Raw genomic sequence first — 115343 nt, forward strand, 5'->3', positions numbered from 1 at the left:
GCAGGCGACGGATTGAACCTGGATGTGAGCAATGAGTTTACGGCAGTAGCCAGCCCGGATGCTAACAATGCCTTGGAAGTTCGTGGCAATGGTATTTATGCTACAGATGACCAGGATGCCGATGAGGTTGCTTTTGATGATAGTAGTGCATCGCTTGGCGCGACGGATGTACAGGGAGCAATCGAAGCATTGGTAAGTGCACCCGATAACGATACCCAGTATACGGCAGGCGACGGATTGAACCTGGATGTGAGCAATGAGTTCACGGCGGTAGCCAGTCCGGATGCTAACAATGCCTTGGAAGTTCGTGGCAATGGTATTTACGCTACAGATACAGATGACCAAGATGCCTCTGAGGTAAATCTATCAAGCCCTATCGACGTTGACGGTGATAGTTTGAACGAAACGAACGTACAGGAGGCCCTTGAGGACCTTGCCGCGAACAGCAGCGACGATCAAAATATTGAAAATCTTGCGATAAACACGAGTTCAAATATACTTACTGTCGGTATTGAGAACGGTAGTTCCCAAACCGTTAATTTATCACATTTGGACAATCCGGGTACCGACAACCAAAATATTGCAAACCTAGCCTTTTCTGGTACCACTTTAACCGTGGGTATAGAGAACGGTAGTTCCCAAACCGTGAGTTTACTTCCATTGGCCGACAATCAAAGTATACAAGGTTCAGGGCTGTCCGGAACCACCTTAACGATCGGTATAGAGGATGGTAGTTCAGAAACAGTAGATCTGTCTAGTTTGGCAAACACCGACAACCAACAAATAAGTCTCTCTGGAAATACCATTACCTTATCCAATGGAACTGGTACAGATACAAGTGTAACCCTTCCTACGGCAGATGGTACCGAAACTATAGTTACCGCTGGTAACGATATTAGTGTTACAGGCGATGGTAGTGCTTCGACCCCATATGTGATAAACAATGTAAGACCCGATATATTTTACCCACCTTCCATAGAAGTGGACGTGGCCACCGTAGGAACAGGTAGATCCATTGATCTGCATGCGGAATATGTATCTCAATATGGTTCGCCCATGGTAAGGAGTGATGTTGGTGGGGCCAATGAAGCGCCCGCTGCTATTCCTACCTATGCAGCAAATGAATTGTACTACTATGTTACTTATTACGACGCAACAGTATTTGCCAACGTCCAAGTTAATGCCAATGGTATAATGACCTATGATGTGATTGCTACACCAACAGATTATAACACATTGATAAACGTTGTGTTTGTGGCCAAGTAATTTAGAAGAAACAGATACCTAGACCGATTTGAAAAGAATTCACACATATAAAACCATTTTTCTTGGTGTTGTTTTTACAATATTAGGGATAACGGTATCCAATGCCCAGTATTTGTTGCAGGCTCCTGCGGATACAGCTGAAGAGACGAGAACGAATTTTCGTTGGTACGAAGCGCAGGATACTAGCACAATTTTAAGTACGGAGCGCTTTTTGGAAGTCACCGAACAAGGAGTTTATTTTGCTGTTTACGATGGTACTTTATGTGGTAAAAATGCTACAAGCTACTTTATTGTTACTAACTGTAATTCTCCCTATAACGAGGTTACTCTTGATATTAGTGATAATACCGATAGCCTTTCTCCAGCAGCATCTGTGAGTTGGACTCCTTCTTTACCGGGGGATCAGAGTGCGCCCACGGTCATTGCTACAAAAACTATAGAACGGTATGTAGCTACTATCAATAAGGCTGGAAATGCAAAAGACTTACCCAGTTTTACCGTGGTTTGTATTGACGAGTCGGCCATTCTTGTCGATGATATGGTAACGGTAGATGAAGATAGTTCTGTAATCGTTGATATTTTTTCTAATGATAGTGAGTTGCCTACAGAAGGTGTACTTACGATCACCGATCCGGCCAATGGTACGGTTAATGTAGATGACAACGGAACACCTAACGATCCTACCGATGATATCGTAACCTATACGCCCGATCCGGATTATAACGGTTCGGACTCTTTTGATTATACGATTTGCAATATTTATGGAGACTGTAGTACGGCAACTGTTACCGTAGATGTGACTCCTATTCTTGATACTATCGATGATAGTGTAGTTACTAACGAAGATACTCCTATCGTATTGGATGTTTTAGGAAATGATAATGATATTCCATCCGTAGGTACATTAACGGTTACCGATCCAACGAATGGTACTATTGTAATCGATAATGGAGGAACACCTAACGACCCTTCCGATGATACGATTACGTATACACCAAGTGAAAATTTCGATGGTAATGATTCGTTTACCTATACCCTGTGTGATGACCTAGGTAACTGTGATACCGCAACGGTAACCATTTTAGTGAGTGACGCTGCCGATCTTGATGCGGATAATGACGGAATCTTGGATAGCTTTGAAGACCTGAATTTGGATGGCGACAACGATCCTGCGACCGACCCGACCGACTCTGACGGCGATGGCTTCCCCGACTATCTTGATATAGATAGTGATAACGATGGTATACCCGATAATGTGGAGGCCCAGACTACAGAAGATTATATTGCTCCAAGTGGTGTTGATGCCGATGGCAATGGCTTGGACGATGCTTATGAGGATAATGGGGTCTTAGGATTGTTTCCGGTAGATACCGATGGTGACAGTCTTCCCGATTATTTAGATGAGGATAGTGATAATGACAATGTGCCGGATAGGGTAGAAGCACATGATTATGATCATGATGGCGTTGCCGATGTTGTTTTAATCGGCTCTGATAAAGACGATGATGGTTTGGATGATGGTTTTGAAGGTGCTATAACTGTTGATGTAGATGTAAATGATGAACTGGACGATCCATACCAACAATTACCTAATACCGATAATGATGAAGAATCTGATTATAGGGATACCGATGATGACGATGATGGTATAGAAACCATAGATGAAGACCTAAACCTTGACGGCGATTACGCTAACGATGACTCGGATAATGACGGAATTCCTAACTATTTAGATTCAGATCTTGAGCGACAAGAAGAAGCGGTAGAAGTTTTTAACGTAATAACACCTAATGGTGACGGTGTTCATGATGTGTTAAGAATAGACGGACTTGAGAATTATCCGAACAATACCATCCGCATTTATAACAGATGGGGCGTAATGGTATTTATGACCAAGGCGTACGGTACCCAAGGCAACCTGTTCGATGGCACATCTCAGGCAAGGGCAACTATAGAAAAGGAAAATAAGCTTCCAGTAGGTACATACTTTTACATATTGGATTACGAAGAACCCAATGGTAAAATGAAACAGCTTTCAGGTTACCTATATATTAATAGATAGAAGGATGTCAAATAATAGATCTACAAGAACAAAATATTGTACCCCTTTAAATAGATTTTTCCTTTTAATAGTATTGATTGGGGCAATGTCCTATGGTCAGCAAGATGCCCAATATACCCAATACATGTACAATACGGTAAGTGTAAACCCGGGGTATGCAGGTTCTAGGGGGCATATTAGTGTAGCGGCCCTACACCGTTCGCAATGGGTCGGTTTAGATGGCGCTCCGGTTACGCAGACCCTTAATGTTCATTCTCCCATTGGTTATAGGGGAGTTGGTCTAGGTCTTTCTATTGTAAACGATAAGATCGGCCCTACCTCGGAAACCAGTTTTGATGTCGATTTTTCTTATACTATTTGGACCTCTACCGAAGGCCGTTTAAGTTTTGGGTTGAAGGCTAGTGCCAACTTATTGGATATTCGGTTTTCGGAACTGAACCAGTATGCAAGCGACCAGACGTTGCAACAAGATATCGATAATAGGCTTACACCGAATATCGGTGCTGGAGTATATTACCACACCAATAATTTTTATGCGGGACTGTCCGTACCAAGATTGTTGGAAACAACGCATTTCGATGAATCTTCGCTCTCTACGGCAAAGGAGCAAATGAACTTCTATTTTATCACGGGCTACGTGTGGGATCTAAATCCTTTTTTAAAGTTTAAGCCGACATTGCTTACCAAATTGGTGCAAGGAGCCCCTTTACAGGTAGATCTTTCGGCTAATTTTATGTTCAACGAGAAATTTATTCTAGGTGCGGCCTATAGATGGGATGCCGCAGTGAGCGGTATGGCAGGGTTTAATATATCCGAGAATCTATTGATCGGAATAGCCTATGACCGTGAAACCACCGAATTGGGCGGTACTTCTTTTAACGATGGTTCTTTCGAGGTCATACTTAGATACGATTTTATCAGCACAAAGAACAATTTAAAATCACCTCGCTTTTTTTAAATACATTCCGTACATTTCTTCTTATTCTGTTATTTATTTTATTGATGGGTTTAATATAAGTTGTACAAAGACCCTATTTTTACAATATGAAGGAAGAAGAAGTAATACTTGTTAACGAAAAAGATGAGCAAATAGGCACTATGCCAAAGATGGAAGCCCATGAAAAGGCTGTACTTCATAGGGCATTTTCGGTATTTGTTCTAAATGATAAGAACGAGATAATGCTGCAACAACGTGCAGCACATAAATATCACTCCCCATTGTTATGGACCAATACGTGTTGCAGTCATCAAAGGGTAGGCGAGACCAATATCGTGGCGGGTAAAAGACGTTTGCAGGAAGAAATGGGATTTAAGACCGATTTAAAAGAACTTTTTTCTTTTATTTATAAGGCTCCTTTCGATAATGGTTTAACAGAACATGAACTAGATCATGTAATGCTTGGTTATTATAACAATGAGCCTGTTATTAATACGGACGAAGTAGAAGATTGGAAATGGATGACACCTGTCGATGTTAAAAATGACATAGAGAAAAATCCTGACGAGTACACCGCGTGGTTCAAAATAATTTTCGAAAAATTTTATCAGCACTTAGTCGATAACCTTGTTGTAAGATGAAAGTAAAAGTAAGTAGAAAGGCTCATTTTAATGCCGCACATAGATTGTTCCGGGAAGATTGGGACAATGATACAAATAATGCAGTATTCGGCAAATGCAGTAATCCGAATTATCATGGCCATAATTACGAAATGGTAGTCAGTGTTTATGGGGAAATAGACCAGAAGACCGGTTTTGTGATGGATATGAAAAAGTTGAAAGAATTGATCAGGGCAGAGATAGAAGAGGCCTTTGATCATAAAAATTTAAATGTAGAGGTGCCAGAGTTTAAGAACCTAAACCCCACGGCAGAAAATATAGCGGTAGTTATTTGGAAAAAGTTAAGGCCCCATATTGCACAGGATAAAGATATAGAAGTGGTCCTTTATGAAACCCCAAGAAATTTCGTGACCTTTTCGGGGTAAGGCTTTATATAGATATTGGGTATACCTCTTTTATTTAAACGAAATCTATAAGCATGCCGACAGTTCAACTTTAGAAATGGGTTGTTCGTATTAAGATAGTCAACAGTAACCGGTATTGTAAACAGTGTGGAACATCGTTTTCTTAAATTTGCAATTCATTAAAATTTAATTATGACCTTATATCCATTAAAATTTCACCCTATTCTAAAAGAAAGACTTTGGGGAGGTGTTAAATTGAAAGAAGTTTTAAATAAAAAGATTGAAAGCGACATTACTGGTGAGAGTTGGGAGCTTTCTGCCGTGAGTGGAGATGTATCGGTAGTTGCGAACGGAGATCTTAAAGATACTTCATTACAAGAATTGATAGAAAAGGAACCTGAGGCGCTTTTAGGTAAGAGCGTGGTCGCCAGATTTGGAAAAGAATTTCCGATCCTGATTAAATTTATAGATGCAAAACAAGACCTTTCTATACAATTGCATCCTAATGACGAACTAGCAAAGAAGAGGCACAATTCTTTTGGAAAAACCGAGATGTGGTACATTATGGATGCAGATCCAGGGGCGGAGCTTATCGTCGGGTTCAACAGAGATGTTACCAAAGATGAGTATTCTGAAAGTTTAAAGAACGATACGTTGTTGGAGTTGTTGAATTACGAAAAGGTAAAGGAAGGGGATACTTTTTTTATTAATACCGGTAAGATCCATGCTATCGGAGCCGGGGTACTTTTAGCGGAGATACAGCAAACCTCGGATGTTACGTATAGGGTATTCGATTTTAATAGAAAAGACAAGGATGGAAATCTAAGGGAACTTCATACCGATTTGGCCTTGGACGCGATCGATTATCAGAAAAAGGATGATTTCAAGGTAAATTATACACATACAAAAGATACGGTTAACCAAATGGTAGACTGTCCTTATTTTAAAACCAATTTCTTAAACCTTGAAAAAGACATGGAGCAAGATACAAGGTCTAGAGACTCGTTTACAATTTACATGTGCGTATCCGGAAAGAGTACTATAGGTACAGAGTTCGGTGAAGTGGATATTGATAAAGGTGAAACCATATTGGTGCCCGCTATATCAAATAAAATATCCATAAAAACCCAAGGAGCCAAGTTGCTGGAAGTTACTATTTAGTGGCTTCATCTAAAATGAAAGCCTAAAGTTGTACTTTTGTTAAAAATTAAAAGAAAATGGCAAGTATAAAAAATCTAAAAAAAGATATTAATAATGTACTAGGTGACATTATTGAAGGTGTTTATATAGTTGAGGAAACCAATGGAGGTCAGCACTCAAAAGAAGGTACCGCGATTATTGATGAAGCTATCAATGTTTTTGATGAGTTGATCGCCAAGGTAAACCAGAACGATATCGACAATAAAAAAGCCCACTATAAAGAAGTAAGGGCAGAGTTGGAAACAAAAGCGAACAAGTTAATAGAACAACTGAACAAACTAGGATAATTCTAGTTGGTTTTAAATAAAAAAAGCATCCTTTTGAGGATGCTTTTTTTATTACTTATTTTTTTAGTAGTTCCTTAAGTTCCATACCGTACTTAGAAGCAGCTACTTCCGGTGTTAGTACTTTGTAAATAGAATCTAGGTATTTAACGTTCGCATCAGGAATCTCTTTAACTGCGATATATGGCGCTATGTACGAGTCTTTGTTGTTAAGGGCAAAATTTATGGAGAAGGCATAGCCCTTTTGGGTGTTTTTGGCACTGGCACGTTCTAGTGAATCTATAATCGCTTGGTCTAACGGTTTTTCCGCTTTCGAAGCTTCCAGCATAATTTCGAGATTTCTTTTGTTGATATTGGATAGGGCTTTTCTATAATCCTCCAATTTTTCATGCGAGCTAGATCCTGTAATTTTTGCGTTCGTGTCAAAAGTATTCCAGTCGGTGTTTATGGTAATGATGCCAGGTTCTGCAAAAAATGTAATACGATCGTTGACATCGTTGTTATCCTTTTTGTTCAGATATAGGTAAAATATTTCTGGACTTTCTAGATCGGCGGTCAAACTAAAACTTCCATCACCATCAATTTCTAAAGAATCAACGGTAACCAAGCTGCTGTCCACCAAATGTTGTAGGTACAAGGTACCTTTTTTTAGGCCTTTTACTTTTCCGTTAACAACCAATGAGCCTTCTTTTTTGCTATCGCAAGACATTATAACAAGAAAGGCACTAAGGATAAAAAGTAATTTTTTCATTGAATTTATTTTGGAGGCAAATATCATTAAATTTTTAGAGAAAATATAGCTCGTAAACGGAAATGCTATAAACTAGAGGCGACTTCCATTAAATAGGCACAAAGCAATGCGCCGCCCGTACCTACCACATATCCCAACACCGCCAATAATACCCCAACGGAAGTCAGTGACGGGTGAAATTCTGCGGCCACTACAGGTGCGGAGGCGGCTCCACCAACATTGGCTTGGCTACCCACCGCTAGGAAGAAATAGGGTGCTTTTATAAGTTTTGCGACCAGTATAAGTAACCCGGCATGAATGGCTATCCATATAAACCCAACAGCTATTAAACCAGGGTTCTCCAATACTTTGCCAAGATCCATTTTCATGCCAATGGTAGCAACTAAGATATAGATGAACACGCCACCGATCTTACTTGCCCCTGCGCCTTCATAGTTCTTGGCCTTGGTGAACGACAATAATATGCCGGCACAGGTGGCGATAACCACCATCCAAAAGAAGCCCGACCCCAAGAAGCTAAGAAAACTTTTAGTATCACTGATGGCTTCAAAATTAGAGGTTAAATAAGAGCTTAAACGATCACCGAAAAAATGAGCAAGTCCCACGGCCGAAAAAGCCAAACAAAGCATCATCATATAATCGTTTAGGGTAGGTACCCGGGTTATTTTCTCGGTAAAGGCGGTTACCTTTACTTTTAATGTTTCAATGGCAGAGGTGTCTGCCTTTAGCCAATTATCTATACTTTTTGTTTTTCCTACCCCTAATAGTACAATGGCCATCCATACATTGGCCACTACAATGTCTATTAAGACCATGCCTCCATACTTTTCAGGGTTGTACTGAAATATCTCTAGCATGGCCGCTTGGTTGGCCCCGCCGCCGATCCAGCTACCGGCAATGGTCGCGAGTCCTCTCCATATAGCGTCAAAATCGTTGCCGCCAACGGTCTCAGGTGAAAAAATGGAGACCAAAAGAATTGCAATAGGTCCTCCGATAATAATGCCTACACTACCCGTTAAGAACATTATGATGGCTTTTGATCCCAAATTACTGATAGCTTTAAGATCAATACTTAGGGTCATTAAAACAAGGGCAGCAGGTAAAAGATACCTACTCGCCATAAAATAGAGATTGGAGGTTTCATCTGAAATTAGACCGCTACTTGCCAATAATGCCGGTAACAGGTAACACATGAGTACTGCGGGCACAATGGAATAGAATTTTTGCCAAAATCCTTTTTTTATGCTCGAGGTATAAAAAATAAAGCCCAAGGCCAAAGCCAATAAACCAAATACAACGGTATCGTTCGTAATTAAGGGCTGTGTTATAGAACTATCCATGAAGAAACTTAAAAATGTTATTTCTCAAATATAACTAAATATGCAGATGTTGTTGAATATATTGGGCAACGCCGTCCTCTGTATTATGAGAGGTAACAAAATCAGCACTCTTTTTTACCTCTTCGCGCCCATTGGCCACAGCCACTCCACAGCCTGTGTTGACCAACATTTCCAAATCGTTATAATTGTCACCGAAAGATATAACATCGTTAAGGGTTTCGTCATCGGCAAGTAACGATTTTATGGCCGATAGTTTTGAAACGGATTTTGGAGAAACTTCGATGAGCGTATCGTTAGAACGGTAGATGTTCAGTTCTTGTTGAAATTTGGTGTTTAGCTGAGGCATAAGAATGTCGGCAGTTTCTTTTGTTCCCATGATCATAATCTTATGCGCTCCTACGTTTTTGTCTTCCCATTCTAAAATTGAATTTTTGGTAGATTTAAAAGTGGGTATGGTCTTGGTATACTTTATTTCTTTTTCTACCCTTTCGGAGGTTTTTGGCACATGCCAATCGTTATGGGCATATAAACCAAGGTCTACTTTAAGAGGTTCTGTTAACTTATATATGTCGCGGACAACAGTAAGAGGAATGCTAACAGAATGTATTACTTTGTTTTCATGTAGTACCAAAGCGCCGTTGTAACAAATAATGGGCTGATCTAAAATTCCTAGATTTTCTTGTATATAATACATGCCACTGGGCATTCTGGCAGAAACCAAGATGATTCTGGTCGTGTTTTTTATTCTTTTTATTTCTGAAATGGTGAACTCGGAAACATCACTTTTTGTAGATAATAATGTGCCATCTAAATCTGAACATAGAATCTTGTACCTCATTTTAAATATTTAACCAATAGGTAAGTTTTAAGTTTATAGAGCGATATTTGGGTTCGAACGAGTTAACAAAGTAATTATCGTTATATACAATAAACAAATCTGATAATGGAGCAAAACGCCATTGTAATCTTGAGTTAAAACCTAAATTATCTCGCTGGTTACTGTATTGTACTAGTGTTGACCAAAACATCGATTTGCTAAAGGTAACATCTATTTTAGGACTTATCAGCCAAATATCTACACTTGAATAGGGTTCTGGGAGCGATATTTTATCATAGTTCATTGCTAATGATAAATATACCTTTGGTTGAAACCTTAAGTACATTTCAGCTTCAACAGAAAATCTATCGCCATTAAAAAAACTTCCCATGGTGGGTTCTATGCTATAGGCAAATCTTTTTCTACTGTCAGATTGATACTCCAATGAAACAAAATTATAATGGTAGCCGAGCATGCCTGGCAATGGTGTGGCATCATCTAAACCAGTGGGGTCAAAATCATCGAAAAGATAGGTGTACGAATGCGAGTACGAAACATTGATTTCGGATTGATCATTGAATTTGGATTCCCACGCCCCGTTTAGATCATAATCGGTATGAAGGAAATCATTTTCGGGGCTCCAGGTCAACACAGGAAAGAATTGAAAACTATGACTTTGCAAGGCACTGTTTTCTGGCCAGAAAACGCGCTCTACCATGGTAGCGGTTTTAAATATATCCGTTCTACGTACGAAGCCAAGGTCTGACCTAAAATCTTCGCCTATATAGACCATATCTTCAAAAAAGTTCCATTTTCTAGAATTATACTGCATAAATGCACCTGAGGAAAGGTTTGCTTTTCCGGCATTATGGGCAAAAGATTTGTGAAGGTAGAATTTACCGTTCCATACATTATTATTCGATATTAAATTATAATCAATACCCGCAACCCTGTTATAGCGATCTTCGTCATCTTGAAAATCATAATCTTTAAACGTTTGTCTATTAATAAAGAACATGCCAATATTAGAACGCCCGAATACATTTTGTTGAAGCGCTAGCATAGTATTATTGTTAGAGGCTATATTTTCATCTAGATCTTCGGCAGTCTGTAAATTTAGAAAACCTAATCTTAGTTCTTTGGTTACCTTACCGCTTAAACGAACACCGCCAATTATCTTGTTTTCGATGGTGTTGTCGGCAGTATCTTTTGCAATACCTATACGTCTCGAGAAAAACGGGTTGGCATCTCTACCGCCACCAAAACTACCAAATAGGTCACTGTTGTCTATAAAGAACTGCCTTTTTTCTGGAAGGGAAACTTCAAAACGGGTTAGGTTCGTAATCTGGTTGTCAACCTCTACCTGAGAAAAATCGGGGTTTACGGTCACATCTAAATTCATACTATTGCCGATAGCTATTTTGGCATCTCCCCCAACATTGATTTTTGTATCCGAGGCATTCAGCTCAAAATCTTTTTCTGAGCCCATATTTACATAAGGAATTACAGTTAGCGGGGTACGGTATTTACCCAATGGTTTTTCGAAAATCATATCGCCCATAAAAGTGAGGCCATAGATATTCTGGTTTTGGGGAATATTCATCCATGTACTGTTCTCGTTAGATTGCGTATCGAATCTGTAACTATTGAAACGCCATTTGGTCTCTCCTTCTTTAAATTTGAACGCAGTTAATGGTATGACCATTTCAGCAGTATAATATCCATCATAGATTTTAGAATCTCCACGCCATTTTACATCCCATGAAATGGTAAATCCGTTGAGATTTAATCCGCCACCCGAAACAAGACCTTCACGCCTAACACCATATGGATTTATACCGAATAGAAAAGCGTTGTTTCCATCATTGAAAGTATCGAAAAGCAAGGTGATATTATCACTGTTGCCTGCCCTAAAATCTCGTTTTAAGGATTGAATGGAATAATCTTGGCCCGCTGTCTTAATCGTAATGCCTACATAAAGGTTTTTATCATCGTACAGCATTTTAATTTCTGACTGTTTTTTAGATTGTATGGTATCTAATGGGAAGTATTGCCAGAATTCATCGGCCTTATCGGCTTTGGTCCAAATAGGCTCGTCAAGAATGCCATCTGGGGTTATTTCGGTGGTTATTTGCTTTACAACAAAAGATTTTTCATTTGTTTGCGCATTTAACGAAAAACAAAGGAGTATAAGTACAAGCGTACTTAGATATTTGGTCATTATGGTAAAAGTTTGGTAGTCAACCAAATGTAAGTCTTTGTTTTGTTAAATAAATGCTAAACTGAATTTTGGTTAAAAATTAAGAGAAATACGGTCTGTTGACTATGTTAAATTACCCATTGAACTTTTTACTCTTTTTCTTGTTCGGGTTTTTGAAAAGACGTTTAAAAAATCCGTCCCGTTTTACAGGTTCACAATCGAGCAGTTTTTTTACTTTGTCGGTGGGAGTGGGAAATTTGGCCCGGGTAAGGTAATTAAACTCTTTGTGTTTGTTCATTTTCTGAAGCATGAGGGCGAACATGGGCAGGGCGGCATTTGCACCTTGGCCCAAACTGGTGTTTTTAAACCCGATTTCATGGTTGTCCAAACCTACCCATGTGAGGTGGATCATCTTAGGGGTAAGTGCTACGAACCAGGCATCTTTATTATTTTGGGTAGTTCCGGTCTTGCCCGCAATATCGTTCGGTAATTTGTACTTGTTCCTGATTCGGGATGCAGTGCCCGAATTAATGGTGGCCTTCATGATCTCTAACATAATTTGACCGTTCTCGTGTGAAAAGGCTGCAGCCTCACTTTTTTGGGGTTTAAATTCTGCTAAAACAGCACCGGTGCGAGAGACTATTTTTTTGATTATAAATGGTTCTATATAGTGCCCATCATTTAGATAGGTAGTATATGCCCTGGCCATTTCTGTCATCTTTATTTCACCGGTACCCAAGGCTAAAGAGGGTTCTTTGGGCAATTGTTCTCTTATACCCATTTTTTTGGCTTGGTCCATTACGTTGTCAATACCGGTTTCTTCAAGAACCTTTACGGCGATGGTATTGACCGAGTTGCTCAAACCTTGTTCCATAGAGTAGTTTAAGTAAGTCTCATCTTTATCTCCGGAATTGCTTGGTGACCAGCCTTTTAAATTTTTGTACTCGACTTCTTGTGCAGAGAAATAGGTGCAGGGAGATATCCCTTTTTCGAGGGCGGCCGTGTAAACTATGGGTTTAAAAGTAGAACCTACCTGGCGCTTGCTTTGTGAGATATGGTCATATTTAAACTGTCTAAAATTAATACCGCCGATCCACGTTAGTACTTCTCCTGTTTTGGGGTTTAAAGAGAGCGATCCCGTGTTAAGAAATTTCATATAATGTTTAATACTGTCCATAACGCTGATATTTTTTTCAATATCGTCGCCCCAGGTTTTTAATACCATGGGTCTGGTGGTTTGTTTTAGGCTGTCCAAAATCTGAGCGTCCTCGAATCCCTTTTTCTTTAAACGCATATAGGCGGGCGTTCTTTTGGCAATTTTATGAATAAGGTTTTTGTTGGTTTTCCAAGGGGCATTTTTACCATAACTCCTTTCAAAATCATTTTGAAGTTTTGTCATATGTGCTACCATAGACTCTTCCGCCATTTGCTGTAATTTATAGTTCAGGGTGGTGTATATCTTTAGTCCAGAAGTGTAAATGTTAAGGTCTGCGCCATTTTTATTCTGCTCTTGGATCCAGCGCAACATTTGCTTGCGGACCTCCTCTCTAAAGTAAGGAGCCGTACCCGAACTATAATCATAGTCTCTATAATCCAGACCAAGCTCTTTGTTCTTTAAGTCTTCCCATTCGACATTGCTCAAAAAGCCGTTGTTTAACATAGCATATAGTACCAGATTTCTCCTTTCCAAACTCTTTTCAGGAAAAATACGTGGATTGTAGCCATACGTAGCCTTTAACATACCTACCAAAGTAGCGGCCTGCGTAATGGAAAGATTTTTTGTTCTGGTATTAAAGAATTTAAGTGAGGCACTTTCTATCCCGAAAGTATTATCACCAAAAGACACGGTGTTGAGGTAATGGGTCAGAATTTCATTTTTACTATAAATAGCTTCCAGTTTTTTGGCAATGAACATTTCCTTTATCTTATCTACAACAATATTTGTTTTGTTCCGATCTCTTCTCGGATAAAGATTCTTGGCCAATTGTTGGGTAAGGGTGCTACCTCCGCCAGCAGATTCGTCTCCCATGAGTACGGTTTTGACACCAACCCTAAAAAGACTGCGATAATCTATACCCGAATGCTCGTAGAACCTTTCATCCTCTATAGAGACCAGAGCATGCAAAAGGTGTTCTGGAAAATCTTCAAAAGTAATGGGCTGCCGGTCGTTTAAGTAGTATTTGCCAATTAGTACACTATCGGCGGTAAATACTTCTGAGGCCACTTGATATTGGAAATTGGATAGCTCCTCCTTGCTGGGAATTTTACCCCAAGCACCTACATAAATACTACCGATAAAAATACCGACCAACAATAATAGCGTTGTTACTATTATTAAAAAGTACCTAAGAATAGGTGGTTTTATTTTGAGGAGCGAAGATTTTGTCTTTTTCATATGTGCAAGATCTTATTAAAATTTAAGCTAATGGCACTTTTAACAATACCTTAAAATTTGAAGTTATATTTTTGAATAAAATTATTTTCATGAAAAAGCTTACGTTTCTATTGTTTCTAATGGTACAGGTTTCATTTGCCAATGATATGGTTTGGTCAAAAACTGGCCATAGGGTAGTGGGCGATGTAGCACAGGAATATTTGACCCGTAGGGCCCGAAAAGCTATAGATAAATTATTGCATGGTCAAAGTTTGGCAGCCGTTGCCAATTTTGGCGACGAGATCAAAGCGGATAGAAAATATAAGGAGTTTAGTGCGTTGCATTATGTAAATTTTCCGGCGGACAAAGATTATAAAGATGTGGAGCCCAGTAAATATGGTGATTTGGTAACAGGCATAAATAAATGTATAGAGGTTATCAAGGATCCAACAAGTAGCAATGAGGACAAAACCTTTTATCTTAAGTTTTTGGTGCACTTAATAGGAGATTTACACCAACCTATGCATGTTGGGCGTGCAGAGGACAGGGGAGGAAACGATATACAGGTTCAATGGTTTGGAAGGGGAAGCAACCTGCACAGGGTATGGGATTCTAATATGATAGACGATTATGGAATGAGTTATACCGAACTGTCGGATGCCCTGCCAAAGCTTTCAAAAGAAGAGATAAAACAAATGCAAGCAGGTACTATTTATGATTGGATAGAGGAAACTCAAGAAATTACCAATAAAGTATATGACTCTGTCGAGGTGGGAGAAAAACTCGGCTATCAATACGGATATAAATGGTGGGGTACCGTAGAGAACCAATTACTAAAAGGAGGTATACGTTTGGCAGCTGTACTGAACGATATATTCAAATAGATTATTACCGGCTCTCTTTTTTCTACATACAGCTTTTATAGTAGTTCTCTTTATATAGAAAACATTGTCTTAAACATTTATTAATTAAGAAGGCCGTAATTTTTGGCATGACCTTTGAAATGATATAATTAGTGAACGATAGGTAAATTAAACGTGGCGCACCCCTTGTTTAAAGATAGTCGTCACTAAGCTTAAACGGTGTAAAAAAATCGGTTCCCACAGCCGATTTTTTTTATTTTATGATTCTAAAGGTGAGGTTAATACGTTCCCCGACGGGTTTGCTTGTTTTTGGTACCTGGTGTTTCCAGAAATGTTGTGTTTTTCCTTTCATTAATAAAAGGCTTCCGTGTTGCAGTACCAATTTATGTTTTAGGTCTGGAACTGTATTGTGTTTTAAATGAAAAAGTCTATCTGCACCCAAACTCAATGAAGCAATAACAGGGTTTTTTCCCAATTCCTTTTCATTGTCCGCATGCCATCCATTACTGTCTTTTCCATTACGATATAGGTTAAGAAGGCATGTGGTAAATTTATAATGGCAGTATTGTTCTATCTTCTTTTTTAATTCCGTTAACTCTGGGGTAAACAAATGGGGCCGCATGGTTATGTTGGAATAGGAGTAAGGCTTGTTGTTATTTGCGTATAGGGCCGTAAGGCGAGGTTGTGCGTAGACCTTTCCAAAAACCTTTATATCGTCTTGCTGCCAGGGTATTTTTGCCCGAAGGTGCTTAAAATAAACGTCTGCCTCATCTCGATTTAAAAAATCGGGACAATAATAAACCTCGCTATCCGGAAGTTCAAGGTCTTTAAATAAGTTGCTTTCTACGGTCATTAGACCAAAACAGTCTTTAGTTCGTTTCGGTACTCACTGGGGTTTTGGCCCGTAAAGGCTTTAAAAGACTTGTTAAAGTGCGAGAAATTATTAAAACCGCACTCAAAACAAACCTCTGTAATGCTCATTGGCTTTTCTGCCAATAGTTTTGAGGCATGTACCAATCTATATTCGTTTACAAACTGTACGAAGGTCTTATTCGTAATCTTTTTAAAGTATCTACAGAAAGATGGTATGGTCATACTGACCATAGATGAAATTTCTTCTAGAGTAATCTCTTCTTTAAAGTTATTTTTAACATGGTTGAAAACGATGTTTATACGGTCGTTGTCCTTTACATCGGTTTCCAGAGAAAAACCAGTGGCATTTAACAACCTTAATTCATCCGAATTTCCTAATTCGTTCAGAATGTTCAAAATACTTAGAAGGCGTTGGAAATCTGTCTGGTACTCCAATATCTCCATCTTATCACCAATTTTTCTTTTCGTTTTGCCGTAAAAGGCAATTCCCCCACTGGCCGCTTTGAAAAGACTTTCGATTTTTCTCATTTCGGGAATTTTAAAAAAATCGGTCCCTAAAAAGTCCATTTTCATCTGTATGACCGTTTCACTGGTGTTTCCCGTAAGTGCATCGGTAAAACCACAATGTGGTAAATTACTACCGATCAAGATTAGATCTCCATCGGTATAATAAGATACATGACTTCCTATTTGTCGTTTGCCAGACCCCCCATTTACATAGACTAGTTCCAATTCTGGGTGATAATGCCACACATTGTTCTTATTCCTTTTATGCTCATCAAATTTTTGATAGGTAAAAGAATGACCAAAATCTGGTTCTATTGCTTCAAAAGTAGGTTTCTGTACAATCATTTATAATTGTGTTTGCTTATGTAAAATTAGACAACCCATAAATAGGGTTGCTTTGCAAAATTAACCTAAATATGTGGAATATTAACCATAAGCTATTTAGTAAGTGTTAAGTTGGTTAAAATAGCACATAAATAGGGGAAGTATGATGTAGTGGAGCAAGTAATACGAGGGTATGTTTGTAGTGTAAATTATTCATTAATCCTTTAAAGTAATTTATCATGAAAAAACTAGTAAAAATTACAACCGTTGTTGCCTTTATGTTCGCTACAGTAGCAGGCATGGCAAAAGAGCCAAAATTGGACTTAGTATCCTTAGGTAGAGCAAAAAGTGTGCTTTTGACCTTAGATGCATCGTCGCAAGGTGTTAAAGTGAAATTAATGGATGCAGATTCTCATGTAATTTATACAGAGAAATTATCAAATGGCCGTTTTAGTAAAAAACTGAATTTAGAAGGTTTAAAAGATGGTAATTACTATTTGTCTACTGAAGACGGATTAAAGCAATATTACTACACTATCGTTTTAACTGATGGCCAAGTAAAAATTATAGATTCAAGTGAGGCTGTAAAGCCATTTTTCAGAAAAACAGAGGACAGGATCTTTGTAAACTTCTTGAACCTGAACAAATCTGAAATCTCTTTAAAGGTATATGATGAAGACGATAGACTTGTATTTTCTGAAACTGTTGCTGACAAGGTAATCGTTGAAAAAGCTTTCAATTTCGCCGGAGCTTATGCCGGAAATTATACTGTAGTTGTTGCCGATAATGCAAATACCTACACTGAACAATTTGTTGTTAATTAAGTTGATTTAAGTTAATTTCATTAAAGGAGGCTGGAGAGCCTCCTTTTTTATTTTTATATATCAAGGTATTGGTAGGCCCAGTATATGAGGAGAAACTGCAAAGGAAGCCTTAGAACCAACAACCACTTAGGTATTCCTGCAGCTGCCTTTTTTCCGCTTAACATGTAAAAGTGCACCAAAAGAAAAAGTATCAACATTACGATTAAGCCATAGATAGAAAGGTTTTTTGTTATTGAAAAACAAACGCCCATTCCCAATAGTATCTCAGAAAGCCCGCTTAAATATACCAGAGTTTTATGATAAGGTAGATAGTTGGGCATAATTCTCATATACATTTTAGGTTTTATAAAATGCATTAAACCTGCTAAAACGTACATTCCTCCCATTAGGTACAAATGCCATGGGTAGAACAGTTTCATTGTACGTATTTAAGAAATCGGTCTTTTTTATACTGCGGAACCGATTCGTTTTCCATAAATAGTTTAAGTAGTTCTTGGGGCTTTTCTTTCATGAAGATCAATTCGTAAAATTGCTGTACGGTAAGAGCGTTGTTAGATTCCTCTATTAACTTTAAACAATCTCCGCTAAAGACTGCGCCTTCTTCAATTATTTTGACATAGGTGCCCGGGTGGTTATGTGATATAAACTCTTTGATTATACTTTGTGTGCCAAACCTTACGCCTAATTTATAACAGGGTTCCCGAGGTTGAGATACCTGAACCAACGCCTTTCCGATACGATAGATGTTACCGATCTTGATTTTTGCTTCGTCCAAACCTTCAATGGTAAGGTTTTCACCGAACATGCCCCATTCCCACTCAAGGTCTGGATATTTGTTTCTCCAGAAAGGATATTGCCCGGACGAAAAAAGATAACAAGCTTTATGAATACCTGCGTGATGCTTACGGTCTATAACCGTATCGTCCTTGACATCGGTCTTTCCCAAAAAAAGACCTTTAGTTGTCGGCGATTTATAAATACCTGTTTTTTCTTCGACTCCGTTCCATGTAAAACTTCTAGGGGCAAGACTAATATTCGTAGAAATAACCTTCATATCGTGAAGATAGAAAAACACGGCCATTAATCCCTGTTTTGGTATTTGATTGTTCGCATGTTTACAGGTTATGTTCAATCCTTTTACACCAAAAACAATACGTTCAAGTAACCTCTTTGTCTAAAACAGAATGTTCTGTTCGAAATTATGATGGTATTTAATTGTTAGTCAGATATTTTGCTAAAGTGTAAAAGAAACACGACATTAGGAGATGAATACCGGTCATAGTTAATAAAACCTGACCTAGGGTTTAGCTAATATTTTTTCACTTTATCTAAATAAATGTTATTTGTATCATTTTTGCTTTTTACTGGTTTTGTAGCATTTTATGCCACGTATAAACTTCGAAAGGATAAGCTGAACACCAAAGATGGTTATTTTCTAGGGGGGCGCTCTTTAACTGGTATCGTTATTGCCGGATCTTTGTTGTTGACCAACATTTCTACCGAGCATTTGGTAGGTATGAACGGTTCTTCTTATCGTAACGGGGCCATTATTATAGCATGGGAGGTTACATCTGCTTTGGCCTTGGTTGTCGGAGCCTTGTATTTGGCGCCCAGATATCTTAAAATGGGGCTGACCACGATACCTGAATTTTTAGAGAAACGGTTCGATGGACTTACCAGAACCTTGGTGGCCCTGCTATTGATCATATCTTTTGTCGCTACTTTATTACCTATTGTTCTATACACGGGAGCCCTAAACATAGAAGCTATTTTTGAAATATCGGAGCTGTTGAAGGTAAGCCATGATCAAGGAATCTGGATCACCATTTTAATAGTAGGAAGCATCGGTGCCATCTATGCTATTTTTGGAGGGTTGAAAATGGTGGCATATACGGACACTATTAATGGGTTTGGTCTTCTTGTTGCCGGTCTTCTCGTTCCGATTATAGCACTTTTGAGCATTGGGGATGGAAACTTGTTTCAGGGTTTGGGCGAAGTTTTTGATAACAGTCCTGAAAAGTTCAATGTAATTAGTAATGAACCAGGTATTGGTGATGGCGCACGTTCCTCTATATTACCTTTTGAGGTGTTGTTTACGGGGCTTATGGTGAATCAAATTTATTTTTGGACCATGCATCAATCCATAATACAAAGGGTATTGGGGGCGGTAAACCTAAAAGAAGCGCAAAAAGGGTTGTTGTATACGGGGCTATTGAAAATTCTAGTACCATTGATTATTGTGTTGCCCGGGCTTATAGGTTTTTATTACTTTGGAGAATCACTATATGATAACCCGGATAGCGTTTATCCCGAGTTGGTGAAAAAGGTAATGCCTTTATGGTTAACGGGGTTCTTTGTAGCCGTAATGATGGGGGCTATTTTAAGTACGTTCAATAGTGCCCTTAATAGTGCGGCCACCGTTTTTAGCCTAGGTATCTATAAAAGATATATACATAAAGATGCAGCTGATCGTAAGCTGGTGAAAATTGGTAAATGGACATCGTTGTTATTGGCCGTTTTTGCAATAGGCATTGCACCTTTTGTGGCAAATGCGCCAGACGGGCTATACCAACTTCTGCAACAATTGAACGGTATTTTCTTTATACCCATCGCCAGCGTTATTTCTGCAGGTTTTCTTTTTCCGAAAATTTCAGCTTTTGGGGCCAAAGTAGGTCTTGTATTTGGGCTGTTCTTTTATGTGATCATGTACTATTTTATAAAAGTGGATATACATTTTGTTCACATTTGGGGAATAGAGTTCGTTCTAAACCTCTTGGTAATGTACTTGGCATCAATGGTTAAACCAAATACAGAAAAATTTAAGATAAAAAACGCCGAGGTCATAAACCTAAAACCTTGGGCGTATGCCAAACCTTTTAGCCTCTTTTTGGTGCTATTTACTATCGTATTGTATGTTTGGTTAGGAAATATTTGAAATTCAATGTGTTATAGTTTACTATTTCAATATTTAAGCATAAATTTATTTAGAATAGAATTAAGAACCAATAGATTGTGATGGAGGAAAAAACGTTTAGAAATTATGATGCTCCCGATGTTTCTGCGGCCGTAAAAGAGCATTACAGAAAAATGAGGAAGAACCAAACCTATGATTATGTACAAAGAATGCATAAAAAGTATTTGACGTTCGATAAGCCAATGGATTTGTGGGAAGCTATGCGGCATTTAAACAGTTTAATAGATGTAAGCGATCCTGACCTAGATTTGCCCAACGTGCAGCATTTGATACAAAGTGCAGAAGCAATAAGGGCCGATGGCAGACCTGATTGGATGCAATTGACAGGTTTGATCCACGATCTGGGAAAAATAATGTTCATGTGGGGCAATGATGAAGATGGTACCAGCCAAGCCGAACAATGGGGAATGGTAGGTGATGTTTTTGTAGTAGGATGTGCGTTGCCGAATACATGTGTTTATCCTGAATTTAATGAGCTAAATGCCGATATGAAAGATGAACGTTATAATACCCCAACAGGTATTTATGAAGAAGGGTGTGGTTTAGATAACCTTGAATTGGCTTGGGGCCATGATGAATACCTGTATCAGGTTTTAAGTAACCATAAAGATAATACGCTTCCCGAAGAGGCCATGGTAATGATTAGGTACCATTCTTTTTATCCTTGGCATACAGGAGGAAGTTACTCAGAACTTTTAAATGAGAAAGACAAAGAGTATTTACAGATCATAAGAGATTTTAATAAATATGATCTGTATACTAAAAGTCAGAAAATATATGACCTGCAAGAGGTAATGGATTATTATAGACCTATTGCTGAAAAATATTTGGGAACAGGACCTATATACTGGTAATCTTCATAGTATTTAAAATAAAAAAGCCGTTTCATTTTGAAACGGCTTTTTTGGTTCTTGATATAATGGTTTATTTGACCATGTCGTAACTACGTTTAATAAACTCTGTTAATTCGGCACCTTTTAAAAGGCCTTTAGAGAGTTTAGCAAGATCTAACGATTGATTGATCAATCGTTCTTTTTTCTTTGCGGTTTTTGTGTTAAGAATTTCACTAACCAACTCATGGTTGGTATTTACGATCAGGTTGTACATCTCTGGCATATTGCCCATACCGAACATACCACCGCCACCGGTTTGCTGCATTTCTTTCATTCTTCGCATAAATTCCGGTTCTGTGATAATAAACGGCGAGGCATCGCTGTCCATTGCTTCCAATTGTACGGTATAATTGCTTTTTTCGCCAAAAACAGCTTCTAGATCCGCCTTTAGTTTTTCTTTCTCCTCGTCGGATAATTTAGAAATCTGCGTATCTTCTTTTTGTATTAATTTGTCAATATGGTCCGCATCTACCCTTGCAAAAGATATTTTCTCTTTTGAGGTTTCCAGTTTTTGCATCAAATGACTGATGATAGGGGAGTCCAATAGCAGAACTTCGTATCCCTTATCTTTTGCGGCCGCTATATAACTATGCTGGGCTTCTTTGTCCGATGCATAAAGAATAACCAATTTGTCATCTTTGTCGGTCTGGTTTTCTTTAATCTTTTCTTGCAGTTCCTCAAAAGTATAGTAGGTACCGTCTACCGTAGGGTACAATGCAAATTTGTCCGCTTTTTCAAAGAACTTATCTTCGGATAGCATTCCGTATTCAATAACGATTTTGATATCGTTCCATTTAGATTCAAAATCTTCACGGTTGTTCTTGAACAGCGAACTTAGTTTATCGGCAACCTTTCTGGTGATGTAAGAAGAAATTTTCTTTACCGCACCGTCTGCCTGTAAGTATGATCTTGAAACATTTAGGGGAATGTCGGGAGAATCGATAACACCACGTAACATGGTCAAGAATTCAGGAACAATACCCTCAACGTTATCGGTAACAAAAACCTGATTTTGATATAGTTGTATTTTATCCTTCTGAATATTCAGGTCATTGGTAAGTTTTGGAAAGTATAAAATACCGGTTAAGTTAAAAGGATAATCGACATTTAGGTGAATATGGAACAAAGGTTCATCAAACTGCATTGGGTACAATTCCCTGTAGAAAGATTTATAATCTTCATCTTTTAGGTCTGCTGGCTGTTTGGTCCATGCAGGGTTAGGGTTGTTAATTATGTTGTCTACCTCTTTGGTAGGTGCAGGGTCTTCTTCTTTTGCTCCTTCAGGTTTTGGTAGCGTTTCTGTTTTAGTGCCGAATTTTATGGGTACCGGCATAAACTTGTTGTACTTTCTTAGCAGCTCGCTTATTCTATGGTCTTCTAAAAACTCGGTAGAATCATCGGCAATGTGTAGAATAATTTCTGTTCCACGTTCTTTTTTGTCTGAAGCCTCTAGACTAAAATTAGGAGAACCGTCGCAAGACCAATGAACGGCTGGCTCGTCTTTAAAACTTTTGGTAATAATTTCTACTTTGTCCGCTACCATAAAGGCAGAGTAGAAACCAAGACCAAAATGGCCTATGATACCTGCATCTTTGGCAGAGTCTTCGTATTTGTTCAAAAACTCTTCGGCACCCGAGAATGCCACTTCGTTGATGTACTTTTTTACTTCTTCTTCTGTCATACCCAACCCTTGGTCTATGACATGAAGTTTTTTTCCTTCTTTATCTACCTTAACCTCGATAATAGGGTTGCCATACTCTACCTTGGCTTCGCCTATAGAGGTCAAATGCTTTAGTTTAAGAGTGGCATCCGTTGCATTCGAAATCAATTCCCTTAGAAAAATTTCATGATCGCTATACAAGAATTTCTTTATTAATGGAAATATATTGTCTACCGAAACATTTATTTTACCTGTAGCCATTTTATATGTTTTTTATATTAATTAATTCTAACCGATGATTGGCAAAAAAAGTACCATAATGTATATCAGTGACAAACTGACACATAGTTGATTTGAAAGTTTAACATAATTATTGTTTAATTTTTTTGTTATAAAGTTAAACAATTTGTATATTAAGCTGTGATTGGGAAGAAATGCTATGAGAAAGTTCTTACTGTAATCACGTTTTGTTATTTATTAGGTTAGGTTGTTTAAAAACGCGTTTTTCATAGAAAGCGCGTTTTTTCAGTTATTGTGGTATAGTTGTTTTTTGTGTGTTTTGATAGAAGAAAAAATGGCAATTTATGATTATATGAAACCATATAGTGAACCAACTAGTTTATCACAAAAAAAGTGATGATTTAGTAATTGTTGTTATATTGCATTGCTAGTTCTATGTCAATACTAGTGCAAAATTTATCATATGTACAATTCAAAAATAACCGGGTTAGGATATTATGTACCGGAAAATGTAATCACCAACGATGATCTGTCTAAAATCATGGATACCAATGATGCTTGGATTCAAGAGAGAACGGGTATAAAAGAAAGAAGGCATGTCGTTAGGGGAGATGGGGATACCACCACTACAATGGGGGTAAAAGCAGCTAAAATTGCAATTGAGAGGGCAAAAATAGATAAAGACGATATAGATTTTATCGTATTTGCTACATTAAGTCCGGATTATTATTTTCCTGGTCCCGGGGTTTTGGTACAGAGAGATTTGGGAATAAAGACCGTAGGTGCCTTAGATGTAAGAAACCAGTGTTCAGGTTTTATATACGCGCTTTCGGTTGCGGACCAATTTATAAAAAGTGGAATGTATAAAAATGTTCTTGTAATCGGTTCTGAACTGCATTCGCACGGTTTGGATATGACTACAAGGGGAAGGGGAGTTTCGGTCATTTTTGGTGATGGCGCCGGAGCTGCCGTTTTAAGTAGATCGGAAGACAAGGGGAAAGGAATGCTTTCTTCGCATTTACATTCTGAAGGGCAACATGCGGAAGAGCTGTCTTTGATCGCTCCGGGCATGGGCAAAAGATGGGTGACCGATATTATTGAGGACAACGACCCCAATGACGAATCATATTATCCGCATATGAACGGGCAATTCGTATTCAAGAATGCGGTAGTGCGTTTCAGTGAGGTGATTATGGAAGGGTTAAAAAAGAATAGCTTAAAACCAGAGGATATTGATCTACTGGTGCCCCACCAAGCAAACTTGAGGATCTCCCAGTTTATTCAGAATAAGTTTGGTTTGGGCAACGATCAGGTGTTTAACAATATTATGAAGTATGGTAATACCACAGCTGCATCTATTCCAATTGCCCTTACCGAAGCATGGGAGTCGGGTAAGGTAAAAGATGGCGACTTGGTGGTATTGGCGGCCTTTGGCAGTGGATTTACATGGGGTAGTGTAATTATTCGTTGGTAAGTAAAGACCTTAATTTTTTGCTGCGTGTTTCTGTAGGCAATTATTGTAGCGTATATAAAAAGCAGAACCCAGACATATGTCTGGGTTCCTTGCTGATAAGCTATACTAAACACTAACCATTAACTATAAATATATAGCGATATCAACTTTATTTATGCTTTTAACGCGTTAAAAATAATCTTATTACTAATTCTTACGTCTATATAAAGACGTTTTTTTTTTAAAATGTTACAGAATCAGTAAAATTTAACAACTTATTAATAAAATGAAAAAGACTCTTGTTTTCGGAGCATCCCTAAAAACAGACCGTTACAGTAACTTGGTAATACATAAACTTCTACGTAACGAAATAGAGACCCAAGCTTTTGGTATTAAAACCGGAGACGTCGGGGGCGTGCAAGTTAAGACCAATTTAAACGAATTCCAAGATATTCACACAATAACATTATACCTAAACCCATTACGGCAGAAACAGTATTACGACGTTATAATGGACCTGCAACCGAAACGGGTTATTTTTAACCCCGGAACCGAAAACCCGGAATTTTATAAATTGCTAAGGGAGAGGGGCATTAAGGTAGAAATTGCGTGTACACTGGTTTTATTGGCTACCGGGCAATACTGATTTTTTATAGGGTTTGGTTGTTGGTGGACAACGTCGTTTTTTTGTCTCGAATTAACCATAGCCCAATAAATGTAATAAGTCCGTTTAAAGGTAACAGCTCATATCCAAATTGATATCCGGACAATAGTTCTGGGGGTATTTTTGCAAGTGTCAAAACAATCAAGACCGATGCAAGGGCCACCATCCAAACATATTTGTCCTTTATTTGGTACTTGGTAAAAATTCCAAAAGAAAAAAGACCTAACAACGGACCGTACGTATATGAGGCGACTGTTAAAAGGCCGTCTATGACATTTCTGTCCAATACGTATTTAAAGCTTATAACTACAATAATCAGTAATATGCTCATACCAATGTGGGTCTTGCGGCGTATTTTCTTTGCTGCGATCTCACTTTTTTTGGCCGTCCCCAAAAAATCTACGCAAAAAGAGGTGGTCAAAGAAGTAAGCGCACTATCGGCACTACTGTATGCGGCGGCGATAAGACCTAACATAAATGTAATGGCGACCGTAATGCCCAAACCACTGTTAAGCGCGATTTCCGGGAACAATAAATCAGATTTTGGGCTACCGTCCATTAAAGGCGTTGCTATTTGATATTTTTCTGCATAAATAAACAGAAGAGCTCCCAATAACATAAAAACAAAGGTCACGAACACAAGCACAAAACTAAAGGAGACCATGTTTTTTTGAGCATCCTTTAGGTTTTTACAGGTAAGGTTCTTTTGCATCATATCTTGATCCAGACCGGTCATGCAAATGGTTACGAACATGCCTCCCAAAAAAGATTTTAGTAGGTGGTTTTTAGCAAAAAAATCTCCGGTAAAAAAGGTTTTGCTGTATTTGGACAGTTCAGTGGATCCAAGAAAATCTCCCATGGTCCATTCTAGTTTGTTCAGTATAAAATAAATAGACAATCCTACCGAGACCAACATAAATAACGTTTGTAAGGTATCTGTCCAAACAATGGTTTTTATGCCTCCTTTAAAAGTGTATATCCATATTAATAGTATCGAAAGAATAACGGTAATCTCAAAAGGTACGTTCCAACTGTCGAAAACAAACTGCTGTAAAACAATGGCTACTAAAAATAATCGGAAAGCGGCACCCAAAACCCTTGATACGAAAAAAGATATGGCACCTACTTTGTAACTTACAAACCCGAAACGTGTATCTAGGTATTCATAAATAGAAGTAACATTTTGCTTGTAATAAATTGGCAAGAGAACATAGGCCGTTACCAAGTATCCCAGAAAATATCCGAAAACCACTTGCATGTAACTAAATTGCGATGCATCTACCCAACCGGGGACGGATATAAAAGTTACCCCAGAGAGAGAGGCCCCTACCATGCCAAAGGCTACTAAATACCAGGGCGATTGCTTTCCTGCCTTAAAAAAATCTTCGTTAGAATCGTTCTTTCCTGTAAAATAGGAGATTAGCAAGAGTACAATAAAATAACCACCGATTAATAGCAGTATGTGAAAAGCAGTCATCGTAAATAATTTAAGGGCAAAGTACAAAAAGCAAAAATAGTGTGTAATTTTACCCTAAACTTATCTGAATGGATTTTTCTTCAAAATTATTAGAAAATGCGGTTCATGAAATGTCGCAATTGCCTGGTATAGGTAAGCGGACAGCGCTACGCTTAGTGCTTCATATGTTAAAACAGCCAGAGCGGCAAACCGAAGAATTGTCCAATGCCCTGCTAAAGCTCAGAAGTACTGTTCGGTTTTGTGAAAATTGTCATAATATTTCAGATACCGTCCTCTGTGAAATTTGCGCAAACCCGAAAAGAGATAGTGAACTGGTCTGTGTGGTCGAGGATATACGTGATGTAATGGCAATAGAGAATACAGGACAGTATCGGGGGTTGTACCATGTACTTGGGGGAAAAATATCACCGATGGAAGGTATGGGGCCACAAGACTTAAAGATAGCTTCTCTAGTAGATAAGGTAAAAAAGGGAACAATTAAAGAGCTTATTTTTGCGTTAAGTTCCACAATGGAAGGGGACACGACCAACTTTTATATATTTAAGCAGATAGAGGGGTTTGAGGTGAGGACATCTACCATTGCAAGAGGTATAGCAGTGGGGGACGAATTGGAGTATGCCGATGAGGTAACCTTGGGCAGAAGTATATTGAACAGGATTCCTTTTGAAGGGTCCTTGAATAAAAATTGAAAAATGTAATATTGTTGCAAAAACAACAAAGAGCTTCATATTTTGTTATTTTTGCAAAAAACATATTCAAAAAGGGATTTATATTATTGATATGGCAAAATTTGAATTGAAATTACCAAGAATGGGAGAGAGCGTTGCAGAGGCGACATTGACCTCTTGGTTAAAAGAAGTTGGCGATACTATAGAAATGGACGAAGCGGTTTTTGAAATTGCAACGGATAAGGTAGATAGTGAAGTACCCAGCGAAGTTGATGGGGTTTTGGTGGAAAAGTGCTATGAAGTAGACGACGTGGTCAAAGTAGGGGACGTTGTGGCGGTTATAGAGGTAGAAGGTGAAGTGGAAACTACCGATACCACTTCGGATAGTGCCGATAATTATGAAGAGGAAGAAATGGTAGCGGCCGCCGAACAAGCCTTGGTATCGGCGAAGGATACTGTAGGGAGTCCCATACCGGATTATTCAAATTCAGAACGATTTTATTCTCCATTGGTAAAGAATATTGCAAAACAAGAGGGTATTTCTTTTGCCGAGTTGGAGTCTATTACCGGTAGCGGTAAAGAAGGAAGGGTTACCAAGAACGATATATTGGCATATGTAGAGGCTAGAAAAAATGGTAGTGTTGCAAGCGTTGCACCTGATCAGAAAAAAGATACGGCGCCTGTAACACCTGTGGCTAAAGAAGTTTCCGTACCTGCTACTGCTGTAGTTAAAGAAAAGGCTCCTGTGAAGGTAGCGTCCGGTGATGAGGTTATTCCGATGTCCAGAATGGGAAAACTTATAGCGAAGCACATGTCGGAGAGTGTATCGACTTCTGCGCACGTTCAAAGTTTTATAGAGGTTGATGTAACCAATATTGTAAACTGGCGCAATAAAATGAAGGTGGCCTTTGAAAAGCAAGAAGGCGAAAAATTAACTTTTACTCCTATTTTTATGGAAGCTGTGGCCAAAGCCCTAAAGAAATATCCGATGATGAATATTTCGGTGGATGGCGATACGGTAATAAAGAAAAAGAATATAAATATCGGTATGGCCGCCGCACTTCCGGATGGCAACCTTATTGTGCCGGTAATAAAAAATGCGGACCAGTTAAACTTGGTAGGCATGGCAAAAGTGGTAAATGATTTGGCGCACCGTTCTAGAAACAACGCCTTAAAGCCAGATGAGGTACAAGATGGTACCTATACGGTTACCAATGTAGGTACTTTTGGAAGTGTTTTTGGTACCCCGATCATTAATCAGCCGCAAGTTGGTATTATGGCGCTGGGGGCCATTAGAAAAGTTCCGGCGGTTATAGAGACAAAAGAAGGTGATTTTATAGGAATCCGTAATAAAATGTATTTGTCGCATAGTTATGACCATAGAGTGGTCAACGGTGCCTTGGGTAGTATGTTTGCAAAGGCGGTGGCAGATTATTTGGAAGCCTGGGATGTGGATAGGGAAATATAAACGTATTTTGTTCTTTATGAATAATCGATGGTTTCATTTTCTTAAGACCATCTAAAAACTATCTTTGCCAAAAGCCCTTAACAATGGAATTAAAACTTACCAGACCTATTTGTTTTTTTGATCTAGAAACAACGGGCACGAATGTCGCCAAAGATAGAATTGTGGAGATTTCTATCTTAAAGATATTTCCTAATGGTAATAAAGAGAGTAAGACGTGGTTGGTAAATCCTGAAATGGTTATACCGGAAGAGGTTGTTGCCATTCATGGTATCTCTAATGAGAAGGTGGCCAATGAGCCAACCTTTAAACAACTTTCAAAAGAAGTTTATAACATGATAAAGGACAGCGATCTAGGGGGCTTCAACTCTGATCGTTTCGATATTCCATTATTGGCGGAAGAACTTTTAAGGGCCGGTATCGATTTTGATATGAAAAATACCGTATCGGTAGACGTTCAAACTATTTTCCATAAAATGGAAAAACGAACGTTAGAGGCGGCCTATAAATTTTATTGCGACAAGAACCTAGACAATGCGCACAGCGCAGAAGCTGATACAACGGCCACTTATGAGGTTTTGTTGTCACAGTTAGACCGTTACCCAGAATTGGAAAACAATATAAAAAAGCTTTCTGAATTTTCTAGAAGAAGAGAGTTTGTAGATTTTGCAGGGTTCATCGCTATGGGCGAAGATGGAGAAGAGATATTCTCTTTCGGAAAACATAAAGGTAAAAAAGTACGAGATGTGCTCGATAAGGAACCGGGGTATTTCGGTTGGATGTTGAATGCCGATTTTCCACTTTACACAAAAAAAATACTTACCCAGATCAAACTAAGTGCATTGAACAATAAATTAAGTTAAATGCGGGTCTTTTTGCTTCTGTTTATGGTATTTGGATCCGTTAGGGGACAAGAAGTACTTTTTGAAGGCCATGTTTTTGAAAATGGGGGTAATAAGCCTATACCCTATGCGAATATTAGTTTTTTAAATTCCTTGAAAGGAACTTCTAGTGACGAAGAGGGGTACTTTTATTTGGATATTCCAGAATCTTTCTTGGATAAAAAAGTACATATTTCTTCTCTCGGTTTTAAAGATACCATTGTGTCGGCAAAACAGATTAAAGAGCTGGGCGAAATAAGAATGATAGAGGATACCTATGAATTGGACGAGGTTGTAGTTTCGCATAGTTTAGGTGACTCGCAGGTATTGAACCCGATAAGTTCCTATAGTATAAAAAGCGGTTTTACCTCTGCGGCCACACCTTGGGTGTTGGCTTTGTATTTTCCTAATATTGGCGCAGCGAAGAAATATTTGGACAAAGTGACCATCTATGTTCAGAAAAATGCCAATTTTAATAGAAAATCCAAATTTAGACTTCGTGTGTATAACGTAGATAAGGTTACAAAAAAGCCAAAGGACGATTTGTTGAGAAAAAGTATGGTGTTGGAGTCGGATCCGGATAAGGAGTTTGTTAGTATCGATATGTCGGCATTCGGAATAAAAATTCCAGAAGAAGGTATCTATATAGGATTAGAGTGGCTTTTTTTACCCTATAATTGGTATACGGTCGGTTACGAACATGCCATTACCAAAGAAAAGGTTTTGGAAGATTATTTTGCGCCTACCTTTGCTGCTGTTTATCAAAAGAATCAAAATTATAGAACCATGGTCTACGGTTTGGGAGAGTGGTCGGATTTTGCGATAAAGGCACAAGGCAATAGAGAGAACTTGGTGCCGGCCATTAGTATAAAATTGTCAAAAAAGTAATACCATAGTAATGAAGATTATATGTATAGGTAGAAATTATGCAGATCACATTTCAGAACTCAATAACGAAAGGCCCGAGGATCCTGTAATTTTTATAAAACCGGACTCGGCGGTACTGCCAAAAGAACAGGATTTTTATATTCCCGAATTTTCAGATGATGTACATTATGAGGTAGAGGTCTTGGTAAAGATCAAAAGGGTAGGAAAACATATAAAAAAGGAGTTTGCCGCAACCTATTACGATGAGGTAGGGCTGGGAATAGATTTTACGGCCAGGGATCTGCAATCGAAACTTAAGGCGAAGGGCTTGCCCTGGGAGAAAGCCAAAGGTTTTGATGGTGCCGCGGTAATAGGGGAATGGCTCCCCAAAACTATTTTTAAAGATCTTAATGACCTCAATTTTAACTTGATGAAAAATGGCGAGGTGGTACAATCTGGAAATACGGCTCAGATGCTGTGGAAAATAGATGAGATCATATCGTATGTTTCCACATTCTTTATGTTAAAAAAAGGGGATGTAATTTTTACGGGGACACCCGCGGGAGTTGGAAAGGTATCTCCAAATGATTATCTTTCAGGTAGTATCGAAAACAAGGAACTTTTTAAGGTAAAAATAAAGTAATGATTTATAGTTTAGACAAAATTAACGAGATGGCGGAAGGGGATGAGGATTTTATTCTATCGGTCATTTCTGTTTTTTTAGAAGAGGTTCCTGCGGACTTGGAAAGTCTGGAAGAGGCCATTAAAGAAAGGGATTACGAAAGAACTTATCAGTTGGCGCATAAGATAAAGCCCAATGTGGACCTGTTGGGTATGGAGCAGACACGTGCGGCCGCGTTAGAGGTAGAGACACTTGGGAAAAAAAGTGCCGGTTGGGACCAGATAGAAAGTACTTTCCCTATCTTGAAAAAAGACATACACCAGGTTATCGGTGAACTTAAAAACGACTTCGACGTATAATGTTCGCTGAAATTATTACTATTGGCGATGAGATTCTCATTGGCCAAATTGTGGATACCAATTCTGCATTTATATCAAAAGAGCTTAATAAAATAGGTATTTCGGTTGGTCAGATTACCTCTATTAGAGATGATAGGGAGCATATTCTTCAATCATTGGCCGATGCGAGATCACGGGCAGATATTGTTATAGTTACAGGGGGGTTGGGCCCTACCAAAGATGATATAACCAAACATACGTTTTGCGAATTTTTCAACGACACCTTGGTAGAGGATAAGGCTGTGCTCGCACATGTAGAGGAGCTTTTTGCCAAATATATAACCAATACGCCCATTTCCGATTTGAATAGAAGGCAAGCATGGGTTCCCAGTAAGGCCGAAGTATTGCACAACGCCAATGGTACGGCGCCTGGCATGTGGTTCTATGAAGAAGGTACCACCTTTGTGTCGTTGCCCGGTGTTCCCTTTGAAATGAAACACCTGATAAAGGAAACGGTTATTCCTAAACTAAGTAAGTTTTATGACAGGCCCCATATCGTTCATAAGACCATTACCACGTATGGGATGGGCGAGAGCGCCATTGCCGAGTTGATAGAAGAATGGGAAGATAACTTACCTGAATTTATAAAGTTGGCCTATCTTCCTAATTTCGGAAAGGTAAGGTTAAGGCTGTCCGCCATAGGAAACGATTACGATAGTATTATAAAAGCGGTAGAAGGTGAGACCGAGAAATTATTTTCTTTGATAGGAAATATTATACACGGTACCGAAGATGATGAGGGTATAGAGGATGAGATATCCAAAATGTTGACCTATAAGGGATTTACCTTGTCCACGGCCGAAAGTTTTACGGGGGGTAAAATTGCAGAGCAGATAACCTCTATACCGGGAGCCTCGGCATATTTTAAGGGTAGTGTGGTGAGTTATGCTACCGAAGTAAAGATCAACGTACTGGGCGTCCCCCGGCAATTGGTGGATAAGTATTCGGTGGTAAGTGCCCAAGTGGCTGAAGAAATGGCGAAAGGGATACAACGACTGTTAAGAACGGATTTTGCCATTGCCACCACGGGCAATGCAGGGCCTACAAAAGGAGATTCGGACGCAGATGTCGGAACTGTCTATATTGCTATTGCATCGCCGAGCGGGGTTGTGGTAAATAAATTCAGCATGGGCACCCAAAGGGAAAGAGTGGTGCAAAAGTCTGTAAACAAGGCTTTTGAGTTGCTGCAAAAAGAAATTTTAAAAATGTGAAGTAGAATGTTGGCTGTATGATAAAAATGATATAAATTTGCACCCTGTTTAAAAGAAAAAATCGGCACGATGTCAAAAGTTTGTGAAATTACCGGAAAGAGGGCGATGTTTGGAAACAACGTTTCCTTCTCCATCAACAAGACGAAAAGAAGATTTGATGTAAATCTTTCCAAGAAAAGATTTTACATTCCGGAAGAAGACCGTTGGGTAACATTGAAAGTTTCTGCAAGGGCTTTGAAGATTATCAATAAAAAAGGTATTTCTGCCGTATTGAAAGATGCAAAAGCTAAAGGGTTAGTTAAGTAAGGTAACCTTTAAATTATAGATTACGATGGCAAAAAAAGGCAACAGAATACAAGTAATTTTAGAGTGTACGGAGCATAAAGATTCCGGACAACCTGGTACTTCCAGATATATTACGACTAAGAACAAGAAAAATACTCCAGAGAGATTAGAGATTAAAAAATTCAATCCTATCTTGAAGAGAATGACAGTACATAAAGAAATAAAATAATTAGGTCATGGCAAAGAAGACGGTAGCAAGTTTACAGACAAGTTCGAAAAGATTGACAAAAGCCATTAAAATGGTTAAGTCACCAAAAAGTGGTGCTTATGTTTTTGTTGAAGCTGTTATGGCCCCAGAAATGGTTAATGATTGGTTGGCCAAAAAATAAAATAATACTTTTTTGAAAAGTAATTGAGCCTCTTTCTTACGAAAGGGGCTTTTTAATTTTTTATATTTGACCAACTATAGATTACTACGATGAGTTTATTTAAAAAAATATTTTCTTCTGATAAGAAAGAAACGTTGGATAAAGGTCTGGAAAAGACCAAGACCAGTTTTTTTTCCAAACTAGGAAAAGCAGTTGCAGGAAAGTCTAAAGTTGATGACGATGTATTGGATAATCTAGAGGAGGTATTGGTAACCTCCGATGTTGGGGTTGATACTACCTTAAAGATTATAGAAAGAATAGAAGCAAGGGTAGCCAAGGATAAATACATGGGTACCGATGAGTTAAATGGTATATTAAGAGAAGAGATAGCAGGTCTGCTATCTGAAACCCATACGGGTAACGATACTGAGATTCAAATTCCAAAAGACAAGAAACCCTATGTGATTATGGTGGTCGGTGTCAATGGTGTTGGTAAGACTACTACTATAGGTAAGTTGGCATATCAGTTTAAGAAACAAGGCCTTAAGGTTGTTTTGGGTGCGGCCGATACCTTTAGGGCGGCGGCCATAGACCAACTACAGGTCTGGGCAGATCGTGTAGATGTACCTATTATAAAACAGCAAATGGGCAGCGATCCTGCTTCGGTTGCTTTCGATACCTTAAGTTCTGCCGTAAAGCAAGATGCAGATGTCGTAATTATCGATACCGCTGGTAGGTTGCACAATAAAGTAAACCTGATGAACGAGCTGACGAAGGTGAAAAGGGTGATGAGAAAAGTTGTAGAAGATACGCCACATGAGGTATTGTTGGTATTGGATGGTTCTACAGGTCAGAATGCCTTTGAACAGGCAAAACAGTTTACAAAAGCAACAGAGGTGACTTCGTTGGCGGTTACTAAATTGGACGGTACCGCAAAAGGAGGGGTCGTTATCGGTATCTCGGACCAATTTCAAATTCCGGTCAAATATATTGGTGTAGGTGAGGGGATCGAAGATTTACAGGTCTTCAATAAATATGAATTTGTAGATTCATTCTTTAATATTAATAAATAGAGAAGAACAATTAAGTTCTTGTTTATACTTCTATACGTCTTTCTGCCATATTGGTTTAAAAAGATAGATGTATTGTCTGTCCAGACAATGATTTGTCTATATGTAGATGATTCTTTCCTTATTATTTCGATAAGATTATAGCATCATTGCTTTGATGCGATAATGGGCTATAATCAATATGATTTTACATTTAAAACCACCAAAAACAGTATATTTCAGAGATAATTGTGTAGTTTATTCCGGTAATGTTCTATGTTAGTTCTATAAAATATATTGGGGTAAAATAAAAATTGGGGTATGAAGAAAATCTTGGCATTATTGGTAGTTCTGATGGTGTTTTCATGTGGAGGCAAGAACGTAGTAAAAAATGAAGAACCGCTACTTTGGCAACCTTATAACGATTCTGTAGAAATTGCTGCTAATGCCGAGCATGAGAAGGCAAGAATGAGGTACAAGTTAATTCAATCCAAAGTGTTGGATAAAAATGAAGTATTTCGTCCGTTGTACAATGAGGTCTCTAAAATGTCTCCAGATGAATACGAAGCCTTAAAACCGTTGATTTTAGAGCAAAACATTTTTTCTATCCGTAAAAGTATCGAAGACAATCGCCTGGGGTATGAGCAATTGGTGCGTTTTTACCTCTACAGAATCTATAAGTACGAACTGGACAATAGCACAACCTTGAATACGGTCATTGCGTTGAACGAAGATGTGGTAGAATTGGCCAGAAAATTGGACGAGGAGAAGAGGGTGGGAAGATTGCCGGAAATTAGACACCCTATTTTTGGGATGCCCATTTTATTAAAGGACAACATTAATACAAAGGGCATGAAAACTACGGCCGGTAGTATTGCCTTAATGGACAATGAGGTGGATGATTCTTTTATTGTTAAGAGATTAAAGGAAAATGGTGCTTTGATCTTGGGAAAGGTCAACCTAAGTGAATGGGCCTATTATCTTTGTAGTGAGTGCCCTGTCGGGTATAGTGCCGTGGGTGGACAGACATTGAACCCGTACGGGAGAAAAGTTTTTGAAACTGGAGGTTCCAGTTCTGGAAGCGGTACGGCGGTAGCCGCCAATTATGCCGTAGCTGCGGTAGGTACCGAAACCTCTGGGTCTATATTGTCTCCAAGTAGCCAAAATTCTGTGGTGGGCCTAAAGCCCACGATCGGTTTGTTGAGCCGTTCGGGAATAGTGCCGATTTCAAGTACGTTGGACACACCGGGGCCAATGACAAAAAATGTAGTGGACAATGGTATTTTGTTGTCGGCTATGTTAGGGTACGATACTTTTGATGCCAAATCTGTCGATGAAGATTTTCCGGGTATTTTATCGGCGGGCCTAAGCCCCGAATCATTTTCAGAAATGCGATTGGGGGCTATTTCGTCATTAATGGAAACCGATAGTATCTATAAAAATACAGTGGAAGCATTACGTGCCGAAGGGGCGGAAATCATTGAGTTTACACCTCCAGAGGTTGAAATGAGCGGTTTTTTGAGCCTTCTGAATATAGATATGAGGAAAGACCTACCGGCTTATTTAAAAAGATATTCAGATCAAGAAAAAGTGAAAATTATCTCTATTGCAGATGCCGTTGCCTTTAACAAAGAAGATTCCTTAGTTAGAATTCCATATGGGCAGGCGTTGTTCGAAGGTGTCTTAGAAGATACTACAACAGACGAAGGCTTGGAGGAAATAAAAGCAAGATTAGAGAACAGTGGAAGAGCATTTTTTGATTCGGCGATGAATGAACATAAGCTTCATGCTGTGCTGTCAATTAATAATTATCATGCTGGTTATGCCGCGGTTGCAAAATATCCGGCATTAGCGGTCCCAATGGGTTATAAGCCTAGTGGAGAGCCCATAAGTCTTACCTTTATTGGTAAACCGTTTACCGAAGCGCAATTACTACGAATGGGGAGAGCTTATGAAATGAAATTTCCCGTGCGACAAATGCCAAAAGGATACGAGTAAGAAATAATAAATAGAAGATGGTTGTGGTCAGGTATATAGGATGTTTTTTGATATTGACTTGTTTTAACTGCTTTTCACAACAGAAAAGAATTAGGGATTATGGAGTTGAAATAGGTGTTTTAAAAACAGGCGAAAATAATGCCATAACAGATGTAAAAGGGGTCCGTGTGGGGCATACCACTATAATTGAGGCAGATAGTATACGTACAGGTGTTACTGCGATACTTCCGCATAGCGATAATATTTTTCAGTCTAAAGTTCCGGCTGCCATCTATATTGGAAATGGTTTTGGAAAATTGGCAGGTTACAGTCAGGTAGAGGAATTGGGGAATATTGAGACGCCTATTGTTTTGACGAACACCCTAAGTGTACCCGTAGCTTCAAACGCCTTGATAGATTATACCCTGCGTATGCCGGGCAATGAAAATGTGCGATCCGTAAACTCGGTAGTAGGGGAGACGAACGATGGTTGGTTGAATGATATTAGAGGTCGTCATGTAAAAGAATCCCATGTATTGCAAGCCATCGAAAGCGCAAAAATCGGACCGGTCGAAGAAGGAAATGTTGGGGCCGGTACGGGAACCATTTGTTTTGGATACAAAGGGGGAATAGGTACGGCATCAAGGGTTGTACCCGTATCTCTGGGTAATTTTACGGTCGGGGTATTGGTGCAGACCAATTTTGGCGGGGTGTTAGAGATTAATGGCGTGCCGATTGCAAAAGAATTAAAAAAGTATCCGTATCGGGATAAGATTTTGAACGACGCCGATGGTTCTTGTATGATAGTCATTGCTACAGATGCACCTTTGGATGCCAGAAACTTGAAAAGACTGGCTAAAAGGGCTATGTTGGGATTGGCGAAAACAGGTGGAATAGCATCTAACGGAAGTGGAGATTACGTGATAGCTGTATCTACGGCCAAAACCAATCGCGTTGCTTACGAAAGTGATTCTATGTACAAAGAAGATAAGTTGCTTCGCAACGATGCCGTTTCGCCATTGTTTTTGGCGACGATAGAGGCAACGGAAGAAGCTATTTTAAATTCATTGTTCGCAGCGAAGACAATGAAAGGGAGAGATGGGCATGAGGTCAGATCCATACCGATAGATAAGATAATCTCCTTAATGAAACAATATAATAAGATTCGTTAACGGCCTGTGGACGTTCATTTTTATTGTATTGCAGGCTATGTGATTATGGGGAGGACTAGTCGATTACTTTGTTGATGGCTTCCCAAAGCTCGTTGTCAAAACTAGAGGAAGCTAAAGAAGAAGTATCGGCGGCATCGCCAAAACGAACTATTACCAAATTTTTACTGGGTACGATATATAGTTTTTGGTCAAAAGCACCTAAACCACCGTACAGGTCGTCTGGGGCGTTGGGAATCAGTTTGCCTTGAAACTGTTCTTCGGTAGAAGGAAGTTTGTAACTGTCTTTACCGTTTAACCAATAAAGATAGCCGTATGATTTGTTAAGGTCTTGTGAGGTATTGGTAGCTTCGTTAAAATAGTCTTTGTCCTCTATGATAACGGTATTGTCCCATACACCTTCGTTCAAGTTCAATAGTCCGAACCGTGCCATACTTCGGGCATTGCTGAAATATAAATTATTGTAGCCAACCTTTGTCCATATCCCTGCCATACCAATTTTATTTCCGATCCTATCTTTAAAATAATCTATATAACTTTCACCAACGGCTGCCGTGATTATATCGTCTAACATGGTATATGCGCCTTGGTGATAATACCAGTAGGTTCCTGGTTCGTTCTTGTATAAAAAACAATCTTTATCTGTACAAAAGTTGTTGTCTACATTGTAATCCATACCGGTGGTCATGGTAAGGTGGTGGCGAATGGTAATGTTATTTTCCTGTTCGGGGGTCATCGAAGACCAGCCATTACCTAGATATAGGGCAGAGCTGTCATCCAAAGAAAGTAGTCCTTCGTTTTGGGCAACTCCTACGGTCATAGAGGTCAAGGTTTTTGCAGCGGAGTTCCACGAGTGGCTTTTAGAGGCATCAAAAGCTCCAAAGTATTTTTCCATGACTATTTTCCCGTCCTTTAAAAGGATGAATGCGTCGGTGTTGTTCTCTTCAAGAAAGTCGTATAAGAGCTGTTCTGATTCTTTGCTCCAGCCAAGTTCTTCTATAGTGCTTGTTTCCCATGTATCCGAATCTATAGGGGGGAAGTATAATGAGCTGTTGTTTATTTCTTCTGAAGTATTCGAGTCATCCAATTGGTCGGTAGAACATCCACCGAGAATTAAGAAGGTGAAAAACGTGAATATTAAAAATCGATGCATACCTTGATTTTAGTGTAAGACATAGTTTTTTTTCAAAGGTTTAACGTAAAAAAGAAATAAATGGTGCATAAAGGAAAATAATCCTTCTCCAAATTGTATTTTTGCACCCGCCTAAAAGAGAGGTTGGTAAGATAAATAGGTATGCGAACAAAAACCCTTAAGAAGAACAAAATCAATGTGGTAACCTTAGGTTGCAGCAAAAATGTATATGATTCGGAAGTGTTGATGGGACAATTACGTGCCAATGACAAAGAGGTGGTACATGAAGAGGAAGGTAATGTGGTGGTGATAAATACTTGTGGGTTCATCGCCAACGCCAAAGAAGAGAGCGTAAATACTATTTTGGAATATGTTCAGAAAAAAGAGGCTGGAGAGGTCGATAAGGTTTTTGTTACCGGTTGCTTAAGTGAAAGGTATAAGCCCGATCTGCAGAAAGAGATACCTAACGTAGACGAGTACTTTGGTACTAGTGAACTTCCTAATTTATTAAAGGCTTTAGGAGCCGATTATAAACATGAGCTGATCGGCGAAAGGTTGACCACTACGCCTAAAAATTATGCTTATTTGAAGATTGCCGAAGGGTGCGATAGACCTTGTTCGTTCTGTGCCATCCCTTTAATGCGAGGAAAACATAAAAGTAAGCCAATAGAAGAATTGGTGACCGAAGCTGAGAAATTGGCGGCCAAAGGGGTGAAAGAATTGATCTTGATAGCCCAAGACCTTACTTATTATGGTTTGGATCTTTATAAAAAAAGAAACTTGGCCGAGTTGTTAAAAGAACTTGTGAAAGTAGAGGGTATAGAATGGATTCGTTTGCATTATGCTTTTCCTACCGGTTTTCCAATGGATGTTTTAGAGGTGATGAAAACCGAGGATAAGGTTTGTAACTATTTAGATATTCCTTTGCAGCATATATCCGATAAGATCCTAAAAAGTATGCGCCGTGGAACAACACAGGTAAAAACAACAAAGTTGATCAACGACTTTAGGGTTGTGGTGCCCGAAATGAATATAAGAACAACCTTGATCGTTGGGTATCCGGGTGAGACCGAAGAAGATTTTCAAACGCTTAAAAAGTGGGTGGAAGAAATGCGATTTGAGCGTTTGGGTTGCTTTACATACAGTCATGAAGAAAATACACATGCCTATTCCTTAGAGGACGATGTTCCCGAAGAAGTAAAGCAAGAGAGGGCCAACGAGATCATGGAAATTCAATCTCAAATCTCTTGGGAGCTCAATCAATTAAAAATAGGCAGAACCTTAAAGTGTATTATTGACCGTAAGGAAGGTAATTATTTTGTTGGTCGAACCGAATATGATTCTCCAGATGTGGACAACGAGGTTTTGGTAGATGCTACTAAGTTTTATCTAAAACAGGGCGAGTTTGTAAATATAAAGATTACCGATGCGGCAGACTTTGATCTGTACGGAGAGCCGGTATAACGTAGAGATGGGCTTGTGTCTCCGTATACGGTCTATCTATGTGAATTAAAGCTTTTTACTTCCCTTAAACCGTCATTTTTCAAAATAAAGGTAAATATAGACGGCGGCACCGAAACTAACGGCATCTGTTGAGGCCAGATGCCAACCGTCTCTAGTATATTTATTTAGTGTTTCCTGAATTTCTGCCTGCGATGATTTTGCGATATGCTTCGTATCCAGTGTAAGCTTGCTAAAAAAAACGAGCGTCTCTACCTTGTACTCTTTCATGTGGTTTTAAACTTGGTTTAATTCACCATAAAAAGGGCATTGGCAAAAAACAATTTTCCGTTTTCCCAAAAACCTCTGAACAAAGGATTGTCCACCATATACACAACTTGGCCACGTCCCATACGCTGTGTGCCAAAAATCAGTGATTCCGCTATTTTCTTTTGTGCTTCGCTGCCTGCGAAACCGGAAACAGGTTTATTTGCGCCTTTTGCTAAATAAACAGCACTTCCTCCATCTAAATAGTTATAGGCGCTATTACCTAATTTTAAGGTGAAGTAGGTATCGTCATAACCGTAGGCCAATGGGTTGGTATTGTCTACGTTCGCTTTGAAAATAGCACCTGTTATAGCCGATTTTATGTATTCTCTTTCAGAAGAATCAAAGGCATCCAAGTTGATGGTGGTGTCCCTTTTCTGTTCTTTCGCCTTAATGTTGAATCCTTTTTGTTTAGATAGCATTCCAATGGAATTGCCCATGGCTATGAGCTTTCCGCCCCCTCTTACCCACTCGGCTATCTTTTGGGTCGTCATTTCGTTTAAAAAGCTTCGATAGCCCCTTCCGTCAGGTAAGATCAGTACATCGTATTCGGCAAGGTCCACTCTATTAAAATAAGATTCGTCCAAAACCGAAATTGGGTAGTTTAGTTGCTGTTCAAAAAAGTGCCAAATTTCTCCAAAACGTAGTGTTGAGGTAGGTTCTCCCGATAATGCGGCAATTTTAAGATTTTTAATAACGCCCACATAACCCGATCCAAAATCTTTTCCACTGTCCACAAAACCGGTATTTACCGGCGTTAATTTTTTATGGAATTTTTTAGAGGCCTCATCCAAAATATTTGAGAAACCATCTATGTTTCTATTGTCCGATTTGGTGATAATGATACTTCCCCTATCATAATCGGTACCATTGATCGTAAACGGTTTTTTGGAATATCTTACCCTGATATTTTCATTTAAAAGTGCCGCTAAGAATTGGGCGTCCTTTATACTGTTCCAATCCCCCAGGTAAGCGTAACTATCAGATTTGCCAATGCCAAATTCCTCTGATTTTTGAGAGGCTGTCGTTTTTTGGATATTGCTTTCTGTTGCTAGGGCATCCAATCCGTAAGCATACGGTAAAGACCAAGCTGTAATGTCGTATGTGACGGAGTCGCTTAATTTTGCATTTGGCTCAAATAACACTTTTACCAAGGTAGCTTTTGGCTGGTTGGTAGAAACAATTAAACTATTGTTAGAGCCTTTTAGTGAGCCAGACTTGGAAGTGTCGTAACGATAACCTTTATAAGTGGTGTTTGACCCGTAGCCATATTCGATTTCATGTTTGTCCAACAAATCGGTCAGTTTTTCCAATTTATCGGCATCGCCGTTAAGTACATAGTTTTTGTACTTGTAGTTTTTGTTCTGATAGAACTTTTTAAATTCATCGTTCAGCCTTACTACGTTTCCACTGGCAACTTCTACCGTAGATAGACCTGTGGTGTGGTGGTGGGCAATACGATCTTTTAGGGTCAAGGTATCACCAATATCGGTAAGAACGCCCAAGCCGCCTCTACCGCCGCCACCTTGTTCATAGGTCATTCCTATGCCCCCGTTGTAGATAGGGTAGGTGTCGCCGTAGCTAGGGTACAATAGGTCAAAGACTTCTTTGGTAAAGTAAAACCAACCATTGGCATCAAAATATTTTGCGTGGTTTTTTCCTATGGTTACCTGAAACTCTCTTTGAAAATCGGTAATTACCTCATGAAAAGGTTCCGCTGCCGGGGCAAAATAATAAGGGCTGTTTACTCCTTGTTCATGAAAATCTACATGAACATGGGGGAGCCATTTATTAAATTGTTTTAAGCGTTGTTGGCTTTCTATCTGGGTTAACCATGCCCAATCTCTATTTAGGTCGAACATATAGTGGTTGCTTCTGCCGTTCCACCAACCTTCATGATGTTCTTTGCTGTTTGGGTCAACATTATACGGAGTGTTTTTGAATTGGTTGTACCAGTTTACATATCTATCCCTACCATCGGGGTTTACACATGGATCCATAATCACCACCGTATTCTCCAGATAATTGCTTTTAGCGGTCAATAAATCGTAAATGGTCTGCATTGAGGCTTCTGTGCTTACACTTTCATTGCCGTGTACATTATAGCTTAACCATACGATGGCCTTGTCGGCCGATCCTTCGCCTTTGGTGCTTTTTAGATGCTCTTCCCTAATTTGTTCAAGGTTTTGCATGTTTTGTTCTGTAGAGATATAGGCTAATATCAACGGTCTTCTTTCGTTGGTTTTGCCATATACCATTAATTTCATTCTCTTGGGTTCTGCATCCGCTAGGTATTGGTAATAATCGACAACTTCGTGGTGTCTGGTGAATTGGCTTCCCAATTCATACCCCAAAAATTCTGAGGGAGACTTAAGTTGGGCAATTAAAAAGAAGGGAAGTATTACAAAAAGTAGTGGTAAAATTTTTTTCATTTGGTTTAGTTAAAAAAGGATACTGTCAAATCTACCAAAATAATTGGTTAAATCTATAATGCACAATAGGCTTTTTGATGAACCTCGGATGCTGTCGACATAAAGTAATTAACGTATTTTTAGGAACTCTAAGACAAGAGAGTTTTATATTTACCTTCATTTTTTGAGTATATATGGATATTGACTGTTTACCTTTTAAAGAAACTGGCTATTTTTCAAAATTGATATGTGACTATATTGATGAAAAAAAAGAGGTGAAGCCCCTATACAATAGGTTTCCTAAGCTAAGTAACTTTAAAGACCAGATAAAGGAGAAAGGGGGTGGTTTTTCGTCGGAAAACAGAAAAGTGCTAAACAAGGCACTTAATAGGCAATATGGCAATGTTTCCGTTTCAGAAGCGACACAACAAAATATCGATGCTCTTGTGAATGAAAATACCTTCACGATAGTTACCGGACATCAGCTAAACCTGTTTACGGGTCCCTTGTATTTTCTCTACAAGATTATTTCTACTATCAACCTTTCAGAAGAACTAAAAAAAGAATACCCGGACCATTATTTTGTTCCCATATATTGGATGGCAACCGAAGATCATGATTTTGAGGAAATCAATTATTTTAATTACCAGGGTAAAAAAATACAATGGAACAGGTCTGCTTCGGGGGCGGTAGGGCATATGAAAACCGACGGTCTCGAAGATGTCTTTGAGATTTTTTCCAATGCTATCGGAAATAGTAGAAATGCACAAGATTTAAAATCTTTGTTCAAAAGAGCGTATCTGGAAAATGAAACTTTAACAGATGCAACTAGATTTTTGGCCAACGAGCTGTTCGCGGAATATGGTTTGGTCATAGTTGATGGGGATGACCACAGTTTAAAACAGCTTTTGATTCCCTATATCAAGAAAGATATTTTGGAGCAAACTGCCTTTGATGCTGTTTCTGCGCAAATAGAAAAAATAAATAAGATAAATCCTGAATATGGTATTCAGGTGAACCCAAGGGAAATCAATTATTTCTATTTGGATGCTGGTGTGCGTGAACGTATCATAGAAAAAAACGGAGTGTATCATGTAAACGATACCGAGATCTCTTTTTCAAAAGAGGAGCTTTTAGAGGAATTGGAAAGTCATCCCGAAAAATTTTCTCCGAACGTAGTGGCCAGACCATTGTATCAAGAGGTGATTTTGCCGAATCTATGTTACATTGGAGGGGGTGGCGAGCTGGCATATTGGTTAGAGTTAAAAACGGCCTTTGAGGCAATGGATGTCACTTTTCCTATATTGCTTTTAAGAAATTCTGCTTTGATAATTACCGAAAAACAGGCAGAAAAACTTCAAAAGTTAGATGTCTCCATTGCCGATCTGTTCTTAAAACAGCATACGTTGATAAATAAGAAGATCAGGGGTATATCAAATATAGATATCGATTTCTCTCCGCAAAGAAAAGTGCTGGAAGAACAATTTAAAAATATGTACGCCTTGGCGGAACAGACGGACAAGTCGTTCTTAGGGGCCGTAAAGGCCCAAGAGATAAAACAAAAAAAAGGTCTCGATAATCTGGAGAAACGCTTATTAAAAGCCCAAAAAAGAAAGTTGAAAGATCATGTGGTACGTCTGACCGAGATTCAAAATCAGTTGTTTCCGGGACATTCTTTGCAAGAGCGTAATTTAAATTTCTCTGAACTATATCTAGAATATGGTGAAGATCTGGTGCCTATGCTCTTTAAGGCTTTAAGGCCTTTAGACCTAAATTTTGCCGTTATCACTCAAAAATAGAATATGGGCAAGAACGTATCTTTAAATAAGATTACCGTACTTGCCATTGTTTCTTTTTTAGCCATTACCGTAATCACTTTTTTTAAGAGTGCATTAGAATTAGAAGACGCAGAACAAGCGTATTACTCGCAATGGCTTCGTTGGGGGTATGATGATCAACCACCTTTATATACGTGGTTGCAGTATGGTTTCAATACTATTTTTAAAGTAAATAAATTAGCGTTCTCTATTCTAAGGGCTTCTCTTTTTGCCGGTATTTTGTTGGCGCTGTATCAATTTGCCCAACTAAGAATAAAAGAGGTTGAAAAATCTAAACTGGCAGTTTTGTTGTTGGTGTTGGTTCCGGTATTTATCGATTTTACTTTTAGAAGATTATCACATACCAGTTTGCTTTGTTTGTCCGTAATTGCATCGTACTACTGTGTGCAGCTGTTGGTATCTCGTAAATCCATTTTAAATTATCTTTTATTGGGTTTGGTAGTAGGTGTGGGTATCATGTCTAAATACAATTATGTATTTTTTCTGTTAACCTTTGCTTTGGTTTCTTTGTGGGATAAAGAATTGAGAGCTATAGTTTTTAACCCTAAAATACTGGTGTCGGTTCTTGTTTCTGTTTTATTGGTAGCGCCACATGCATATTGGTTATTAGGTCCTGACGGATTTCAATATTATTTGGAATCTAGTTTAGAGGAGAAAATAGGAACTGAAGAAGTCGGGTCAGGATTTTCATTAATGCCAATTTTAAGGTATTTGAAAGGTTTGTTTGCCTTATTGTTTCCTGTTCTTTTATTCGTTGGTATTGGCTATTTCTCAAACGTAGTGAGTTTTAACAAGCAAAAAAAGCATTGGTTTGCTAAAATGTTCATTGTTCAATTACTGGTGTTAGGGGTATTTTTTCTCGTGTTCCAAAGTCAGAAAGTAGAGACTAGGTGGCTGCTACCACTTTTTATTCCTTTTGTTGTTCTGTTATTAGAGAAGGTAAATCTTAAAAACAATCAGAGATTGGTTTCTATTGGGTACTGGGTTTTTATTGCGGTAATAGGTCTTCAGACTTTAAGGACACCAATAGAGAAAATGTTGAACATACCTTCGTCCGTTCATTTTGGGTTTGAGCCTGTTGCCCATAAATTGAAATATGAAGACTATCAATGGGTGTTGCCTAATGTAACATATGCTGGTAATGTGAGGGTACTGCATCCTGAGAGAACATTGTTTTCAGTAGATGATTACTCGTTAGGGCAATCAAAATCTAAAAATCAAAAGTGGGTAGAGGTAATTATTGATCCATCCAAAGAAAGGCAGAAGGTTGCGGTAGATAGTCTTATTGGTTTCGGAAAAGAAAAAGAAAACCTATATTTCTACATAGGTCAAGGCACTAAGAATTCGCTTTCCCAGCCATAGTCGTTCTTCGAGTATTTTACCCGTATATGGTTAGGCCTGTTCAATTTTAGGTATTCTATTTTAAAAGGTTCAACTTCTACCATGCAAAAAAAGTGATCGCCCTCTAGATAAGATATGGTGTCGGGGTCGTTGATGCCACTACCGGGAGCGTAGTTTGTGGTATAATCTTTTTTATTGTTTTCAGGTATGTTTTTCCAAATATCCGATATGGTATCTTGGTCTGTGTGAACTGTGGCCAACCCTTCTACCTTTATTTGTAAGAGTTTTTGGGGCTGATAGAATAACATACTTACCTTTGGGTTTTCTATCATATGTAAAACTTTCTTAGATCGCCTGTCGGTATAAAAGCGTAGGTTTCCGTTTTTTAAAACTTCTCTTAAGACAACGGTACGTAGCCGTGCGAGTTTGTCCATGCCAACTGTACCTAATGTCGCATACCTAAAAGGGTGGTCTTTTTGGTTGACTCCCTTCTGAAGCTCATCTTTTAATTCGTTCCAATAAGTATCGGTCATGGTTTTTTCTTTAAAAATACAAAAAACATGGTAGGGTATTTTTAATTGTGGTTGTTGTATATAAAAGTGCTATGAATAAGATTTATTAATTTTTTAGGTTAGTTTGATTTTGATTAAAAGACTCGGGGTGGTTCCCGAGTTTTTTTTATTTGTGTGCTTCTGTAAGGTTGTAGAATATCTTACGACCAACAAGGGGAATTGAATTGCTGTGAAAAAGAATTTAAACTTTTCAATTTAATTTTAGTGTGGTTGAAAAGCCCGGTTGTAAGACCGGGCTTTTTTTAATTTAAGGGTAAGGTGCTTTCTCTGGAAAACTTAAATTTTAGATTTTCTTTTTGTGATAAAATCTAATTTGTAGGAATTGATTTAACTTGTTAATTTCCAGAATATTGTGATTTGTTATATAAACTATAGATTTATTATTCTACCTTATAGTCTAAACGCATGGTAATAGAAGCTGTTTTGTTTTTTGAGGTAGTGTTATAAGCTCCTCCCCAAGAATAATCCTCTCCAGAATTTTGACCGGTTATTTGAAAGACTCCCATTTTAGCAGAAACCAGGTCTCCAAGTTTGCTGCCGGAGTTTTCGGCAATTTTTTCTGCTCTTAATCGCGCATCTTCCGTGGCTTTTGAAATCATTTCAATTTTTAGATCGGCCAATTTGGTGTAATAATACCTTGGTGGGTACGAGTTAAATTGAACTCCTTGGTTTAGTAATTCCGTTATTTCCCTAGATACCTTTTCTATTAAGGCAACTTCTTTAGATTCGATTTTTATAGTCTGTGTTAGTTGGTATCCTCTAAAAATACTGCCTACAAAGTTGCCGCTTTCATATTTGTTGTCCCTTAGTTCTGTGGTTTGAACACTATTGAAAATAATGTTATCGGCTTTTATTCCTTTTGATGTCAAATATTTTTTAACAATGTTCTTATCGTTGTTAAGTTGGTCAAAAGCAGATTTAAGTACCGTGTTTGTAGCGGAAAATTGACCTTCCCATACTATAAGGTCAGAGGTGAAATTTTCGTTCCCCAAACCCGTAACCGATATTATTTGAGGGGGGTTGGCACGCTTTACATAGGCGTTTCCGAGAAAATATGCCGCAATAACAATGGCAAGTCCAAATATGATCGCTGAAATATGTTTCAAAACAATTGTTTTTAAATTGGTGATAAATATACTTAAAAGATAGTTTTGAAAAACCTTCAAATTGCTATTTTTGCCCATGCAAAATAATGTCCTGATTTTAGATTTCGGTTCCCAGTACACACAACTCATCGCTAGAAGGGTTCGGGAACTCAATATTTTCTGTGAAATAAAACCGTACAACAAGCCGCCGGAAGATCTGTCCGGTTACAAGGCAGTTATTCTTTCTGGCTCGCCGCATTCGGTGAGGGCAGAAGATGCTCCGCATCCCGACCTTTCGGATATAAGGGGTAAGAAACCTTTGTTGGGCGTTTGTTATGGAGCGCAGTATTTGGCCCATTTTAATGGGGGAAGTGTAGAAAAGTCCAATACAAGGGAGTATGGTAGGGCCAAACTTGCCCGGATCTATAAAAACGATCTTTTCTTAAAAGATATTAAGGAAGGAAGCCAAGTTTGGATGAGCCATGCGGATACTATAAAAAAGCTTCCAGAGAATACAGTGCTTTTGGCCAGTACGAACGATGTTGAGAATGCGGCCTTTAAGTTTAAGGATGAAGATACCTACGGGATACAGTTTCATCCGGAGGTGTACCATTCTACCGATGGAAAAAAGATTCTCGAAAATTTTCTGGTTAATATAGCCGGGGTCGAACAAACATGGACTCCTGATGCTTTTGTAGATACTACGGTAGCTGAACTAAAAGAAAAAATTGGGGAAGACAAGGTAATATTGGGTCTTTCCGGAGGTGTAGATTCATCGGTTGCCGCCGTGCTTTTGCACAAGGCCATTGGTAAACATCTTCACTGCATCTTTGTAAACAATGGGCTTCTTCGTAAGAATGAATTCGAAAATGTTCTGAAACAATACGAAGGAATGGGGCTTAATGTGAAAGGTGTGGACGCTTCGGCACGTTTTTTGGATGAGTTGGAGGGTGAAAGTGATCCCGAAACCAAGCGAAAGATCATTGGTCGTGTTTTTGTAGAGGTTTTTGATGATGAATCACATAAAGTAGAAAATGCAAAATGGTTGGCTCAAGGTACTATATATCCTGATGTGATAGAATCTGTTTCCGCAACGGGCGGGCCTTCAGCGACCATAAAAAGTCACCATAATGTGGGGGGATTGCCAGATTTTATGAAATTGAAAGTGGTAGAGCCTTTGAAAATGTTATTTAAGGACGAGGTTAGAAGGGTCGGTAAAAGTATGGGCCTAGATCCTAATTTGTTGGGGCGTCACCCTTTTCCCGGTCCAGGTTTGGCCATTCGTATTTTGGGCGATATAACAAGGGAAAAAGTGGCTATCTTGCAGGAAGTGGACCATATTTTTATTCAAGGTCTGAAAGATTGGGGGCTTTATGATGACGTTTGGCAGGCCGGAGCTATGCTTTTGCCCGTAAATAGTGTTGGGGTTATGGGCGATGAGCGTACCTACGAGAAGTGCGTTGCCTTGCGTGCCGTGGAAAGTACCGATGGTATGACGGCAGATTGGGTAAACCTGCCCTACGAGTTTTTGCAAAAAACCTCGAACGATATAATTAATAAAGTGCCCGGTGTTAATAGAGTGGTGTATGATATTAGCTCAAAACCACCGGCAACCATAGAATGGGAATAAAATGAAAAATTTGATAAGGTTATTTTTTACGGTTTGTCTTTTTCTCTTTTTTAGCGGTAAAGCGTTCGGACAAAAGTTTACGACACATGCTGTTAAGAAAAACGAAACATTGTATAGTATTGCTAAACAATACGGTGTTTCCCAAGATGATATTCTTAAGTATAACAAAGAAATTAAAAAGGGAGGTAGCTTAAATGTAAACACCATATTGGTTATACCCAGTGCCAATGGGGCTGTGGCAAAACCAGAGCAGCAAACAGGTAATAATGTAAGCGGAGAATCTGTAGAAGGTTTGATCGGTAAGATCATGAACGATTCTGTGGTAAAGAAAGAGCCTATCGGTTTTGTAGAATACAAGGTTAAAAAGAAAGAGACCTTATATGGTATAGCCAAGAAATTTGATGTCACCGAAGAGGAAATCAAAAAGTACAATAAAGAACTGTACGCTACGCAGTTGAAAAAGAAAATGGTCATTAGAATTCCGAAATATAGAAAGACGGAAGAAGACCAGAATGTAGTGGATCCCGATGATTATGAGAAATACGTTGTAGCGCCGAAAGAAACTCGTTGGAGCATAGCGCACAAATATGGTATTACTGTCGATAGTATGCTTGTTCTTAATCCTGGCCTTTCTAAAACAACCAATTACTTACAAGAAGGTTATGAACTTCTTATGCCTAAAATACCGGGGTCTTCCGTTAAAAACCAAGAAACCCAACTGTATAGGTCTTATACGGTACCGGCCAAAATGAACTTTTATAGGCTAGAACAACAATTTGGTGTAAAGGCGGACGAGATCGTAAGGCTTAATCCTGAGATTACAGAGCGTGGAGGGTTAAAAGAAGGAATGGTGATAAGGCTGCCCGAAACCAAATTGGATCCAGGGGTGATAAATACGGATAATTATATCTTCTATGAAGTTAAACCCAAGCAGAACGAATTTAGGTTGACCAGAAAATTTGGAATGTCGTGGGCCGATCTGGTCAAATTGAATCCGGCACTGAAAGATGGGTTAAAAGCCGGAATGGTATTGAAGCTTCCTAAAGATCAAGTAGGGGATTTTGAAGTAAAAAATTCTCTGGTACTGGATAAGATCAATCTATTGGATAGTATTAATGTAGAGAACCGTCCTAAGGTTATGTTCATGTTGCCGTTCCGATTAGATAAATTGGATTTAAACGATACCGAAACGGTCGAATGGACCATTGCAAACAGAAATAGTCTAAAATACAGTCTTGGTCTATATTCGGGAGCTTTGGTGGCGTTGGATTCCATAAAGTCATTGGGGGTATCGGTAGATGTAAAGACCTTTGATAACCAATTGGACCTTCAGAAAACAAAAGAGATACTACAAAAAGAAAACTTAGGTAGTTACAGTGCAATTCTAGGGCCACTGGATGTACAGTCTTTAAAAGAGGTCTCTAACCAGGCGGCAAATTATCAAGTGCCGGTAATTGCACCTGTTCCGGCGAAGAGCGATATTAGTTTAGGAAACGTATTTTTTTCGTACACAGAGCCTAAGACACTTCGTGAGCATATGCTTAAATATGTCAAGGAAAAATACACAAACGAGAATATAGTGGTTATTGCAGATGAAAAAAATGCAGAAACAAAGGCTATTATTCTAGAGAATTTTGCAGGGGCAAAAGCACTTGAGGTAAAAGAGGAGAAAAAGAATATAGGTATTAGTAGAGATAAGTTGGCGGGTCTTTTATCAGAAGATGTGGAAAATTGGGTTTTTGTAGAATCGGACAATTTTAAATTGATCTCTAGTCTGGTATCTATACTTAATGCTTTTAACAATTCGCTTCTGGATATCGAAAATGGTACTAAGAAATTAAAAGTAAGAATGTTCACGACCGATAAGAACAACGCTTTTGATAATGATGTTATTTCCAGTACCCATTTGTCTAACCTTCATTTTACATATCCATCGGTTTATAGAGAAGTTTCTTCGGGGCCGTTCGTAAGGCGTTATAAAGAAAAATTTGGTGATGCTCCGGACAAGTTCGCAGTTAGAGGTTTCGATATAACCTATGACCTGCTATTGAAATTAGCTTACAAAAATGATTTGTTGAGTGTTTCAAAGTTTATTGGGGAAACCGAGTACAGTGGAAACAAATTTGATTATGAGAAAGATATTTCTTCGGGCTACTTTAATAAAGCTTCCTATATAATGGGGTATGATAATATGTGGATAAAAGAATTGGATTAGTATGACATCGAAAGTAGTATACAACGGAGAATTAAGAACAGAATGTACACATATTAAATCTGGGGATTCTTTTATGACCGATGCTCCTACCGATAATAATGGCTTAGGTCAGGCCTTTTCCCCGACCGATACCGTTGCGACCGGGTTGGCGAGTTGTATGTTGACCATGATGGGCATTAAAGCCAACGGGCTGGATATAGACCTGCAAAACTCGGAGGCGGAGGTTACTAAACATATGGCAGCTTCCCCAAGAAGAATTTCGAAGATAGAGGTGAAGCTTACCTTACCTGCCAATATCTCGGATAAGGATAGGAAGATATTGGAAAACACGGCGAATACATGTCCTGTATTATATAGTTTACACCCAGATATACAAAAGGAAATTACTTTCAATTGGGTGCTTTGATTCTCTTTTACGGCAAGGTGGCCACAACCAGCGCTACAGTAAGTTGTAATTCTTTCCTTTATTAGGTAAATCGAATTTAAATATTTTAAAAAAGCCTTCCTGAAATTCCATTTCGGGAAGGCTTTTTTATGATTGTGTTTTCTTAGGTTTAGAACCTAAAGGAAGCTCCTAAGGTTATAAATGAGGCTCCGTAACCGGCTTCTGCAAATGCGGCAACAGTATCTGTAAGGTACCATCGACCACCCACAAAGGCACTAGCTCCGGGTCTACTGTCCAAGTCATTGTAATCGTCGCCACTGTATAGGCGCATAGAGGCCATAACCCCACCATAAACATCAAGATTGTCGATGTCAAAACCAGTGTAGTGATAGGTTCCGCGGGCGCCTAAAACCGTATATGACCAACTATAATCATAATTATAGGTTATGTCTTTATAAGTAAATCTTTTATAGCCGATATAGCCTCCAAGACTTACCACGCCAGGGCCGGGAACATCCCATACGCCTCTTTCGTAACTGGCACTGAATACAGGGCTTTCGGTAGAAGTGCTGTATCCTCCATAATAACCACCTAAACCTATACCGGTATTTATGACGTTCGTGCCTACTTCAAATTCTTGAGCCGATGCAAACTGTACTAAAAAAGTAAAGACGGCCAATAGTGTAATCGATTTTTTCATCTTGATATGTTTAATATAGTCAGTGTTTAAACTAATACTTTGGCCGCTAAATTACACACATATTTTAAATTACGAGGGCTCTTTCTTTTGGATCTGTAATAATAAAGGATAAAAAAAACCTTTCGAAAGAAAGGTTTTACAAGCTTATATGTCACAGATAGTGACCCCCTGTTTCAACGCTGCAATTTTGTCATCCCAACTAGGTACGAACTCTTGGGCAACATAACCTTTGTATCCAGTATCTAAAATGGCTTTCATGACCGCGGGATAATATATTTCTTGGGTTTCGTCAATTTCGTGGCGACCGGGGTTTCCACCTGTATGGTAGTGACCATAGTATTGGTGATAATCTTGAATGTTTCTAATAATATCACCTTCCATTATCTGCATGTGGTAGATGTCGTAAAGTAGTTTAAAATTTTCGGAGCCAATGGTTTCGCATAAAGATACACCCCATTCAGATGTGTCGCACATATAGTCCTTATGGTTAACTTTGCTGTTCAATAACTCCATTTGTAGTACAACCCCATGCTCTTCGGCCAATGGTATAATTTCTTTTAGGCCTTTGGCGCAGTTACGTAAGCCTACTAAATCGTTCATTCCGTTTCTGTTGCCACTAAAGCAAATAAGGTTTGTGTAACCCCCTTCTGCAACCAAAGGAATCACCCTTTTATAATCCGCTATAAGTTCTTCATGAAATTCAGGATTGTTCCAGCCTTTTTCTATTCCCATACCGGCACCCCAGCACATAGATGCGTGTATATTGTATTTTTTTAAGAGAGGAAACTGTTCTGGGTCGACCAGATCAATGGCACGTATATCCAACTTGTTCAGTTCTTGTAAAAATTCCTCAAAAGGGATGGTTCCGTAGCACCAATAGCAAACACTATGGTTAATGTTATGTTTAAGTTTAAAGGGAGGTTCTTCTTTTGATTGTGGGCTTTTTCCCGTTGCTCCCGCAGGAGTTATGATACCTACGGACGCCGCGGCCGTAGTTCCTATAAAATCTCTTCTTTTCATGTTGGTTTTAATTGTTGTCCCCTTAAAGATAATTTTTTTAGTTTTAAAAAATGGAAATAAAACCGGATCATCAAAAATTAATAGAGTTGGCCCATTATCGAATGCCTTTTGGAAAACACAAGGGGCGGTATTTGGTAGATTTGCCCGAGCCGTACCTGGTCTGGTTTCAACAAAAAGGTTTTCCTGATGGAAAATTGGGCGAATTATTGCGTTCTATGCTAGAAATTAAAACAAATAGCCTAGAATCGTTAATTCGAAAGATTCAAAAAGATTTTCCGAAGGAAAGTCATTGAGTTCTATTCTCAATTTGTAACTTTGTGTCCCGTAACATAGAAATCTTATCAATGGCAGAAACCAAATACATCTTCGTTACGGGAGGCGTTACTTCATCTCTTGGAAAAGGCATTATTGCCGCATCTTTGGCTAAACTTCTTCAATCAAGAGGATATAAAACTACTATTCAGAAACTGGATCCGTATATCAATGTTGACCCAGGTACTCTTAACCCTTATGAACACGGTGAGTGCTATGTAACGGACGATGGAGCGGAAACTGATTTGGATCTAGGGCACTATGAGCGTTTTTTAAATGTAAGAACCTCACAGGCGAACAATGTTACCACTGGAAGAATTTACCAAAGTGTAATAGAAAAGGAGAGAAGGGGAGAGTTTTTAGGGAAAACCGTTCAGGTTGTTCCACATATAACCAACGAAATAAAAGAACGTGTACAATTACTTGGCAAGAGTGGTGAGTACGACATCGTTATAACCGAGATAGGAGGTACCGTTGGTGATATAGAGTCACTACCTTATATAGAAGCGGTTAGACAGTTGCTTTGGGAGTTGGGCGATAATAACGCCATTGTTATACATTTAACCTTGGTGCCTTACCTGTCCGCGGCAGGGGAGTTAAAAACGAAGCCTACCCAGCATTCGGTAAAAACATTGATGGAGAGCGGTATCAAGGCCGATATTCTTGTATGTAGGACAGAGCATAAAATTTCTGATGAGATAAAAGACAAATTGGCACTCTTCTGTAATGTGAAGAGAGAGGCTGTAATACAAAGTATTGATGCTTCTACAATTTACGATGTGCCTATTTTAATGCAACAAGAAGGGTTGGATACTGTTACCCTTCGTAAATTGGCCTTGCCAGATTCGACAACTCCGGATCTAACAAGATGGAACCAATTTTTGGAACGCCATAAGAACCCAAAGAACGAAGTAACCGTAGGATTGGTAGGTAAGTATGTAGAATTACAGGATTCATACAAATCGATATTGGAATCCTTTATCCATGCCGGAGCGCAGAATGAAGTGAAGGTAAACGTTAGGTCCATACATTCAGAATATATTACAGCCCAAAATTATGAGAGTAAATTAAAGGGATTGGACGGCATATTGGTCGCTCCAGGTTTTGGTGAGCGTGGTATAGAAGGTAAGATCATAGCGGTAAACTATGCACGGGTCAATAATATTCCTTTTTTAGGGATATGTTTGGGGATGCAAATGGCGGTTATAGAATATGCTAGAAATGTATTAAACCTAAAAGAGGCAAGTTCTACCGAAATGGATTCTGGTACCCCAGACCCTGTTATCAGCTTAATGGAAGAACAGAAATCCGTTACCGATAAAGGAGGAACAATGAGACTGGGCGCTTGGGACTGCGAACTAAAAGATAGTAGTCTGGTGCAACAGGTATATAATGGGGCCAAAGAGATTTCCGAAAGGCATAGGCATAGGTATGAATTCAATAATTCTTATAAAAAACAGCTTGAGGAAGCAGGGCTTTTGGCAACTGGTATCAATTCAAAAACGAACTTGGTAGAAATAGTGGAGCTGAAAGACCACCCGTGGTTTATTGGGGTTCAATATCACCCCGAATATAAAAGTACGGTAGCCAATCCACACCCGTTGTTCGTTGGTTTTGTAAAAGCGGCATTGGCACATAAAAAGGCACAAAGTAATGCCAGTATGGCATAAACTCCTTATTTGGGCATATATTTGCTCTCTGAAAACCAAATAATTACCTTATATATTAGATATTTTTAGATGGAAGAAAAGAAATTGGATGTAAAATCTATAATCGGTTTTGTATTGATATTCGGAATATTGATTTTCATGTTTTATCAAAACAAGCCTACGCCAGAGGAGATAGCGGCACAAAAAGCGAAACAGGAACAGATAGATGCAGCGGCCGCAAATGAAGAAAAGACCGATGATTTTGTAATAGATAGTACCCCTGAGGTAAACTTGAACGATTCTACCGCTATAGCCGGTTACAAAAGTAAAATAGGGGCTTTTGGATTTACTACGCCAAAAGAAGGTACTACTGTTTTGGAAAATGATGTGCTATTTTTAAAAATCAGTAACAAAGGGGGACATGTGGTAGAGGCAAAAATGAAAAATTTTGTCACTTATGATTCTGTGCCGGTATACCTTGTGAAAGATGGAAATTCATCGTTCTCCATTGATTTCTCTACCACCGATAATAGGGTGTTGAGTACAAAGGATCTGTTTTTTGAACCTAGTCTTACGAAATCTGATGGCAAACAGATTTTGTCCTTAAAGGCAAAAACATCCAACAATCAATTTTTAGAATATCGTTACGAGATGAAACCTGGGGATTACCTAGTTGATTTTACTGTACGTACCCAAGGTTTGGACGGGATCATCAACGATAGTAAACCCGTAACCTTAGATTGGAAACTTAAGGGAATTAGGCATTCTAAGAGCATACAATACGAAAATAGATATACCCGCCTTACCTATCATCATGAAGACGGTAAACTAAGTAAATTATCGGAAGGAAGCGATGACGAGGAAACCGAAGAGGACATAAAATGGATATCTTACAGACAACACTTCTTTAGCTCAATTTTGGCTGCAGATGAACCTTTTAAAAGTGGGGAACTGACATCTAAAAATTTGGTAGAGGAAGAAAGTAGGACTTTTGGTTTTACAAAAGCCTATTCATCTGTTTTGCCATTGGATGTTAAAGGAGGGGAAATTTCAAAAAGTATGTACATGTACTATGGCCCTACAGATGTAGATGTACTGTCTAAATACGAAGATTTGGACCTAGTGGATTCCATTCCTTTCGGGTGGGGTATTTTTGGGTGGATAAACAGGTATGTGTTTACACCTTTCTATTCATTGTTAAGTTCTTATTTTCCATATGGTATAGCGATTATCATTATGACCATATTGGTTCGTTTGGCCATGTCACCGGTTACCTATAAATCATATTTGTCCCAGGCAAAAATGAAGGTTTTAAAACCGGAAATCAATGAGCTGAACGAGAAGTACAAGGACAATGCCATGAAGAAACAGCAAGAGACCATGAAATTATATGGCAAAGCAGGGGTAAGCCCCATGAGTGGGTGTGTACCGGCATTTCTGCAAATGCCTATTTTCTATGCCTTGTTCATGTTCTTCCCTTCATCTTTTGCCTTGCGTCAAAAATCTTTCTTATGGGCAGACGATTTATCGTCTTTTGATACGATCTATCAATTTCCGGAAGGATTCTCCATTCCGTTTTATGGTGATCACGTAAGTCTTTTTCCTATACTGGCCTCCATTGCCATCTTCTTTTATATGATGATGACTACAGGGCAGAATATGCCTAGCCAGCCAGGTATGCCCAATATGAAGTTTATCATGTATTTGATGCCTTTTATGATGTTGTTCTTCTTTAACAACTATGCTAGTGGATTAAGTTTGTATTATTTTGTTTCTAACTTGATTACTATTGGTATTATGTTGGTGATCAAGAATTTTATTCTCGATAATGATAAGATTCACGCGCAGATACAAGAGAACAAAAAGAAGCCTAAAAAAGAAAATAAATTTCAGCGTAAGATGCGCGAAATGATGGAACAGGCAGAGGCTCAGAAAAAGAAATAATAACTTTAAGAGATCAAAATAAAAAGCCCTTTCTAAAAAGAAAGGGCTTTTGCCATTGGTTAAGGTTTGGTTTGGCAAGTTTTGGGGGTGTAAATATGAGATTATTTATCCCTTGGAAAAAAAAAGGGTTGTCAAGAAGGTTTATTTGTATGCTAAAGGAGTTTATTTTGATGTTGCCGAGTTCAAGACATAAAAAAACCTCCTTTTTTAAAAGGAGGTTTTTGAACTTTAATTTTAAGCAAATTAGTGTAGTGCATCAATAATTTCTTGAGGCAGTAATACTTTGTCCACAACATGTACTATTCCGTTACTGGTTGTCACGTCTGGCGTAATTACATTGGCATCGACATGTGATTTGTCACGAATTTGTACCCCGCTTCCTAAAAGAGCAAATAGAGATTCGCCCTGGACCGTCATAATCTCTAAATGGTCGGATAGGTCGGTAGATGCTACCGATGCTCCAGATACTACATGATAGGTAAGTAACTTTGCCAACAAGGCTTTTTCTTCATCTGTATCAAAATCGGACAAGCTGTTATAGCTACTGCCCAGATCATTTAAAAATGTAGTAAATGCATCATTGGTAGGGGCAAAGACCGTAAACGGACCATCACCGCTCAAAGTCTCAACCAAGCCGGCGTCTGCTTGGATCAAAGCGGCTACCAAAGTACTAAGGTCGGGAACATCTTGTGCCGTTTCTACAATATTTAACATACCGGGAGCCAATGCATCTAACGTTTCTTGTGGTAGTAGTACCTTATTAATAACATGAACCACCCCATTGCTGGCCTCAACATCTGCAAGTACTACCGAGGCATTCATATCGGTTGCATCTTCTACATGTACCGTACCGTCCTGTATTTTAATACCGATATTTTCGCCTTGAAAAGTTTCTATAGATTGTCCATTACTTAAACTTGTTGAGAAAGCAGTGGTACCAGCGATTACGTGATAGGTTAATATAGAGACCAATAATTGTTTTTCTTCGTCTGTATCAAAATCGGAAAGACTATTGTAATCATCGCCAAGAGTGTCTAAAAGAGAGGCGAAAGCGGCATTGGTAGGAGCAAATACAGTAAATGGACCATCACCGTTTAGGGTTTCTACCAAACCGGCATCCGCCTGGATCAGCGATTCTACCAAAAGGCTCAAGTCGTCGGTTGCTACAGCAGTTTCGACAATTGTCTTAAGTTGCAGTGAAACAACAAAATCGATGGCCGATTGTGGTAGTAAAACCTTATCTATAGTATGCGCTACACCGTTAGAGGCCATAATATCTACACCGGTAATATTGGCATTGGTGTCGGATGCATCACCAATAACAAATGTTTCGCCAGAGGAAATAATTTCAACACTGTTGCCTTCAAAAGCCGTAGAAACTTGCCCTGCCGAAAGATCTGTAGATTTTACTTCTGCGGGTATCACATGATACAACAGAATGTTTTTTAATAGGGCCATTTCTTCTGCCGTGTCAAAATCATCAAGACTGTTATAGTCGTCGCCTAAAATTTCCAATAGTGCCACAAAGGCATCATCTGTAGGGGCAAAAACGGTAAATGGACCATCGGAACTTAGGGTGGCGACTAGATCCGCCTTGATAACGGCAGCTTCTAAAATCGACAGGGGTTCGGTGGCCACTACAATATCGACTAAAGTACCATTGTTGTTGGTCATTTCTTCTTGGTTCAGCGCATCTATAATAGCCTGTGGCAACATTACTTTGTCTATGACGTGAACGACACCGTTACTTGCCATAACATCGGCAATTACTACTTCGGCATTTACTTCGGTCGCATCTTCTATAAATACACCGCCTTCCAAATTTATTGTCAAATCTTCACCTTGTACGGTAGAAACGGTCATTTGGTCCGATAAATCAGTAGATTTTGCGGCTACACCGGCAACCACATGATAGGTCAGAATTGTTGTTAGTAATTCTCGTTCTTCATCCGTGTCAAAGTCGGATAAAGAATCAAAACCATCCAATTGGTCTAATAACGCTGCAAATGCATCGTTGGTAGGAGCAAAAACAGTAAATGGCCCTTCGGAGCTTAGGGTGCCCACTAAATCTGTTCCTTTCGAATTGTCTGCGGTCATTAGTGCGGAAACCAAAGAAGACAATGCATCTTCGGCTTGTGCGGTTTCAACAATGGTCATTGTCTCTGGCAGGACTGTGTTGTCATTTGCATCTTTATCGCAAGACCATAATACAATGGCAATACTAGTTAGTAATAAGAGGTTTTTTAATTGTAGTAAAAATTTCATAGCGGCATTTTTTAAAGATTGTTTTTTAAATGTTTAGTAATCGAGGTAATATTTACCAAATTGGCAATAAAGTGTCTGTTTTGGTGAAAATACTATAATATTATTTTGTTTAACCTTTTTTGATAAAAGTTTAACAAAATAATATTTTCGGATTAAATGAAAGAACAAGGTGTACTCCTTGGTTCTACTACCATTTGTGTTTTTTGAGGTTATAATTCCTCATTTGAAAAAAAGAAGCTTTGAAATGAAATTTTGTAATTTTGTTACGACCAAGATGAATAGATGAAAAAAGTAGTTATAGGACTTTCTGGAGGAGTAGATTCAAGTGTCGCGGCCTATCTTTTAAAAGAGCAGGGGTACGATGTTATTGGCCTTTTTATGAAGAATTGGCACGATGATTCGGTGACCATATCAGAAGAATGTCCGTGGTTGGAAGATAGTAACGATGCATTGATCGTTGCCGAAAAATTGGGTATTCCCTTTCAAACGGTAGATTTGAGTGCGGAGTACAAAGAGCGTATCGTAGATTATATGTTTCGTGAATATGAAATGGGGCGTACGCCTAATCCCGATGTACTATGTAATAGAGAGATAAAGTTTGACGTGTTCCTTAAAATTGCACTTCAACTTGGGGCTGATTATGTAGCCACGGGTCATTATTGTAGAAAAGGAATTATTACCCACCAAGATGGTACTGAAACCTATCAGTTATTATCTGGAAAGGATAGCAATAAGGATCAATCTTATTTTTTGTGTCAATTATCACAAGAGCAATTATCAAAAACACTTTTCCCTATAGGCGAATTAACGAAACCAGAGGTACGGAAGATCGCTGCGGACATGAACTTGATTACGGCAGATAAAAAAGATTCTCAGGGTCTATGTTTTATCGGAAAAGTTAGATTGCCAGAGTTTCTACAGCAACAGTTAAAGCCCAAAACAGGTAAAATTGTTGAGGTACCTTCTGTGGTAGAGCAATATCAAAGACCTGTTCCTGAATTTAAGAACAAAGCTTCCGAATTAGAGTTTTTTGCACAAAAGCCACATTATTCTATCTCTGACGGTAAAGTTGTGGGAGAACACCAAGGGGCCCATTATTTTACAAAGGGTCAACGAAAAGGACTTAATGTTGGGGGTACAAAAGAACCTTTGTTCGTAATAGATACCGATGTAGAGGAAAACGTTATCTATACCGGACAAGGAAAGTCGCACCCAGGTTTGTACCGACGAACATTGTTTGTGCAAGAATCGGAGATACATTGGGTAAGGCCCGATTTAAGATTAAAACCCGACGAAAGTCTAGAGGTCAAGGCACGAATTAGATATCGACAAAAATTACAAAATGCAACCGTGTACAAGGTAGAAGGGGGGCTTTATGTAGATTTTGAAGAAAAACAGTCCGCTATTACCGAAGGTCAGTTTGTAGCTTGGTATCAAGGTGATGAGTTGATCGGATCGGGAGTTATTTCGTAGTGGTCGCACATAACCATTTTTATATACTATAAATATGCAGAATAGAATTACTGAACTTTTCGATATTAAATACCCCATTGTTCAGGCGGGTATGGTATGGGCCAGTGGATGGAGACTTGCTTCGGCGGTTTCAAATGCTGGGGGGCTCGGTATTATAGGAGCGGGCAGTATGTATCCCGACGTTTTTCTGAATCATATAAAAAAGTGTAAACAAGCTACGGATAAGCCCTTTGGTGTAAACCTTCCGATGTTGTACCCTAATTTGGAGGAGCTGATAGAAATCATTGTTAAAGAGAAGGTAAAAATTGTTTTTACCTCTGCGGGCAACCCTAAAACATGGACCTCTTATTTAAAAGAAAAAGGGATAACCGTAGTACACGTGGTCAGTAGTGTAAAATTTGCCATAAAGGCCAAAGAAGCCGGTGTAGATGCTATTGTTGCGGAAGGTTTTGAGGCCGGGGGGCATAATGGCCGTGATGAGACGACCTCTTTGGTATTGATACCCGCCGTAAGACAAGAAATAGATATTCCATTAATAGCGGCAGGTGGTATAGCTACGGGCAAGGCCATGCTTGCGGCCATGGTGCTCGGGGCCGATGGTGTTCAGATAGGGAGTAGGTTTATTGCTTCTACGGAAGCCTCGTCACATCAAAATTTTAAACAAAAGATACTAGAAGCCAAGGAAGGGGATACCAGTTTAACTTTGAAAGAGTTGACCCCAGTGCGTTTGCTGAAGAATAAATTTTATCTCGAAATACAGAAGGCCTATGAAAACGGGGCCTCAAAAGAAGAACTCAAAAATCTTTTGGGTAGGGGAAGGGCAAAAAAAGGAATGTTCGAAGGTGACCTTGACGATGGCGAATTAGAAATAGGCCAAGTATCATCGTTGATCCATACGATTCGGCCAGCAGCCGAAATAGTCAAGGAAATTGTAAATGAATACGAAATGACCAGGATACAGGCCCTTAACGATAAAAGTTTCAGTTTTAGCTAACTTTGGTTTTTAAAGGCTATTCGGTAGATTCTAGCTTTGTGTAAGTAAAAGTAACCTGTGTGTCGGTTATGACAGCATTTACATCTTGAATGCTCAAGGTTGATGTGTATTGAAATTCAGTGGCCGATTCGTTAAAAGTTAACGAGAAACCAAGCTGTTCACATGACACTATTAAATACAATTGGTCTTCAGATAATGCCCATGTACCGTTAGTGGAGGTTATATTGCATCCGGATGCTCTACTCCCTTTTTCGTACGAGTAAACTCTATTAGATCCAAAACTGAACAAGGCATCTTTGTAACATTCTGAATATTGTTGAAAAATGTCGGTACTTGGGTTGTCAATATCATCATTGCTCAAGTCTATTTCGGTATCGGCGATTAAACCTGTAAGCGTCCATTGTCCCACTAGTTTAACTTCTTCGTCCTCTAATTCACCTGTAAAGTTATCTGGGCAGGAAACAGGCTCGCTATCAACACTGCATCCAGCAAACAAGCAATTAATGATTACTAATATTGCGATAAGATATTTTTTGTTTTTCATTTAAATCATTTTATACAAGATGTAATATTCAAGATTAGGTTGCTTTCAATTTAAAAAAATAAGGAAAATGAAGAATCTATAATTAACTAGGAAACTATGCTCCTTTTTGTTTAAGATTTCCTAAATACTCCATTAGATCCCTTAGCTCTCTTCTTGATATCATTCGCCCCATTGCCGGCATTGCCGAAATAGAGTTTTCCCTTTTTTTGATTCTCGCCAATGGAACTTCCATGGGTTCGGCCTCGGAGGTTCTTAACAATAGATCCGTTTTACGTTCTTCTATTAAAACCCCTGTAACCTTCTGTCCGTCGGTCAATGTTAGGGTTACTGATCCATACCCCGGCGCCAGTCTTGCACTAGGTTCTATCAAGGCCTCCAGTATTTCTTCCCTAGTAAGTATATTGGCAATATTGTCAAGTGCAGGGCCTACCTCTCCGCCGGTACCGTTTACCGCATGGCACCGAACACATTGTGCCGTAGGGTTGTTGTTAAATACTGTTCTACCGTTCCACCAACTACCTCCGTACAAGGTTTCTTGGTAAGAATCGGCGGTATATCCAAGATTTTTCAATTTCCCCATTTGTGCTATTAAAGTCGAATCTTCGGTCGCTTTCACCGATTCCATTAAGTCGAGCATAATTTCTTGACGCAATTGATTTTTACTTGCCTTGGCAATCAAATTAGTTAAAATGGCACTGCTTTTTTCTTTGGGTAAATCACCAAGTACATTGAGCATACGCTGTTGTTCGCCTACAGATCCTTTTTGGAAAATAGGGCCAACAATAGAAGGTAGTTTTTCTTTGGGCAAATCCAATTGTCCCAACAAGCCGACGGCGGCGGTACGTACTTCGGCATTGCTATCTTTCATTCCACGTGCCATGGCCGTTTCTATTTGTGAAAACTTCAGATTACCAAGAGTGGTCAAAAGAGTGGCCCTGACTTTTGATGAACCGTTCGATTTAAATATATTGTATAGTTTGTTGTTATAGGTGTTGATTCCGATAGATCCAATAGCTTTTGAAATGCCTATAAGTATCTCTGGGTTTTTTTGTTCAAGAAAGAATGGAATGTCTTTTTCCAGTTTATCTTTTAAAAGGTTTCCTTCTCTAATTACCTCTCCTCTGTAACGGCCGTCCACCCTGTCCAGCACACTTGGGTTGTTCCATGTTCCCAGTGCGGCAAGTGCCTCGCCTCTTATGACATTGGAGACCGAATTTCGTTTTGCAAAACGGATAAGGTCTTCAAGGGCCGTTTCGGTTCCCACTCGTAATGCCGCGTTAATGGCCCTTCTTAATAGAGGTTCTGAAGTAAAACGTTCTTCGGAAAGAGTTGCGGCAAGTGCAGGTAAAGCCTCTTCTATAGACCAGTCATCGTTTATGGCCCTCGCTGCCTCTGTTACTATATATTCGTCTTTATCAGATAAAAAGATGGATATTTTCGGATTTTGAAGTTTTCTTAATACTAAAACTGCCGCAATTCTTAAACTTCTATTATCGCTATCGGCTAAAGCGATTATGGGATCTACCTCTCCAATTCTTGATAGGGCCAAAACCCCGGCATGCCTTATATATAGATCCTTGTCATTGTTTTCTGCAATCATTTTGATCAATGGGTCTATAGCTTCTTTGTAAGCTAATCTACCTAATGCTTGGGCAGCAAAAAACTTGACCCTATCATTTTGATGCGATAACAATGGGAGCAGGTTTTCTGCAGCGTCATCAAATTTTACATCGCCAATGACCTTGGCAGCCTGTGCAATAATTTCCGGATCTTCATCAGAAAGTAAAGGTATTAAGGGTTCGGCTTTGTCTTTATTATTGGCCGCTATCTGCCCGATTGCCCAGATAGCATGAATACGTGCAAATTGATTTTCTTCTTCAATAATAGCTTTTTTTAAGGCTCTATAGCCCCAGAAGGTTCTTTGTGCCAGTTCAAATTGTGCCTTTTGGCGTATGCGCATATCTTCATAGCTAAGCAATTTGATCAAATTGTCAGTATCATCATTTTCATAATCATGGGTCATTAGTCTTTTGGTTTCAAGACGCTGTTGCTCTAGATCGTTTTCGTTGGCCGTAACATCCAGTTTCCAGACTCTTCCAAAATCTTTGGTCCCCCAACCATTGATCCAGTCTGCAAGATATAGGGCACCTTCGGGGCCAAAAGCTATGCCCGTAGGTAATACACCTGTAAGGATAGATTCGTCCGATTTTAGTTCAAAACTGGCACCTTTTGGTTGAAGGTCGAAAGACCAAATATGAGAGCGACTGGGGTCGCCTACAAATTCTACCAAGAAAAACTTGTCCAACCACTTTTTTCCCAATGCGGTACCCGGATTGTACAGCATACCTGTAGGGCCGTTATGAAAATTTTGAATCGGTGGTATAATATAGGCAGCTTGTCCTTCCCATCTGGGAACAAATAGTTTTTCGTCCATCCAAACATTATAGCCGTTATTGTTGGGGTCTGTATATTTTCCATATTGCCAGTTGGATCGCCAGCCAGCGTCGGAACCTTCAACAATATGAACCAGTCTTTCACTTTCTCCCTTGTGGTCGCCGTCGTTATCTGAAGATATAATATTGCCATAGGCATCAAAAACAAATTCATGGGTGTTTCTTAACCCGTGGGCAAAAACTTCAAAATCACTTCCATCAGGATTGCTTCTTACGATAACCCCTTGGTTCGGGTATTTATGGTTGACCCCATCAACAGTAGTTAGGTTGGCACCGATATCACCGATACCCCAATATATTTTACCATCGGGCCCTTGTATGGCTCCGGACATACCATGTCCGGAAAATCCGATATGCACGGCAAAACCTGTGGCTATACTGGTTTTTTCATCAATAACCTTATCATCATTGGTATCTCTAAGGCGATACATGTCGGGGCCTATACCCAAAAATATATCTTCGTCCCTGACCAAAAGTGCTCCGGCGACATCATTTACTTCGTCATTAAAATCATTCAAGATTTGTGTTGAAATATCTGCAATGCCATCACCGTCAGAATCTTCCAGCATCCATACCTCGTCCTTTTCAACGGCCAAATCGCGCCAATCATGAATAGAGTCGTTGTTCAAATCAGGAAACCAGCTATTTTCCTTGCTCTTTTCGGGGGCGAAGGTTTCATGTAGAAAAGCTCTCCTTTCTTCAACAGATTGTAATCCGATGGAGGCGGTCATCCAATCACGATGTCCCCTAATATCAAATTCCGAATTTTTATTTCTATTGGATCTGGTAATATATACCCTACCTTCATTGTCCATATCCATGGCAATTGGATCTGGAGCCAAAGAGTCGGAAGCCCATAGACTTAGTTGCAGACCATCTGCAACAATAGCGGTAACACCTTCTCTGGCCTTTTGTACCGTTTCAGAAATAGCGGTGCTATCCTCATAAATTACCACAGGGGTTTCTATGGGTTTTTTGTTTTGACAGGAAAAAGATAAAATAGAAAGGCAGGTAACGTAAAAAACAGAGTTGGAAAATAATTTCATTGGTTGGTTTTGAAGGGACTATTAATTGTTCGAATTTAAAATAAAGAACCGATAAATGAATGTAGTTTTGTGTTTGAATTTATCAATCGTTAAGTTATTCCATAATATTAAATGTTATTGTGACACTACACAAGTATTTTAAAAAAAATCGCTTAAGTTTTTAAATAACATGCCCTATATTTGATAATATCATAATTATAAATAGTTAGATTCATGAAGTACAGATTTTTGTTTTTTTCGTTTTTGCTTATTGTCTTATCTACATCTGTGACGGCCCAAGAAGGTCATCCCCTTGAAGGAAGGTGGAACTTAACCATTGATCAAGAGGGTAAAGAGTTACCTAGTTGGTTAGAGATTAGACATTCTGGTCATAATACTTTGATCGGTAGGTTTACGTTTGCTTTTGGTAGTGCAAGACCTATAGCGGAAGTAAAAAAATATGGAGATATTTTTTATTTTGAAATTCCACCACAATGGGAACCTGGTGCTTCAAATATGGAATTTGAAGGAAAATTGGTAGGTGACGGTCTTGAGGGTACCATGGTGTTTACGAATGGAAAAACCTATAAATGGACAGCGGTCAAGGCCCCAGAGTTGCCGTATTACGAAAAAGTAAAAACAGGAAAGAAAATCGAACTTTTCAATGGTAAAAATTTGAATGGGTGGAAAATTGTGGAAGGTAACCAATGGAAAGTGGTCGATGGAATATTAAGAAGCGATAAATCCGGTGTAAACCTTGTATCGGAAGAGAAGTTCAAAGATTTTAAGATCCATGTAGAATTTAGATATCCTGAAGGAAGTAATAGTGGTCTTTATTTAAGAGGAAGGTATGAGGTTCAGATTGCCGATAATTATGGTTTAGAACCTTCTTCTATCTACTTTGGAGGTATTTACGGGTTGATCGACCCAAATGAAAATGCAGCCTTAAAGGCAGGGGAGTGGCAGACCTATGATATTACCTTAATAGGTAGAAGGGTTACGGTTGTAGCGAACGGAAAAACGATTATCAATGGTCAGAACATTCTGGGTATGACAGGCGGTGCCTTGGATAATAAAGAAGCAGAAGCAGGACCGATTATGATACAAGGAGATCATGGCGCTGTAGAATTTAGGGCTATTGAGATAACTCCCCTTACAAAAGGATAGTTAATATCTATAACAGATAAAAAAAGCCTCCGGTTTATGGAGGCTTTTTTTGTTATTCTTCCCATTTAATCCCCGAAATAAGAGAAAGGGTTTTCTCTTCTTCATCTTTGTTCACATATATTTCCAATATATGTGGCAGGGGAGTGCCAAAACCGGCCAAACGGGCCGATTCATTTTCGTTTTTAATAATGGGGCGGATGCCATTTTTTATTAAAAGTAATTCAATGCGCTTGGTCTTAGCACTATCTCCCGCAAAAACTTTTATATAGTCGGCACCCATAATCGTCTTATTTAATGTTCGTGTTTATTTCTTTTAAGTAGTTGTTAAAAACACTTAGTGTTGTACTAAGTACTTTAATTTGTTCTTCGGCTTCTTTCCAGTTTTTCTGCTCTACGGCCTCTCTTACCCCTGGTAATGTTTTTACGCCATAACCGGTATAAAAACCTGGGGCATATATTTGATGCTTGTACCAAGGTCTTCTTGGTAATCCTTTTTCGGATGTAAGCATCTGTTCGGCCTTTATTAATTTTTGGTTCAATTGGCTTTTCTGTTCTTTGGAAAGATGATCGGTCTTAAGCTTTGAGAATTCGTCAATGGTAGATTTAAGTGTACTTAATTCGTTTTGTAAAGGAGAAAAGTCCAGATAAGGTACCATTGCTTTTAATTCGGGGCTTTTGGCCGGCTTTTTAGGGTCGGCAGAGAGGTCAAAAGCATTTGCCTTTACAAGTTTGTTATGTTTTTCTACCTCTTTTCTCATTTTCTCGGTCAATGACATTATTTCGTCCAAATACCCGGAAACGGTAGTATGCCATTGTTGAAAATCTAATGGAACTACATCTGCATTTGCCAATCTTAAGGTAATTCTGCCCGCAGTATTTGCCAATGCGATACCATAGGCAAAATCAGGATCTTTAAACCTTTTGTAATGCGGGTAGGTGTCGTAAATAGTGTGGTATTCGCCACCGGCATTTTCACCACCAAAACCAAGGTTAAGGGCGGCAATGCCCGCATGTTGAATAAATGGGGTGTAATCAGACCCAGAACCTAGGGCATATAGTTTAAATGAACCATCGCTACCTTGTACCATATCTCTTGCGATTCTGCGTTCTTTTACCGAAACTTTGGTCTGTGGGTCCGTCACCGAACCGGCAACTTCTGATACCATTGCCTGTAACGAATGTGACCCACCTGCACCTAAAAAGCCACGGCCATTGCCGTCGGTATTTATATAGGCAACAACCTTTTCCTGTAGTTCCTTTTTGTGGTCCTCGACCCATTCCGTGGAGCCTATCAATCCAGGTTCTTCGGCATCCCACGCACAATATACCAATGTTCTTTTTGGTTTGTGGCCTTGCTTCCCCAGTTGTGCGACCGCCCTGGCTTCTTCCATTAAGGCGACCATTCCACTTATCGGGTCATTGGCGCCGTGTACCCATGCATCGTGGTGGTTACCTCGCATTACCCATTGATCGGGATATTCTGAACCTTTCATGGTGGCAATAACATTATGGGCTGGGGTAATTTGCCAGTCAAACTTTAGTTTAAGATGTACTTTTGCCGGACCAGGACCTATGTGGTAGGTAATGGGTAACCCTCCACGCCAAGATTCCGGAGCCACAGGTCCTTCCAAGGCGGCCAATAATGGTTGGGCGTCTTCATAAGAAATTGGCAATACGGGTATTTTGGTTATCGTCGGGGCATTTTCCTTTTTTAATCTTTTGGCATCTTTGGTAGCCCCGTAACCAGGAGTTAGAACATCTCCAGGGTATGTAGGCATATCCATGACAGATCCTCTTTGAACACCTGTTTTGTTTTTAAACGCCCCTTTCGGATAAACATCACCTCTACCATACCCGTCATCTTGTGGGTCTGAATAAATGATGCAACCTATGGCTCCGTTTTCGGCTGCCAATTTTGGTTTAATACCACGCCATGATCCTTGATATTTGGCAATGACGATTTTTCCTTTTACGCTAATGCCCAATTTTTCCAATTCTTCATAATCTTTAGGTATGCCATAGTTTACAAAAACAAGCTCTGCTTCTACATCGCCATCTATAGAAAAGGCATTGTAACTGGGTAAAAGAGCATCGCCCTGAGCGGTAAAAGGGTCTCCTTCTACCGGAACAGCGGTAAGTTTTGCCTTGTATTTTGTTGGTGCCGTAAGTTCCAATACTCTTTCTGTAGGGTAAGGAAATAGAATATGATAGGTTTCTATTTTGGCATCGTAACCCCAAGACTTAAATTGGTCTCTGATCCATTTTGCATTTTTTTCTCCATACTTTGTGCCTACCCAATGGGGTTCTGCCGACATTCTCTGCATCCATTCATCTAAATTGGAAGCTTTTAGTTTGTCTTCAAAATCTTTTTCGATTTTAGCTTGTTGAGCTGCGCTGGTCGTAGAAAAACCGATGATGGGGCTCTGGGCTTTTAGGGAGCCAAAGAATAGAATAAAGATAAGTGGGATAAAAAGTTGTTTCATAATAGTGGTTTTTTTTGGTTGGGTTATTGGTCGATTACTTTTTATTTAGAATGATGGTTTTTCCTGATTCCGAACTGTCTTTGGAGGCCTGTAGTATTTCCATGGCAACAATATTGTTCTCTAGGGTATAAGGGCCAAATGGTTCAAGTTTTAAAGAATTGTTGATTACAGCGGCTAATACCGAAAAAGGGTCGTTATAGGGTTCTGGCCTATTTTGAAAGAAGAGGGTTTCTTCTGTAAAATCACTATACCCTTTTGATAGTCTTATACGAAGTTGATTGGCATTATCGGAATACAGAGCACCTTTCTCACCGTAGATTTCCATATCCTTTCTACCAATAGGCCAATTCCATGAAGGTTCTAAAATGGCCATGGCACCGTCATAGGTTAAAATGATGGTAGCGTCGTCATCTACCAACGGGTTGTTTTCTGGCTGTAACTGCTGTTTTACGGCAGTGACCGAATTTGGTTTTTTTCCCTTCATTAACCAGGTCATTAAATTAGCACCATAACAACCAAAATCCATAATGGCACCACCTCCGTTTAGTTCAGGGTCTGTTAGCCATTCTAGAAACTCGTCGGATACACCTATTTTTTTAGGCCCTTTATGTCCATCTCTAACAATTACCTTTCTTAGTCCTCCTATAGTACCATCTTCTAAAAGAGCTTTGGCTTTAAAATTGGTTTCGTACCATGAGGTTTCATAATTTGTAAGTACATGTATTTGGTGTTTCTCGGCCAAGTTTTTAATTTTTTGAGCATCGGCTAGACTGGTTGCCAGGGGTTTCTCTACCATTACATGAATTCCTTTCGGTGCACAGACCTCTACTACGTTTAAATGTTCTTTAATGTTTCCGAAAGCGGCAACGGCATCGGGTTTGGTGGCCTTTATCATTTCTTCTAGGCTATCGTAAACAATATCCATAGAAAACCCGTACTGTTGCGATAACTTTTGTGCCAGTTCTTTATTCTTTTCTACAATGCCCACCATGTTGATGTCCGATTGTGGTTTTCGGCTTAAGATCCAACCAACATGACCGTGGGTTAATCCGGCGACCCCTAATTTAAGGGGGGCTTCTTGCGAAAAAGAAGTGATAACGGTAAAAAAGGCAAGCGCAATGGTCGTATAAATTTTCATGATCAAATGTTTTTTGCCCGTCAACTACCGAGCCAATGATAACCTTGGTTTATTACTTTAAAGGTAATGTAAAATAGAAAGTACTACCTTTATTTTCAGTGGATTCTACCCAAATTCGTCCACCGTGGTATTCAACTACTTTTTTGCATCCGTAGAGACCTATACCCGAACCTTCAAATTCTTTTGAGGCATGAAGTTTTTGAAATGCCTTGAATATTTTATCGAAATGTTTTTTGGGGATTCCGATACCATTGTCCGAAACGGTAAACAGATAACTATCCGCTTTTTTGTAACAGGTGATGTTTATTTCCGGGTTTTTGTTTTTTGGTACAAATTTTAAAGCATTGTCCAATAGGTTTTGAAATAGCAGACCTAGTTCTATAGGGTAGCCCTGTACAACAGGTAGGTTATCTATGTTAATTATGGCTTTGGTCTCTTTTGTTCTGTGTGATAGATCTTTTAGTATATCGTTCAAGAGGTTGTTCAGATCAACCGATTCCTTTACTTTAGAGTTGCCGATCTTGGCATTCTCCAAGAGGTTATCTACCAAGAGCATCATTCTTGAAGAACTTGCCTTAAGATAATTAAAGTACGTGTCGACCTCTGGGCTACTTGAATTTTTAAAATGTGATTTTAACTGGTCGGTAATCGTATCGATATTACTTATGGGGGCTTTTAGATCGTGGGTTACCATATAGGTGAATTCCTCGATCTGTTTATTTTTAAGTTCCAGTTCTTGGTTTAAAAGGGCCAATTCTTTGTTTTGGGATTTTAAACTCTCTTGAGATTTTTTAAGCTCTAGGGCATTGGCTTTTAAAGACTTGTTTTTTAATTCTAGCTCAGTGGTATAGGATCTTGTTTTCTTTTCATCGTACATGAAAAAAGTAATGGATAGCCAACCCAAACATACCAAGAAAACAATAATTTCATCAAAAGGAAGGTCTATCGGCTCCAGTAACGGGCCATATATGTTAATATATAACGTTGGTAATATAAATATTAAGACATTAAATGCGATTATGATTTTTCTTAATTGCGGATGTTTACGAAAAATAATAAAGCTCATAAAGGCCGAAGTGGCCATTATAAGGTCTTGGCCAAAAAAACCGCCTACCAAAATTATGATACTCCCTAACATCAAAGGGGGCACGGTGGTCATATAGACCCTTGTTAGGTGCTTTTTATGAAGTCTATCAAAAACAACTCCCAAACTAAAGCCGATAGTAAGGATAAAAGTAATTATTTGAGCAGTTTGGGAATAGAAAAATAGTGAGGTCAGAAAAACGATGAACGAACATGCTGCGGAGATTGATGTAATATAGCCGAATTTAATAATCCACTTAGAGTGTTTCTTTTTACGGTCAGAAGCGTTTGCAAACATAAATATGGTGAGTTTTTTTACACAAAAAAATATTACGTACTAATATAATTTTATTTTTTGTGTTTTTTTAATTACTGTTTTTTAGCAAGTTGATATAAAACTGTATACCATTGTTAAAATCTGAAACGGCCAATCTTTCATTTAAACCGTGAAAAGATTTTTTAGTGTCCTCATTAAGGTGAATGGGGGAAAATCTATAAATATTTGGACTTAGTAGTTTAAAATGTCTGGAATCGGTGGCACCCACGACCAAGTTCGGAGAGGTTAATACCTCGGGGTACAATTCTTTAATAGTTCTATTGATCAACTGAAAGCCATAAGAATCTGTACTGGATAGATTGGAGGCTTCATTAGCGGTACTACTTTTTTTGATAACCACACGGTCATCGTTTATAACCTTGGTTACATGGTCTAATACATCTTGTATGGTGGTCTCCGGTAATATTCTAAAATTTACGGTAGCATTGGCCCTTTGCGGAATTATATTGTCTTTTATTCCGCTGTTAAAGATAGTCGGGGCGGTAGTGGTTCTTATCATGGCACTACTACTGGGACTTTTTTCGAAGGCAGATAGTATTACAGGTTTAAGAATATTCTTATTGGCAAAGACAAGTTTATTGGGAAAAGGCATTTCTGGACCTAGATAATCTATAAAACCTTCAAGTGGCACCGTCAATTTTGTAGGCAACGGGTTTTTTTTGATTTTTGAGATGGCAGCGGCCAAGACATCTATTGCGGTTTCTTTACCGGGCATAGACGAATGTCCTCCTTCTATCTTAACGGAAAAATTCAAGCTCAAAAAACCTTTTTCGGCTGTTCCGATAAGGGCTACATCTTTAGAAACCCCCGGAACAAGCCCTTTTGCGATAACACCTCCTTCATCCATGATAAATTCGGCTTCTACGCCTTTATCCTTTAAATAACCGGCCATGGCCGTTGCTCCCCTTGGACCACCAATTTCTTCATCGTGCCCAAAAGCCAAATAGATATCCCTTTTAGGGCGATAATTATTCTTTAAGAGCCACTCTACTGCTTCCGATATGGCAATAACGCCTACTTTGTCATCAATGGCACCACGGCCCCAAATAGTATCGTTTTTAACAATCCCTGAAAATGGAGGTACTTTCCATTCCGGTAGATTTTTTTCTATCACAGGTACCACATCTAAATGTGCCATAAGAATTATTGGCTTTAAAGAGGTATCCGTTCCTTTCCATAAGTATAGATGGCTAAAGTCGTTAAATCGTTTTTTTATCAAGAGAGAATCCATGAGCGGGTAGCTGGATTTCATGAAGTCATTGAATTTTTTGAATTCCAAAGAATCAAAATCCGCTAAATTTTCCGGTGAAACGGTTTTTATTTGTAGCGCTTTAGAAAAACGGTGTATTGCACCAGGATCTATAGCCACTTTCTCGACTTTTTCTATCGATATCTGTTTCGACTCAAAATTGAAATAATTGTAAGTTAAAATTGCAGCAAACACTAGTATACAAACTAGTAAAAAAAGAAGGATTTTTTTGAGTGGTTTCATTGGTTGGTTTATTATCCTTAAATATAACAAACTTGTAAAATAAATGGGTTATCCTCATTTTTTTAATGGATTAAAACATGTTTTGTTCGTTTATAATCGCACTTCGTTACTTTTTTTGTCGCTATAGGTATTCAAATTATAGGACAGATATTTATAAGGGTAGTGATGATATGATGGATGTAATCGAATATATTGGTGCTTGATGGAAAAATAGGTCAAATATGAAATGAAAATAATTGTTGCACGTTATATTAGTCGTGAACTTATTATTTTTTTAAAAAAATGAAAATAAAGGTTTTTCTTTTATTGTTAATGGCGAATACCTATTTGGTATATTCTCAAGGAGTCTCAAATGCAGCAAAGCATGTAGGTGCAGGTATTGTAATCGGAGGAGTTGGCGGATATGCCGCTCATGAAATTTTTAACGGACGACAGGGCTGGACCTGGGCCGGTTCTTTTGGGAGCAGTTTGGCCGCTGGGCTAATAAAGGAATCGTACGATAAAGCTAATGCCGATATGTGGCAAACAGATGATGTCGTTTTTACTGCTCTCGGAGGCTTTATTTCTGGTTTGGTCCTAGATTTGATATTAGAGAATAATAGAAGAGGAGGAGGTAGGTCCGGTAAAAATTGTGGTTGTTTGGTAGCGTTTGAAAATACTATCTCACCAACCTATGTTCCTATAATCAATGAAGGGGGCTCTAGGGATATAGGATCGGAAATACAAGCTTCTTATCTTTTAAAGTAGGACTAGAGCAACCCTCTGGCCTTTATTTCCAAATATTTGTTTATTGTATTGATGGTGAGCTGTTCTGGTTTTGTAAGTATGGTCTGTATGCCGTATTTTTCTAGCTCTTTTTGCATCAGTTTTTTCTCTAACGAGAATTTTTCTGCAATGGCTTTATGATAAATGGCCTGTAAATCTTCCGCATCTGTTTCTATAAGTTTTTCCAATTCCGAATTTTCAAAGAAAATGACGACCAATACATGTTTTTTGGACATTGCCAAAAGATAGGGCAATTGGCGCTTTAACCCCGAGATATGTTCAAAATTGGTATAAAGCAGTAACAGGCTACTATGGTTCACCTTACGTTTAATATGACCGTATAAAAGGCCAAAGTCAGAATCGGTGAAAGCTGTGTCAATATTGTAAAGCTGCTCGAGTATGGTGTTCAGGTGGGTAGTTTTCTGAATGGCCGGCACATAGGTCTCAATATTTTTTGAGAAACCTATAAGTCCCGTTTTATCGTTTCGTTTTAGAGCTACGTTAGAAAATGCCAAACAACTATTTATAGCGTAGTCCAATAATTTTAATCCGTTAAAAGGCATTTTCATAACCCTACCCGTATCTATGACCGAGTAAATGGGTTGTGATTTTTCATCTTGGTATTGGTTGACCATTAATTGGCGCTGCTTGGCGGTCGCTTTCCAGTTAAGGGTCCTAATATCGTCTCCGGGTACATACTCCTTGATCTGTTCAAATTCTTGAGTATGCCCAATTTTCCTTATTTTCTTTAATCCAATAGCGGTAAGTCTATTGCTGATTGCCAAAAAATCGTATTGCTGCATTTGTATTATGGACGGATAAACGGGGACCATTTGGTCTTTTTGAAATACAAATTTTCTTTTAATGATCTTTAATGGCGAAGAGGCGAATAAAATAAGGTTTCCAAAAACGTATTCTCCTCTATCTACGGGACGAACCTCATAATCAAAATTCTTCTTTTTACCCTTTACCAGAGAGGTTTGAAAGTTAAAATCCCTTTTTTGAAATTGAACGGGGAGTTCATCTATAAGTGAAATATAGGTTTTAAAAGAATAACCGGTCTCAAAATATATTGTGATCGGGTTTACATCGCTGTTCGATAATTTTTTAGGAAGTTTTCTTTTTGCCTTTAGACCCGAACCGGTACCATAAAGAAGATATATATCAAAAAGAAAGAAACCGATCAGTAAAAGGGTCAATACCCAAGCAATCGGGTAGATGGGTTTGATCCAATAAGAAAGTATAAAGCATGCCGATAGGCAGGCCAAATATTTAAAAAAGGTGTTATGTATATAAAAGGATCTTAGAAATTTCATCTACCGTGGTATTTCTACACTTTCCATTATCATTTTAACTACGTTCTCAGTAGTCATACCTTCCATTTCTCTTTCAGGGGTTAGTATTACCCTATGGTTAAGAACGGGTACCATTGCTTTTTTAACGTCTTCGGGGGTAACAAAATCTCTTCCGTTGATTGCGGCGAAAGCCTTGGCGCTATTTAAAATGGCCAATGATGCCCGCGGAGATCCCCCTAGGTATAAATGGGGGTGGTTGCGTGTTTTGGAAACCACCTCGGCAATGTATTTAAAAATTTTCTCCTCTACGATAATCTCATGGATCTGTTCTTTAAATACCTGTAATTGTTTTGGCGACAACACATCGTTGACCAAGGTTTGAGGTAATGAGCCTTTTCTGTTGTGATGTGTTTTTAATATAAGTATTTCTTCTTCGGTTGCTGGGTACGATACTTTTATCTTGAACAAAAACCTGTCTAATTGAGCTTCTGGTAGGGCGTAGGTTCCCTCTTGCTCTATAGGATTTTGAGTGGCCAATACCATAAAAGGCGCTTCCAATTTATAGGTGGTACCGTCCATGGTCACTTGTTTCTCTTCCATAGTTTCGAACATGGCGGCCTGTGTTTTGGCAGGAGCCCTATTAATTTCATCTATTAAGACGATGTTAGAAAAAATGGGACCTTTTTTAAATTCAAAATCCGAGGTTTTAGCATTAAAGACAGAGGTGCCAAGAATATCACTGGGCATAAGGTCTGGCGTAAATTGAATGCGGTTAAAATCGGTTTTTAGGGTTTTGGCAAATAGTTTTGCGGTAATGGTCTTTGCAACGCCGGGCACCCCTTCTATCAGAACATGGCCATCTACCAATAATGAAACGATCAAAAGTTCAATGAAGTTTTCTTGCCCTATAATGACCTTGGCCAATTCTTGTTTAATATCCTTAACCGCCTTTTGTAGATCGGCCAAGGGTATTCTGTTATCAAAACTAAGGTCGTCTTTTTGTTCCTCGTTATTTTGCATCTATCTCGGATTTAAATTTTTGTATAAGTTTATTAAGGGTTATCAGTTCATTGTCCGTAATCTGAGAGCTATTTTTAAGTTTTTCTATGTACGAAAACAATGTGATAGTTTCTTCCAATGTATTTCCACTTCTAGCGGCCAATCGGCGGTAAAAGTCATCACCTTTGGTAATATTGTCTATATAGTAGCGACTTTTTAAATAATTTAAAAAGTAGTTTATTTTATGTTCTACGATCAGTTTTTTTTCACCTTTCTCAAAATACATGTCCGAAATGGTCTTGGTAAAGGCCATGGTTTGGTTTTGCAGCGGGGTAATTAACGGTATGGCCCTTTGTTTTCTCTTGCCTTCAAAAACAATGTATAAAAGACTTCCGATCAGAACAATGTAGTAGGCCCATTTTAGTTCTTTTGTATTAAGAAAAATATACATGGGCGAAGTATAAACAGCCTTTCCGCTTTTATAATGGTTATCCATATATACATTTCTAGAATCATCAAAGTATGAAACCAGGCCAGCGGTATAATCTTTATTATTTTCCTCTAAAATAAAGTAATTGGTAAATGCCTTTGGAAATGTGGAAAGAATGATCTCTCCTTTTCCAAAATGTTTTTTAATGGCGGTCAGTTCTTCTATATCTTTCTCGTTTTCATTTTCCGATACCCTTACGGTTGCCAAGGCGGAGGTATTTACCGTATCTATTTTCTCAAAAACAGTCACGAAATTTACTTTTTCGTAATTAAAAGGATGTTCGCCCTTTAATGTTTTGTTTACTAGCTGGTGTTCTTGTTTCTGGGCGACTTCAAATCCTCCGTATACGACTTTTGTGTCTATGCCCAAGGTATCCTTTAAATCGGTTTCAAAACTTTCCGAAGCTATGAATAGGGTGTTTCCCTGTGATGTCCAATCCAAGAGTTCATTCAATTCTGCCTTTTCAAAAGCGACATTGTCGTTAATAAAGACATAGGTGCCTTGCGGCGTATTTTCTTTGCTCAAAAATTCAAAAGGGGGTATATGCACTTGTACAACCTTATTCTTGAAAAGGCTGTTTGTTATTAACTCATTGGCTATTAATGTGCCATAAGGTATTTTGTGGGTGGCGACGTAAGACTCGAACCAATTAATCTCTTTTGGGCGGTTGTATTGCAAGAGAAATAGTGCTCCTAGGGTAATTACCGCAATTACGATATATACAAGGCTCTTTTTACGCATTGGCAATTATTTTTTTTAATGCCAAGAAAGAAGCTTCCGCCTTGTTGTACTTGGTATGGTCTATAGGAAAATCTCCGTACCATATATAGTTATAATGCCTAGTGATAGTATTAAAGTTTTCTTTTAGACCGGCTTCTTGTATTTCCTTTAAATAATCTTCATTGGTTTTTTGAAGCTCCCATTTTATAATATCCTTTTCGGTCATCAACTGTAAAATATACAGGTAATAATACCTAATGGCCAAACGATAATCGTTGTTGGCCAATGCCTGCTTTATAAGCTGTTCTATATCGGTATTCTTTATAATATGTTCTTCTTCTGATAAACTTACCAAAGGTGTGTTGCTTTTTGAAATTACGGAGTTGGTGTTTATGTTAATGAAGAATTTGATGAGTATAAAAAGAAGGGCGACCAATAAAAGGTAAGGTAATATCTCTAAAAAAGTATTAAAGGCACCACTTGCTTTTTCTATTCCAAAAAGCCACTCAAAAAACCGCATAACAAGATTTGACATCCAGTTCTTGAAAGATACCCACCAAGTAGGCGCATCTTGCTTCACCACTTCATAGTCAAAGTCGGGGTTGTTCTTATATGATTCCAGATCGGCAGGGCTGATTTCTTTACGGACAATCTCAGAGTTATCATAGATGACCGATACCGAATCTGTTTGGGCATGGGAAAAAGTGATGGTAAGACCAATCAATATAAAAAGCAAAAAATGTTTTGGCATTTTATTCCTCAAGAGATTTCCCTAGATTTTCTATGCGTTCGTATGTACCTGTAAAATTCTTTTTTTCATTAAGGTTAAAATAAATGAAAACCGTAGCTATCACAGAGATGAGGTTCAGTAAAAATTGGCCCACTGTATTTAAGACGTTCAATAAAATATAAATAGGATCTTTGGTAACGCCCATAACACTTTCCGCGTCTATTTCACCAGAAAAAATACCCATTTTTAACCATTGGTAAATAATGGATGGTATTGCAAAGGCATAGCTGGCGACTACAATAATGATTCCGATTACGAAAAGTGTCGCAAAGGTGATCCACCATTCCTCTTTTATAAGTTTAAAACTGTAGCTATATGCATCTGAAGCTCCCATTTTATTATAGACCATTATAGAGAAAGAAAGTATTAAGGGTACGTAAAGGTATATGCCCGGTATAATGCAAAGCATAAAGCCCACACCTAAAGAAAGCCCTACCATGATACCAAGCCCTATAAAACTCCAGAAACTACCGTAGACTTCTTTTTTAATGGTGTCAAAATCTATTTCTCCCTTCCCGTTGGCATAAGATTTTATATAGTGGAGCACTGTAGATTGCGACATGGTGTATACCGCAATAATAGAGCAAAAATAGATCAGGGCTATTACAAATACCGTGGCTAGGTTCGTACCTTCGTTCCATCGGTCTTCTATCATAAGGTTAAAAGAGTTTCCGGCATAATATAAATAACCTACTAAAGAAATGACCATAACGGCCAAAAATGGACCTACGATCTTAAAGTAGGTAGAAAAAAAGGTTTTGAACTCTGATCTTAGAAAAGCAAAAGTATCTGTAAGTACGTCGCCTAATTCACGTTGTTTTTTAAACTCAATATAATTTGGATTCATCTAATTTTGGTTTTTTATGTATTTGGGTTGGATATATAACGTAGTAAAATAAAATAAGTGCCAACGAGCCTAAAATAATTATAATGGCCAGCCAATCGGGCATTTCGGTATGTCTTGTTACAAAACCTTCCAAGAACCCCGCAATTATAAAAAACGGTATGGTACTTATCATTATTTTAAGTCCGTTTTTTACTCCTCTTTTAAATGACTCCAGTCTGGTATACGTACCCGGAAACAACATGCCGTTGGCCAAGACCAATCCAGCACAGCCTGCAATGATAATTACCGATATTTCTATAGTGCCATGGATCCATATTGTTCTTACGGATTCCCATAAAAGGCCTTTTTCATAAAAGAAATATTGAAAACTGCCCAACATTATACCATTCTGCAGCATAATTATTAAAGTACCCACACCCAACATAATACCGTAAGCAAATGCCATTAGGGCAACCCTTATATTGTTGATGGTAATACCAAGGAACATGTTAAATTCACCCATTTTTTTGTACACGGCCATAGGGTCTCCTTTTTCTATATTTTCCAAGGTCATGTTCACATAGGCATCACCGAGAATGGAACGCACAAAATCACCTTCGTTGGCTGCCGAAAAGGCCCCCACAAAAGAGAAAAAGACAAACACTAAAAAAGCGATCAACAGTTCGCGATGATGTTGCTTGAACATGTATGGGAATTCGGTTTTCCAAAAAGTGATGATCCTATTTTTAGATTCCCTCTTTGATTTGTAAATCTTCTGATGGGCCTGCGAGGCAAGGGAGTTTAAATAAAGCTCTGTGTTGCTAGATGGGTAGAAGGTCTTTGCATAGCTTAAGTGATCCGTTACCTCTATGTATAAATCGGACAATACATTGGGGTCAAGATTCGTTTTGTTTGCCAGTGCATTTTCAAAAGTTGACCATTTGTCCTTATTTTGCTTTACAAAGGCAGCTTCGCGCATTAACTATTAGGTTTATACCAAAGAAACAAAAGAATGGAACAATTTCAAATAGAAACCGCCCAAAATATAAGTATAGACCAAAATACGGCGCATCTTGGCGACCGTATGCTAGCATACATTATAGATAGCCTTATTATCGTAGTATATTATGTATTAATGATCTGGTTTTTATTGGCTTTAGATGTGGATCCCAAAGATCAATGGGCTATTTTTATGTTAATGGGGCTTCCTGCCTTTCTCTATTATTTGTTATTGGAAACCTTTATGGATGGCAAGACCGTAGGGAAACATTTTATGAAGATAAGAGTCGTAAAATTAGATGGCACCAAAGCTGGCTTTTCTAGTTTCTTTGTACGTTGGATATTGCGTTTTATAGATGTAATGCTCAGCTCTGGAGGTATTGCCGTATTTACCATTTTGATTAGGGGAAAAGGACAGCGCTTAGGTGATATAGCAGCCGGTACGACCGTAATCAGTGAAAAAAAACGAGTTTTTTTAAAAGATACCCTATTACGTGATCTACCTGAGGATTATATTCCTAAATTCCCCCAGGTAACCGTTTTTAAGGATAGTGAAATGCAAACCATCAAAAATCTCTTTGATGATGCCAAACGTAATGCCAACCATAAAATAATTCTTTCATTGGATCAAAGAATAAAAAAAGTACTGGATATAACCTCTGATCTTCAACCTATAGAGTTTGTGGATACGGTTATAAAAGATTATAGTTATTATACCCAAGACCTATAATCTATGTTTTATACTCTAATAGATATTTTGGGTACCATCGCTTTTGCGATTTCGGGGGTGTTGGTCGCCATGAACAAAAAGTTGGATGTATTTGGTGTTTTCATTATCGCATTTGTTACGGCAGTAGGGGGCGGAACTTTGAGAGATGTGTTGATTGGGAGTACGCCCGTTGGGTGGATGAAAGAGCCCAGTTACATCGTTATTATTCTGGTTACCGTTATTATCTCTATTCTGTTCTCGAATAAATTGAAACATTTTAGAAAATCACTTTTCTTGTTCGATACTATTGGTATAGGCCTGTATACGATGGTAGGTGTAGAAAAAGGTCTTAATGTGGGGCTTATGCCCATAATGTGTATAGCCCTAGGTACCATGACAGCCTGTTTTGGTGGTGTTATTAGAGATATCTTGTGTAATGAAATACCGGTAATTTTCAGAAAAGAGGTTTATGCAACTATCTGTATTGCAGGTGGAAGTATCTACTTTATAATTATTCAGTTTCCCGTAAATTCTGAGATTGCGTATGCAGTGGCTATCCTTTCTATTATAGTTATGCGATTACTGGCCGTAAAATTTAAGATATCGCTACCTAATATTTATCCCGAAAATAGAAAATAGGAAATACCAAATCGGTTATTCAACGACCTCCGCTTTGGTAATATATATGTTCTGTGAAGGCCAATCGCCTTTTCCTACCGGTTGTCTACTTATCTCATCCACTACATCCATACCTTCTATAACCTTGCCAAATGGGGTGAAATCTCCATCTAGATGGTAAGATCCAGGATTGGTCACCACGATAAAAAACTCGTATGGCGATGCTAACATATGTGGGTTGTCTATTTCGCTACTGGGCATAGATACCGTACCTCTGTGGTGTTTGTATCCTTTTCTTGTATCGGGCGGTAAAAGGTAACGTCCAATTTTTTTTCTCTTTTTTGCCGTTCTTTCGTCATCGGAATTACCGCCCTGAATAATAAAATCTTTAACAACCCTATGAAATTGGGTTTGGTCAAAGTATCCCTTTTTGGTCAGGTAAATAAAATTGGCCTTGTGATAGGGCACATTGTCATAGAGCTGTATTACAAAACTTCCGAATTTTGTGGTGATCTTTACTTTGTTCTCTTTTAGGTCTTTTTGATAATCAAAGAAGAAATCTATGGCATTGTCCTCGGTAAGTTTAAATTCTTCTTCCTTGGGTTTTTCTTCTTCTACTATAATTGTAGAATCTTTTTCTTTTGTAGCCGTGTTAGATGGTGTTTCTGGTTTCTTCGGATTATCTTTGCATCCTACGACCATAGCCATCACAAAAAATAAAGAATATAAGAAAGTCTTTGAGCGCATGGATTTTAACATTTTTGAGCAACGGATATCAAAAATAAAAGAATTACCTCTTCCGGGCGAAATTTCACATTATAAAATGGCACCTGAGGTAAGGGTCAAAGAACTTTTAGAAGGTAAAATTGTCAAGAGAAACCCAAGAAAAGCGGGGGTTATGGCTCTTTTTTATCCCGGCAGGGAAAACAGGACCCATCTATTGTGTATTTTAAGAAAAACATATGAAGGGGTACACTCCAATCAAGTTGCCTTACCCGGGGGAAAAGCGGAGAACGAGGATTTAGATCTAGAGATGACCGCATTAAGGGAAACCCATGAGGAAGTAGGGGTGGATCCCACCGATATTGAAGTTGTACGCGAACTTTCAGAAGTTTATATTCCACCTAGCAATTTTGAAGTGCAACCGTTCGTTGGACTATATAAAAGACCGAAACCATTCAAGATTCAAGAATCTGAAGTGGAGTCGTTATTGGAGATTTCATTGACAGATTTTTTAGAAGATTTGAACATGGTTACCAAGACCCTGAGCACATCATATGCAAAAGATATAGACGTACCTGCCTTTAAATTAAATAATTATATTGTTTGGGGCGCAACCGCCATGATGTTAAGTGAGATTAAAGACCTTTTAAAACAAGTGTTGTAAGGCTTATTTAGTATTTTAGCAAATATGGAACTGTTTAAGAAAAATCCTTTTGGGCATAACTTATTTTTAAAGAAATGGTTAATACGTGTTCTTGCGGTATTATCCCATCAACGTTACAAACGTTTTAATAAGTTAGAGATAGAAGGTTCTGAGATAATAAGAAGCTTGCCCGATTCAAATGTATTGTTCGTAAGTAATCACCAAACTTATTTTGCCGACGTGGTGGCTATGTTCCACGTTTTTAATGCGAGTTTAAGTGGTAGGGAAAACTCCATAAAAAACTTGGGTTATATATGGCAACCTAAATTGAACATGTATTATGTTGCCGCAGCGGAAACCATGAAAAAAAGTTTGTTGACAAAAATTTTGGCCTATGCGGGCTCTGTAAGTGTGGAACGAACCTGGCGATCAGAGGGCAAAGATGTGAAAAGGCAGGTTAAAATGAGCGATATTTCCAATATAGGAAAGGCGCTACAAGACGGCTGGGTCATTACCTTCCCCCAGGGTACTACGACCCCTTGGAAACCCTTAAGAAAGGGAACGGCACACATTATTAAAAAATATAAGCCTGTAGTGGTACCCGTGGTAATAGATGGTTTTAGGCGTTCTTTTGATAAAAAAGGGCTGCGGGTAAAGAAAAAAGGTATTCTACAGTCTATGGTAATAAAAGAACCTTTAGATATTGATTACGAAAATGAATCTACAGAATCTATTATTGAAAAATTAGAGTACGCCATAGAGCAACACCCATCCTTCTTAAAAGTAATTCCAAAAGAGGAGCTGTTGGCCTATGAAGAAGAAAATAAACAACGAAAATGGAAGGCCAATTAAAATTCCAGCTGCCTTAATTCCTTATAATTTTTCTGTAATTTTTTTAAAAGTAGACCATATAGCAAAAAGTATACACCGCCCATAAAGAGGGTAAGTAACACTCCAAAGCCACCAATACTCAGCATTAGCGTAAATCTAAGTTTTTCTTCGGATATATGTTTTAGCCCTTCTTTTAGTTCTGGAAAAGCATCTGCAAGATTATCACTTAAAAAGACCCCTATTAACATTATAATTATGGTAACCATAATCATGGACAAAGAAAATATGACATAATGCTTTACGGTTGCCCTAGTTCTAATAATTTTTTTCATTAGGCTCTTCGAGTCATCCAATACGCTTATTTCTTTAAATCTTTTATAAAATTGATAAATGAAATATATAGCGAAAATATAAGTGATGATTGAAGCGGCCAAAAGATAATTGGACACCCCTATATTGTCATAGATCTTTAGACCCTCTTCCATAGAAGGAATTAGGTAAAGCAAATGTGGCAAAGTAAATTCAAGGATACTTATGATCAATATCCATTTTACTATGGAAGATGATTTTTTCCAAATCATTTTATGGATATCCGAATAGGAAAGTTTTGGCATATCCATTTCCTTTTTTTGCCAGTCTTTTTTTAATAAATCCAACTCATCCGTCATAATTTAAGGATTCAAAATGGTTCTTAATTTTGTTTTTATACGGTTCATCTTTACCCTAGCATTTACTTCTGTAATACCTAGGGTTTCTGCTATTTCTGTATAATTTTTATCTTCTAGGTACATAAATACCAGTGCTTTGTCTATATCTCCCAACTGCCTTACCGCTTTGTACATTAGTTTTAATTGTTGCTCTTCGGTTTCATCGTATTCATCTGCCTTTATCTTAAATATTACCGATTCATAGTCTTGGGTATTTATCCTTTTTTTAGATTTTCTGTAGAGGGTTATAGCCGTATTTAGGGCAACCCTGTACATCCAAGTGCTAAATTTGGCCTCTCCCCTGAACTTCGGATACGCTTTCCATAACTGAATGGTTATTTCCTGAAACAGGTCATTGTGCGACTCCCGGTCATTTGTGTAAAGAGAGCATACTTTATGAACAATATTCTGATTGTCCTGCAGCTCTGTCACAAATTTATGTTCCAGTTCTTTTTTCACTAGTAGTTGGTTGTTTCTAATTAGTAGTAGATACTTGGCTAATGTTACAAAAAACTATAATTTATAATAAAAAAAGTGCACCGGGCTAATACGGTGCACTCTTTTGTTTTTGTAATCTGTTTAGTTTCGGTATTCTAGGGCGGGTTCTCTATCGCCTAGTAATGGAATGTATTTAAAGTTTGGTCCGCGTCGCTCTTCAAATTCTTGTTTGGCCTTTTCTATCAATTTATGGTCTTTGAATAAATCTATGGCCGTAAGAGTCATTGTTTTGGCAGCGACCATCATACCTTTTTTTCCTATAGATGTTCCCCCGGCGGCAACTGCCTGCCAACTATGTGCAGGTGTGCCAGGCACCCACGTTGCAGATCCCATACCTACTGTGGGCACTGCAAAACTAACGTCACCAACATCGGTAGAGGCAAATGCTTTGGCCTCTGTTTTGTAGGGAAGTACGTTTTTGACCAGGCTTATATCTGCTTCTTCCTTACCCAATGTTTTTGCAATTTTATCTGCGAATTCTTTTTCTTCTTCGGTGTATTCAAAGCCACCAACCTCTGTAAGATTGTCGTGCATCAACTTTTGCAAAGTAAGGTTTGGCAAAAGTTCATGTGTGCCACCGATCATTTCGTAATCCACAGTTGTACCTGTACCCATTGCGGCACCTTTGGCCGCTTTTACAATGCGGTCAAAAATTTCGATGACAACATCTCTATTGCCATGACGGGCATAGTAATATACCTCGGCAAAATCGGGTACTACGTTCGGGGCTTTACCTCCGTTGGTAATTACATAATGTATTCGTACATCAGAAGGAATATGTTCTCGCATCATATTTACCATCATATTCATTGCTTCTACGCCATCTAAAGCCGAACGTCCTTTTTCTGGTGCGGCAGCGGCATGGGCAGAAATACCGTGAAATCTGAATTTTGCCGATTTATTGGCCAATGCGGCCCCTGCGCTAGCAGAATTCACAGAGCTTGGGTGCCAATGCAAGGCAACATCCACATCGTCAAAAAGACCGGCCCTTACCATATATACTTTACCCGAACCGCCTTCTTCGGCAGGTGTGCCATAAAAACGGATGGTACCCTTTATGTTATTGGCGACCATCCACTCCTTTGTTGTTATGGCCGCTGCTGTTGAGGCCGTACCAAAAAGGTGGTGGCCACAAGCGTGGCCAGCTGCGGCACCTGCTGATTTTTTTTCGGGGACCGCTTGTTGAGAAAGCCCTGGAAGAGCATCATATTCTCCTAAAATTCCTATGACTGGGTTTCCGCTCCCGTACTCCGCTACGAATGCAGTGGGAATACCGGCTACTCCTTTTTTTATGGAAAATCCTGCATCTTTTAATGTTTCTTGTAATAGAGCGGCACTTTTATACTCTTGATAGCCCATTTCTGCCAAATCAAATATTTGTTGCGAAATGTCACCATAGGTGTCACTTTTTTGGTCAAGGATTTTTAGTACCTCCTTTTTAGATTTTTGAGCTCTTAAGGAAAGTACCGATATACTTATGGCGAAAAGAACCATCATTGACTTTTTCATTATTTAGTATAAGTTTTGAGTTAGTCCTTAAAGTTACTAAAAACAGGATATTCTTTTCTATTGGAAGTGTGATTGTTTAATTTTGCTCCCTTATAATTAAAATATGAACATACCTCGTTCCAATTGTCCTAGAATTATTATTATCGGTGGTGGTTTTGGTGGAGTTTCACTGGCCCAGAAATTAAGAAAAAAGGATGTACAGGTAGTACTGCTCGACAAAAACAATTATCACACCTTTCAACCTTTGTTATATCAGGTCTCAACAGGTGGTTTGGAGCCGGACTCTATTGCGTATCCGTTGCGTAAAGTATTGATAGGCTATGATAATTTCTTTTTTAGGTTGGCCGAGGTAACCGAGATTTTGGCGGAAAAAAAGATGCTGAAAACTACCATTGGAGAGATTTCTTATGATTACTTGATAATTGCCACGGGGTCGGAGACCAATTTTTTTGGCAACGATGAGTTAGAGAAACATGCAATGGCAATGAAGACCATTCCGCAATCCTTAAACCTTAGAAGCTTAATTCTAGAGAACTTTGAGCAGGCGTTGTTAACGGACGATTACCATGAGCGCGATGCGTTAATGAACTTCGTAATTGTTGGTGGTGGCCCAACTGGGGTGGAATTGGCAGGGGCACTGGCAGAAATAAAAAAAGGTATTCTGCCAAAAGATTATCCGGACTTGGATACAAGAAGGGCCCAAATAAACTTGGTGCAAGGGGGCGACCGGCTTTTAAATGCCATGAGTGACAAGGCGTCTAAAAAGGCCGAACAGTTTTTAGAAGAATTAGGGGTACAGGTATGGAAGAACGTACGGGTTACTGGCTATGATGGAAAAACCGTAAGAACAAAAACGGATTTAACCTTTGAAACCGCTACCTTGGTATGGGCGGCAGGGGTAAAGGGCGCCACCATAAAAGGAATGGACGCCAAAGAACTTTTGGCCGGAGGCCATAGATTGCCCGTAAATGAGTTTAACCAAGTTGTGGGGTACAAAGATATATTCGCCATAGGCGATATTGCCTGTATGCAGACAGAAGATACCCCCTATGGACATCCTATGATGGCGCAGCCCGCTATACAGCAAGGCAGAAATTTGGGTGAAAATTTAGAACGGTTATTAGAGGGTAAACCCCTAAAGCCTTTTCAATATAAAGACAAGGGCAGTATGGCCACTGTTGGCCGTAACAAAGCAGTTTGCGATCTAAAGAATATAAGGTTTCAGGGTGTTTTTGCTTGGTTCGTGTGGATGTTCGTGCATTTATTTTTTCTTATAGGCTTTAGAAATAGAGTAGTGGTCTTTGTAAACTGGGTATATAATTATGTGCGTTTTGATAGAGAGGCAAGACTAATAATCAGGCCTTTTAAAAGAGATTACAGTCAGTTCAAAGATTAAATACGTTTACTTTCTTGGGTGATATTTGTTCATCACATCTGCCAAGTGGCTACGGTCTACGTGCATATAAACTTCGGTAGTGGTGATGCTTTCGTGACCAAGCATTTGTTGTATGGCCCTTAGGTCTGCGCCATTTTCCAATAAGTGGGTCGCGAAAGAATGGCGAAACGTGTGTGGACTTATGTTTTTTTGAAGCCCGATTTTCTCCGCCAAATTTTTAACAATGGTAAAAATCATGGCTCTCGTCAATTGCTTGCCCCTTCGGTTTAAGAACAGAGTGTCCTCAAACCCTTTTTGGATATTTAAATGTACCCGAATTTCGTTTCTATAAATGTTAATGTACTTCTTGTTGATGTCGCTAATAGGTACAAAACGTTGTTTGTTTCCTTTACCTGTTACTTTTATAAAATCTTCCTCAAAGAAAAGATCGGAAAGTTTTAGGGTTGTCAACTCTGAAACACGCAATCCACAACCGTACAAAGTTTCTAGGATCGCTCTATTGCGTTCTCCTTCGGGCGTACTTAAGTCTATGGCCTCTATAAGTTGGTTGATCTCTTTTTCAGAAAGTGTATCCGGTAGCTTACGACCAATTTTTGGGGACTCTATCAAATCTAGGGGATTATCGGGCCTATAATCCTCGAATACCAGATAGTTGAAAAAACTTTTAAGGCCCGATATAATTCTGGCCTGTGAGCGGGGATTTACAATTTTTGCAATTTCATAAACGAATTGCTGTATGGTCTCTTTTTTTATGTGGACAGGGTCCTCATTTAGTTCCCCGGAGTTTAAAAACTCAATGAGTTTAGACACATCCAAAGTATAGTTGGTAATAGAATTATCGGATAGGCCCCGCTCTATTTTCAGGTAGTGACGATAGTCTTTAAGTGCGTCATTCCAATTCATGCCGTAAAGGTAACTATTACATGGGTTATGTCCATTAATTCGACATAGGTCTACATCTTGTTAAGATAGTTTTCGGCAAGGGGTTAAAGACCGATGTTTGTCTTTTTTGGTAAGATACGTCTCTATTTTATATATGTTAAAGGACCAGTTTCAAGTTTTTGTTACTTGTACTTTATTTATACAATGGTTTAAAATTGGTATTAAAGAGAAGACGTACTTTCATTTTTTTATATGTACAAGCTAACGGAAAAACGTTTAAATCTTCGTTTTGATAAAACTGCTTACTAGCTAAATTAGACCATACACAACCATTTGGGGCATGCTTACAACTAAAATTATATCACGGTAAATAACGTAGTAAGTTTATGGTATTAATTAATCACAATAAGCAAAAAATGAGATTCTTTATAATTGTATTGTTTTCGATGGGTATTGGTTATATGGGAATGGCCCAGAAAACGGACCGTACCAATTTTAGGGCCGGATTAAACGGAGGGGTGGTAACCGGTGATTTTTCCGATACCCATAGTCTTACTCTTGGAATAGATATTTACCAACATTGGGGAGTGTCTAAAGAATTGGATTTGGGTTTTACGACCGGATTTTTGAATGCCTTCGGAGAAAAGAAATCTATTACCAACGGTGGGCTCACCATAGAGACCGAGTTTGATAACATTCAATTTATACCCGTAGCCGGTTCTTTGCGGATCTATCCATTTTCAGGGTTTAAGTTTGGAGCTGATCTAGGGTATGCCGTCGGTGTAAATAAAGATAATGGCGGTGGCTTTTTGTACAGGCCCTCTATCGGCGTAGATCTTAATCAAGGATCTTCAGAATTAAATATATCTTACTTTGCGGTAAACGATGAAACAACTTTTTCTAGTGTACTTCTAGGATTTTTGTTCTTGTTTTAGCAGTTGGTTTAAGAGGTTTTTGAATAATATACCAAGATACTTTTGGTGTTTTGTGACAGTTTAAACAAAAATGGTTTTCTACGAAAACCATTTTTTTTGCGATAAAATTATTTAGTACTTTTAACCGCATGAGAATCATTATAATCAACGGCCCTAATCTAAATCTTTTAGGGAAAAGAGAGCCTACGGTTTACGGAAACAAGACCTTTGAAGATTACTTTTCTGAGCTTCAGTTTAGGTTCAAAGATGTAGCGTTGGAGTATTATCAATCTAACATAGAGGGTGAGCTTATATCTAAGCTGCACGAGGTAGGTTTTGATTATGATGGTATTGTTCTCAATGCAGCGGCCTATACCCATACTTCTGTAGGCTTAGGCGATGCCGTTAAGGCAATAGAAACGCCAGTGGTAGAGGTTCATATTTCAAATACCCACAAAAGAGAAGAATTTAGGCATGTCTCGTATATTTCTTCTGGCGCCAAGGGAGTAATTTTGGGTTTTGGCCTACAAAGTTATGATTTGGCCATTCAAAGTTTTTTGTAGCCGTTTATTTTTGGTTGTAAATTCAGGAAAAATCCGATTGGAACCGTAGGTTACCTTAAGTACTTTTCTTCCACATAAAACGTGGCAAAAGGTAAAAGAGAGGCGATACCAAAAATGATAAATCTTTTAATGCCCCACTTTTTGTTTAGGCAAACTGCGGCTGCAAGTACAATGAAAACAACGAACAACAGCCCGTGTGCGTACCCTACATATTTATTGGGTTCTGGAATTTCTGCCCAATATTTCAAGGGCATCGTAATTCCGAATAAGGCCAGATAGGAAATACCTTCTAGTATTGCGGTAGCTCTAAAAGATTTTAATAACATATGCAGCAGTATATGAATCTAGGGAAAACAAGATTATAAACGTCCTGCTTTCCCTAGAGAATGTTTGTTATAAATGTATTACTTCGTCATAAGCATCGGCAACCGCTTCCATTACAGCTTCGCTCATGGTAGGGTGTGGGTGCACTGCTTTTAGTATTTCGTGTCCTGTAGTCTCTAATTTTCTTGCGACCACGGCTTCGGCGATCATATCGGTTACACCTGATCCGATCATATGGCACCCAAGCCACTCACCGTATTTGGCGTCAAAAATAACTTTAACAAATCCGTCAGAAGCACCTGAAGCTTTTGCTTTACCACTGGCGGAAAAAGGAAATTTCCCGATTTTTATATCCAATCCTTTTTCTTTGGCCTGCTTTTCCGTTAAACCAACTGAAGCAATCTCGGGCGTACAATAGGTACAACCGGGAATATTTCCATAATCTAAAGGTTCAACATGCATTCCCGCGATTTTTTCTACACAAAGAATTCCTTCCGCAGAGGCTACATGAGCCAAGGCTTGCCCTGGGGTTACGTCTCCGATGGCATAATAGCCAGGTATGTTTGTTTGGTAATAATCATTTACCAAAATCTTATCTCTATCCGTGGCTATGCCAACAGACTCAAGACCTATGTTTTCGATATTTGTTTTGATACCAACGGCAGAAAGTACAATGTCGGCTTCCAAGACTTTTTCGCCTTTGGCCGTTTTTACGGTTGCTTTTACCCCGTCACCAGAAGTATCTACAGAAGTAACTTCGGCAGAGGTCATTATTTTTACCCCGGCTTTCTTAAAGCTACGTTCCAATTGTTTAGAAACATCTTCGTCTTCTACCGGTACAATGTTCGGTAAGTATTCAACAACGGTAACCTCGGTCCCCATCGCATTATAGAAATAGGCAAATTCTATACCTATGGCACCACTGCCCACAACAATCATTTTCTTTGGTTGCTCGGCCAATGTCATGGCCTCCCGATAACCGATTATTTTTTTGCCGTCTTGTGGTAAACTCGGTAATTCTCTACTTCTGGCGCCGGTAGCTATAATTATGTGCTGTCCACTATATTCTGTTTCTGAGCCATCTTCCGCCTTAACAGATACTTTTTTACCTGATTTTAAAGTTCCGTAGCCCTTAATAACTTCAATTTTGTTCTTTTTCATTAGAAATTGAACACCCTTGCTCATACCATCGGCAACGTTTCTACTTCTCTTGACTACAGAATCAAAATCTTTGTCGATACCTTCGGCCTTTAAACCGTAATCTTCGGCATGTTTTAGATATTCGAATACCTGAGCGGACTTTAATAACGCCTTGGTAGGTATACATCCCCAATTTAGACAAACACCGCCTAAATTTTCTTTTTCAATTATAGCAGTTTTAAAGCCTAGTTGAGAGGCTCTGATAGCCGTAACATATCCTCCAGGTCCACTACCTAAAACAATAACGTCGAAAGTGCTCATATTTAATTCTTTTTGTAGTTGAAAATTGAGGTGCAAAAATACAAAACCAAATTGGAATTTGTTTCGGGTCGGAAATAATTAAACATATGGATGTTGTCTCAATTGTGATATTTTACCACATAACATAGTAGTAGTCAAAGAGGTTCTGGGAATTATAAAACAAATAGGAACCAATATATTGGTCCCTATTTGTTTGTTCAGTACCGAGAAAGTAACTACAATAATGTTTTAAAGCTTATTGGTTATTGTCCGCTACAAACTTTAAGGCCACACCGTTAACGCAATGCCTTAATCCGGTAGGGGCAGGACCATCTTCAAAAACATGGCCTAGATGTCCACCGCAGGTAGCACAATGTTCTTCTGTTCTTTTATACCCTATTTTGTAATCAACATCGTACGCAACATTACCTTCTATCTCTTTGTAGAAACTAGGCCATCCCGTACCCGAATCAAATTTGGTTTCGCTCTTAAAAAGAGGAGTGCTGCAGGCTGCGCACACATAGGTTCCCTTTTTTTTGTTTTCCAAAAGGTTGCTGGAAAACGGGGTTTCGGTAGCGGCCTTTCTTAAAACGTAAAATTCGGCTTCTGTCAACTCAGCTTTCCACTCCGCTTCGGTTTTTTGAATTTTAACACTAGTTGCGGTATCGTCGGCCGCTATTTCTTTTTCCTGCGATACTCCTTTACAATTGGTGAGCAAAAGTAAGAAGGTAATCAAAATTGATGTTTTCATATGTTCGGTACTTTTTGTCTTTAGTCAAGAAAAGATCATCTTACTTTCAAAGTTAACGTGTTTATTTTAGATTGTGGGTGTAAGGTATTGTAAATTAATGTTTTATATGTGCAAAACAAAAAAACTCCGCTAGATAGCGGAGTTTGATATTTTATGTTGGGTATCTTAATCTAGAATTACTTTTTGAATTTCATTTTCAGAAACTCCTAAAGTGCTCATTACACTATGTACGTTCGAAGTGTCCAATTTACCTGTTTGCGCAGCGTCTGCAGGCAAAATAGCAATTCTAAACACCTGGTCGTCGGTGTCTCCTGGGAGTAAGGTGCCCATGTCAAAATCTGATTCCAAGAAAATATTTACATCAAAAAAGGTGTAATCGTAATTATATTGAAGCAAACCTTGGTCCAAGATTCTTGTCTGTGGCATTAGCCTCCATATATCTACGGGGTCTCCGTTGCCGTCCTCGGTCACGTCCCATAAAAGATATACAAGAACCACATCGGTCTCAAATACTTCGATAGTTTGTGGAAATTCATAGAACAGGGAATAATCGTTTTCTGCCGAGAAAGTTCCTTGTATGTCTACTACTTGGCCTAAAATGTTTACACCGTCTTGTCCATCTATGCCATCTCGGCCATCTATGCCATCATAGCCCGGAGGTCCTTGTGGGCCTTCACAAGAAATGAACATGATCGCAAAAAGACAGCTAAAAAGAAGTGTTATTTTTTTCATCGTTTTTTATTTTTTTGGTTTATCATAATTTAATTCATGGTGTTTCAAAAAGCGTTCCAATTTTAGTATTTTAGAAATTATATCTAGAATTTAGATATAGGGGCCAAGTAAAATGGATAAAAGAACGGTGTTCTTTTAAAGTTGATTAGATTTACCATAAAACTACAATAAATATGTCCAAAGTAATTCCACATTCGCTTTTTACAGATTTTGATATCAATCTATTTAAAGGTGGTAAGCATTATCGTTTGTACGAAAAGTTAGGGTCGCGTGTAATTGAGGTGGATGGAAAAAAAGGAACATATTTTGCTGTTTGGGCGCCTTCTGCCAAATCTGTTTCCGTTGTGGGGAACTTTAATGATTGGGACGCCAATGAACACAAATTAAACGTACGTTGGGATTCTAGCGGAATATGGGAAGGTTTTATACCTAATGTAGGCCATGGGGACATATACAAGTATAAAATACAATCCAACAATAATGATATATGGACAGAAAAAGCAGATCCTTTTGCTAGGTTGTGCGAACACCCGCCAAAGACCGCCTCTATAATCCACCAAGCGGACTATGAATGGAAAGATGCCGAATGGATGGGGTATAGAAAGGATAAAAATGGATTGGATCGGCCATACTCGGTTTATGAAGTGCACTTAGGTTCATGGAAAAGAAAAAAGGACAATGACTTTTTAAGCTATACCGAACTTGCCAAAGAGCTGGTTTCCTATGTAAAGGAAATGGGGTATACCCACGTAGAGTTTATGCCGATAATGGAATACCCTTACGATCCTTCTTGGGGCTATCAATTAACGGGGTATTTTGCGCCTACTTCACGTTTTGGCACCCCTGAGGAATTTAAACTATTGGTAGACACTTTTCATCAAAACGATATTGGGGTCATTTTAGATTGGGTACCTTCCCATTTTCCTGAAGATGCACACGGACTCGGTTTTTTTGATGGATCCCATCTGTATGAACATCCAGATCGTAGAAAAGGCTATCATCCAGACTGGAAAAGCTTAATATTTAATTACGGGCGTAACGAGGTACGGGCGTTTTTGATCAGTAACGCCATATTTTGGTTAGAACAATTTCATGTAGACGGTTTGCGTGTAGATGCCGTAGCCTCAATGTTGTATTTGGATTATTCTAGGGAAGACGGTGAATGGGAGCCTAATATTTATGGCAATAACGAGCATTTGGAAGCCATCTCGTTTATCAGGGAGCTCAATCAAGAGATATATGCAAGTTTTGAAGGGGTACAGACCATAGCCGAAGAATCTACGGCATTTGCCGGAGTATCGAAACCTGTGGATCTTGGGGGCTTAGGTTTTGGTATGAAATGGATGATGGGTTGGATGCACGATACCTTGGAGTACTTTAAGAAAGAACCGATATATAGAAAACACCATCAGAATGATCTTACTTTTAGTATGACCTATGCCTTTACCGAGAATTTTATGCTGCCGTTTTCGCATGATGAAGTGGTCTATGGAAAACAATCGTTGGTCTATAGAATGCCCGGCGACGAGTGGCAAAGATTTGCCAATTTAAGGTTGCTGTTCGGTTATATGTTTACACACCCCGGTACCAATCTCATGTTTATGGGCGGAGAGTTCGGCCAAACCGCTGAATGGAATTTTCAGAAGAGTCTAGATTGGCATTTGTTGAACTATGAGGTACACTCGGGAGTGCAACAATTTATAAAGGACTTGAATAAAACCTATAAAAATTCACCGGCATTATATGAAAAGCAGTTTAGTCCAGAAGGTTTTCAATGGATAGATTACAGCGATCATGAGAACTCTGTTTTGACCTATGTAAGAAAAGGGCACGATGCTAAGAACGATTTGATAGTAGCCTGCAATTTTACCCCGGTAGTTCGAGAAAATTATCGAGTAGGAATGCCTAAAAAAGGAAAGTTGAAAGAAATTTTGAACAGTGATGCTACAAAATATGGAGGGTCCGGATTGTTGAACCATGATATAAAAACGTCTTCGATAGCATGGCACGGACATCCAAGGTCTATAGAAATAACAATTCCGCCATTGGGTATTGTTATTTTAAAATAGGGTAAAATAGAATTATTTCAGTAGCGTACGATTGCACTGTTAATATTTCGTTTTTAAAGGTTATTGTCCTTCTTTTGCGGATATCAAAATTCTAAAGTTATGATTACAAATACGGAATTGGAATATAAGGGTAATCTTTACCCTAATCATATAGTCGATTTTTATCAAGACAACGACAAATTATATTTTACTACCGAGAACGGGGTCATACTTCAGATAACTATTTTAAGGGGAAGTGTCATACGCTTTAGGTATGCTACCAATCATATTTTTGAACCGGACTTTTCCTATGCCATAGACCCCGAGGCTACTATGGGCTACAGTACATTGGAGGTTGTAGAGAATGATACCGATTATGTGATAAGAACGGCCAGGGTAAGTATTTTGGTTGATAAGAGCAGTTTACGTACACAGGTTTCAGACCTGGAAGGGAATATTATAAATGAAGATGAACTCGGTTTTCACTGGGAGGAAAACTACGAGTATGGTGGTAACACGGTTAAAATGAGTAAAATTACCCAGACCGGTGAAAGCTTTTTCGGAATGGGCGATAAGGCCGTTCACAGTAATTTAAAGGGAAAGCGTGTTCAGAATTGGGTAATGGACCAATATGCCTATGGCAAAGACCAAGATCCATTGTACAAGGCCATACCATTTTATATAGGGTTGAACAAGGGCAAGGCATATGGTATTTTCTTTGATAATAGTTTTAGAACACATTTCGACTTCGCCCATGAAAAAAGGAATACGACCAGTTTTTGGGCCGATGGCGGCGAAATGAATTATTATTTTTGTTACGGCCCAAGTATGTCAAATGTTGTGTCTGCCTATTCAAGTTTAACCGGCACTCCAGAACTTCCTCCGTTATGGGCGTTGGGCTTCCATCAATCCAAATGGAGTTATTACCCAGAGAGTAACGTAAAGGAAATTACCAGACAGTTTAGAGAGCTCCGTATTCCGTGCGATGCCATTTATTTGGATATAGATTACATGGATGGTTTTAGATGCTTTACTTGGGATAAAAATCATTTTCCCGATCCAAAAAGAATGGTAAGCGAGCTAGAGGAAGAGGGTTTCAAGACTGTAGTAATGATCGATCCGGGCATTAAGATAGATCGCGATTATTGGGTGTATAGGGAAGCCTTGGAAAACGATTATTTCTGCAAACGTGGTGATGGCCCGTTAATGCAGGGCAAAGTATGGCCGGGAGAATGTAATTTTCCAGATTTTACAAATCCTAAAGTAAGGGAATGGTGGGCCGAGCTGTACAAAGAATTTATGTCCGATATAGGGGTGCATGCCGTTTGGAACGATATGAACGAGCCCGCGGTAATGGAAGTGCCCAGCAAGACGGCCCCTTTAGATACTAGACATGATTATGATGGCCACCCCTGTACACATAGAAAGGCACACAATATTTATGGAATGCAGATGGTACGTGCCACTTATGAGGGGGTAAAAAAATATGTGTATCCCAAAAGACCCTTTGTAATTACAAGGGCGGCATTTTCTGGAACACAAAGATATTCTTCTACCTGGACCGGTGATAATGTGGCGACTTGGGAGCATCTATGGATCGCGAATGTTCAAATGCAGCGTATGTGTATGAGCGGCTACTCTTTTGTTGGTTCCGATATTGGCGGGTTTGCCGAACAACCCAATGGAGAATTGTTCTTAAGATGGGTTCAATTGGGTATATTTCATCCATTTTGTAGGGTACACTCCAGTGGTGATCATGGTGATCAAGAACCGTGGTCGTTTGGTTCAGAAATTACTGATATCGTACGGAAGTTTATAGAGATCAGATATCAATTGTTGCCATATCTGTATACCATGTTCTATAAATACAGCAAAGAGTATGTGCCAATGTTAAAGCCATTGGTGTTTTTTGATCAAGAAGATGCCCAAACACATTTTAGAACCGACGAGTTTATATTTGGGGATCAAATTTTGGTATGTCCGATCCAAGAGCCGAATGCTCAGGGAAGAAGAATGTATTTTCCAAAAGGAAGATGGTATGATTTTTGGACAGATGATATACTGGATGGGGGAAAAGAACGATGGATACAGGCAGATATAGATACGATTCCCGTTTATGTAATTGAGGGGTCCATTATACCTAAATATCCCGTTCAACAGTATGTAGGCGAATTGGAGATAAAAGAACTTGTCTTGGAAACCTATTTTAAGATAGGGGTAGAAACTTCGATGGTATATGAAGACGCCCAAGACGGTTATGATTATAAGAAAGGACGATACTCGTTAAGAAACTTTAAATTAACGGGAAAAGATAATTCCTTGACCATTCAGCAATTTAAGGACGGCAGTTTTGTAACGCAATATGAAACTTTGAAATTTAATTTTCATGGGCTGCCTTTTGAGATCGGAAGAATTCAGATAGATAATGAAGAAGTACCTTTAGAGTCGGTTTTATCAGATGAGGACAATGCATTGCATATTGACAAAAATTTTACGCTTTTGCATCTAATGGCAAAATAATATTTTCGTAATTTTCAGCCCTTTTTAAACACAATAACCATGAGAAAATCACTTTTAGCACTAGGTCTTTTGCTGGCTGTTTCAGCCTGCAAGGTCAACCCTTTTACAGGGCAAAAAACATTGAATTTTTATCCTAACAGTCAAATATTTCCAACAGCGTTTGCCCAATATGATCAGTTTTTGGGCGAGAATAAGGTAATAACCGGTACCAGCGAAGCCCATATGATCACCAGGGTAGGGCAACGTATATCGGCCGCTGCCGAGCGTTGGTTGTCGGCAAATGGCTATCCTGGGTATTTAAGCGATTATAAATGGGAGTATAATTTGGTAGATGACGAAACTGTGAATGCATGGTGTATGCCAGGAGGTAAAATTGTTTTCTATACCGGTATATTGCCTATAACACAGACAGAAACAGGGGTCGCAGTTGTAATGGGGCACGAAGTTGCACATGCATTGGCGGATCATGGAGCTCAACGTATGAGTGCCGGTACTTTACAACAGGTAGGTGCCGTAGCGGGCAATGTCGCCATAAAAGATGATAAGGCCTTAAGTATTTTTAACCAAGCCTATGGTGTTGGATCTCAGTATTTGGGTATGCTTCCGTTTAGTAGAAGTCATGAGACCGAGGCGGATCGGATTGGATTACAGATTATGGCAATCGCAGGATATGACCCTTACGAAGCGGCCGAATTATGGAAAAGAATGAAAGCAAATAGTGGAGGAGAGGCTCCACCAGAGTTCATGAGTACGCACCCATCTAACGATACAAGAATAAACAACCTTACTGTTTGGGCGCCCGAAGCAGCGGCGGAAGCGGCCAAATTTGGTGTTACCAGTTTTAAATAAACAAACCTTTATTGTATATTGAGGCCGTTCTAAAAGAACGGCTTTATTATTTATTAGAATGTCCAAAGCATTAGTATTAAAAGGGAGTAAAAAATTATTGAACGCTTGGGCTTTCTACGATTGGGCCAATTCTGTATATAGTCTGGTCATTTCCTCCGCCGTTTTTCCGATATTTTATGGAGCTTTGTTTCGTGTTGCCGAGATAGAAAAGGTAACCGTTTTTGGGGGTGAAATAGCACGCGCTCCACTAATCAGTTATACCACTTCCCTTGCTTTTATATTTATTGCCATTATTACCCCGCTGATTTCTGGGGTAGCGGATTATCTGGGAAACAAAAAGATCTTCATGAAGTTTTTTTGTTATCTGGGGGGGCTTTCATGTATTGGTCTATATTGGTTCTCATTAGAGAATATTTATATAGGCTTATTGTGCTACTTTTTGGGCTTAGTGGGTTTTTGGGTAAGTTTTGCCATTAATAATTCGTATTTGCCGGATGTAGCTTTCCCCGAACAACAAGATGCGATCAGTGCAAAAGGCTTTTCGTTAGGGTATGTAGGCAGTGTTTTGTTGCTCATCGTTAACCTTGCCATGATCATGAACCCGAGCCTATTCGGTATAATTACGGATGTGAACGGTATTGCCGAGGTAAAGGCCATGAAATATTCGTTCGTTTCGGTAGGTATTTGGTGGATCGTTTTTGCTCAATACAGCTTTTATTATTTACCGGAAGGAAACAAACGAGAAGGAAACCGTACACATATAATTTTAAACGGTTTTAAAGAGTTGAGGTCGGTATGGCATCAATTGGGGGGGCAAGTTCATCTAAAACGCTATTTAGGCGCTTTTTTTGTTTATAGCATGGCGGTACAGACCGTAATGCTGATAGCTACTTATTTTGGGGAAGAGGAGATCCAATGGGGAACCGATTCAGAACGTACCACGGGTCTTATCGTGAGTATTCTGGTAATTCAGATAGTAGCTATCCTAGGGGCTTCAGTTACCGCATGGGCATCAAAGAATTTTGGTAATATTATAACCTTGGTAGTCGTGAACGGTCTATGGGTGTCTATATGTATTTATGCTTATTTTGTAATTACCCCTGTTGATTTTTACATAGCGGCCGGTTGTGTCGGCCTTGTTATGGGGGGTATACAGGCATTATCGCGATCAACGTATTCTAAGTTTATACCGCCGACAAAAGATACCGCTTCTTTTTTTAGCTTTTATGATGTGGCAGAAAAAATAGGTATAGTAATAGGTACTTTTATATATGGGTTTATAGCGCAGTATACCGGTAGCATGCGCAATGCCATTATCTTTTTGGGTATATTTTTCTTGGCGGGTATGCTCATGCTCTTTAGGGTTAAGAAATAAAAAGCCCCTTAAAAATAAGGGGCTCTACAGTTATCGATTGTTCGTTGATTTGATTTAACCTTTTGAGATGTCTCCAGATCCAGAAGTTTTGGTATCTAGTTTAGTGGGGTTGCCCCTATATGTAATATCCCCAGACCCTGAGACCCGAGCTTTTAATGTTTTATTGGCGGTTACCTTAATATCTGCAGAACCGGATACGGTGGCATTTACATTGTCGGCCTCCATATCAAAGGCCTTTATGTCTCCACTACCGGAGATGGTCGCTTCAAAGTCTTGGGTGCTTCCGCTCAGGGTAATATCGCCCGAACCTGACATACTTGCACTTAAAGATTGTGTATCTACTTTTAAGGTGATGTCTCCGGATCCGGACATGGCAGTACTTAAGTTATTTCCTTTGATGGTGGTTTTGCTTACAATATCTCCCGAACCGGATAAAGAAATGGCATCGATCTTTTCTATCGGAACGGTAATACGTATGCCATTGTTCCAATTAGATGGTTTAAGATTGACACCTTTTTTTGTTTTGATGACCAGTTTTCCACTTTTTACTTCGGTAACGATATATTCCAAAAGATTGGATTCTCCCTCTAAAGTAATGTTACCTTCATTACCATCTACCAGATCCACATCGAACCATCCAGAAACGGCAATTGCGTCATAATCTGCGGTAGATCTATCAATAGTTACATTTTCCCCGTTTCCTTTTATGGATTTTCCCCATTGGCCGGCACATGATACCGTAATTGCAAATACAAATAATAGTGTTGTGACTTTTTTCATTTTATATTGATTTAATACTGAAAAGATTCAGCTTTTGATTGATATTAATTTTTGGTAAAACTTATGCCCCCATAGTCGCTGTCTAGGGTGATCCTGTTGCCACTTCCTTGGCTTCCGTAGTATCCTTCGTAGTGCTTAGAAGAGGATTTTTCTATACTTATGTTTATTTCAAAATCATCTTTTCCCTTTACTCCTGCATAGCTGGTGGTGATATCAAAATCGAAATGATAATTAGGGTTATAACCGATCTTTACGCCGGTATAATCGGTTCTAATGGAAACATTACCTGCATCTTCTGCCAATTCGTTTATCCGTATGGATCCATAATCGGAAACAATATCCACATTACCGTGTATTGTACCCATTTTCACCGTAATGTAATCTCCGTTCCCTTTTACGTTGTTTACTTCTTCTACTTCCATTTTGCCATAGTCACTAGTGTACTCCAGATTCTCCATTTTTCCCACTCGGGCATTGGTATAATCAGAGTTAATGATAAGGTTTCCTGCTTTTTCTATGGTAAAGCCAGAGTAATCTGCTCTGATCTCTCCGCTATTTATATAAGCAATACTGGAATTGGAGGTGTAATCGAAATTTAATTGATTGTTACGGCCTCTTAGTTCGCCAATTTCCAATCTGCCATAATCGCAACTTATTTTTGCGTGTCCATCTATGCGGTCCAAGATAATGTTGCCATAATCATTGTCTAGATTTATGCTGTTCTTGACCGGCAGTTTAATGGTGTAGTTGATTTGCATGTTTACATTATTGTTGTTGCCCCAGTTCCAGCCCCAGCCACTTTTTCTGTTATTGAAGATGGTTTCGGCGGAAACCATGCTTTTGCTGGCTTCGAACGATACCGATATATCGTCTAGTTTTCGCTGTACTTTTTCCTCGTTGTTACCATTGGTCTTTATATGTACCTCTATCATTATTCTATTTTCGTTCCAAGAGGTAATGGTAAGGTTGCCATAATTGTTGTCTACTTTTAACAGGGCGTCCGAATTTACGTTAAACTCTTTCTTGATCGTTTTTTCTTTGGTGTACTTGCCACGTAGCTTGCCGTCATGGGCCAATAATAATCCCGGACTTAGTAATAGGATCAGTAGGCTGTATTTAAATAGTAAAGTTTTCATCATTATAATTCTTTAGATTTTTAATTGTTTCGATTTGACTCAAAACATCATTCAATAAATCAATTCTTGTTTGAAAGTTGGTGATCATTGCACTTAAGATCAATTTGCTGTTGCCACCTTTTATCAGTTCTTTTTCTAAATTTTGATAGTCTGTTTCCAATGTTTTCAACTGCACCATGGTATCGGAAATAATTTTCTTGGTTTCCGGGGTCTCTTCGGCTTCCAGTTCCTTTACCTGCTCTTCTATTAAACTTGCAAAATAAAACTGACTTTTGGCAACTTCGGGCGAAATCTCCGCTACTTGGTTTTCTAGGCTCGTATTGCTGTTTAGTTGACCATATGCCAGACCAAGAAGTATGGCTATCGAAGCTGCAATGGATAACGGTTTCCATAACCAAGATTTTTTCTTAGTTACGGTAGTGGCCTTTTCTCCTGTGCTGTTCAATTTTTCTAAAAATCGCATTTGATGCCCTTTAGCGGGTTCTTCAGTATCAAAGGCACCTTGCATATTTTTAAACAGTTCTTCTAAATTGTCCTTTTCCATCAATTAGCTGTTAACAATTGTTTTCTTAAACTTTCTTTTGCCCTAGAGATCGTAGTTCTGCAATTGGCATAACTTAAATTCATTATAGCACATATTTCTTCATAGTCGTATCCTTCTACTAAATGTAAGGTCAAAGAAATTCTGTAATTATCTTTTAGACGTTTCATGGTTTCCATCACTTTTTGAGCCTTTTGTTCCGTAAACACATGATCCGAAGTAATTTCATCATTATCTTCGACCTTGTACATTATATCATTTAGGGCAACTTCATTTTTTTTCTGTTGCTTTTTGTAATGATAAATACTGTTGTTTATTACAATTCGCTTAAGCCAGGCACCGAAAGTTACTTCACCTTTGAAAGTATGCAGTTTCGTAAACGCGTTTAAAAACGATTCTTGCATAATGTCTTCAGCTTCCGCACTATCTTTTACAATACGTAAAGCAGTGTTGTACATAGCTTTGTAATATCGATTGTAAACCTCTAGTTGCGCACTTCGCTTACCTTCCATGCACGATTGCAACAATGCATCAATATGTACTTTTCTTTGGCTCAAAAAAGTGATTGGTTTGTCTTATAGATGATTCAATTTACGCTTTGTTACAGTTTAGGAGAAAAGATTTTATAAATTCAGCTAATTATTAAGATTAAATCAATCTGTACATTAAAATAAATAGGAGGTGACGGAAAAACAAAAAATGTTAAAGGGTGACTATTACAACTCTAGAGACGCCGAACTATTGGCAATGTATCATAATGCCAGAAGGTTGTTAAAGCAGTACAATAATTTAGATTCTGATCAGAGTGAAGATAGAGAAAGAATACTGTCAGCTCTTTTTGGCAAGAAAGGTTCTGGTGTGTGGGTAGAAATTCCTTTTTTCTGTGATTATGGCACTAATATCCATATAGGTGAAAATACTTTTGTGAACACCAATTGTATGTTTTTGGACAACAATAGGATCACTATTGGCAAAAATGGACTCATAGCCCCTTATGTACAGATATACACGGCAACACATCCGTTAAAAGCATCTGAAAGAATAATTGAGAAACCTGATGGATCGACTTATTTGACATTTAGCAAACCTGTTACCATAGGTAATAATGTTTGGATCGGTGGCAATGCCATTATCTGTCCGGGCGTAACCATTGGCGACAATGTTACCATAGGGGCGGGCAGTGTGGTGGTCAAAGATGTGCCGGACAATGTGCTCGCCATGGGGAACCCCTGTAAAGTGGTCCGCAATATATAAAGGAAAGACTTAGGCATTTCTGCAAAGGCTCGTAGCTGTTATTCCAGGGAGAAGAAAACAACTATTTATGCTCGTTTATAACGAATGGCACAAGAATTGAAATAATCATATAGAGGTAAGGTAATAAATCTTGCTTAACCCTGTAGACAAGGTCTTTCTAGGGTTTTTTAATATTTAACAATTAAATGTTTCTGTTATTTTAATGACAGAATGACCGATATATGAGTATGGGAGATTCTAAATTTTCAAATTTTGACAATATGTCCTTACAAGGAATTGATGAGGAGTCCGAGTTAATACCGTTGCTAACGGCGGAAGACGAGGAGCAAATGAACAGTGAGCAGTTGCCAGAGACCCTGCCAATTTTGCCTTTAAGGAATACTGTATTGTTTCCAGGGGTTGTAATACCTATCACTGCCGGAAGGGACAAGTCTATTCAGTTGATAAAGGATGCCAATAATGGCAGTAAGGTTATCGGGGTGGTTTCTCAAAAAGATGAGCAAACCGAGAATCCTGATGTAAACGATATAAATACCTTGGGTACGGTGGCCAGAATTTTAAGGGTGCTACAAATGCCCGATGGTAATACTACAGTGATCATTCAAGGTAAAAAACGTTTTGAAATCGCTGAGGTTCTTACCAAGAAACCGTATATGACGGCAACGATACGGGAAACGGAAGAGGTTAGGCCGGACAGGAACAACAAAGAGTTTTTGGCCATTATAGAGTCTATCAAGGATTTATCTTTAAAAATAATCAAAGACAATCCAAATATACCGAGCGAGGCATCTTTTGCCATAAAGAATATTCAGAGCGATTCTTTCTTGATCAACTTTGTTTCTTCGAACCTAAACCTTGGTGTAAAAGAGAAACAGGCACTTTTAGAAATTGGCGATTTGCAAGAAAGAGCCTTGGCCACATTGAAGTATATGAACGTAGAGCTTCAGAAGCTAGAGCTGAAGAACGATATACAATCGAAGGTGAGAAGTGATTTGGACCAACAACAACGAGAATATTTTCTTCATCAGCAAATGAAGACCATTCAAGAAGAGTTGGGTGGTGTTTCCCATGATGAGGAGTTTGAGGAAATGCGCGAAAGGGCCAAAAAGAAAAAGTGGGGCAAAAAGGTTAAGGAGCATTTTGACAAGGAGCTTGCAAAAATGCAACGCATGAACCCTCAAGTAGCGGAGTATTCTATTCAAAGAAACTATTTAGATCTGTTGCTGGATCTACCTTGGAACGAATTTTCTAAAGATAAGTTCGATCTTAAAAGAGCGCAACGTATTTTAGATCGTGACCATTACGGTCTAGAGGATGTTAAGAAGCGTATAATAGAGTATTTGGCCGTCTTAAAATTAAGAAACGACATGAAATCGCCCATTTTGTGCTTATATGGACCTCCGGGAGTTGGTAAGACATCTTTGGGTAAATCCATCGCAGAGGCTTTGGGTAGAGAGTATGTACGTATGTCTTTAGGTGGTTTACGGGACGAAGCGGAAATTCGTGGTCATAGAAAGACGTATATAGGGGCCATGCCGGGTAGAATTATTCAGAGCATCAAGAAAGCCGGTACTTCTAATCCTGTTTTTATTTTGGATGAAATAGACAAGTTGTCCAATAGCAGTCAGGGCGATCCTTCTTCTGCAATGTTGGAAGTATTAGATCCAGAGCAAAACAATGATTTCTATGATAACTTTTTAGAAATGGGCTATGACCTTTCAAAGGTAATGTTCGTGGCTACCGCAAATAATTTGGGAGACATTCAACCAGCTCTAAGGGATAGAATGGAAATTATAAACGTTAGTGGTTACACGATAGAGGAAAAGGTAGAAATAGCCAAAAAACATTTGTTGCCAAAACAGCTAGAGGAACATGGTTTGGATGCTTCGCATTTGAAGATAGGTAAGCCACAGCTAGAGAAAATCGTGGAAGGCTATACAAGAGAATCGGGTGTTCGTTCTTTAGAAAAGCAAATAGCCAAAATGGTACGTTATGCGGCCAAATCCATTGCCACCGAAGAAGATTACGATGTTAAGGTTAGCAACGAGGATATAATCAAGGTTCTTGGTGCACCAAAAATGGAACGTACCAAATATGAGAACAACGAAGTGGCCGGTGTGGTAACCGGTTTGGCCTGGACCAGTGTTGGGGGAGATATTTTGTTTATAGAGTCTATACTGTCAAAAGGTAAGGGCAATATGAGCATTACCGGAAACCTGGGCAAGGTGATGAAAGAGTCAGCCACCATTGCAATGGAGTATATAAAATCGAATGCCGAAAGATTTGGTATCGATCCCGAGGTTTTTGATAAGTACAATGTACATATTCACGTGCCCGAAGGTGCAACGCCAAAAGATGGGCCAAGTGCCGGTATAACCATGTTGACATCTTTGGTGTCATTGTTCACCCAAAAAAGGGTGAAGAAAAGTTTGGCCATGACGGGGGAAATTACCTTAAGGGGTAAAGTATTGCCCGTAGGTGGTATTAAAGAGAAGATCTTGGCGGCCAAAAGAGCAAGGATAAAGGAAATTATTCTATGTGCCGATAATGAAAGGGATATTAAAGAGATTAAAGAGTCGTATTTGAAGGGGCTTACTTTTCATTACGTAAAAGAGATGTACGAGGTGATAGATATTGCCTTGACCGATCAAGATGTTAAGAACGCAAAGAAGCTATAGCAATGGTTTTCTTGTTACCTTTATAATATGAAAAAGATTACTATAGCGATCGACGGATTTTCGTCTACCGGTAAAAGTACGTTGGCCAAGCAATTGGCCAAAGAGCTTGAATATGTTTATGTGGATACAGGAGCTATGTACAGGGCGGTTACGTTATATGCCATGGAAAATGGCATGATTTCCGAAGAAGGCGTAGACAAAGAAGCTTTGGTCGCAGCACTTGATGATATAGAGTTGAAATTTGTTTTTAATCCGAGCGTTGGTTTTGCCGAAATGTACTTGAACGGTAAAAACGTAGAAAAACAGATAAGAAGCTTAGAGGTGTCCAGAAATGTTTCTCCTGTCTCTGAAGTAAGAGAGGTGAGGTCTAAGTTGGTGTCCCTTCAGCAAGAAATGGGAAAAGAGAAAGGCATTGTCATGGACGGCAGGGATATAGGAACGGTAGTTTTTCCCGATGCCGAACTCAAGGTTTTTATGACAGCTTCTCCCGAAAAAAGGGCGGTTCGCAGGTATAAGGAACTTTTGGATAGGGGAGAGGACGTTAATTATGAAGATATTCTAGAGAATGTGCAAAACAGGGACTATATCGACTCACATAGAGAAGTATCTCCTTTAACAAAGGCAAAAGATGCTATAGAGTTTGATAATAGTGATCTTGGGTTGGTGCAGCAATTTGAAAGAATATATGAGCACGCCTTGAGGATTATTAATAATTAGATATAAAAAAACCGTTAGCAAGGCTAACGGTTTTTTTTATTTTATAGAGAAAATATTTTACCTACAATTTTGGTATCACCAATACCTGATCAGGGTGAATAACATCTGGGTTGCTCAATACATTGGTATTTGCAGAAAATATTTCTTTGTACTTCATAGGGTCGCCGTAGTAATGCTTGGCGATTTTACTTAGAGACTCACCACTTTTAACAGTGTGTCTGTGGTAAACAGAATCATCGCTTACGGTAATGTTGGCTTTAATATCTGATGGATGCTCTCCACCAATTTCCTTTATTTTGTCCCATAGGATATCTTTTTCGTATGGGGTGTTGGCTTCACCTTTCACTTTTAAAGTATCACCCTCTACGGTCACATTTCCGTCTTTAATACCTAATTGCTCTCCAAGGTCCAATACAGGTTGATATTTCGCTTTTACGCTCATGATAAATATAATTTAATGGTTAATATTTGAGTCCGTAAGGTAACAATAATTGGTCTATTTCGGGGCAAAAAAACAAAAATTACCAAAAGCACCTATAATGGTAGGGATAACTAGTTGTGTGTTAATTAATTTAATTGTATTTTTGCACACCTTTTTTCGCAAGCATATCAAGAGAAATTAGGGGATTTAAAATCATAATAATAATAGCTTTCATACTTATTGCTTAATTCTTGATAAGGTTATGAAATACAAATTTTAAATCAGCAAATGGCTGAAGAAAAAACAACGGCTGAAGTAGAAGAAACTACAGAAGCTACTACACAAAAAGCTGCTGCGGAAGCTCCAAAGCAGGACCCACAAGAGTTTTTAGAAAATTTTGATTGGGAAAAGTACGAGCAAGGAATCGAAAGAGTTGATGATTCTAAGCTTAAAGAATTCGAAGAATTGGTTGCCGAAAATTTCGTTGATACTGCCGATGAGGAAGTAGTCGAAGGGACGGTAGTTTATTTAACGGACAGAGAGGCGATTATTGATATAAATGCTAAGTCTGAAGGTGTTATTTCCTTGAACGAGTTTCGTTACAACCCAAATTTGAAGGTTGGCGATAAAGTAGAAGTTCTAATTGATATTCGCGAAGATAAGAGCGGTCAGTTGGTATTGTCTCACAGAAAAGCTCGTACCATTATGGCTTGGGATCGTGTAAATGCGGCCCATGACAAAGAGGAAATCGTATCTGGTTTTGTTAAATGTAGAACCAAAGGTGGTATGATCGTTGATGTTTTCGGAATCGAGGCTTTCTTGCCAGGTTCTCAGATCGATGTGAAGCCTATTCGTGATTACGATCAGTATGTGAACAAGACAATGGAATTCAAGGTGGTGAAAATTAACCATGAGTTCAAAAACGTTGTTGTATCTCACAAAGCATTGATCGAAGCGGATATCGAAGAGCAGAAAAAAGAGATCATTAGCCAATTGGAGAAAGGACAAGTATTGGAAGGTGTTGTTAAGAACATTACTTCTTACGGTGTCTTTATCGACCTTGGTGGTGTTGATGGTCTTGTACATATTACCGACCTTTCTTGGAGCAGGATCAACCACCCGAACGAGGTTGTTGAACTTGACCAAAAATTGAATGTGGTAATTCTTGATTTTGATGAAAACAAATCTAGAATCCAATTAGGTCTTAAACAATTGGAGAAACATCCTTGGGAAGCACTTAGCGATGATATCAAAGTTGGTGACAAGGTAAAAGGTAAAGTAGTCGTTATTGCCGATTACGGTGCGTTTATAGAAGTTGTTGAAGGTGTTGAAGGACTAATTCACGTTTCTGAAATGTCATGGTCTACGCATTTACGTTCTGCACAAGATTTCGTTAAAGTTGGCGATGAGGTAGAAGCGGTAGTATTGACCTTGGATAGAGAAGATCGTAAAATGTCTTTGGGTATTAAACAATTGACACCAGATCCATGGACCGATATTACTACTAAATACCCTGTTGGGTCTAGACATAAAGGTATCGTTCGTAACTTTACAAACTTCGGTGTTTTTGTAGAGTTAGAAGAAGGTATCGATGGTCTTATCTATATCTCTGATCTTTCTTGGACCAAGAAAATCAAACACCCTTCAGAATTCACCAATGTTGGCGATACTCTAGAGGTTGAGGTGTTGGAGTTGGATGTTGAAGGACGTAAGTTAAGCTTGGGTCACAAACAAACAACAGAAAACCCATGGGATAAATATGAAACTGAATTCGCTTTAGGAACAGTTCATAAAGCTACTATTTCTGATGTAGTGGATAAAGGAGCAACTATTGAATTTAACGAGGATATAACTGCATTTATACCACAACGTCATTTAGAAAAAGAGGATGGCAAAAAACTTGGTAAAGGCGATGAGGCAGAATTCAAGATCATTGAGTTCAACAAAGACTTCAAACGTGTTGTAGCCAGTCATACAGCTATCTTTAGAGAAGAAGAGCAACGTAATGTAAAAGCTGCCGCTAAAAGACAGGCCGCTGCATCTGAGGAAGCTAAACCTACTTTAGGTGATGCCAACGATGCGCTACAAGCGTTGAAAGATAAAATGGAAGCCGATTCTAAAAAGAAATAAGGCCTTTTATTTAGTATCTTATTAAATATAAAAAGCCCGGACAAATATTTGTCCGGGCTTTTTTTTTATGACCTATAGAGTAACAATAAATAATTCGTTTTTATCGGTAACGATATTTTAATTGATCTTCCTTTTTACGAACCATACATCTTCAAGACTTAGGTTAAGGGTGAGCAAATGATACTGTTCTTTTATAACTACATTTTGGATCTTACCTCTGTTTCCAAAACTATAGGAAAGGTTTAAGAAAGAACTTCTGCCACTGTGCAGCGGTATGCCAATACCTCCGGTAATGTTATAGCCGTCTATTTTTTTATTGCCGATAGACAAGTTTCCGTCGTCGTAATTATATCCTAGTCGATATTGGATCCTATCTTTATATTTATAGCTCGTCGCATTTTTTTGGTATTCTAGTCCTATGGCGTAAATATTTTGGTCCACATAATGGCCTATCGCCTCTTCTTGGTCGGTTTCTGTCCAATAGTTTTTCTTATAATCGGCACTTATGGTCCAAGAATTAAATACGGTAGCTCCGACTCCTATACCAACTTCCATGGGCAAGGTAAAATCGTCAACGGACTCAACAGTTTCATCCTCTACCGTTACTTCGGCCCCGTCCAATGTTTTTATCACGTTTCTGGTGACTTTACCGCTTAGGTTGGTTGGAAATTGAATGGTGCTTCCAATAGTAATCTTGTCCGTCAGGTCAAATTGAAGGCCTGTAGATAATCTAAAACCTGAATAATTGGTCTTTTCACTAGATTCGAAATAACTGCCAGAGATGTAAAAACTTTCGTTTTCTTCTATATTACCAAAAAGGAAGGATCCTGAAAGACCGAATCTGATATTGTCGTTTAGCTGATATCCTAGATTCATTTTAAGGTCGCTAAGTCCTCCTAAGCCACTAATAGTGCTTTCGAAAGTATCGGTAGAGCCTTCAATATTCGTCTCTACCCCAACAACGGAATAGCCGACCTCGCTATAGGGGATCAAACTGACTCCCGCCCCGAAGCCTTGCCCTATAGGGAAGGCAAAAGCAAGATTGGAAAAATTAAAGTTCGTCTTGGACTCAGAATCGTTATTGTTGGAATACTCGTTGAACTGTCCCTTAAGTCCTACGTCGTATAAAAACGAGTTTCTTGGAACCAAAGAAAATGTGGCCGGATTTAAATTGTTGATACTTCCTACATTTTTTAGTCCCAATCCGCTATATCCCAATCCGTTAGATTTACCGATACTTGCTTGGTTTACCACTCCCAGTCCGTAAAGGGAGTATGGAGAACTGGTCAGGGCTTCCGACTGTGAATATGCCGTTGAACAGACGGCGACCGTAAGTGTAAAAAATATTATTTTAAGATTAATCTTCATCATATATGGCATAAGTAATTTCTAAAACAGTTTCAAATGAATCTTGGCTATTTCCTTGAAGAATAAAACGATTGACCTCAGATATATAATCATAAGGAAAGAGAATTAAAGATTCGTTGGTTTCGGGACTTTCGGTTAAAATTTCTTCTATATAAGTGCTTAAAGGAATTTCGTAGTAAATCTCATTAAATTCTTGATTATCAGTATTTAATGTGGCTGTAACCGCGGTCGCACCATCAATTGTAAGCTGTTCTGTCAAGGCATTGTTTTGGTCCACTTTAAAAACCGATAGGGTGCTACTTAACATTAGATTTTCGTCATAGGATTGTTCCGCGGGCTTTATTTTTAAGACGGCATCCAAAACGGTTCCCGATCCGTTTATATCGTATAATCGTTTAATATGGGGAAATGAGATTTTCATGGCTATACCGACCCCAGATTGAATAAAACTTAGGTCGTACGAATCTTCACTTTTAAGGTCTATTTCTTTGTCTGTAAGGGTTTGAAGGGGTTCAATGGGGTCTTTGGACGTAATACTAACAAAGAAAGGTGTCGGGCTGTCCAACATGTTTATTTGTAAATCTGTATACGACTGTACACGTTCGTCCGATTCGGGTATGCTATGGTATAACCTTATGTAGGTAGATGCGGTATCGTAAGAGTAACCTAGTATAGATCCGTCATCGCTATCGTCGGGTATAAAGGCAAGGCCCTTAAGTACGTTTGTGAATTCATCATTGTTGACAATTAATTTGTCTTGAAGATTTTCGAATATTTCAATACCAAAAGAATCCGATAGTCTAATTTCTAACGAATCTGCCGTAATAGGTCTAGGGGTAAAGCTAATAGATCCCATATCGGTATCATCGTATGCAATGGTACTTGTATTGTAAAAATAGGTCTCTCCGTTATCCGGTTTTAGGTCTTCTGTAATTCTCCTGATCTTAATATTGTTTGTTAGAAGTGTATCGTTGTAGTAATATGAATCCGGTTTTAAATACAGTACAATACTGTCGAATTCAGAGTCGGTATCAATGGTGTATGAAGTTGGTATCACTTGCGCGTAACTAGAAGCTGTAACGGTGCCAAAAACTGGGTCGTTGTATTGTCCTATTAACATTCTAGAGGCAGAAGATGTTGCCAAGCTATCGAACTTCATGGTCGATGTTGATACGGTGACGGTATCAATTTCATAAACACGGATATTGCTATTGGTAAACGCTTCTCCTGCCTCAAAGTCCGATGAGTTTAAATTGTCGTCGGTACAAGATTGAAAAGATATTATTACCAAAAAAAACAATAAGGGCACGGCTGGCCATGCAGATTTTTTCGTCAAGGTCATATAATCAATAATTAGTTGTTCGGCGAAGCTACATACAACATATAGGCTTAGAAATTGGAATAGACGAACCAGTTTTCTTAAGGGATGAAGAGGGATATTGTCACGATAAAATCAATATCGATATTGATAGATCAAAAAGCCTTGTTCGTATGTTAAATCGAGCTGTAGATATATTCTATTTTCTATAGGGGAGACAAGATTCTAGATTTGCCTATCTAATAATTTCATGAATTTTTCTAAAATGATACAAACGATTTTAAAGTATAGGGCAGCAGTATTATTAAGTATGGTTATGGTAATGACCTATAGTTGTTCTAGTGATGATGAAGAGGATTTGGGTAACTGGACGGATAGTTCTGTTTTTGATGGTAGTGCTAGAAGTAGTGTTGCGTATTTTACCGTAGGATCCACTGGTTACATGGGTGTAGGTTATGATGGAGATGACTATTTAAATTCTTTTTGGTCATATAATATTGATGGTGATTATTGGAGCCAGAAAGCAGATTTCCCGGGTGTTGCCCGTAATGCGGCCGTAGGCTTTGAAATTGATGGTATAGGGTACATTGGGTCTGGTTATGATGGAGTCGATGAATTGAGTGATTTTTATAAGTACGACCCAAGTACCAATACATGGAGCGAAATTGCATCACTACCGGTAGTAAGAAGAAGTGCAATAGCATTTTCTGCGAACGGTTATGGGTATTTCGGTACTGGGTATGACGGTGAAAACGATATGAAAGACTTCTGGAGGTATGATCCAAGTACGGATCAATGGACAGAATTAGTAGGCTTTGGTGGAAACAAAAGACGTTCTGCTACATCGTTTACCGTTAATGGTATTGTGTATATGGGAACAGGAATTTCTAACGGGGTGTACCTTGATGATTTTTGGGCCTTTGATCCTTCTACGGAAACATGGACACAAAAATTGGATCTAGATGAAGAGGACGATTATACTATTGTTAGGAGTAGTGCTTTAGGTTTTGAAATGAATGGGTACGGTTATATAGCTTGTGGAGAATCTAGCGGTGCGCTTACCAGTGTATGGGAATATGATCCTACTACCGATGAGTGGGACCTAAAAACCCCTTTTGAAGGAACCGCAAGGCAAGATGGGGTTGTGTTTTCAAATTCTGCTCGGGCATTTATAGGTATGGGAAGAACAGGTTCTCTTTATTTGGACGACCTAAAAGAGTTCTTTCCGATGGATGAGTATGATGATGAAGATTAAGAAAGTTTTATTTAGTGCATTGGTTGTTGATTAAAGGGAAAGGATCAAACAGTTTTGTTTGGTCCTTTTTAAAAGTTTAAGATTATGAAGGGTTTTTTAACTTTTGTTATAGGAATATGTATAGTGGGTATAATGTACATTGCCTTGAACAATGACAAAAAGGACCAAGTGCATAAAAATGCTCATTATTTATATGGTGAAGTAATAGATCAAGGAGATGGTTATGGCTATCGGATCTATAATGGAGAGAAACTGATCATACAACAAGAAACAATACCTGGTTTTGTGGGCGAAATTGCCTTTGCGACCCATGATGATGCCGATAAGGTGGCTAAATGTGTGATGGGTAAATTGTTGAAAGGGGTAAACCCTACTATCACTCTTGAGGAGCTTAATGCATTGGGTAT

Annotated in this window: 104 protein-coding genes (1 of these 104 running past the window's edge); 56 read left to right on the forward strand and 48 right to left on the reverse strand. The window is 38.8% G+C overall.

All coding sequences use genetic code 11. From position 1 onward, the window contains the following. From J8L85_RS08230 to J8L85_RS08260, 7 genes are all read left to right on the forward strand, one after another. Positions 1-1266, forward strand: a 1266-nt coding sequence (locus J8L85_RS08230; protein ID WP_211016370.1) for a hypothetical protein, incomplete at its 5' end; no start/stop codon positions are given. 28 nt (positions 1267-1294) lie between these two features. Beyond that, positions 1295-3328, forward strand: coding sequence for a gliding motility-associated C-terminal domain-containing protein (locus tag J8L85_RS08235; RefSeq protein ID WP_211016372.1), 2034 nt, complete (start codon positions 1295-1297; stop codon positions 3326-3328). A gap of 4 nt (positions 3329-3332) precedes the next feature. Then, positions 3333-4286, forward strand: coding sequence for a type IX secretion system membrane protein PorP/SprF (locus tag J8L85_RS08240; RefSeq protein ID WP_211016373.1), 954 nt, complete (start codon positions 3333-3335; stop codon positions 4284-4286). 86 nt (positions 4287-4372) lie between these two features. Further along, a complete protein-coding gene (idi, locus tag J8L85_RS08245; protein WP_211016375.1) occupies positions 4373-4906 on the forward strand; it encodes an isopentenyl-diphosphate Delta-isomerase in 534 nt (177 codons plus the stop codon). Next, positions 4903-5310, forward strand: a complete 408-nt coding sequence (locus J8L85_RS08250; RefSeq protein ID WP_211016377.1) for a 6-carboxytetrahydropterin synthase — start codon at positions 4903-4905, stop codon at positions 5308-5310. Before idi ends, J8L85_RS08250 begins: the two co-directional genes overlap by 4 nt. Positions 5311-5481: 171 nt before the next feature. Further along, on the forward strand, positions 5482-6450 hold the full coding sequence (locus J8L85_RS08255) for a type I phosphomannose isomerase catalytic subunit (protein WP_211016379.1): 969 nt from the start codon (positions 5482-5484) through the stop codon (positions 6448-6450). A gap of 56 nt (positions 6451-6506) precedes the next feature. Then, positions 6507-6776 carry a hypothetical protein gene (locus J8L85_RS08260; protein WP_211016380.1) on the forward strand — a complete coding sequence of 90 codons (270 nt, stop codon included), beginning with the start codon at positions 6507-6509 and terminating at the stop codon, positions 6774-6776. A 55-nt stretch (positions 6777-6831) separates the two neighbouring features. Here the strand turns inward: J8L85_RS08260 and J8L85_RS08265 are convergent, their stop codons facing one another. From J8L85_RS08265 to J8L85_RS08285, 5 genes are all read right to left on the reverse strand, one after another. Continuing rightward, positions 6832-7524 carry a DUF4369 domain-containing protein gene (locus J8L85_RS08265; protein ID WP_247656613.1) on the reverse strand — a complete coding sequence of 231 codons (693 nt, stop codon included), beginning with the start codon at positions 7522-7524 and terminating at the stop codon, positions 6832-6834. Positions 7525-7589: 65 nt separating this feature from the next. Beyond that, entirely contained in the window at positions 7590-8864 is a 1275-nt protein-coding gene (locus J8L85_RS08270) for a DUF819 family protein (protein ID WP_211016382.1), read from the reverse strand. A 34-nt stretch (positions 8865-8898) separates the two neighbouring features. Continuing rightward, complete coding sequence (locus J8L85_RS08275) at positions 8899-9702, reverse strand: Cof-type HAD-IIB family hydrolase (RefSeq protein ID WP_211016383.1); 804 nt, start codon at positions 9700-9702, stop codon at positions 8899-8901. A gap of 1 nt (position 9703) precedes the next feature. Beyond that, positions 9704-11902 carry a DUF5916 domain-containing protein gene (locus tag J8L85_RS08280; protein ID WP_211016384.1) on the reverse strand — a complete coding sequence of 733 codons (2199 nt, stop codon included), beginning with the start codon at positions 11900-11902 and terminating at the stop codon, positions 9704-9706. Positions 11903-12014: 112 nt separating this feature from the next. Beyond that, positions 12015-14276 (reverse strand): transglycosylase domain-containing protein, encoded by a 2262-nt coding sequence (locus J8L85_RS08285; protein WP_211016385.1) that lies wholly within the window; start codon positions 14274-14276, stop codon positions 12015-12017. A gap of 89 nt (positions 14277-14365) precedes the next feature. On the opposite strand from J8L85_RS08285, the gene J8L85_RS08290 reads away from it, so the two are divergent. Further along, positions 14366-15139, forward strand: a complete 774-nt coding sequence (locus J8L85_RS08290) for a S1/P1 nuclease (RefSeq protein ID WP_211016386.1) — start codon at positions 14366-14368, stop codon at positions 15137-15139. A gap of 232 nt (positions 15140-15371) precedes the next feature. On the opposite strand, the gene J8L85_RS08295 is transcribed toward J8L85_RS08290, so the two are convergent. Together J8L85_RS08295 and J8L85_RS08300 are read right to left on the reverse strand one after the other, a co-directional pair. Further along, the gene (locus J8L85_RS08295; RefSeq protein WP_211016387.1) at positions 15372-15971 is read right to left on the reverse strand and encodes an alpha-ketoglutarate-dependent dioxygenase AlkB; all 600 of its coding nucleotides are present in this window, start codon (positions 15969-15971) and stop codon (positions 15372-15374) included. Beyond that, the gene (locus J8L85_RS08300) at positions 15971-16843 is read right to left on the reverse strand and encodes an AraC family transcriptional regulator (protein WP_047244732.1); all 873 of its coding nucleotides are present in this window, start codon (positions 16841-16843) and stop codon (positions 15971-15973) included. The genes J8L85_RS08295 and J8L85_RS08300 overlap by 1 nt, the downstream gene beginning before the upstream one ends. A gap of 218 nt (positions 16844-17061) precedes the next feature. Here J8L85_RS08300 and J8L85_RS08305 point away from each other — a divergent pair, with 218 nt between their 5' ends. Further along, on the forward strand, positions 17062-17646 hold the full coding sequence (locus J8L85_RS08305; RefSeq protein ID WP_211016389.1) for a hypothetical protein: 585 nt from the start codon (positions 17062-17064) through the stop codon (positions 17644-17646). A gap of 53 nt (positions 17647-17699) precedes the next feature. Here J8L85_RS08305 and J8L85_RS08310 read toward each other — a convergent pair whose 3' ends face one another. Both J8L85_RS08310 and J8L85_RS08315 read right to left on the reverse strand, forming a co-directional pair. Beyond that, positions 17700-18059 (reverse strand): hypothetical protein, encoded by a 360-nt coding sequence (locus J8L85_RS08310; protein ID WP_211018204.1) that lies wholly within the window; start codon positions 18057-18059, stop codon positions 17700-17702. Positions 18060-18061: 2 nt separating this feature from the next. Further along, on the reverse strand, positions 18062-18727 hold the full coding sequence (locus tag J8L85_RS08315; protein WP_247656614.1) for an MOSC domain-containing protein: 666 nt from the start codon (positions 18725-18727) through the stop codon (positions 18062-18064). A gap of 255 nt (positions 18728-18982) precedes the next feature. Between J8L85_RS08315 and J8L85_RS08320 the strand changes: the two genes are divergently transcribed. Together J8L85_RS08320 and J8L85_RS08325 are read left to right on the forward strand one after the other, a co-directional pair. Continuing rightward, the gene (locus J8L85_RS08320; RefSeq protein ID WP_211016390.1) at positions 18983-20581 is read left to right on the forward strand and encodes a solute:sodium symporter family transporter; all 1599 of its coding nucleotides are present in this window, start codon (positions 18983-18985) and stop codon (positions 20579-20581) included. 80 nt (positions 20582-20661) lie between these two features. Then, positions 20662-21474 carry an inositol oxygenase family protein gene (locus J8L85_RS08325; protein WP_211016392.1) on the forward strand — a complete coding sequence of 271 codons (813 nt, stop codon included), beginning with the start codon at positions 20662-20664 and terminating at the stop codon, positions 21472-21474. A 70-nt stretch (positions 21475-21544) separates the two neighbouring features. Here the strand turns inward: J8L85_RS08325 and htpG are convergent, their stop codons facing one another. Then, positions 21545-23434, reverse strand: a complete 1890-nt coding sequence (gene htpG / locus J8L85_RS08330) for a molecular chaperone HtpG (protein ID WP_211016394.1) — start codon at positions 23432-23434, stop codon at positions 21545-21547. A 442-nt stretch (positions 23435-23876) separates the two neighbouring features. Here htpG and J8L85_RS08335 point away from each other — a divergent pair, with 442 nt between their 5' ends. After that, entirely contained in the window at positions 23877-24887 is a 1011-nt protein-coding gene (locus J8L85_RS08335; RefSeq protein ID WP_211016395.1) for a beta-ketoacyl-ACP synthase III, read from the forward strand. A gap of 265 nt (positions 24888-25152) precedes the next feature. Next, positions 25153-25512 carry a CoA-binding protein gene (locus J8L85_RS08340; RefSeq protein WP_211016397.1) on the forward strand — a complete coding sequence of 120 codons (360 nt, stop codon included), beginning with the start codon at positions 25153-25155 and terminating at the stop codon, positions 25510-25512. 4 nt (positions 25513-25516) lie between these two features. Here J8L85_RS08340 and J8L85_RS08345 read toward each other — a convergent pair whose 3' ends face one another. Next, complete coding sequence (locus tag J8L85_RS08345; RefSeq protein WP_211016399.1) at positions 25517-27007, reverse strand: sodium:solute symporter; 1491 nt, start codon at positions 27005-27007, stop codon at positions 25517-25519. Positions 27008-27075: 68 nt separating this feature from the next. On the opposite strand from J8L85_RS08345, the gene recR reads away from it, so the two are divergent. The 13 genes from recR (at position 27076) to J8L85_RS08410 (ending at position 37970) form a co-directional block, all read left to right on the forward strand. After that, positions 27076-27696: a recombination mediator RecR gene (gene recR / locus J8L85_RS08350; protein ID WP_211016401.1), complete on the forward strand. Its 621-nt coding sequence runs from the start codon at positions 27076-27078 to the stop codon at positions 27694-27696. 91 nt (positions 27697-27787) lie between these two features. Further along, a complete protein-coding gene (locus tag J8L85_RS08355) occupies positions 27788-29143 on the forward strand; it encodes a dihydrolipoamide acetyltransferase family protein (protein ID WP_211016403.1) in 1356 nt (451 codons plus the stop codon). An 83-nt stretch (positions 29144-29226) separates the two neighbouring features. After that, positions 29227-30003, forward strand: coding sequence for a 3'-5' exonuclease (locus tag J8L85_RS08360; protein WP_211016405.1), 777 nt, complete (start codon positions 29227-29229; stop codon positions 30001-30003). Beyond that, positions 30004-30909 (forward strand): carboxypeptidase-like regulatory domain-containing protein, encoded by a 906-nt coding sequence (locus J8L85_RS08365; protein WP_211016407.1) that lies wholly within the window; start codon positions 30004-30006, stop codon positions 30907-30909. Positions 30910-30919: 10 nt separating this feature from the next. Further along, complete coding sequence (locus J8L85_RS08370) at positions 30920-31531, forward strand: fumarylacetoacetate hydrolase family protein (RefSeq protein ID WP_211016409.1); 612 nt, start codon at positions 30920-30922, stop codon at positions 31529-31531. Next, a complete protein-coding gene (locus J8L85_RS08375; RefSeq protein WP_211016411.1) occupies positions 31531-31869 on the forward strand; it encodes an Hpt domain-containing protein in 339 nt (112 codons plus the stop codon). Before J8L85_RS08370 ends, J8L85_RS08375 begins: the two co-directional genes overlap by 1 nt. After that, a complete protein-coding gene (locus tag J8L85_RS08380) occupies positions 31869-33119 on the forward strand; it encodes a competence/damage-inducible protein A (protein ID WP_211016413.1) in 1251 nt (416 codons plus the stop codon). The genes J8L85_RS08375 and J8L85_RS08380 overlap by 1 nt, the downstream gene beginning before the upstream one ends. A 69-nt stretch (positions 33120-33188) precedes the next feature. Then, the gene (gene rpmB / locus J8L85_RS08385) at positions 33189-33425 is read left to right on the forward strand and encodes a 50S ribosomal protein L28 (protein WP_047244747.1); all 237 of its coding nucleotides are present in this window, start codon (positions 33189-33191) and stop codon (positions 33423-33425) included. Positions 33426-33450: 25 nt separating this feature from the next. Next, entirely contained in the window at positions 33451-33633 is a 183-nt protein-coding gene (gene rpmG, locus J8L85_RS08390; RefSeq protein WP_047244748.1) for a 50S ribosomal protein L33, read from the forward strand. Positions 33634-33640: 7 nt separating this feature from the next. Then, positions 33641-33793 carry a DUF4295 domain-containing protein gene (locus J8L85_RS08395; protein ID WP_084696355.1) on the forward strand — a complete coding sequence of 51 codons (153 nt, stop codon included), beginning with the start codon at positions 33641-33643 and terminating at the stop codon, positions 33791-33793. An 89-nt stretch (positions 33794-33882) separates the two neighbouring features. After that, complete coding sequence (ftsY, locus tag J8L85_RS08400) at positions 33883-34845, forward strand: signal recognition particle-docking protein FtsY (RefSeq protein ID WP_211016416.1); 963 nt, start codon at positions 33883-33885, stop codon at positions 34843-34845. Between the two features lie 297 nt (positions 34846-35142). Beyond that, a complete protein-coding gene (locus J8L85_RS08405; protein ID WP_211016418.1) occupies positions 35143-36819 on the forward strand; it encodes an amidase family protein in 1677 nt (558 codons plus the stop codon). A gap of 23 nt (positions 36820-36842) precedes the next feature. Next, positions 36843-37970: a P1 family peptidase gene (locus J8L85_RS08410; RefSeq protein WP_348771743.1), complete on the forward strand. Its 1128-nt coding sequence runs from the start codon at positions 36843-36845 to the stop codon at positions 37968-37970. A gap of 55 nt (positions 37971-38025) precedes the next feature. On the opposite strand, the gene J8L85_RS08415 is transcribed toward J8L85_RS08410, so the two are convergent. Then, positions 38026-39120: a serine hydrolase domain-containing protein gene (locus J8L85_RS08415; RefSeq protein WP_211016422.1), complete on the reverse strand. Its 1095-nt coding sequence runs from the start codon at positions 39118-39120 to the stop codon at positions 38026-38028. A gap of 141 nt (positions 39121-39261) precedes the next feature. On the opposite strand from J8L85_RS08415, the gene rimO reads away from it, so the two are divergent. Further along, a complete protein-coding gene (gene rimO, locus J8L85_RS08420; protein WP_211016424.1) occupies positions 39262-40563 on the forward strand; it encodes a 30S ribosomal protein S12 methylthiotransferase RimO in 1302 nt (433 codons plus the stop codon). 72 nt (positions 40564-40635) lie between these two features. Here rimO and J8L85_RS08425 read toward each other — a convergent pair whose 3' ends face one another. After that, the gene (locus J8L85_RS08425) at positions 40636-40830 is read right to left on the reverse strand and encodes a DUF4177 domain-containing protein (protein WP_211016426.1); all 195 of its coding nucleotides are present in this window, start codon (positions 40828-40830) and stop codon (positions 40636-40638) included. A 17-nt stretch (positions 40831-40847) separates the two neighbouring features. After that, positions 40848-43298, reverse strand: a complete 2451-nt coding sequence (locus J8L85_RS08430; protein ID WP_211016429.1) for a M14 family metallopeptidase — start codon at positions 43296-43298, stop codon at positions 40848-40850. Between the two features lie 173 nt (positions 43299-43471). Here J8L85_RS08430 and bshC point away from each other — a divergent pair, with 173 nt between their 5' ends. Next, positions 43472-45076 (forward strand): bacillithiol biosynthesis cysteine-adding enzyme BshC, encoded by a 1605-nt coding sequence (gene bshC / locus J8L85_RS08435; protein ID WP_211016431.1) that lies wholly within the window; start codon positions 43472-43474, stop codon positions 45074-45076. Between the two features lie 3 nt (positions 45077-45079). Continuing rightward, positions 45080-46477 carry a glycosyltransferase family 39 protein gene (locus J8L85_RS08440; protein ID WP_211016433.1) on the forward strand — a complete coding sequence of 466 codons (1398 nt, stop codon included), beginning with the start codon at positions 45080-45082 and terminating at the stop codon, positions 46475-46477. Here J8L85_RS08440 and J8L85_RS08445 read toward each other — a convergent pair. Next, positions 46444-46989, reverse strand: coding sequence for a pyridoxamine 5'-phosphate oxidase family protein (locus J8L85_RS08445; RefSeq protein ID WP_211016436.1), 546 nt, complete (start codon positions 46987-46989; stop codon positions 46444-46446). The genes J8L85_RS08440 and J8L85_RS08445 overlap by 34 nt on opposite strands. A gap of 419 nt (positions 46990-47408) precedes the next feature. Next, positions 47409-48134: an SIMPL domain-containing protein gene (locus tag J8L85_RS08450; protein WP_211016438.1), complete on the reverse strand. Its 726-nt coding sequence runs from the start codon at positions 48132-48134 to the stop codon at positions 47409-47411. Positions 48135-48210: 76 nt separating this feature from the next. Here J8L85_RS08450 and guaA point away from each other — a divergent pair, with 76 nt between their 5' ends. Genes guaA through J8L85_RS08465 form a run of 3 tightly spaced genes read left to right on the forward strand, consistent with a single transcriptional unit; the run spans position 48211 to position 52364 of the window. Further along, the gene (gene guaA, locus J8L85_RS08455) at positions 48211-49743 is read left to right on the forward strand and encodes a glutamine-hydrolyzing GMP synthase (protein WP_211016440.1); all 1533 of its coding nucleotides are present in this window, start codon (positions 48211-48213) and stop codon (positions 49741-49743) included. A 1-nt stretch (position 49744) separates the two neighbouring features. Then, positions 49745-51958 (forward strand): LysM peptidoglycan-binding domain-containing protein, encoded by a 2214-nt coding sequence (locus tag J8L85_RS08460; protein WP_211016442.1) that lies wholly within the window; start codon positions 49745-49747, stop codon positions 51956-51958. A 1-nt stretch (position 51959) separates the two neighbouring features. After that, positions 51960-52364, forward strand: coding sequence for an OsmC family protein (locus J8L85_RS08465; protein WP_211016444.1), 405 nt, complete (start codon positions 51960-51962; stop codon positions 52362-52364). 148 nt (positions 52365-52512) lie between these two features. Here the strand turns inward: J8L85_RS08465 and J8L85_RS08470 are convergent, their stop codons facing one another. Together J8L85_RS08470 and J8L85_RS08475 are read right to left on the reverse strand one after the other, a co-directional pair. Continuing rightward, on the reverse strand, positions 52513-53043 hold the full coding sequence (locus J8L85_RS08470) for a hypothetical protein (protein WP_211016446.1): 531 nt from the start codon (positions 53041-53043) through the stop codon (positions 52513-52515). Between the two features lie 144 nt (positions 53044-53187). Continuing rightward, the gene (locus J8L85_RS08475; protein ID WP_211016448.1) at positions 53188-54063 is read right to left on the reverse strand and encodes a TIM barrel protein; all 876 of its coding nucleotides are present in this window, start codon (positions 54061-54063) and stop codon (positions 53188-53190) included. 50 nt (positions 54064-54113) lie between these two features. Between J8L85_RS08475 and J8L85_RS08480 the strand changes: the two genes are divergently transcribed. From J8L85_RS08480 to yidC, 3 genes are all read left to right on the forward strand, one after another. After that, positions 54114-54356, forward strand: a complete 243-nt coding sequence (locus J8L85_RS08480; RefSeq protein WP_047244764.1) for a DUF3820 family protein — start codon at positions 54114-54116, stop codon at positions 54354-54356. A gap of 51 nt (positions 54357-54407) precedes the next feature. Continuing rightward, the gene (locus J8L85_RS08485) at positions 54408-56045 is read left to right on the forward strand and encodes a CTP synthase (protein ID WP_211016450.1); all 1638 of its coding nucleotides are present in this window, start codon (positions 54408-54410) and stop codon (positions 56043-56045) included. 69 nt (positions 56046-56114) lie between these two features. Further along, positions 56115-57968: a membrane protein insertase YidC gene (gene yidC, locus J8L85_RS08490; protein WP_211016452.1), complete on the forward strand. Its 1854-nt coding sequence runs from the start codon at positions 56115-56117 to the stop codon at positions 57966-57968. Positions 57969-58211: 243 nt separating this feature from the next. On the opposite strand, the gene J8L85_RS08495 is transcribed toward yidC, so the two are convergent. After that, positions 58212-60233: a fasciclin domain-containing protein gene (locus J8L85_RS08495; RefSeq protein WP_211016454.1), complete on the reverse strand. Its 2022-nt coding sequence runs from the start codon at positions 60231-60233 to the stop codon at positions 58212-58214. A 282-nt stretch (positions 60234-60515) separates the two neighbouring features. Here J8L85_RS08495 and mnmA point away from each other — a divergent pair, with 282 nt between their 5' ends. Both mnmA and J8L85_RS08505 read left to right on the forward strand, forming a co-directional pair. Next, entirely contained in the window at positions 60516-61706 is a 1191-nt protein-coding gene (mnmA, locus tag J8L85_RS08500) for a tRNA 2-thiouridine(34) synthase MnmA (protein ID WP_211016456.1), read from the forward strand. Between the two features lie 34 nt (positions 61707-61740). Next, entirely contained in the window at positions 61741-62700 is a 960-nt protein-coding gene (locus J8L85_RS08505; RefSeq protein WP_211016458.1) for a nitronate monooxygenase, read from the forward strand. A gap of 16 nt (positions 62701-62716) precedes the next feature. Here the strand turns inward: J8L85_RS08505 and J8L85_RS08510 are convergent, their stop codons facing one another. Together J8L85_RS08510 and J8L85_RS08515 are read right to left on the reverse strand one after the other, a co-directional pair. Then, positions 62717-63244 (reverse strand): DUF5004 domain-containing protein, encoded by a 528-nt coding sequence (locus J8L85_RS08510; RefSeq protein WP_211016460.1) that lies wholly within the window; start codon positions 63242-63244, stop codon positions 62717-62719. 94 nt (positions 63245-63338) lie between these two features. Beyond that, positions 63339-66743, reverse strand: a complete 3405-nt coding sequence (locus tag J8L85_RS08515; protein WP_211016462.1) for a HEAT repeat domain-containing protein — start codon at positions 66741-66743, stop codon at positions 63339-63341. 213 nt (positions 66744-66956) lie between these two features. On the opposite strand from J8L85_RS08515, the gene J8L85_RS08520 reads away from it, so the two are divergent. Then, complete coding sequence (locus J8L85_RS08520; RefSeq protein ID WP_211016464.1) at positions 66957-67889, forward strand: DUF1080 domain-containing protein; 933 nt, start codon at positions 66957-66959, stop codon at positions 67887-67889. A 52-nt stretch (positions 67890-67941) separates the two neighbouring features. Here J8L85_RS08520 and J8L85_RS08525 read toward each other — a convergent pair whose 3' ends face one another. The 5 genes from J8L85_RS08525 to J8L85_RS08545 all read right to left on the reverse strand — a co-directional run bounded on the left by J8L85_RS08525 (position 67942) and on the right by J8L85_RS08545 (position 74299). Further along, on the reverse strand, positions 67942-68169 hold the full coding sequence (locus J8L85_RS08525) for a DUF2007 domain-containing protein (RefSeq protein ID WP_211016466.1): 228 nt from the start codon (positions 68167-68169) through the stop codon (positions 67942-67944). A 7-nt stretch (positions 68170-68176) separates the two neighbouring features. Next, on the reverse strand, positions 68177-70372 hold the full coding sequence (locus J8L85_RS08530; protein ID WP_211016468.1) for a transferrin receptor-like dimerization domain-containing protein: 2196 nt from the start codon (positions 70370-70372) through the stop codon (positions 68177-68179). A 34-nt stretch (positions 70373-70406) separates the two neighbouring features. Continuing rightward, positions 70407-71510: a Gfo/Idh/MocA family oxidoreductase gene (locus J8L85_RS08535; protein ID WP_211016470.1), complete on the reverse strand. Its 1104-nt coding sequence runs from the start codon at positions 71508-71510 to the stop codon at positions 70407-70409. Positions 71511-71562: 52 nt separating this feature from the next. Continuing rightward, positions 71563-72891 (reverse strand): ATP-binding protein, encoded by a 1329-nt coding sequence (locus tag J8L85_RS08540; protein ID WP_211016472.1) that lies wholly within the window; start codon positions 72889-72891, stop codon positions 71563-71565. Positions 72892-72958: 67 nt separating this feature from the next. Then, a complete protein-coding gene (locus J8L85_RS08545; RefSeq protein WP_348771744.1) occupies positions 72959-74299 on the reverse strand; it encodes a M20 family peptidase in 1341 nt (446 codons plus the stop codon). A gap of 405 nt (positions 74300-74704) precedes the next feature. Between J8L85_RS08545 and J8L85_RS08550 the strand changes: the two genes are divergently transcribed. Next, positions 74705-75169, forward strand: coding sequence for a hypothetical protein (locus J8L85_RS08550; RefSeq protein ID WP_211016476.1), 465 nt, complete (start codon positions 74705-74707; stop codon positions 75167-75169). A 2-nt stretch (positions 75170-75171) separates the two neighbouring features. On the opposite strand, the gene J8L85_RS08555 is transcribed toward J8L85_RS08550, so the two are convergent. The 6 genes from J8L85_RS08555 to J8L85_RS08580 are packed head-to-tail and all read right to left on the reverse strand — an operon-like array spanning position 75172 to position 81286. After that, complete coding sequence (locus tag J8L85_RS08555) at positions 75172-76503, reverse strand: DUF58 domain-containing protein (RefSeq protein ID WP_211016478.1); 1332 nt, start codon at positions 76501-76503, stop codon at positions 75172-75174. Then, positions 76504-77502 (reverse strand): MoxR family ATPase, encoded by a 999-nt coding sequence (locus J8L85_RS08560; protein WP_211016480.1) that lies wholly within the window; start codon positions 77500-77502, stop codon positions 76504-76506. Beyond that, the gene (locus tag J8L85_RS08565) at positions 77492-78712 is read right to left on the reverse strand and encodes a DUF4350 domain-containing protein (protein WP_211016482.1); all 1221 of its coding nucleotides are present in this window, start codon (positions 78710-78712) and stop codon (positions 77492-77494) included. Before J8L85_RS08565 ends, J8L85_RS08560 begins: the two co-directional genes overlap by 11 nt. After that, positions 78705-79442, reverse strand: a complete 738-nt coding sequence (locus J8L85_RS08570; protein ID WP_211016484.1) for a DUF4129 domain-containing protein — start codon at positions 79440-79442, stop codon at positions 78705-78707. The genes J8L85_RS08565 and J8L85_RS08570 overlap by 8 nt, the downstream gene beginning before the upstream one ends. 1 nt (position 79443) lies before the next feature. After that, on the reverse strand, positions 79444-80328 hold the full coding sequence (locus J8L85_RS08575; protein ID WP_211016485.1) for a hypothetical protein: 885 nt from the start codon (positions 80326-80328) through the stop codon (positions 79444-79446). Next, complete coding sequence (locus J8L85_RS08580; RefSeq protein ID WP_211016486.1) at positions 80309-81286, reverse strand: stage II sporulation protein M; 978 nt, start codon at positions 81284-81286, stop codon at positions 80309-80311. Before J8L85_RS08580 ends, J8L85_RS08575 begins: the two co-directional genes overlap by 20 nt. Positions 81287-81319: 33 nt before the next feature. Here J8L85_RS08580 and J8L85_RS08585 point away from each other — a divergent pair, with 33 nt between their 5' ends. After that, complete coding sequence (locus tag J8L85_RS08585) at positions 81320-82036, forward strand: RDD family protein (RefSeq protein ID WP_211016487.1); 717 nt, start codon at positions 81320-81322, stop codon at positions 82034-82036. Between the two features lie 3 nt (positions 82037-82039). Further along, positions 82040-82654 carry a trimeric intracellular cation channel family protein gene (locus J8L85_RS08590; RefSeq protein WP_211016488.1) on the forward strand — a complete coding sequence of 205 codons (615 nt, stop codon included), beginning with the start codon at positions 82040-82042 and terminating at the stop codon, positions 82652-82654. Positions 82655-82669: 15 nt separating this feature from the next. Here J8L85_RS08590 and J8L85_RS08595 read toward each other — a convergent pair whose 3' ends face one another. Continuing rightward, positions 82670-83380 (reverse strand): peptidylprolyl isomerase, encoded by a 711-nt coding sequence (locus tag J8L85_RS08595; protein ID WP_247656615.1) that lies wholly within the window; start codon positions 83378-83380, stop codon positions 82670-82672. Here J8L85_RS08595 and J8L85_RS08600 point away from each other — a divergent pair. Both J8L85_RS08600 and J8L85_RS08605 read left to right on the forward strand, forming a co-directional pair. After that, positions 83379-84020, forward strand: coding sequence for a CoA pyrophosphatase (locus J8L85_RS08600; protein WP_211016489.1), 642 nt, complete (start codon positions 83379-83381; stop codon positions 84018-84020). The two genes, J8L85_RS08595 and J8L85_RS08600, sit on opposite strands and share 2 nt — an antisense overlap. 24 nt (positions 84021-84044) lie before the next feature. Continuing rightward, positions 84045-84851 carry a lysophospholipid acyltransferase family protein gene (locus J8L85_RS08605; RefSeq protein WP_211016490.1) on the forward strand — a complete coding sequence of 269 codons (807 nt, stop codon included), beginning with the start codon at positions 84045-84047 and terminating at the stop codon, positions 84849-84851. Here the strand turns inward: J8L85_RS08605 and J8L85_RS08610 are convergent. From J8L85_RS08610 to J8L85_RS08620, 3 genes are all read right to left on the reverse strand, one after another. Next, entirely contained in the window at positions 84848-85498 is a 651-nt protein-coding gene (locus tag J8L85_RS08610; protein WP_211016492.1) for a hypothetical protein, read from the reverse strand. The genes J8L85_RS08605 and J8L85_RS08610 overlap by 4 nt on opposite strands. A gap of 3 nt (positions 85499-85501) precedes the next feature. Continuing rightward, positions 85502-85996, reverse strand: coding sequence for a sigma-70 family RNA polymerase sigma factor (locus tag J8L85_RS08615; protein WP_211016494.1), 495 nt, complete (start codon positions 85994-85996; stop codon positions 85502-85504). 120 nt (positions 85997-86116) lie between these two features. Continuing rightward, positions 86117-87544: an amidohydrolase gene (locus tag J8L85_RS08620; protein WP_211016496.1), complete on the reverse strand. Its 1428-nt coding sequence runs from the start codon at positions 87542-87544 to the stop codon at positions 86117-86119. A gap of 103 nt (positions 87545-87647) precedes the next feature. Between J8L85_RS08620 and J8L85_RS08625 the strand changes: the two genes are divergently transcribed. Further along, on the forward strand, positions 87648-88940 hold the full coding sequence (locus J8L85_RS08625; protein WP_211016497.1) for an NAD(P)/FAD-dependent oxidoreductase: 1293 nt from the start codon (positions 87648-87650) through the stop codon (positions 88938-88940). A 6-nt stretch (positions 88941-88946) separates the two neighbouring features. Here J8L85_RS08625 and xerD read toward each other — a convergent pair whose 3' ends face one another. Then, positions 88947-89843, reverse strand: a complete 897-nt coding sequence (gene xerD, locus J8L85_RS08630; RefSeq protein ID WP_211016499.1) for a site-specific tyrosine recombinase XerD — start codon at positions 89841-89843, stop codon at positions 88947-88949. 395 nt (positions 89844-90238) lie between these two features. Here xerD and J8L85_RS08635 point away from each other — a divergent pair, with 395 nt between their 5' ends. Beyond that, positions 90239-90757, forward strand: coding sequence for a hypothetical protein (locus J8L85_RS08635; RefSeq protein WP_211016501.1), 519 nt, complete (start codon positions 90239-90241; stop codon positions 90755-90757). A 128-nt stretch (positions 90758-90885) separates the two neighbouring features. Then, on the forward strand, positions 90886-91299 hold the full coding sequence (gene aroQ / locus J8L85_RS08640; RefSeq protein ID WP_211016503.1) for a type II 3-dehydroquinate dehydratase: 414 nt from the start codon (positions 90886-90888) through the stop codon (positions 91297-91299). Positions 91300-91349: 50 nt separating this feature from the next. Here aroQ and J8L85_RS08645 read toward each other — a convergent pair whose 3' ends face one another. The 4 genes from J8L85_RS08645 to J8L85_RS08660 all read right to left on the reverse strand — a co-directional run bounded on the left by J8L85_RS08645 (position 91350) and on the right by J8L85_RS08660 (position 94546). Beyond that, positions 91350-91625, reverse strand: a complete 276-nt coding sequence (locus J8L85_RS08645) for a DUF3817 domain-containing protein (protein WP_211016505.1) — start codon at positions 91623-91625, stop codon at positions 91350-91352. Between the two features lie 67 nt (positions 91626-91692). Then, positions 91693-93084, reverse strand: coding sequence for a dihydrolipoyl dehydrogenase (lpdA, locus tag J8L85_RS08650; protein ID WP_211016507.1), 1392 nt, complete (start codon positions 93082-93084; stop codon positions 91693-91695). 235 nt (positions 93085-93319) lie between these two features. Continuing rightward, positions 93320-93814 carry a peptide-methionine (R)-S-oxide reductase MsrB gene (gene msrB, locus J8L85_RS08655; RefSeq protein WP_211016509.1) on the reverse strand — a complete coding sequence of 165 codons (495 nt, stop codon included), beginning with the start codon at positions 93812-93814 and terminating at the stop codon, positions 93320-93322. 165 nt (positions 93815-93979) lie between these two features. Further along, positions 93980-94546, reverse strand: a complete 567-nt coding sequence (locus tag J8L85_RS08660; RefSeq protein WP_211016511.1) for a collagen-like protein — start codon at positions 94544-94546, stop codon at positions 93980-93982. 173 nt (positions 94547-94719) lie between these two features. Between J8L85_RS08660 and glgB the strand changes: the two genes are divergently transcribed. The 4 genes from glgB (at position 94720) to J8L85_RS08680 (ending at position 101338) form a co-directional block, all read left to right on the forward strand. Next, positions 94720-96615, forward strand: coding sequence for a 1,4-alpha-glucan branching protein GlgB (glgB, locus tag J8L85_RS08665; RefSeq protein WP_211016513.1), 1896 nt, complete (start codon positions 94720-94722; stop codon positions 96613-96615). Between the two features lie 99 nt (positions 96616-96714). Further along, positions 96715-99114 (forward strand): glycoside hydrolase family 31 protein, encoded by a 2400-nt coding sequence (locus tag J8L85_RS08670; RefSeq protein WP_211016515.1) that lies wholly within the window; start codon positions 96715-96717, stop codon positions 99112-99114. A 39-nt stretch (positions 99115-99153) separates the two neighbouring features. Further along, positions 99154-99963, forward strand: coding sequence for a M48 family metallopeptidase (locus tag J8L85_RS08675; RefSeq protein ID WP_211016518.1), 810 nt, complete (start codon positions 99154-99156; stop codon positions 99961-99963). A gap of 58 nt (positions 99964-100021) precedes the next feature. Beyond that, on the forward strand, positions 100022-101338 hold the full coding sequence (locus J8L85_RS08680; protein WP_211016520.1) for an MFS transporter: 1317 nt from the start codon (positions 100022-100024) through the stop codon (positions 101336-101338). 54 nt (positions 101339-101392) lie between these two features. Here the strand turns inward: J8L85_RS08680 and J8L85_RS08685 are convergent, their stop codons facing one another. The 4 genes from J8L85_RS08685 to J8L85_RS08700 are packed head-to-tail and all read right to left on the reverse strand — an operon-like array spanning position 101393 to position 104352. Then, positions 101393-102118: a head GIN domain-containing protein gene (locus J8L85_RS08685; RefSeq protein ID WP_211016521.1), complete on the reverse strand. Its 726-nt coding sequence runs from the start codon at positions 102116-102118 to the stop codon at positions 101393-101395. Positions 102119-102162: 44 nt separating this feature from the next. Next, a complete protein-coding gene (locus J8L85_RS08690; RefSeq protein WP_211018211.1) occupies positions 102163-103254 on the reverse strand; it encodes a hypothetical protein in 1092 nt (363 codons plus the stop codon). Then, positions 103235-103798, reverse strand: a complete 564-nt coding sequence (locus J8L85_RS08695; RefSeq protein WP_211016522.1) for a hypothetical protein — start codon at positions 103796-103798, stop codon at positions 103235-103237. The genes J8L85_RS08690 and J8L85_RS08695 overlap by 20 nt, the downstream gene beginning before the upstream one ends. Then, the gene (locus tag J8L85_RS08700) at positions 103798-104352 is read right to left on the reverse strand and encodes an RNA polymerase sigma factor (RefSeq protein WP_211016523.1); all 555 of its coding nucleotides are present in this window, start codon (positions 104350-104352) and stop codon (positions 103798-103800) included. The genes J8L85_RS08695 and J8L85_RS08700 overlap by 1 nt, the downstream gene beginning before the upstream one ends. Before the next feature lie 124 nt (positions 104353-104476). On the opposite strand from J8L85_RS08700, the gene J8L85_RS08705 reads away from it, so the two are divergent. The 3 genes from J8L85_RS08705 to cmk all read left to right on the forward strand — a co-directional run bounded on the left by J8L85_RS08705 (position 104477) and on the right by cmk (position 108444). Then, positions 104477-105049 carry a sugar O-acetyltransferase gene (locus J8L85_RS08705; protein ID WP_348771745.1) on the forward strand — a complete coding sequence of 191 codons (573 nt, stop codon included), beginning with the start codon at positions 104477-104479 and terminating at the stop codon, positions 105047-105049. Positions 105050-105276: 227 nt separating this feature from the next. Then, positions 105277-107727 (forward strand): endopeptidase La, encoded by a 2451-nt coding sequence (lon, locus tag J8L85_RS08710; RefSeq protein WP_211016524.1) that lies wholly within the window; start codon positions 105277-105279, stop codon positions 107725-107727. A gap of 27 nt (positions 107728-107754) precedes the next feature. Continuing rightward, entirely contained in the window at positions 107755-108444 is a 690-nt protein-coding gene (gene cmk, locus J8L85_RS08715; protein WP_211016525.1) for a (d)CMP kinase, read from the forward strand. A 61-nt stretch (positions 108445-108505) separates the two neighbouring features. Here the strand turns inward: cmk and J8L85_RS08720 are convergent, their stop codons facing one another. After that, the gene (locus tag J8L85_RS08720) at positions 108506-108886 is read right to left on the reverse strand and encodes a LysM peptidoglycan-binding domain-containing protein (protein ID WP_211016526.1); all 381 of its coding nucleotides are present in this window, start codon (positions 108884-108886) and stop codon (positions 108506-108508) included. A gap of 267 nt (positions 108887-109153) precedes the next feature. Here J8L85_RS08720 and rpsA point away from each other — a divergent pair, with 267 nt between their 5' ends. After that, positions 109154-110995 carry a 30S ribosomal protein S1 gene (rpsA, locus tag J8L85_RS08725; protein WP_211016527.1) on the forward strand — a complete coding sequence of 614 codons (1842 nt, stop codon included), beginning with the start codon at positions 109154-109156 and terminating at the stop codon, positions 110993-110995. Positions 110996-111112: 117 nt separating this feature from the next. Here rpsA and J8L85_RS08730 read toward each other — a convergent pair whose 3' ends face one another. Continuing rightward, positions 111113-112366 (reverse strand): hypothetical protein, encoded by a 1254-nt coding sequence (locus J8L85_RS08730; RefSeq protein ID WP_211016528.1) that lies wholly within the window; start codon positions 112364-112366, stop codon positions 111113-111115. Then, entirely contained in the window at positions 112353-113705 is a 1353-nt protein-coding gene (locus J8L85_RS08735; protein WP_211016529.1) for a DUF4270 family protein, read from the reverse strand. The genes J8L85_RS08730 and J8L85_RS08735 overlap by 14 nt, the downstream gene beginning before the upstream one ends. Before the next feature lie 241 nt (positions 113706-113946). Here J8L85_RS08735 and J8L85_RS08740 point away from each other — a divergent pair, with 241 nt between their 5' ends. Both J8L85_RS08740 and J8L85_RS08745 read left to right on the forward strand, forming a co-directional pair. Continuing rightward, the gene (locus tag J8L85_RS08740; RefSeq protein WP_211016530.1) at positions 113947-114936 is read left to right on the forward strand and encodes a kelch repeat-containing protein; all 990 of its coding nucleotides are present in this window, start codon (positions 113947-113949) and stop codon (positions 114934-114936) included. A gap of 84 nt (positions 114937-115020) precedes the next feature. After that, positions 115021-115343, forward strand: partial view of a DUF4907 domain-containing protein gene (locus J8L85_RS08745; RefSeq protein WP_211016531.1) — the 5' portion only. Its footprint extends 40 nt past the window's final position; the window shows 323 of its 363 coding nt (coding positions 1-323); the start codon lies at positions 115021-115023; its stop codon lies off the right edge, out of view.

This window comes from Maribacter sp. MMG018, assembly GCF_018100785.1.
In the GTDB taxonomy this organism is placed as follows: Bacteria; Bacteroidota; Bacteroidia; order Flavobacteriales; family Flavobacteriaceae; genus Maribacter.

Excerpts from the sequence above, each read along its gene's own strand:
- J8L85_RS08240 (WP_211016373.1), top strand. The coding sequence starts at position 3,333 with ATGTCAAATAATAGATCTACAAGAACAAAATATTGTACCCCTTTAAAT.
- idi (WP_211016375.1), top strand. The coding sequence starts at position 4,373 with ATGAAGGAAGAAGAAGTAATACTTGTTAACGAAAAAGATGAGCAAATA.
- J8L85_RS08250 (WP_211016377.1), top strand. The coding sequence starts at position 4,903 with ATGAAAGTAAAAGTAAGTAGAAAGGCTCATTTTAATGCCGCACATAGA.
- J8L85_RS08255 (WP_211016379.1), top strand. The coding sequence starts at position 5,482 with ATGACCTTATATCCATTAAAATTTCACCCTATTCTAAAAGAAAGACTT.
- J8L85_RS08260 (WP_211016380.1), top strand. The coding sequence starts at position 6,507 with ATGGCAAGTATAAAAAATCTAAAAAAAGATATTAATAATGTACTAGGT.
- J8L85_RS08265 (WP_247656613.1), bottom strand. The coding sequence starts at position 7,524 with ATGAAAAAATTACTTTTTATCCTTAGTGCCTTTCTTGTTATAATGTCT.
- J8L85_RS08270 (WP_211016382.1), bottom strand. The coding sequence starts at position 8,864 with ATGGATAGTTCTATAACACAGCCCTTAATTACGAACGATACCGTTGTA.
- J8L85_RS08275 (WP_211016383.1), bottom strand. The coding sequence starts at position 9,702 with ATGAGGTACAAGATTCTATGTTCAGATTTAGATGGCACATTATTATCT.
- J8L85_RS08280 (WP_211016384.1), bottom strand. The coding sequence starts at position 11,902 with ATGACCAAATATCTAAGTACGCTTGTACTTATACTCCTTTGTTTTTCG.
- J8L85_RS08285 (WP_211016385.1), bottom strand. The coding sequence starts at position 14,276 with ATGAAAAAGACAAAATCTTCGCTCCTCAAAATAAAACCACCTATTCTT.
- J8L85_RS08290 (WP_211016386.1), top strand. The coding sequence starts at position 14,366 with ATGAAAAAGCTTACGTTTCTATTGTTTCTAATGGTACAGGTTTCATTT.
- J8L85_RS08295 (WP_211016387.1), bottom strand. The coding sequence starts at position 15,971 with ATGACCGTAGAAAGCAACTTATTTAAAGACCTTGAACTTCCGGATAGC.
- J8L85_RS08300 (WP_047244732.1), bottom strand. The coding sequence starts at position 16,843 with ATGATTGTACAGAAACCTACTTTTGAAGCAATAGAACCAGATTTTGGT.
- J8L85_RS08305 (WP_211016389.1), top strand. The coding sequence starts at position 17,062 with ATGAAAAAACTAGTAAAAATTACAACCGTTGTTGCCTTTATGTTCGCT.
- J8L85_RS08315 (WP_247656614.1), bottom strand. The coding sequence starts at position 18,727 with ATGGCCGTGTTTTTCTATCTTCACGATATGAAGGTTATTTCTACGAAT.
- J8L85_RS08320 (WP_211016390.1), top strand. The coding sequence starts at position 18,983 with ATGTTATTTGTATCATTTTTGCTTTTTACTGGTTTTGTAGCATTTTAT.
- J8L85_RS08325 (WP_211016392.1), top strand. The coding sequence starts at position 20,662 with ATGGAGGAAAAAACGTTTAGAAATTATGATGCTCCCGATGTTTCTGCG.
- htpG (WP_211016394.1), bottom strand. The coding sequence starts at position 23,434 with ATGGCTACAGGTAAAATAAATGTTTCGGTAGACAATATATTTCCATTA.
- J8L85_RS08335 (WP_211016395.1), top strand. The coding sequence starts at position 23,877 with ATGTACAATTCAAAAATAACCGGGTTAGGATATTATGTACCGGAAAAT.
- J8L85_RS08340 (WP_211016397.1), top strand. The coding sequence starts at position 25,153 with ATGAAAAAGACTCTTGTTTTCGGAGCATCCCTAAAAACAGACCGTTAC.
- J8L85_RS08345 (WP_211016399.1), bottom strand. The coding sequence starts at position 27,007 with ATGACTGCTTTTCACATACTGCTATTAATCGGTGGTTATTTTATTGTA.
- recR (WP_211016401.1), top strand. The coding sequence starts at position 27,076 with ATGGATTTTTCTTCAAAATTATTAGAAAATGCGGTTCATGAAATGTCG.
- J8L85_RS08355 (WP_211016403.1), top strand. The coding sequence starts at position 27,788 with ATGGCAAAATTTGAATTGAAATTACCAAGAATGGGAGAGAGCGTTGCA.
- J8L85_RS08360 (WP_211016405.1), top strand. The coding sequence starts at position 29,227 with ATGGAATTAAAACTTACCAGACCTATTTGTTTTTTTGATCTAGAAACA.
- J8L85_RS08365 (WP_211016407.1), top strand. The coding sequence starts at position 30,004 with ATGCGGGTCTTTTTGCTTCTGTTTATGGTATTTGGATCCGTTAGGGGA.
- J8L85_RS08370 (WP_211016409.1), top strand. The coding sequence starts at position 30,920 with ATGAAGATTATATGTATAGGTAGAAATTATGCAGATCACATTTCAGAA.
- J8L85_RS08375 (WP_211016411.1), top strand. The coding sequence starts at position 31,531 with ATGATTTATAGTTTAGACAAAATTAACGAGATGGCGGAAGGGGATGAG.
- J8L85_RS08380 (WP_211016413.1), top strand. The coding sequence starts at position 31,869 with ATGTTCGCTGAAATTATTACTATTGGCGATGAGATTCTCATTGGCCAA.
- rpmB (WP_047244747.1), top strand. The coding sequence starts at position 33,189 with ATGTCAAAAGTTTGTGAAATTACCGGAAAGAGGGCGATGTTTGGAAAC.
- rpmG (WP_047244748.1), top strand. The coding sequence starts at position 33,451 with ATGGCAAAAAAAGGCAACAGAATACAAGTAATTTTAGAGTGTACGGAG.
- J8L85_RS08395 (WP_084696355.1), top strand. The coding sequence starts at position 33,641 with ATGGCAAAGAAGACGGTAGCAAGTTTACAGACAAGTTCGAAAAGATTG.
- ftsY (WP_211016416.1), top strand. The coding sequence starts at position 33,883 with ATGAGTTTATTTAAAAAAATATTTTCTTCTGATAAGAAAGAAACGTTG.
- J8L85_RS08405 (WP_211016418.1), top strand. The coding sequence starts at position 35,143 with ATGAAGAAAATCTTGGCATTATTGGTAGTTCTGATGGTGTTTTCATGT.
- J8L85_RS08415 (WP_211016422.1), bottom strand. The coding sequence starts at position 39,120 with ATGCATCGATTTTTAATATTCACGTTTTTCACCTTCTTAATTCTCGGT.
- rimO (WP_211016424.1), top strand. The coding sequence starts at position 39,262 with ATGCGAACAAAAACCCTTAAGAAGAACAAAATCAATGTGGTAACCTTA.
- J8L85_RS08425 (WP_211016426.1), bottom strand. The coding sequence starts at position 40,830 with ATGAAAGAGTACAAGGTAGAGACGCTCGTTTTTTTTAGCAAGCTTACA.
- J8L85_RS08430 (WP_211016429.1), bottom strand. The coding sequence starts at position 43,298 with ATGAAAAAAATTTTACCACTACTTTTTGTAATACTTCCCTTCTTTTTA.
- bshC (WP_211016431.1), top strand. The coding sequence starts at position 43,472 with ATGGATATTGACTGTTTACCTTTTAAAGAAACTGGCTATTTTTCAAAA.
- J8L85_RS08440 (WP_211016433.1), top strand. The coding sequence starts at position 45,080 with ATGGGCAAGAACGTATCTTTAAATAAGATTACCGTACTTGCCATTGTT.
- J8L85_RS08445 (WP_211016436.1), bottom strand. The coding sequence starts at position 46,989 with ATGACCGATACTTATTGGAACGAATTAAAAGATGAGCTTCAGAAGGGA.
- guaA (WP_211016440.1), top strand. The coding sequence starts at position 48,211 with ATGCAAAATAATGTCCTGATTTTAGATTTCGGTTCCCAGTACACACAA.
- J8L85_RS08460 (WP_211016442.1), top strand. The coding sequence starts at position 49,745 with ATGAAAAATTTGATAAGGTTATTTTTTACGGTTTGTCTTTTTCTCTTT.
- J8L85_RS08465 (WP_211016444.1), top strand. The coding sequence starts at position 51,960 with ATGACATCGAAAGTAGTATACAACGGAGAATTAAGAACAGAATGTACA.
- J8L85_RS08470 (WP_211016446.1), bottom strand. The coding sequence starts at position 53,043 with ATGAAAAAATCGATTACACTATTGGCCGTCTTTACTTTTTTAGTACAG.
- J8L85_RS08475 (WP_211016448.1), bottom strand. The coding sequence starts at position 54,063 with ATGAAAAGAAGAGATTTTATAGGAACTACGGCCGCGGCGTCCGTAGGT.
- J8L85_RS08480 (WP_047244764.1), top strand. The coding sequence starts at position 54,114 with ATGGAAATAAAACCGGATCATCAAAAATTAATAGAGTTGGCCCATTAT.
- J8L85_RS08485 (WP_211016450.1), top strand. The coding sequence starts at position 54,408 with ATGGCAGAAACCAAATACATCTTCGTTACGGGAGGCGTTACTTCATCT.
- yidC (WP_211016452.1), top strand. The coding sequence starts at position 56,115 with ATGGAAGAAAAGAAATTGGATGTAAAATCTATAATCGGTTTTGTATTG.
- J8L85_RS08495 (WP_211016454.1), bottom strand. The coding sequence starts at position 60,233 with ATGAAATTTTTACTACAATTAAAAAACCTCTTATTACTAACTAGTATT.
- mnmA (WP_211016456.1), top strand. The coding sequence starts at position 60,516 with ATGAAAAAAGTAGTTATAGGACTTTCTGGAGGAGTAGATTCAAGTGTC.
- J8L85_RS08505 (WP_211016458.1), top strand. The coding sequence starts at position 61,741 with ATGCAGAATAGAATTACTGAACTTTTCGATATTAAATACCCCATTGTT.
- J8L85_RS08510 (WP_211016460.1), bottom strand. The coding sequence starts at position 63,244 with ATGAAAAACAAAAAATATCTTATCGCAATATTAGTAATCATTAATTGC.
- J8L85_RS08515 (WP_211016462.1), bottom strand. The coding sequence starts at position 66,743 with ATGAAATTATTTTCCAACTCTGTTTTTTACGTTACCTGCCTTTCTATT.
- J8L85_RS08520 (WP_211016464.1), top strand. The coding sequence starts at position 66,957 with ATGAAGTACAGATTTTTGTTTTTTTCGTTTTTGCTTATTGTCTTATCT.
- J8L85_RS08525 (WP_211016466.1), bottom strand. The coding sequence starts at position 68,169 with ATGGGTGCCGACTATATAAAAGTTTTTGCGGGAGATAGTGCTAAGACC.
- J8L85_RS08530 (WP_211016468.1), bottom strand. The coding sequence starts at position 70,372 with ATGAAACAACTTTTTATCCCACTTATCTTTATTCTATTCTTTGGCTCC.
- J8L85_RS08535 (WP_211016470.1), bottom strand. The coding sequence starts at position 71,510 with ATGAAAATTTATACGACCATTGCGCTTGCCTTTTTTACCGTTATCACT.
- J8L85_RS08540 (WP_211016472.1), bottom strand. The coding sequence starts at position 72,891 with ATGTTTGCAAACGCTTCTGACCGTAAAAAGAAACACTCTAAGTGGATT.
- J8L85_RS08550 (WP_211016476.1), top strand. The coding sequence starts at position 74,705 with ATGAAAATAAAGGTTTTTCTTTTATTGTTAATGGCGAATACCTATTTG.
- J8L85_RS08555 (WP_211016478.1), bottom strand. The coding sequence starts at position 76,503 with ATGAAATTTCTAAGATCCTTTTATATACATAACACCTTTTTTAAATAT.
- J8L85_RS08560 (WP_211016480.1), bottom strand. The coding sequence starts at position 77,502 with ATGCAAAATAACGAGGAACAAAAAGACGACCTTAGTTTTGATAACAGA.
- J8L85_RS08565 (WP_211016482.1), bottom strand. The coding sequence starts at position 78,712 with ATGCGTAAAAAGAGCCTTGTATATATCGTAATTGCGGTAATTACCCTA.
- J8L85_RS08570 (WP_211016484.1), bottom strand. The coding sequence starts at position 79,442 with ATGCCAAAACATTTTTTGCTTTTTATATTGATTGGTCTTACCATCACT.
- J8L85_RS08575 (WP_211016485.1), bottom strand. The coding sequence starts at position 80,328 with ATGAATCCAAATTATATTGAGTTTAAAAAACAACGTGAATTAGGCGAC.
- J8L85_RS08580 (WP_211016486.1), bottom strand. The coding sequence starts at position 81,286 with ATGCGCGAAGCTGCCTTTGTAAAGCAAAATAAGGACAAATGGTCAACT.
- J8L85_RS08585 (WP_211016487.1), top strand. The coding sequence starts at position 81,320 with ATGGAACAATTTCAAATAGAAACCGCCCAAAATATAAGTATAGACCAA.
- J8L85_RS08590 (WP_211016488.1), top strand. The coding sequence starts at position 82,040 with ATGTTTTATACTCTAATAGATATTTTGGGTACCATCGCTTTTGCGATT.
- J8L85_RS08600 (WP_211016489.1), top strand. The coding sequence starts at position 83,379 with ATGGATTTTAACATTTTTGAGCAACGGATATCAAAAATAAAAGAATTA.
- J8L85_RS08595 (WP_247656615.1), bottom strand. The coding sequence starts at position 83,380 with ATGCGCTCAAAGACTTTCTTATATTCTTTATTTTTTGTGATGGCTATG.
- J8L85_RS08605 (WP_211016490.1), top strand. The coding sequence starts at position 84,045 with ATGGAACTGTTTAAGAAAAATCCTTTTGGGCATAACTTATTTTTAAAG.
- J8L85_RS08610 (WP_211016492.1), bottom strand. The coding sequence starts at position 85,498 with ATGACGGATGAGTTGGATTTATTAAAAAAAGACTGGCAAAAAAAGGAA.
- J8L85_RS08620 (WP_211016496.1), bottom strand. The coding sequence starts at position 87,544 with ATGAAAAAGTCAATGATGGTTCTTTTCGCCATAAGTATATCGGTACTT.
- J8L85_RS08625 (WP_211016497.1), top strand. The coding sequence starts at position 87,648 with ATGAACATACCTCGTTCCAATTGTCCTAGAATTATTATTATCGGTGGT.
- xerD (WP_211016499.1), bottom strand. The coding sequence starts at position 89,843 with ATGAATTGGAATGACGCACTTAAAGACTATCGTCACTACCTGAAAATA.
- J8L85_RS08635 (WP_211016501.1), top strand. The coding sequence starts at position 90,239 with ATGAGATTCTTTATAATTGTATTGTTTTCGATGGGTATTGGTTATATG.
- aroQ (WP_211016503.1), top strand. The coding sequence starts at position 90,886 with ATGAGAATCATTATAATCAACGGCCCTAATCTAAATCTTTTAGGGAAA.
- J8L85_RS08645 (WP_211016505.1), bottom strand. The coding sequence starts at position 91,625 with ATGTTATTAAAATCTTTTAGAGCTACCGCAATACTAGAAGGTATTTCC.
- lpdA (WP_211016507.1), bottom strand. The coding sequence starts at position 93,084 with ATGAGCACTTTCGACGTTATTGTTTTAGGTAGTGGACCTGGAGGATAT.
- msrB (WP_211016509.1), bottom strand. The coding sequence starts at position 93,814 with ATGAAAACATCAATTTTGATTACCTTCTTACTTTTGCTCACCAATTGT.
- J8L85_RS08660 (WP_211016511.1), bottom strand. The coding sequence starts at position 94,546 with ATGAAAAAAATAACACTTCTTTTTAGCTGTCTTTTTGCGATCATGTTC.
- glgB (WP_211016513.1), top strand. The coding sequence starts at position 94,720 with ATGTCCAAAGTAATTCCACATTCGCTTTTTACAGATTTTGATATCAAT.
- J8L85_RS08670 (WP_211016515.1), top strand. The coding sequence starts at position 96,715 with ATGATTACAAATACGGAATTGGAATATAAGGGTAATCTTTACCCTAAT.
- J8L85_RS08675 (WP_211016518.1), top strand. The coding sequence starts at position 99,154 with ATGAGAAAATCACTTTTAGCACTAGGTCTTTTGCTGGCTGTTTCAGCC.
- J8L85_RS08680 (WP_211016520.1), top strand. The coding sequence starts at position 100,022 with ATGTCCAAAGCATTAGTATTAAAAGGGAGTAAAAAATTATTGAACGCT.
- J8L85_RS08685 (WP_211016521.1), bottom strand. The coding sequence starts at position 102,118 with ATGAAAAAAGTCACAACACTATTATTTGTATTTGCAATTACGGTATCA.
- J8L85_RS08690 (WP_211018211.1), bottom strand. The coding sequence starts at position 103,254 with ATGAAAACTTTACTATTTAAATACAGCCTACTGATCCTATTACTAAGT.
- J8L85_RS08695 (WP_211016522.1), bottom strand. The coding sequence starts at position 103,798 with ATGGAAAAGGACAATTTAGAAGAACTGTTTAAAAATATGCAAGGTGCC.
- lon (WP_211016524.1), top strand. The coding sequence starts at position 105,277 with ATGGGAGATTCTAAATTTTCAAATTTTGACAATATGTCCTTACAAGGA.
- cmk (WP_211016525.1), top strand. The coding sequence starts at position 107,755 with ATGAAAAAGATTACTATAGCGATCGACGGATTTTCGTCTACCGGTAAA.
- J8L85_RS08720 (WP_211016526.1), bottom strand. The coding sequence starts at position 108,886 with ATGAGCGTAAAAGCGAAATATCAACCTGTATTGGACCTTGGAGAGCAA.
- rpsA (WP_211016527.1), top strand. The coding sequence starts at position 109,154 with ATGGCTGAAGAAAAAACAACGGCTGAAGTAGAAGAAACTACAGAAGCT.
- J8L85_RS08730 (WP_211016528.1), bottom strand. The coding sequence starts at position 112,366 with ATGATGAAGATTAATCTTAAAATAATATTTTTTACACTTACGGTCGCC.
- J8L85_RS08735 (WP_211016529.1), bottom strand. The coding sequence starts at position 113,705 with ATGACCTTGACGAAAAAATCTGCATGGCCAGCCGTGCCCTTATTGTTT.
- J8L85_RS08740 (WP_211016530.1), top strand. The coding sequence starts at position 113,947 with ATGATACAAACGATTTTAAAGTATAGGGCAGCAGTATTATTAAGTATG.